Source organism: Allobosea sp. BH3 (assembly GCF_025499465.1).
GTDB lineage: Bacteria > Pseudomonadota > Alphaproteobacteria > Rhizobiales > Beijerinckiaceae > Allobosea.
The window spans coordinates 1-112,734 of the sequence record NZ_JAIMCA010000002.1 but is presented as its reverse complement, the minus strand read 5'-3'; the positions used below and the strand labels follow the sequence as shown (position 1 = coordinate 112,734).

The 112,734-nt window shown below is 67.1% G+C and carries 104 protein-coding genes and 1 tRNA gene; 66 read left to right on the top strand and 39 right to left on the bottom strand.

Annotation, left to right across the window (positions count from 1 at the left end):
* The first annotated feature begins 116 nt into the window (after positions 1-116).
* From BoBH3_RS05550 to BoBH3_RS05535, 4 genes are all read left to right on the top strand, one after another.
* The gene (locus BoBH3_RS05550; protein WP_262329783.1) at positions 117-977 is read left to right on the top strand and encodes a hypothetical protein; all 861 of its coding nucleotides are present in this window, start codon (positions 117-119) and stop codon (positions 975-977) included.
* A 145-nt stretch (positions 978-1,122) separates the two neighbouring features.
* Positions 1,123-1,199, top strand: a tRNA-His gene (locus BoBH3_RS05545).
* 194 nt (positions 1,200-1,393) lie between these two features.
* Positions 1,394-1,822, top strand: a complete 429-nt coding sequence (locus BoBH3_RS05540) for an Hsp20 family protein (protein WP_262329782.1) — start codon at positions 1,394-1,396, stop codon at positions 1,820-1,822.
* Between the two features lie 99 nt (positions 1,823-1,921).
* Positions 1,922-2,188, top strand: coding sequence for a BQ00720 family protein (locus BoBH3_RS05535; RefSeq protein WP_262329781.1), 267 nt, complete (start codon positions 1,922-1,924; stop codon positions 2,186-2,188).
* A gap of 40 nt (positions 2,189-2,228) precedes the next feature.
* Here the strand turns inward: BoBH3_RS05535 and BoBH3_RS05530 are convergent, their stop codons facing one another.
* The gene (locus tag BoBH3_RS05530) at positions 2,229-3,005 is read right to left on the bottom strand and encodes an alpha/beta hydrolase (RefSeq protein ID WP_262329780.1); all 777 of its coding nucleotides are present in this window, start codon (positions 3,003-3,005) and stop codon (positions 2,229-2,231) included.
* A 107-nt stretch (positions 3,006-3,112) separates the two neighbouring features.
* Here BoBH3_RS05530 and BoBH3_RS05525 point away from each other — a divergent pair, with 107 nt between their 5' ends.
* The 5 genes from BoBH3_RS05525 to rplT all read left to right on the top strand — a co-directional run bounded on the left by BoBH3_RS05525 (position 3,113) and on the right by rplT (position 8,603).
* Positions 3,113-4,330, top strand: coding sequence for a glycosyltransferase family 4 protein (locus BoBH3_RS05525; RefSeq protein ID WP_262329779.1), 1,218 nt, complete (start codon positions 3,113-3,115; stop codon positions 4,328-4,330).
* A gap of 120 nt (positions 4,331-4,450) precedes the next feature.
* Positions 4,451-4,993, top strand: a complete 543-nt coding sequence (gene infC / locus BoBH3_RS05520; RefSeq protein WP_112578591.1) for a translation initiation factor IF-3 — start codon at positions 4,451-4,453, stop codon at positions 4,991-4,993.
* A gap of 253 nt (positions 4,994-5,246) precedes the next feature.
* Positions 5,247-7,823: a chemotaxis protein CheW gene (locus tag BoBH3_RS05515; RefSeq protein WP_262329778.1), complete on the top strand. Its 2,577-nt coding sequence runs from the start codon at positions 5,247-5,249 to the stop codon at positions 7,821-7,823.
* A gap of 176 nt (positions 7,824-7,999) precedes the next feature.
* A complete protein-coding gene (gene rpmI, locus BoBH3_RS05510; RefSeq protein ID WP_066718776.1) occupies positions 8,000-8,200 on the top strand; it encodes a 50S ribosomal protein L35 in 201 nt (66 codons plus the stop codon).
* A 28-nt stretch (positions 8,201-8,228) separates the two neighbouring features.
* Entirely contained in the window at positions 8,229-8,603 is a 375-nt protein-coding gene (gene rplT / locus BoBH3_RS05505) for a 50S ribosomal protein L20 (RefSeq protein ID WP_112578473.1), read from the top strand.
* A gap of 85 nt (positions 8,604-8,688) precedes the next feature.
* Here the strand turns inward: rplT and BoBH3_RS05500 are convergent, their stop codons facing one another.
* On the bottom strand, positions 8,689-9,450 hold the full coding sequence (locus BoBH3_RS05500; RefSeq protein WP_262329777.1) for an LOG family protein: 762 nt from the start codon (positions 9,448-9,450) through the stop codon (positions 8,689-8,691).
* 177 nt (positions 9,451-9,627) lie between these two features.
* Between BoBH3_RS05500 and pheS the strand changes: the two genes are divergently transcribed.
* The 11 genes from pheS (at position 9,628) to BoBH3_RS05445 (ending at position 21,370) form a co-directional block, all read left to right on the top strand.
* A complete protein-coding gene (gene pheS / locus BoBH3_RS05495; protein ID WP_262329776.1) occupies positions 9,628-10,710 on the top strand; it encodes a phenylalanine--tRNA ligase subunit alpha in 1,083 nt (360 codons plus the stop codon).
* Between the two features lie 28 nt (positions 10,711-10,738).
* Entirely contained in the window at positions 10,739-11,926 is a 1,188-nt protein-coding gene (locus BoBH3_RS05490) for a glycosyltransferase (protein ID WP_262329775.1), read from the top strand.
* 42 nt (positions 11,927-11,968) lie between these two features.
* The gene (gene pheT, locus BoBH3_RS05485) at positions 11,969-14,392 is read left to right on the top strand and encodes a phenylalanine--tRNA ligase subunit beta (RefSeq protein WP_262329774.1); all 2,424 of its coding nucleotides are present in this window, start codon (positions 11,969-11,971) and stop codon (positions 14,390-14,392) included.
* A gap of 174 nt (positions 14,393-14,566) precedes the next feature.
* A complete protein-coding gene (locus tag BoBH3_RS05480) occupies positions 14,567-15,478 on the top strand; it encodes an alpha/beta fold hydrolase (RefSeq protein ID WP_262329773.1) in 912 nt (303 codons plus the stop codon).
* Positions 15,475-16,551, top strand: coding sequence for a tartrate dehydrogenase (locus BoBH3_RS05475; protein ID WP_262329772.1), 1,077 nt, complete (start codon positions 15,475-15,477; stop codon positions 16,549-16,551). The genes BoBH3_RS05480 and BoBH3_RS05475 overlap by 4 nt, the downstream gene beginning before the upstream one ends.
* Positions 16,552-16,577: 26 nt before the next feature.
* Complete coding sequence (locus BoBH3_RS05470; RefSeq protein ID WP_262329771.1) at positions 16,578-17,282, top strand: TerC family protein; 705 nt, start codon at positions 16,578-16,580, stop codon at positions 17,280-17,282.
* An 18-nt stretch (positions 17,283-17,300) separates the two neighbouring features.
* Complete coding sequence (locus tag BoBH3_RS05465) at positions 17,301-18,044, top strand: TerC family protein (RefSeq protein WP_262329770.1); 744 nt, start codon at positions 17,301-17,303, stop codon at positions 18,042-18,044.
* A 124-nt stretch (positions 18,045-18,168) separates the two neighbouring features.
* A complete protein-coding gene (locus BoBH3_RS05460; protein WP_262329769.1) occupies positions 18,169-18,954 on the top strand; it encodes an AzlC family ABC transporter permease in 786 nt (261 codons plus the stop codon).
* Positions 18,941-19,258 carry an AzlD family protein gene (locus tag BoBH3_RS05455; RefSeq protein WP_262329768.1) on the top strand — a complete coding sequence of 106 codons (318 nt, stop codon included), beginning with the start codon at positions 18,941-18,943 and terminating at the stop codon, positions 19,256-19,258. The genes BoBH3_RS05460 and BoBH3_RS05455 overlap by 14 nt, the downstream gene beginning before the upstream one ends.
* Before the next feature lie 255 nt (positions 19,259-19,513).
* Positions 19,514-20,386 (top strand): branched-chain amino acid aminotransferase, encoded by an 873-nt coding sequence (locus BoBH3_RS05450; protein ID WP_262329767.1) that lies wholly within the window; start codon positions 19,514-19,516, stop codon positions 20,384-20,386.
* A 6-nt stretch (positions 20,387-20,392) separates the two neighbouring features.
* The gene (locus tag BoBH3_RS05445; protein ID WP_262329766.1) at positions 20,393-21,370 is read left to right on the top strand and encodes an NAD(P)H-dependent flavin oxidoreductase; all 978 of its coding nucleotides are present in this window, start codon (positions 20,393-20,395) and stop codon (positions 21,368-21,370) included.
* A 120-nt stretch (positions 21,371-21,490) separates the two neighbouring features.
* Here the strand turns inward: BoBH3_RS05445 and murJ are convergent, their stop codons facing one another.
* On the bottom strand, positions 21,491-23,017 hold the full coding sequence (gene murJ, locus BoBH3_RS05440) for a murein biosynthesis integral membrane protein MurJ (RefSeq protein WP_262329765.1): 1,527 nt from the start codon (positions 23,015-23,017) through the stop codon (positions 21,491-21,493).
* Between the two features lie 145 nt (positions 23,018-23,162).
* The gene (locus BoBH3_RS05435; RefSeq protein WP_262329764.1) at positions 23,163-24,197 is read right to left on the bottom strand and encodes a glycosyltransferase family 2 protein; all 1,035 of its coding nucleotides are present in this window, start codon (positions 24,195-24,197) and stop codon (positions 23,163-23,165) included.
* Between the two features lie 121 nt (positions 24,198-24,318).
* Between BoBH3_RS05435 and BoBH3_RS05430 the strand changes: the two genes are divergently transcribed.
* Both BoBH3_RS05430 and BoBH3_RS05425 read left to right on the top strand, forming a co-directional pair.
* Positions 24,319-25,152, top strand: a complete 834-nt coding sequence (locus tag BoBH3_RS05430) for a ChbG/HpnK family deacetylase (protein WP_262329763.1) — start codon at positions 24,319-24,321, stop codon at positions 25,150-25,152.
* Positions 25,153-25,264: 112 nt separating this feature from the next.
* Positions 25,265-26,950: a methyl-accepting chemotaxis protein gene (locus tag BoBH3_RS05425; RefSeq protein WP_262329762.1), complete on the top strand. Its 1,686-nt coding sequence runs from the start codon at positions 25,265-25,267 to the stop codon at positions 26,948-26,950.
* Positions 26,951-27,023: 73 nt separating this feature from the next.
* On the opposite strand, the gene BoBH3_RS05420 is transcribed toward BoBH3_RS05425, so the two are convergent.
* Positions 27,024-27,617: a superoxide dismutase gene (locus BoBH3_RS05420; protein ID WP_262329761.1), complete on the bottom strand. Its 594-nt coding sequence runs from the start codon at positions 27,615-27,617 to the stop codon at positions 27,024-27,026.
* Between the two features lie 289 nt (positions 27,618-27,906).
* On the opposite strand from BoBH3_RS05420, the gene BoBH3_RS05415 reads away from it, so the two are divergent.
* A complete protein-coding gene (locus BoBH3_RS05415) occupies positions 27,907-29,376 on the top strand; it encodes a hypothetical protein (RefSeq protein WP_262329760.1) in 1,470 nt (489 codons plus the stop codon).
* On the opposite strand, the gene BoBH3_RS05410 is transcribed toward BoBH3_RS05415, so the two are convergent.
* A complete protein-coding gene (locus tag BoBH3_RS05410; protein ID WP_262329759.1) occupies positions 29,377-31,536 on the bottom strand; it encodes a S9 family peptidase in 2,160 nt (719 codons plus the stop codon).
* A gap of 329 nt (positions 31,537-31,865) precedes the next feature.
* Here BoBH3_RS05410 and BoBH3_RS05405 point away from each other — a divergent pair, with 329 nt between their 5' ends.
* The 3 genes from BoBH3_RS05405 to BoBH3_RS05395 all read left to right on the top strand — a co-directional run bounded on the left by BoBH3_RS05405 (position 31,866) and on the right by BoBH3_RS05395 (position 33,806).
* Complete coding sequence (locus BoBH3_RS05405) at positions 31,866-32,282, top strand: Ros/MucR family transcriptional regulator (protein WP_262329758.1); 417 nt, start codon at positions 31,866-31,868, stop codon at positions 32,280-32,282.
* Positions 32,283-32,643: 361 nt separating this feature from the next.
* On the top strand, positions 32,644-33,009 hold the full coding sequence (locus BoBH3_RS05400) for a helix-turn-helix domain-containing protein (protein WP_262329757.1): 366 nt from the start codon (positions 32,644-32,646) through the stop codon (positions 33,007-33,009).
* The gene (locus tag BoBH3_RS05395; protein WP_262329756.1) at positions 33,009-33,806 is read left to right on the top strand and encodes a DUF6456 domain-containing protein; all 798 of its coding nucleotides are present in this window, start codon (positions 33,009-33,011) and stop codon (positions 33,804-33,806) included. The genes BoBH3_RS05400 and BoBH3_RS05395 overlap by 1 nt, the downstream gene beginning before the upstream one ends.
* Positions 33,807-33,812: 6 nt before the next feature.
* On the opposite strand, the gene BoBH3_RS05390 is transcribed toward BoBH3_RS05395, so the two are convergent.
* Together BoBH3_RS05390 and BoBH3_RS05385 are read right to left on the bottom strand one after the other, a co-directional pair.
* A complete protein-coding gene (locus BoBH3_RS05390; protein WP_262329755.1) occupies positions 33,813-34,241 on the bottom strand; it encodes a SufE family protein in 429 nt (142 codons plus the stop codon).
* A gap of 177 nt (positions 34,242-34,418) precedes the next feature.
* Positions 34,419-34,685, bottom strand: coding sequence for a hypothetical protein (locus tag BoBH3_RS05385; protein ID WP_262329754.1), 267 nt, complete (start codon positions 34,683-34,685; stop codon positions 34,419-34,421).
* A 336-nt stretch (positions 34,686-35,021) separates the two neighbouring features.
* On the opposite strand from BoBH3_RS05385, the gene BoBH3_RS05380 reads away from it, so the two are divergent.
* Genes BoBH3_RS05380 through BoBH3_RS05370 form a run of 3 tightly spaced genes read left to right on the top strand, consistent with a single transcriptional unit; the run spans position 35,022 to position 37,784 of the window.
* A complete protein-coding gene (locus BoBH3_RS05380) occupies positions 35,022-36,818 on the top strand; it encodes a PAS domain-containing sensor histidine kinase (protein ID WP_262329753.1) in 1,797 nt (598 codons plus the stop codon).
* Positions 36,819-36,832: 14 nt separating this feature from the next.
* On the top strand, positions 36,833-37,429 hold the full coding sequence (locus BoBH3_RS05375; protein ID WP_262329752.1) for a hypothetical protein: 597 nt from the start codon (positions 36,833-36,835) through the stop codon (positions 37,427-37,429).
* Positions 37,430-37,448: 19 nt separating this feature from the next.
* Positions 37,449-37,784 carry a DUF1491 family protein gene (locus BoBH3_RS05370; RefSeq protein WP_262329751.1) on the top strand — a complete coding sequence of 112 codons (336 nt, stop codon included), beginning with the start codon at positions 37,449-37,451 and terminating at the stop codon, positions 37,782-37,784.
* On the opposite strand, the gene BoBH3_RS05365 is transcribed toward BoBH3_RS05370, so the two are convergent.
* Positions 37,781-38,914 carry a DUF2336 domain-containing protein gene (locus tag BoBH3_RS05365; protein WP_262329750.1) on the bottom strand — a complete coding sequence of 378 codons (1,134 nt, stop codon included), beginning with the start codon at positions 38,912-38,914 and terminating at the stop codon, positions 37,781-37,783. The genes BoBH3_RS05370 and BoBH3_RS05365 overlap by 4 nt on opposite strands.
* 169 nt (positions 38,915-39,083) lie before the next feature.
* On the opposite strand from BoBH3_RS05365, the gene BoBH3_RS05360 reads away from it, so the two are divergent.
* A complete protein-coding gene (locus tag BoBH3_RS05360; RefSeq protein ID WP_262329749.1) occupies positions 39,084-39,290 on the top strand; it encodes a hypothetical protein in 207 nt (68 codons plus the stop codon).
* Positions 39,287-40,084, top strand: coding sequence for a hypothetical protein (locus tag BoBH3_RS05355; protein WP_262329748.1), 798 nt, complete (start codon positions 39,287-39,289; stop codon positions 40,082-40,084). Before BoBH3_RS05360 ends, BoBH3_RS05355 begins: the two co-directional genes overlap by 4 nt.
* A gap of 4 nt (positions 40,085-40,088) precedes the next feature.
* On the opposite strand, the gene BoBH3_RS05350 is transcribed toward BoBH3_RS05355, so the two are convergent.
* The 3 genes from BoBH3_RS05350 to BoBH3_RS05340 all read right to left on the bottom strand — a co-directional run bounded on the left by BoBH3_RS05350 (position 40,089) and on the right by BoBH3_RS05340 (position 43,718).
* Entirely contained in the window at positions 40,089-40,778 is a 690-nt protein-coding gene (locus tag BoBH3_RS05350) for a DUF1254 domain-containing protein (RefSeq protein WP_262329747.1), read from the bottom strand.
* A 2-nt stretch (positions 40,779-40,780) separates the two neighbouring features.
* Positions 40,781-41,356 (bottom strand): DUF1214 domain-containing protein, encoded by a 576-nt coding sequence (locus BoBH3_RS05345; protein WP_262329746.1) that lies wholly within the window; start codon positions 41,354-41,356, stop codon positions 40,781-40,783.
* A 136-nt stretch (positions 41,357-41,492) separates the two neighbouring features.
* Positions 41,493-43,718, bottom strand: a complete 2,226-nt coding sequence (locus BoBH3_RS05340; protein WP_262329745.1) for a transglycosylase domain-containing protein — start codon at positions 43,716-43,718, stop codon at positions 41,493-41,495.
* A 239-nt stretch (positions 43,719-43,957) separates the two neighbouring features.
* Between BoBH3_RS05340 and BoBH3_RS05335 the strand changes: the two genes are divergently transcribed.
* The 7 genes from BoBH3_RS05335 to BoBH3_RS05305 all read left to right on the top strand — a co-directional run bounded on the left by BoBH3_RS05335 (position 43,958) and on the right by BoBH3_RS05305 (position 50,827).
* The gene (locus tag BoBH3_RS05335) at positions 43,958-44,452 is read left to right on the top strand and encodes a YcgN family cysteine cluster protein (protein WP_262329744.1); all 495 of its coding nucleotides are present in this window, start codon (positions 43,958-43,960) and stop codon (positions 44,450-44,452) included.
* 188 nt (positions 44,453-44,640) lie between these two features.
* Complete coding sequence (gene ppdK / locus BoBH3_RS05330) at positions 44,641-47,325, top strand: pyruvate, phosphate dikinase (protein WP_262329743.1); 2,685 nt, start codon at positions 44,641-44,643, stop codon at positions 47,323-47,325.
* Positions 47,326-47,330: 5 nt separating this feature from the next.
* Positions 47,331-48,044, top strand: a complete 714-nt coding sequence (locus tag BoBH3_RS05325; RefSeq protein WP_262329742.1) for an HAD family hydrolase — start codon at positions 47,331-47,333, stop codon at positions 48,042-48,044.
* Positions 48,045-48,278: 234 nt separating this feature from the next.
* Positions 48,279-48,488 carry a cold-shock protein gene (locus BoBH3_RS05320; RefSeq protein ID WP_038361128.1) on the top strand — a complete coding sequence of 70 codons (210 nt, stop codon included), beginning with the start codon at positions 48,279-48,281 and terminating at the stop codon, positions 48,486-48,488.
* Between the two features lie 171 nt (positions 48,489-48,659).
* Complete coding sequence (locus BoBH3_RS05315) at positions 48,660-50,201, top strand: DEAD/DEAH box helicase (RefSeq protein ID WP_262329741.1); 1,542 nt, start codon at positions 48,660-48,662, stop codon at positions 50,199-50,201.
* Positions 50,202-50,276: 75 nt separating this feature from the next.
* Complete coding sequence (gene infA, locus BoBH3_RS05310; RefSeq protein WP_262329740.1) at positions 50,277-50,546, top strand: translation initiation factor IF-1; 270 nt, start codon at positions 50,277-50,279, stop codon at positions 50,544-50,546.
* Positions 50,547-50,560: 14 nt separating this feature from the next.
* On the top strand, positions 50,561-50,827 hold the full coding sequence (locus tag BoBH3_RS05305; RefSeq protein ID WP_262329739.1) for a hypothetical protein: 267 nt from the start codon (positions 50,561-50,563) through the stop codon (positions 50,825-50,827).
* Between the two features lie 155 nt (positions 50,828-50,982).
* On the opposite strand, the gene BoBH3_RS05300 is transcribed toward BoBH3_RS05305, so the two are convergent.
* Positions 50,983-51,576, bottom strand: a complete 594-nt coding sequence (locus tag BoBH3_RS05300; protein WP_262329738.1) for a hypothetical protein — start codon at positions 51,574-51,576, stop codon at positions 50,983-50,985.
* A 180-nt stretch (positions 51,577-51,756) separates the two neighbouring features.
* Positions 51,757-52,977: a cell wall hydrolase gene (locus BoBH3_RS05295; protein WP_262329737.1), complete on the bottom strand. Its 1,221-nt coding sequence runs from the start codon at positions 52,975-52,977 to the stop codon at positions 51,757-51,759.
* Between the two features lie 404 nt (positions 52,978-53,381).
* Here BoBH3_RS05295 and BoBH3_RS05290 point away from each other — a divergent pair, with 404 nt between their 5' ends.
* A complete protein-coding gene (locus BoBH3_RS05290) occupies positions 53,382-54,629 on the top strand; it encodes an MFS transporter (protein ID WP_262329736.1) in 1,248 nt (415 codons plus the stop codon).
* A gap of 111 nt (positions 54,630-54,740) precedes the next feature.
* Here the strand turns inward: BoBH3_RS05290 and BoBH3_RS05285 are convergent, their stop codons facing one another.
* Positions 54,741-55,646, bottom strand: a complete 906-nt coding sequence (locus tag BoBH3_RS05285) for a LysR family transcriptional regulator (protein ID WP_262329735.1) — start codon at positions 55,644-55,646, stop codon at positions 54,741-54,743.
* A 171-nt stretch (positions 55,647-55,817) separates the two neighbouring features.
* Complete coding sequence (locus tag BoBH3_RS05280; protein ID WP_262329734.1) at positions 55,818-56,798, bottom strand: L-threonylcarbamoyladenylate synthase; 981 nt, start codon at positions 56,796-56,798, stop codon at positions 55,818-55,820.
* 284 nt (positions 56,799-57,082) lie between these two features.
* On the opposite strand from BoBH3_RS05280, the gene BoBH3_RS05275 reads away from it, so the two are divergent.
* Positions 57,083-58,858: an acyl-CoA dehydrogenase gene (locus tag BoBH3_RS05275; RefSeq protein ID WP_262329733.1), complete on the top strand. Its 1,776-nt coding sequence runs from the start codon at positions 57,083-57,085 to the stop codon at positions 58,856-58,858.
* Positions 58,859-58,875: 17 nt separating this feature from the next.
* On the opposite strand, the gene BoBH3_RS05270 is transcribed toward BoBH3_RS05275, so the two are convergent.
* The gene (locus tag BoBH3_RS05270; protein WP_262329732.1) at positions 58,876-59,670 is read right to left on the bottom strand and encodes a class I SAM-dependent methyltransferase; all 795 of its coding nucleotides are present in this window, start codon (positions 59,668-59,670) and stop codon (positions 58,876-58,878) included.
* 80 nt (positions 59,671-59,750) lie between these two features.
* Between BoBH3_RS05270 and BoBH3_RS05265 the strand changes: the two genes are divergently transcribed.
* The 4 genes from BoBH3_RS05265 to BoBH3_RS05250 all read left to right on the top strand — a co-directional run bounded on the left by BoBH3_RS05265 (position 59,751) and on the right by BoBH3_RS05250 (position 63,555).
* Positions 59,751-60,638 (top strand): SDR family NAD(P)-dependent oxidoreductase, encoded by an 888-nt coding sequence (locus BoBH3_RS05265; RefSeq protein WP_262329731.1) that lies wholly within the window; start codon positions 59,751-59,753, stop codon positions 60,636-60,638.
* Positions 60,622-61,482 (top strand): SDR family oxidoreductase, encoded by an 861-nt coding sequence (locus tag BoBH3_RS05260; RefSeq protein ID WP_262329730.1) that lies wholly within the window; start codon positions 60,622-60,624, stop codon positions 61,480-61,482. The genes BoBH3_RS05265 and BoBH3_RS05260 overlap by 17 nt, the downstream gene beginning before the upstream one ends.
* A 190-nt stretch (positions 61,483-61,672) precedes the next feature.
* A complete protein-coding gene (locus tag BoBH3_RS05255) occupies positions 61,673-62,662 on the top strand; it encodes a magnesium transporter CorA family protein (RefSeq protein ID WP_262329729.1) in 990 nt (329 codons plus the stop codon).
* 134 nt (positions 62,663-62,796) lie between these two features.
* Positions 62,797-63,555, top strand: coding sequence for a tetratricopeptide repeat protein (locus BoBH3_RS05250; protein WP_262329728.1), 759 nt, complete (start codon positions 62,797-62,799; stop codon positions 63,553-63,555).
* Between the two features lie 9 nt (positions 63,556-63,564).
* On the opposite strand, the gene BoBH3_RS05245 is transcribed toward BoBH3_RS05250, so the two are convergent.
* A complete protein-coding gene (locus BoBH3_RS05245; protein ID WP_262329727.1) occupies positions 63,565-64,611 on the bottom strand; it encodes a cysteine synthase A in 1,047 nt (348 codons plus the stop codon).
* A gap of 140 nt (positions 64,612-64,751) precedes the next feature.
* Here BoBH3_RS05245 and BoBH3_RS05240 point away from each other — a divergent pair, with 140 nt between their 5' ends.
* The 5 genes from BoBH3_RS05240 to BoBH3_RS05220 all read left to right on the top strand — a co-directional run bounded on the left by BoBH3_RS05240 (position 64,752) and on the right by BoBH3_RS05220 (position 70,511).
* Positions 64,752-65,990: a class I SAM-dependent RNA methyltransferase gene (locus BoBH3_RS05240; RefSeq protein ID WP_262329726.1), complete on the top strand. Its 1,239-nt coding sequence runs from the start codon at positions 64,752-64,754 to the stop codon at positions 65,988-65,990.
* Positions 65,991-66,023: 33 nt separating this feature from the next.
* Complete coding sequence (locus BoBH3_RS05235) at positions 66,024-67,436, top strand: FAD-binding oxidoreductase (RefSeq protein WP_262329725.1); 1,413 nt, start codon at positions 66,024-66,026, stop codon at positions 67,434-67,436.
* Positions 67,437-67,793: 357 nt separating this feature from the next.
* Positions 67,794-68,813, top strand: a complete 1,020-nt coding sequence (locus tag BoBH3_RS05230) for an ABC transporter substrate-binding protein (RefSeq protein ID WP_262329724.1) — start codon at positions 67,794-67,796, stop codon at positions 68,811-68,813.
* 95 nt (positions 68,814-68,908) lie between these two features.
* Positions 68,909-69,709 carry an ABC transporter ATP-binding protein gene (locus BoBH3_RS05225; RefSeq protein ID WP_262329723.1) on the top strand — a complete coding sequence of 267 codons (801 nt, stop codon included), beginning with the start codon at positions 68,909-68,911 and terminating at the stop codon, positions 69,707-69,709.
* A 25-nt stretch (positions 69,710-69,734) separates the two neighbouring features.
* Positions 69,735-70,511, top strand: a complete 777-nt coding sequence (locus BoBH3_RS05220) for an ABC transporter permease (protein ID WP_262329722.1) — start codon at positions 69,735-69,737, stop codon at positions 70,509-70,511.
* 77 nt (positions 70,512-70,588) lie between these two features.
* On the opposite strand, the gene BoBH3_RS05215 is transcribed toward BoBH3_RS05220, so the two are convergent.
* Both BoBH3_RS05215 and BoBH3_RS05210 read right to left on the bottom strand, forming a co-directional pair.
* Positions 70,589-72,187 (bottom strand): gamma-glutamyltransferase family protein, encoded by a 1,599-nt coding sequence (locus BoBH3_RS05215; RefSeq protein WP_262329721.1) that lies wholly within the window; start codon positions 72,185-72,187, stop codon positions 70,589-70,591.
* Positions 72,188-72,236: 49 nt separating this feature from the next.
* Positions 72,237-73,028: an SOS response-associated peptidase gene (locus BoBH3_RS05210; RefSeq protein WP_316045087.1), complete on the bottom strand. Its 792-nt coding sequence runs from the start codon at positions 73,026-73,028 to the stop codon at positions 72,237-72,239.
* A 47-nt stretch (positions 73,029-73,075) separates the two neighbouring features.
* Here BoBH3_RS05210 and BoBH3_RS05205 point away from each other — a divergent pair, with 47 nt between their 5' ends.
* Positions 73,076-73,576: a hypothetical protein gene (locus BoBH3_RS05205; protein ID WP_262329720.1), complete on the top strand. Its 501-nt coding sequence runs from the start codon at positions 73,076-73,078 to the stop codon at positions 73,574-73,576.
* On the opposite strand, the gene BoBH3_RS05200 is transcribed toward BoBH3_RS05205, so the two are convergent.
* The 7 genes from BoBH3_RS05200 to BoBH3_RS05170 form a co-directional block, all read right to left on the bottom strand.
* Positions 73,577-74,305, bottom strand: coding sequence for a TlyA family RNA methyltransferase (locus BoBH3_RS05200; RefSeq protein WP_262329719.1), 729 nt, complete (start codon positions 74,303-74,305; stop codon positions 73,577-73,579).
* A 4-nt stretch (positions 74,306-74,309) separates the two neighbouring features.
* Positions 74,310-76,220 carry a 1-deoxy-D-xylulose-5-phosphate synthase gene (dxs, locus tag BoBH3_RS05195; protein WP_262329718.1) on the bottom strand — a complete coding sequence of 637 codons (1,911 nt, stop codon included), beginning with the start codon at positions 76,218-76,220 and terminating at the stop codon, positions 74,310-74,312.
* 260 nt (positions 76,221-76,480) lie between these two features.
* A complete protein-coding gene (locus BoBH3_RS05190) occupies positions 76,481-77,401 on the bottom strand; it encodes a pirin family protein (RefSeq protein WP_262329717.1) in 921 nt (306 codons plus the stop codon).
* 118 nt (positions 77,402-77,519) lie between these two features.
* The gene (locus tag BoBH3_RS05185; protein WP_262329716.1) at positions 77,520-77,789 is read right to left on the bottom strand and encodes an exodeoxyribonuclease VII small subunit; all 270 of its coding nucleotides are present in this window, start codon (positions 77,787-77,789) and stop codon (positions 77,520-77,522) included.
* A 66-nt stretch (positions 77,790-77,855) separates the two neighbouring features.
* Positions 77,856-78,317 (bottom strand): Lrp/AsnC family transcriptional regulator, encoded by a 462-nt coding sequence (locus tag BoBH3_RS05180; protein ID WP_262330429.1) that lies wholly within the window; start codon positions 78,315-78,317, stop codon positions 77,856-77,858.
* Positions 78,318-78,457: 140 nt separating this feature from the next.
* Positions 78,458-78,970 carry a tyrosine phosphatase family protein gene (locus BoBH3_RS05175; protein ID WP_262329715.1) on the bottom strand — a complete coding sequence of 171 codons (513 nt, stop codon included), beginning with the start codon at positions 78,968-78,970 and terminating at the stop codon, positions 78,458-78,460.
* An 18-nt stretch (positions 78,971-78,988) separates the two neighbouring features.
* Complete coding sequence (locus BoBH3_RS05170; RefSeq protein ID WP_262329714.1) at positions 78,989-82,549, bottom strand: hybrid sensor histidine kinase/response regulator; 3,561 nt, start codon at positions 82,547-82,549, stop codon at positions 78,989-78,991.
* A 260-nt stretch (positions 82,550-82,809) separates the two neighbouring features.
* On the opposite strand from BoBH3_RS05170, the gene mscL reads away from it, so the two are divergent.
* From mscL to BoBH3_RS05155, 3 genes are all read left to right on the top strand, one after another.
* Positions 82,810-83,226: a large conductance mechanosensitive channel protein MscL gene (gene mscL / locus BoBH3_RS05165; RefSeq protein ID WP_262329713.1), complete on the top strand. Its 417-nt coding sequence runs from the start codon at positions 82,810-82,812 to the stop codon at positions 83,224-83,226.
* Positions 83,227-83,345: 119 nt separating this feature from the next.
* A complete protein-coding gene (locus tag BoBH3_RS05160) occupies positions 83,346-84,539 on the top strand; it encodes a pyridoxal phosphate-dependent aminotransferase (RefSeq protein WP_262329712.1) in 1,194 nt (397 codons plus the stop codon).
* A 127-nt stretch (positions 84,540-84,666) separates the two neighbouring features.
* A complete protein-coding gene (locus BoBH3_RS05155; RefSeq protein ID WP_262329711.1) occupies positions 84,667-85,731 on the top strand; it encodes an AbrB family transcriptional regulator in 1,065 nt (354 codons plus the stop codon).
* Positions 85,732-85,784: 53 nt separating this feature from the next.
* Here BoBH3_RS05155 and BoBH3_RS05150 read toward each other — a convergent pair whose 3' ends face one another.
* The gene (locus tag BoBH3_RS05150) at positions 85,785-87,374 is read right to left on the bottom strand and encodes an ABC transporter substrate-binding protein (protein WP_262329710.1); all 1,590 of its coding nucleotides are present in this window, start codon (positions 87,372-87,374) and stop codon (positions 85,785-85,787) included.
* Positions 87,375-87,461: 87 nt separating this feature from the next.
* Positions 87,462-88,400: an SMP-30/gluconolactonase/LRE family protein gene (locus BoBH3_RS05145; protein WP_262329709.1), complete on the bottom strand. Its 939-nt coding sequence runs from the start codon at positions 88,398-88,400 to the stop codon at positions 87,462-87,464.
* Between the two features lie 216 nt (positions 88,401-88,616).
* Here BoBH3_RS05145 and BoBH3_RS05140 point away from each other — a divergent pair, with 216 nt between their 5' ends.
* Positions 88,617-88,967: a hypothetical protein gene (locus BoBH3_RS05140; RefSeq protein WP_262329708.1), complete on the top strand. Its 351-nt coding sequence runs from the start codon at positions 88,617-88,619 to the stop codon at positions 88,965-88,967.
* 104 nt (positions 88,968-89,071) lie between these two features.
* Here BoBH3_RS05140 and BoBH3_RS05135 read toward each other — a convergent pair whose 3' ends face one another.
* Entirely contained in the window at positions 89,072-89,977 is a 906-nt protein-coding gene (locus BoBH3_RS05135) for a LysR family transcriptional regulator (protein ID WP_262329707.1), read from the bottom strand.
* A gap of 128 nt (positions 89,978-90,105) precedes the next feature.
* Between BoBH3_RS05135 and BoBH3_RS05130 the strand changes: the two genes are divergently transcribed.
* From BoBH3_RS05130 to BoBH3_RS05095, 8 genes are all read left to right on the top strand, one after another.
* The gene (locus BoBH3_RS05130) at positions 90,106-91,542 is read left to right on the top strand and encodes an FAD-linked oxidase C-terminal domain-containing protein (protein ID WP_262329706.1); all 1,437 of its coding nucleotides are present in this window, start codon (positions 90,106-90,108) and stop codon (positions 91,540-91,542) included.
* Positions 91,539-92,726, top strand: a complete 1,188-nt coding sequence (glcE, locus tag BoBH3_RS05125; protein WP_262329705.1) for a glycolate oxidase subunit GlcE — start codon at positions 91,539-91,541, stop codon at positions 92,724-92,726. The genes BoBH3_RS05130 and glcE overlap by 4 nt, the downstream gene beginning before the upstream one ends.
* A gap of 7 nt (positions 92,727-92,733) precedes the next feature.
* Positions 92,734-94,107 (top strand): glycolate oxidase subunit GlcF, encoded by a 1,374-nt coding sequence (gene glcF, locus BoBH3_RS05120; RefSeq protein ID WP_262329704.1) that lies wholly within the window; start codon positions 92,734-92,736, stop codon positions 94,105-94,107.
* Positions 94,108-94,312: 205 nt separating this feature from the next.
* Positions 94,313-95,860 (top strand): histidine--tRNA ligase, encoded by a 1,548-nt coding sequence (hisS, locus tag BoBH3_RS05115; RefSeq protein WP_262329703.1) that lies wholly within the window; start codon positions 94,313-94,315, stop codon positions 95,858-95,860.
* Between the two features lie 84 nt (positions 95,861-95,944).
* Entirely contained in the window at positions 95,945-96,262 is a 318-nt protein-coding gene (locus BoBH3_RS05110; protein ID WP_316045086.1) for a GIY-YIG nuclease family protein, read from the top strand.
* Between the two features lie 183 nt (positions 96,263-96,445).
* Positions 96,446-97,558, top strand: coding sequence for an ATP phosphoribosyltransferase regulatory subunit (locus tag BoBH3_RS05105; protein WP_262329702.1), 1,113 nt, complete (start codon positions 96,446-96,448; stop codon positions 97,556-97,558).
* Entirely contained in the window at positions 97,555-98,541 is a 987-nt protein-coding gene (gene hisG / locus BoBH3_RS05100; RefSeq protein ID WP_262329701.1) for an ATP phosphoribosyltransferase, read from the top strand. The genes BoBH3_RS05105 and hisG overlap by 4 nt, the downstream gene beginning before the upstream one ends.
* A gap of 304 nt (positions 98,542-98,845) precedes the next feature.
* Positions 98,846-99,277 carry an META domain-containing protein gene (locus BoBH3_RS05095; RefSeq protein WP_262329700.1) on the top strand — a complete coding sequence of 144 codons (432 nt, stop codon included), beginning with the start codon at positions 98,846-98,848 and terminating at the stop codon, positions 99,275-99,277.
* A 132-nt stretch (positions 99,278-99,409) separates the two neighbouring features.
* On the opposite strand, the gene BoBH3_RS05090 is transcribed toward BoBH3_RS05095, so the two are convergent.
* From BoBH3_RS05090 to groES, 3 genes are all read right to left on the bottom strand, one after another.
* Entirely contained in the window at positions 99,410-101,500 is a 2,091-nt protein-coding gene (locus BoBH3_RS05090) for an ABC transporter ATP-binding protein/permease (protein ID WP_316045085.1), read from the bottom strand.
* 225 nt (positions 101,501-101,725) lie between these two features.
* Positions 101,726-103,363, bottom strand: coding sequence for a chaperonin GroEL (groL, locus tag BoBH3_RS05085; protein WP_262329699.1), 1,638 nt, complete (start codon positions 103,361-103,363; stop codon positions 101,726-101,728).
* Positions 103,364-103,411: 48 nt separating this feature from the next.
* The gene (gene groES / locus BoBH3_RS05080; protein ID WP_262329698.1) at positions 103,412-103,699 is read right to left on the bottom strand and encodes a co-chaperone GroES; all 288 of its coding nucleotides are present in this window, start codon (positions 103,697-103,699) and stop codon (positions 103,412-103,414) included.
* A gap of 228 nt (positions 103,700-103,927) precedes the next feature.
* Here groES and BoBH3_RS05075 point away from each other — a divergent pair, with 228 nt between their 5' ends.
* Both BoBH3_RS05075 and BoBH3_RS05070 read left to right on the top strand, forming a co-directional pair.
* Positions 103,928-104,383 carry a MarR family winged helix-turn-helix transcriptional regulator gene (locus tag BoBH3_RS05075; protein WP_262329697.1) on the top strand — a complete coding sequence of 152 codons (456 nt, stop codon included), beginning with the start codon at positions 103,928-103,930 and terminating at the stop codon, positions 104,381-104,383.
* A 107-nt stretch (positions 104,384-104,490) separates the two neighbouring features.
* Positions 104,491-104,964, top strand: a complete 474-nt coding sequence (locus tag BoBH3_RS05070) for a PaaI family thioesterase (RefSeq protein WP_262329696.1) — start codon at positions 104,491-104,493, stop codon at positions 104,962-104,964.
* Positions 104,965-105,087: 123 nt separating this feature from the next.
* Here the strand turns inward: BoBH3_RS05070 and BoBH3_RS05065 are convergent, their stop codons facing one another.
* The 3 genes from BoBH3_RS05065 to BoBH3_RS05055 form a co-directional block, all read right to left on the bottom strand.
* Positions 105,088-105,930 carry a DMT family transporter gene (locus BoBH3_RS05065; protein ID WP_262329695.1) on the bottom strand — a complete coding sequence of 281 codons (843 nt, stop codon included), beginning with the start codon at positions 105,928-105,930 and terminating at the stop codon, positions 105,088-105,090.
* Complete coding sequence (locus tag BoBH3_RS05060; RefSeq protein ID WP_262329694.1) at positions 105,927-106,439, bottom strand: GNAT family N-acetyltransferase; 513 nt, start codon at positions 106,437-106,439, stop codon at positions 105,927-105,929. The genes BoBH3_RS05065 and BoBH3_RS05060 overlap by 4 nt, the downstream gene beginning before the upstream one ends.
* A 91-nt stretch (positions 106,440-106,530) precedes the next feature.
* Positions 106,531-107,337, bottom strand: coding sequence for a sulfite exporter TauE/SafE family protein (locus BoBH3_RS05055; protein WP_262329693.1), 807 nt, complete (start codon positions 107,335-107,337; stop codon positions 106,531-106,533).
* Positions 107,338-107,556: 219 nt separating this feature from the next.
* Here BoBH3_RS05055 and BoBH3_RS05050 point away from each other — a divergent pair, with 219 nt between their 5' ends.
* Entirely contained in the window at positions 107,557-108,357 is an 801-nt protein-coding gene (locus BoBH3_RS05050) for a L,D-transpeptidase (RefSeq protein WP_262329692.1), read from the top strand.
* A 7-nt stretch (positions 108,358-108,364) separates the two neighbouring features.
* On the opposite strand, the gene mbfA is transcribed toward BoBH3_RS05050, so the two are convergent.
* The 3 genes from mbfA to BoBH3_RS05035 form a co-directional block, all read right to left on the bottom strand.
* On the bottom strand, positions 108,365-109,321 hold the full coding sequence (gene mbfA, locus BoBH3_RS05045; RefSeq protein ID WP_262329691.1) for an iron exporter MbfA: 957 nt from the start codon (positions 109,319-109,321) through the stop codon (positions 108,365-108,367).
* A 116-nt stretch (positions 109,322-109,437) separates the two neighbouring features.
* Positions 109,438-110,238, bottom strand: coding sequence for a DUF2076 domain-containing protein (locus BoBH3_RS05040; RefSeq protein ID WP_262329690.1), 801 nt, complete (start codon positions 110,236-110,238; stop codon positions 109,438-109,440).
* 96 nt (positions 110,239-110,334) lie between these two features.
* Positions 110,335-111,084 carry a L,D-transpeptidase gene (locus BoBH3_RS05035; RefSeq protein WP_262329689.1) on the bottom strand — a complete coding sequence of 250 codons (750 nt, stop codon included), beginning with the start codon at positions 111,082-111,084 and terminating at the stop codon, positions 110,335-110,337.
* Positions 111,085-111,564: 480 nt separating this feature from the next.
* On the opposite strand from BoBH3_RS05035, the gene BoBH3_RS24485 reads away from it, so the two are divergent.
* A partial coding sequence (locus BoBH3_RS24485; protein WP_316045084.1) for a methyl-accepting chemotaxis protein occupies positions 111,565-112,734 on the top strand: 1,170 nt, incomplete at its 3' end.

Genomic DNA, 112,734 nt, shown 5'->3' with positions numbered 1-112,734 from the left:
GTCCGATCGGATTGCTGCGCCATCTGATCGGCGCGTGCTCTAGCGGCCGGGCGCCTCATGTCCGGCCTCCGCTGTTTGCCGCTGCATTCTCTGTTTGCCGCTGAAGGAGAGCTGCCATGGTCAAGCCTGCTCCGACCAGGACCAAGTCCAAGGTTCCGGTCAGCCTGTCTCCGGTGAGGGCGTTGTCCACGCCGGCTGAAGAAGCACCTGCTGCAACGACTGCGGCGCCTGCGCCTGCGCCCGCGATCGCGTCGGCACCGGCTCAACCGGCGGCGGCCAAGGCCGCCGTTCCGGCAGCCGCGGTTTCCGCCCCGGCGACGCCCGCTCCCGCCGCTGCGGCCAAATCTGCTGCCGCCGAGAAAACCGCGCCCGTTGGCAAGGCGCTCGTCGCCAAGGTTGCGAAGAAGTCCCCATCCAGCAAGGTCCGCATCGCGAAGCCCGTCGCAAAGGTTGTTGCGCCAAAGGCTCCGGTGAAGCCCGCTGAATCGAAGGCCGCTCCGCCCAAGGTCGAGGCACCCAAGCTGGTCGCTTCAGCGCCGATTCCGCCTAAGGCTCCCGAGCCGAAGCCGGTCGTGGCGGCGCCGGTCAAACCTGCCGAGCCGGTTGCTCCCTCGGCCAAGGCCGAGGTGCCGATGCCCCGACCTGCGCCCACCTCCAGGCCGGCGCCTGCTCCGGTTTCGCTCGGCGCGCTGCCGCTGCCGCGCCCGCCCGAGGCCGCGACCGTCGCGACCGCGACGATGATGAGCCAGGCCCTGACCATGGCGCGCGCCTTCGGCGCTCTGCAGTCTCACATGCTCGATCATGCCTGTGCCGAGCTGAAGGCGACTTTGGGAGAAGCCGAGACGCTCGCCCGCACCACCAGCGCCTCCGAGGCGATCACCCTGCAGGCGAAGGCCGTGCGTCGCAGCTATGAATCCTATGCGGAGCATTTGAAGGAACTCGCCCGCGTCGCCAATGCGGCGTTGCGCAAGGACTGAAAGGCCGCCGTTCGGCGCGCTTGCGGGCGCGCCGAATTTCCTGAGCCGGAATTGAATTACGCGGTTGCAAAAGCGGAAAGGCGGCACTAGGTTCCGCGCCGCTGGTGACCCCGCCGTGGCGGCCGGTCGCAAAGCCCAGGTACGGGCAGCCATAGCTCAGTTGGTTAGAGCGCTAGATTGTGGATCTAGAGGTCCCCCGTTCAAGCCGGGGTGGCTGTACCATCCTTGACGATACGAACGCCTGCTTAACTATACGACCCCCTGAAGCGTTCGTTAACCCGCTCCGTCCGATCCCCTTGAAGCGCTGCGCCGGCTTCGCCATATCTTGAGCAAGCGGAAGGGTTCGCCTTTCGCCCGCGGGATGCTGCCAGCGGCGGGTCCCGATGATCCTGGGGCGCCTTTCGGGGGCCTGGAATATGACGCGTGCGCCTAGCCTGTCCCACCCGTTCCTCCTCGGCTTCGACGATATCGAGCGTGCGCTCGATCGCGTCGTAAAAGGGGCGAGCGAGGGTTATCCGCCCTACAATATCGAGCGGCTGCCCCGGACGGAGGACGAGCCCGACCGGCTCAGGATCACCCTGGCCGTCGCGGGTTTCTCGCGCGAGCAGCTCGAGATCACGCTGGAGGAGAACCAGCTCACGATCCGCGGCCGCCAGAGCGAGGACAAGAGCCGGCAGTTCCTGCATCGCGGAATCGCCGCGCGGCAGTTCCAGCGCAGCTTCTTGTTGGCGGAGGGCATGCAGGTTCTCGGTGCAGACCTGTCGAATGGTTTGTTAGCCATCGACCTCGTCAGGCCGGAACCGGAACGGCTGGTCCGGCGTATCGATATCGTGAGCCGCGACTAGAGGATGGATTTCGAAGGATGCGCAGGTGCTTTGCTTTAGGAAACGACGATTGAAGCCTGGCATCCAGATCACACTCGCACTGCTCTGAAGGAGGGCGCGATGAAACAAGACAGAAGCCTTATTCAGACCAACCCGCTGACGCCTGCGGAATTCGCCGCGCTCGGCACGGGCGAGGTCGCCTACGTCAAGTCGATGACTTCGGACGAGCTGATGCGGATCTTCCCGCAGGCCCCGAAGATCGAGTCCGGCTTGCGCCTCTTCACGCTGCTTTCGGCCGATGGCGCGCCGATTCTCGTGACCGATACGCGCGAGGCCGCGACGGCCAACGCCTGGGAACACGACCTCAAGATGGTCAGCGTCCACTGACGCGGGCCGTCGCATCGGCCAGAGAGCCGGTGCGACGAGGTCAGGCGGCGCTCGCCATCCCGGCGACCGCCGATTGCAGCCGGGCGATGTCGTCCGGCGTGGACAGGCGATGATCGCCATCCTTCACCAGCGTCAGCACGACCGGGTCCCCGCTCAAGTGTTCCACCAGCTTGAGCGCCTGCCGCCAGGGCACGTCGGGATCGCGCATGCCCTGCAGGACGTGGACGGGGCAGCCTGCGCGGATCTCGCCGCCGAACATCAGATGCTTCCGGCCGTCCTCGATCAGGGCGCGGGTGATCGGCGTCGGCTCGGGTGAGTATTCCGAAGGCCGGAGCCAGACGCCGTCCTCGATGATCGCCCGGCGGATCGCATCCGGCATCTGCGCCCACATCAGCTCTTCGGAGAAGTCGACGGCCGGCGCGATCAGCACCAGCCCGGCTGGCTGCAACGGCGTTCCCAGCAAACGGCGCGCCGCCAGCAGCGCGAGCCAGCCGCCCATCGACGAGCCGACGAGGATCGGAGGCTGGCCGCATTGGCTCTGGATGGCGGCGAGCGCATCAGCGAGCCAATCCGACAGGGTGAAGGCCGCGAAATCGCCGTCGCTTTCGCCATGGCCCCCATAGTCGAAGCGGAGATAGGCCCGGCCGTGGGCCTCGGCCCATTCCGCCAGGGCTTCGGCCTTGGTCGCGCGCATGTCGGAGCGGAAGCCGCCGAGCCACACGACCGGGGCGCCGGAACCGGCCTGCTTCAGATAGGCGAGGCGACGAGGGGGCGACCCTTCGCCGACCTCGAGCCATTGCGGCAGCTGGCGCTCCAAGGCAAATCTCCTGTGGCGAATCGCTTCGCCGCGGCGATTAAGGGCTGCGGCGCTCATCCGATAGGGGCATATTCGCCCTCGTTTACGAATGTCCAGATCAAGAGAGCATGTCCTTCAAGCCGGGTGCCCATCTTTCGCTGCCGTCCACCGAAACGCATCCGCTTGCGGGGCGAACGATCCTGCAGATCATTCCGGAGCTGGAGGCAGGCGGGGCCGAGCGTACTGCGGTCGACATCGCCAAGGGGCTGACCGACGTCGGTGCCCGCGCGCTCGTCGCGACCGAAGGCGGGCGCCTGATTGCCGAGCTTCAGGCGAAGGGCGGGGTCTGGCTCCCGTTTCCGGCAGCTTCGAAGAACCCCATCGGGATGGTGCTCAATGTGCGCAAGCTCGTCCTGCTTTGCCGGCGGGAGGGGGTGGAACTGATCCATGCCCGCTCGCGCGCACCGGCCTGGGTCGCGTTCGGCGCGGCGCGGCAGCTCGGGCTGCCCTTCGTCACCACCTATCACGGCTCCTACAACAGCCGCTCCGCGGTGAAGACGCTCTACAATTCGGTGATGGCGCGCGGCGACATCGTCATCGCCAACTCCGCCTATACGGCCGGGCTGATCCTGTCGAAGCACCCGGTGGCGGGCGATCGCGTGAGGGTTGTGAACCGCGGCACCAATTTCTCGGCCTTTGCGCCCGGCGCGGTCGGCGCTGAGCGGGTCCAGGCCCTGCGCAAGGCCTGGGGCGTCGAGCCGCATCAGCGCATCGTGCTGCTGCCCGGCCGGCTGACCGGCTGGAAGGGCCAGCGCGTGCTGATCGAGGCGGCGCGGCTGATGCGGGACGGCGGCGACGCCGAGACCGCCTTCATCCTCGCCGGCGATGCGCAGGGGCGCGACGGCTACGTCAAGGAGCTCGACCAGCTCATTGCCAAGGCGGGGCTGGAAGGCCGTGTCCGCCGTGTCGGGCACTGCACCGACATGCCGGCGGCCATGCTCGCGGCGGCGGTGGTCGCCGTGCCCTCGACGGAACCGGAGGCATTCGGCCGCGTCGCGGTGGAGGCTCAGGCGATGGGCACGCCAGTCGTCGTCTCGGATCTCGGGGCCGTGCCGGAGACCGTGCTCGCGCCGCCGCAGGTCTCAGGCACGGAGCGCACCGGCTGGCACGTGCCGCCCGGAGACGCTGCCGCCCTGGCTGCGGGGCTGGGCGAGGCGCTGGCGCTGCGCCCTTCGGCGCGCGATGCCCTGGCGCGGCGGGCCCGCCTCCATGTCGAGCAGCATTTCTCGCTCGAGGCGATGGTCGCCGAGACGCTGGACGTCTACTGCGCCCTGCTGGAGCGCTGAGCCTCGCTCCAGGCTTGTCCGTATGCCTGCTGCAGCGGCGTCATGCATTGACAACGCGCATCTTTATGCAATGTGTCTCAATCAGCGGCGCGACACGCGCCAAATTCAGGAGAATGCCCCATTCGTCGCCCTTACCGTGCTGCCCCGGCCCCGACCAAGGAGGGCCCCCGTTCGAACCGCGACATCCGCGGAGTTCGCGAAGTTCAGCTCATCGACGACACCGGCGCCAACCGTGGCGTGGTTTCGTTCTTTGACGCGTTGAAGCTCGCCGAGGATGCCGGCCTCGACCTCGTCGAGATCGCCCCGAACTCCGTTCCCCCGGTCTGCAAGATTCTCGATTACGGCCGCTTCCGCTTCCTCGAGCAGAAGAAGGCCTCGGAGGCGCGCAAGAAGCAGCGCACCATCGAGATCAAGGAGATCAAGCTGCGTCCCGGCATCGACAAGCACGACTACGACGTGAAGATGAAGGCCATGCACGGCTTCTTCGAGGAAGGCGACAAGGTGAAGGTCACCCTGCGCTTCCGCGGCCGCGAGATGGCGCATCAGGATCTCGGCGTGAAGGTGCTCGAGCGCGTCAAGGTCGATACGGCCGAGGTGGCCAAGGTCGAGAGTGACTGGCAGCTCGAAGGCCGCCAGATGGTGATGGTGTTGGCGCCGCGCTGACGGCTCCTGCGCATCGATTTGAACAGGCAAAAGGCCGCTGCTCCGGTGTTCCGGGGCGCGGCCTTTTCCTTTGCCGCAACAGGGCGACTCACGGTGCGCCAAATTGCGCAAAATTTGAGCGAATGTGTATTGGTGACCCCGGTGCGAATCAGCGCCTTTGATGGTCTTCTTTCGCGCGGAAAACCTGCGTGCTTCCGATGCTGGGGCATGGGCGCGGCCGCGGGATAATCGAGAGCGTCCGGGTTTGCAGACGATGCACAAGGGGATCGAGATCGACCCTGCGCTGGCGGGTTTGATCCGTCATATGAGGGCGATCGACGATTACCGTCAGGTATTCGACCGCCTGCAGGCATCATGGGATACGTTGACGCTGCTGGGCCAGCTCTCCGGCGGTGCGACGGAGATGTCCGGCACGCGCTCCGCCTTCGAGAAGCTGACCGCCAGCCTCGTCGCCCATCTGGCTGCCGAGACGCGCGACAAGGCGATGACCGACCTGCGCACCAAGGCGCAGAACGCCATCGACGTACTGGTTCGCAACCTCTTCGAGCGCACCGCCGATATCGGCTTCCTCGCGGCCGATACGGACATCCGCGAGCTGCTGGAACAGGCAGAGAGCAGCGAAGAGGCCCGCGTCGCCATGCAGGCGCGCTTCCGCGACTACGTCGCGAAATACTCGGTCTATTCCGACATCATCCTGATCGACCGGCAGGGCGACATCCGCGCCCGCCTCGCGCCGCATGCGGCCACGACGGCCCGGCACGCTGTCGTCGATGAGGCGCTGGGCTCGACCGGCGCCTATGTCGAGCACTACGGCAAGATCGATTTCGTCTCCGAGCAGGATGCGCTCGTCTATGCCTGGCGCGTCGAGGATGCGGCTCGCCGCCCCCTCGGTGTGCTGGTGCTCGTCTTCCGCCTCGCCGACGAGATGGAAGGCATTTATCGCAAGCTCCTCCCGGAAAACGACTGGACGGTGCTCGGCTGCGTCACGCCGGAAGGCCATGTCGTGGCGGGCTCCTGCCCGATCCAGCTTCCGGCCGGGCTGAAGATCGCGCCTTCGGCCCTCACCGGCCGCAATCCCGTCCTGCGGTTGGGCGGGCGCCAATATCTCGCCATGGCCTGCCAGCCTTCCAGCTATCAGGGCTATATGGGGCCCGGCTGGATCGGGCTCGGCCTCGTGCCGCTGGAAGCCGCCTTCGAGCAGGGCGACGGCGAGCTCGGTGCCGGGATCGGCGAGGAACTGCTGGCCTCGGCGACCAACAATTCCCGGCTGTTCTCGGCCGAGCTGCGCACAGTCTCGCGGCAGGCGGCGACGATCCAGAGCGACCTCAACCGCTCGGTCTGGAACGGCTCGATCCGGCAGGCCGGATCGACCGAGGCCAATGCTGCCTTCTCCAAGATCCTGCTCTGGGAGATTTCCAACGCCGGCCGCAAGACGCAGGCCGTCTGCGACGCGTCGATCGGCGACCTCCAGCGCACGGTGGTCGCGGCGATCATGGAGAAATGCCGCTCCTGCGCCGCCTTCGCCATCGATGTGATGGACCGCAACCTCTATGAGCGCGCCAATGACTGCCGCTGGTGGGCGCTGAACGCGACCTTCGCCCGCGTGCTGGCGGCGCCCTCTGCCGAAGGCGCCAGGACCTGCGCCGACATCCTGGCGACGATCAATGCGCTTTACACCGTCTACAGCAACCTGATCCTGTTCGATGCGAACGGCCGGGTCGTCGCGGTGTCCCAGCCGAGCGAGGCGCATCTCGTCGGGCAGGTGCTCGAGGCCGAATGGGTCCAGCGCACGCTGACCCTGCGCTCCGGGCAGCATTACGGCGTCTCGTCCTTCGAGCCGAGCGACCTCTACGGCGACGCCTCGACGCTGATCTACACCGCTGCCGTCCAGGGGGAGGGCAGCGGACGTGCCGTCGGCGGCATCGCCATCGTCTTCGACTCGACGCCGCAATTCGCCGCGATCCTGAAGGACGCCCTGCCGACTGACGAGGCCGGCCAGGCGCTGCCCGGCGCCTTCGCGCTCTTCGTCGGCAAGGACGGGCGCGTGCTGTCCTCGAGCGACGAGCGTTTCCCCGTTGGCAGCCAGAGCCCCTTCGCGATCAATCCCGAGCTGTTGCAGCGCGATGGCGACGTCGCCTGGATCCGCAGCTTCGACGGAAAACACGGCGCGGTCGGCGCCGCCTTCTCCAAGGGCTATCGCGAATACAAGACCAGCGACGGCCACGAGTCGGATGTCACCGCCATCTGCGCCGTTCCGCTCGGGAATGTCATGGAGGGAACGGTCTCCAGGCCCGCGGCCTCTGCCGGCGGTACAGGCACGCTCTCCTCGCGGCGGGTGCCGGACGGCGTCTCCGCCTTCGAGGTCGCAACCTTCCATATCGGCGGTCATTGGCTCGGTGTGAAGGCGCGGGACGTGATCGAAGCGGTCGATGTCGAGGGGCTGAAGCCTTCGGCCCGCAAGGCCAGCGACGGACTGCTCGCCGGCTACAAGCTCCACCAGGGCCAGCCCGTGCCCGTGCTCAGGCTCGACAGGCTGCTCGGCGTACCTGATGCCCAGGCAGAGCAGGCGCAGATCGTCATCGTCCAGACCGGCGCGCGGCAGTTCGGCCTGATCGTCGATTCGCTCGGGCCGATCCCCGAGATCGCGGCCGCCGAGCTCCAGCCATTGCGGGACGTCACCCACAAGGCCGAGGTGCCCGCTCTCGGCGTAGTAGCGACCCGCGACGCCTCGGGCGCTCCCGGCGGCATGCTGGTGCTGCTCGACGTTGACAGGCTGGACGCCAGCGTGAGCGGCGAGTCAGGACACGAACTGGTCCGCGCCGCGGAGTGAGCACCTTGTGCGGCGGCTGCTGAGCACGCCGCACTTGCCACACCCATCCATTTCTGTCATACGCGCGGCCTTCGATCGCCCGGCTGATACGGGCTGCCGTGGCGATCGTGCTTTGCTTCCTGAAAGCAAGACATCAGGCGGTGCTCCGGCGCCGCCGCGACCTATGAGGAGCTGAAATGCCCAAGATCAAGACCAAGTCGGCCGCCAAAAAGCGGTTCAAGATCACCGGTACCGGCAAGGTGCTCTACGCCCAGGCGGGCAAGCGTCACGGGATGATCAAGCGGACGAACAAGCAGATCCGCAATCACCGCGGCACCACGACCCTCTTCGAGGGCGATGCGGCCAACGTGAAGAAGTACTTCCTCCCCAACGGCTGACGCCACCTGACATTCCGGAGATCATGACATGGCTCGCGTGAAACGGGGCGTAACGTCCCACGCCAAGCACAAGAAGACTTTCAAGGCCGCCAAGGGCTTCTATGGCCGCCGCAAGAATACGATCCGCGCCGCCAAGGCGGCCGTCGATCGTTCGATGCAGTACGCCTATCGCGACCGCAAGAACAAGAAGCGCTCGTTCCGCGCGCTCTGGATCCAGCGTCTCAACGCTGCGGTGCGCGAGCACGGCCTGACCTATTCGGTCTTCATCGGCGGCCTGATCAAGTCGGGCATCGAGCTCGACCGCAAGACCCTGTCGGCCATGGCCATCGACGATGCAGCCTCGTTCGCTGCCGTTGTCGAGACGGTCAAGGGCGTGCTGGGCGCCGAGGCCAAGGCCGCGTGACGACCACCGCCTGAGCGGACTGGCATTGCTGAATTGGAAAAGGCCGGCGGTGACGCCGGCCTTTTTCTTTGTTCGTTAGCGGCCTTTACGCCTGCAGGTTGCCATTGTCAGGCGGATGCCAACTCTCGCCCGCGCCCTCGACGATGCACTCATAGGCCTGCTCGGGCGTGTCGGCGTAATGGAACAGCTTCAGGTCCTCCGGGCGGATGAACTTGGCCTCCAGCATCGTGTCGAGATTGAGCAGCTTCTTCCAGAAGGCACTGTCGTAGAGCACGATCGGCACCGGCCCCATCTTTCCGGTCTGCTTCAGTGTCATGATCTCGAACAGCTCATCGAGGGTGCCGAAGCCGCCCGGGAACACCACCAGCGCCGCCGCCCGCATGGCGAGATGCATCTTTCGCATCGCGAAATAGTGGAAAAGGAAGGTCAGGTCCGGCGTCGACCAGGCATTCGGCTCCTGCTCGTGCGGCAGGGTGATGTTGAAGCCGATCGAGAGCGCGCCGGCCTCGATCGCCCCGCGATTGGCCGCTTCCATGATGCCGGGCCCACCGCCGGTGGCGATGACGTGGTGGCGCCCGGCCTCGCCATTGCGCAGCGCTCCGCCGCGTTCGGAGGCGATGCGGCCGAATTGCCGGGCGGCCTCGTACCAGGGCTCGCCCTCCCGCACCCGCGCCGAGCCGAAGACCACGATGGTCGAGACCACGCCGCGCGCCCTTAAGTGGTCCTCGGCCTTCTGGTATTCGAGCATGAAGCGCACGCCGCGCGTCGAATCGCCAAGAATGAAGTCGCGATCGAGCGCGGCGAGCCGGTAGGAGGACGCTTCCTTCTGGGGGGTATTGTCAGGCATCGTATGGTCCTCAAACGGCATCGGGCCGAAAATCGGCCTCCGGTTCTCGGGCAATTCCGATGCGCAGGCAAAGAGACGGTTCGTCGCGTCGGCGAACCTTCGCTTCGCTCTGGCATAAGCCGGCTGTTCCCGCTAGAACGCGCCCGTTCCCACGCCTTCAACGCCTGTGACCCGTTCATGACCGATATCGCCACTCTGGAACGCGACGTTCTCGCCGCGCTCGATGCCGCCGCCGACGAAGCCGCCGTCGAGGATTTGCGGATCGCCGCGCTCGGCAAGTCGGGCTCGATCTCCGGGCTGCTGAAGACGCTCGGTGCGATGACGCCGGATGAGCGCAAGGAGAAGGGCCCGCTCATCAACGGCCTGCGCGACCGCGTTCAGGGCGCCATCGCCGCTCGCAAGGAGGCGCTGGGCGAGGCCGCGCTGGAGGCCAGGCTCTCTTCCGAGCGTGTCGACATCTCGCTGCCCGTTCAGGACGGCCCCGAGTCGCGCGGGCGCATCCACCCGATCAGCCAGGTCATCGACGAGATCACCGCGATCTTCGGCGATATGGGCTTCGCCATCGCCGAGGGGCCGGATGTCGAGACGGACGACCTCAACTTCACCAAGCTGAATTTCCCCGTCGGCCACCCAGCCCGCGAGATGCACGACACCTTCTTCTTCGCGCCGGACGACAATGGCGAGCGCAAGCTGCTGCGCACCCACACCTCGCCGGTGCAGGTCCGCACCATGCTCGCCCAGGAGCCGCCGGTCCGAGTCATCTGCCCGGGTCGGACCTATCGCAACGACTCCGACCAGACCCACACCCCGATGTTCCATCAGGTCGAGGGGCTGGTCATCGACAAGGGCGCCCATCTCGGCCACCTGAAGTGGATTCTGGAAGAGTTCTGCAAGTCGTTCTTCGAGATCGACGACGTGAAGATGCGCTTCCGCCCGTCCTTCTTCCCCTTCACCGAGCCTTCGATGGAGGTCGACATCCAGTGCTCGCGCAAGGGCGGCGAGATCCGCTTCGGCGAAGGCGACGACTGGCTCGAGATTCTCGGCTGCGGCATGGTCCACCCGAACGTGCTGCGCAATTGCGGGGTCGACCCGGAAATCTATCAGGGCTTCGCCTGGGGCATGGGCATCGATCGCATCGCGATGCTGAAATACGGCATGCCGGATTTGCGCCCCTTCTTCGAGGCCGATGTCCGCTGGCTGTCGCATTATGGCTTCCGCCCGCTCGACCTGCCGACCCTGACGGGCGGCCTGTCCACATGAGCGAAGTCGGCCGGCAGGGGAGGGCGGGATGACGGCGGCGGGCTGGGCTGCGCTGTTCGCGGTGCTTTTGGTCGCGATGAACCTGTTCAGCCAGGCGGTCGCGTTCTGGCGGCTGCGCCGTCCGCTCGCGCGCTCGGCCCTGCTCGAAGAGATGCCGCCGGTCACCATCGTGCGCCCGGTGCGCGGCATCGAAGCCTTCAGCCGCGAGACGGCGATCTCCGGGCTGGAGCTCGACTATCCGCGCTACAGCACCATCTTCAGCGTAGCCGATGCCGACGACCCGATCATCCCGATGATCGAGGATCTGATCGGCATCTACGGTGCCGACAAGGTCAAACTGATCGTCGGCGATGTCGCCGTGAGCGCCAATCCCAAGCTCAACAACTGCGTCAAGGGCTGGGATGCGGCGCAGACCGAATGGGTCATCCTCGCCGACTCCAATGTCCTCATGCCGAAGGACTATATCCAGCGCATGCTGGCTGCCTGGCGCGCTGACAGCGGCCTGGTCTGCTCGATGCCGCAAGGCTCGCGGCCGCATTGCTTTGGCGCCGAGGTCGAATGCGCCTTCCTCAATGCCTTCCAGGCGCGCTGGCAGTATTTCGGCGAGGCGCTGGGGCTCGGCTTCGCGCAGGGCAAGTCGATGCTCTGGAACAAACCCTTCCTCGATGCACGCGGCGGCATCGCCGCGCTCGGCGCCGAGATCGCGGAGGACGCCGCTGCGACCAAGCTCGTGCGCGACGCCGGCAAGCATGTCCATCTGGTTGGTCAGCCCTTCGAGCAGCCGCTCGGCAAGCGCCGCGTCCGGGATGCTGTGCAGCGCCAGTTCCGCTGGGCGCGGCTGCGACGCGTGACTTTCCTGCCCTTCTTCGCGGTCGAGATCCTCTCCGCGCCGCTGCTTCCGGTGGTTCTGGCAGCCTTCGCCGATGCCGCCTTCGGCTGGCCGATCTGGCTCGGTCCGCTGCTTGTGCTGATCGTCTGGTATGCCGGCGACATCGCGCTCTCGGCCGGCGTCGGCTGGTTCGTGAACTGGCGCACGCCATTCGCCATGCTGGTGCGGGATATCGCCTTCCCCGCTGTCTGGGCCTATGCCTTCGTCGGCGGCGAGGTCAGCTGGCGCGGCAACGCCATGAAGATCCGCAGCGACGGCGCGAACGAACTGAACGATGCGGCTCCTGCCCTCTCCGTGGCCAGCAGGTCCACCGAGAAGACGTTGTGACGCATTCCAATCGATACAGCCCGATACCGAACTGACGAGACGATGAAGTTCACGATTTCCTGGCTCAAAGAGCACCTCGACACCGATGCCTCCGTCGCCGAGATCACTGACGCCCTGACCCGCGTCGGCCTCGAGGTCGAGGCGATCGAGGATCGCGCCGCCGCGCTCTCCGCCTTCACCATCGCCTATGTCATCGAGGCGAAGCAGCACCCCAATGCCGACCGGCTCCGCGTCTGCACGGTCGATACCGGCGCGGGCGAGCCCGTGCAGGTCGTCTGCGGCGCGCCGAACGCCCGCACCGGCATGAAGGGGGTGTTCTCCCCGCCCGGCAGCTACATCCCCGGCAAGAAGATCACCCTCGGCAAGGGCGTGATCCGCGGCATCGAATCCAACGGCATGCTGGTCTCAGAAGCCGAACTCGAGCTCTCCGAGGATCATGACGGCATCATCGAGCTGCCGGCCGATGCGCCGGTCGGCCAGCCCTATGCCACCTATGCCGGCCTCGACGATGCCGTGATCGAGATCGCCGTGACGCCGAACCGCGCCGATGCGCTGGGTGTCGCCGGCATCGCCCGCGACCTCGCCGCCGCCGGCCTCGGCAAGCTCAAGAGCGCGCCGATCCAGCCCGTGCCCGGCCGCTTCCCGTCCCCGGTCAAGGTGACGCTCGACTTCGTGGAAGAAGGCCGCAAGCTCTGCCCGGCCTTCGCGCTCCGGCTCGTGCGCGGCGTCAAGAACGGCCCATCGCCGGATTGGCTGCAGGCGCGGCTGCGCGCCGTCGGCCTGCGTCCGATCAATGCGCTGGTCGACATCACCAATTTCATGACGCTCGACCGCAACCGTCCGCTGCACGTTTTCGACGCAGCCAAGGTGAAGGGCGATCTCACCGTGCGCCGCGCCAGGGCCGGCGAGACGATCCTGGCGCTCGACGGCAAGACCTATACGCTCACCGACGAGCAGGTCGTCATCTCCGATGCGCACAACGTCGAGTCGCTCGCCGGCATCATGGGCGGAGAGGCCTCCGGCTGCGACGACAACACCACCGACGTGCTGATCGAGAGTGCTCTGTGGGACCCGCTGAACATCGCCCGCACGGGGCGTTCGCTCGGCATCAATTCGGATGCGCGGTATCGCTTCGAGCGCGGCGTCGATCCCGAATTCACGCAAGCCGGCCTCGAATTGGCCACCACGCTGGTGCTCGAGCTCTGCGGCGGCGAGGCTTCCGAGATCGCCTTCGCCGGCGAATTGCCGGAGAGCCCGGCTGCGATCGATTTCCCCTGGTCCGAGGTCAAGCGGCTGACGGGGCTGGAACTGCCGCAACCGGAGATGAAGCTCGCACTCACCGCGCTGGGCTTCCACGTCTCGGGCACAGGCGAGCGGGTCAAGGTCGCGCCGCCCTCATGGCGTGGCGATGTCGGCGGCAAGGCCGATCTCGTCGAGGAGATCGTCCGCATCGCCGGTCTTGACCGCGTTGTCTCGACGCCGCTGCCGCGCATCAAGGACGAGGTCGTCAAGCCGGTTCTGACCGTGCTCCAGAAGCGCACCCGCATCGCCAAGCGCACTCTGGCCGCCCGAGGGCTGGTCGAGGCCGTGACTTGGTCCTTCATCTCGCATGATCAGGCGAAGCTCTTCGGCGGCGGCTCGCCCAAGCTCGCGCTCGCCAACCCCATCGCGGCCGATCTTTCCGACATGCGCCCCTCGCTGCTGCCGGGGCTGATCCGCTCGGCGCAGATGAATGCCGATCGCGGCTTCCCCGATGTGGCGCTCTTCGAGGTGGGCCAGGTCTTCAAGAGCGACGAGCCGGAAGGCCAGCTCATCGCGGCCACGGGCCTGCGCCGCGGCACGGCGCGCCTTGACGGCACCGGCCGCCACTGGGATGGCGGCGGCAAGGCCGTCGATGTCTTCGACGCCAAGGCCGATGCGCTCGCGCTGCTGGCTGGCCTCGGCGTCCCGACCGGCGGCCTGCAGATCTCGGCCGGCGGCCCGGCCTGGGCCCATCCCGGCCGTTCGGCCACGCTCCAGTTCGGCCCCAAGGGCGTGATCGGCGCCTTCGGCGAGGTTCACCCCAAGATCCTCAAGGCGCTCGACGTGAAAGGCCCGCTCGTCGCCTTCGAGATCCATATCGACACGCTGCCGCTGCCGAAGTCCAAGCCGACCAAGGTCAAGCCGAAGCTCGTCCTGTCCGACTTCCAGCCGCTGACGCGCGACTTCGCCTTCATCGTCGACAAGGCGGTAGCTGCTGGCGACATGGCCAAGACCGCGCAGGGTGCAGACCGCGCGCTGATCGCCAATGTCGGCGTTTTCGACCTCTATGAGGGCGCGGGCGTCGAGGCCGGCAAGAAGTCGGTCGCGCTCGCAGTGACGCTGCAGCCCACCGAGAAGACGCTGACCGAGGCCGAGATCGAGGCGGTGGGCGCCAAGATCGTCGCCGAGATGGGCAAGCGCTACGGCGCGGCGCTGCGCGGATAAGGCGCGAGCAACCCCCTCTCCCGTTGCGGGAGAGGGAAGGCCGGGGCGCCTGCCCGAGAATGACGTCTGGTGGCTGGCCGGCCGACCATTGATCAGGATTATGTAATAATCTGCAGCAGCAATCCCTGCGCTTTCAGGCTATCGGCAGGCTCATTCTTGCATCGCTGCGATCTGATGAATTTCATCGAACGTCCCGTCACGGACAATCTTTTCCCGGGTTTTCGCCTGCTCGACGTCGAGACTTCGGGCGCGTGCATCCGTGTCCGGACGGGCGGGGAGGGGCCGCCGCTCCTGCTGCTGCACGGCTATCCGCAGACCCATGCGCTCTGGCACAAGGTCGCGGCGCGGCTGAAGGGCGACTTCACCCTCGTCTGCGCCGATCTGCGCGGCTATGGCGACAGCGAGAAGCCCCCGACCGATCCCGAGCATTTCCCCTATTCCAAGCGCGCCATGGCGCTGGATATGGCGCAGGTGATGACCGCGCTCGGCCATGAACGCTTCTTCGTCGGCGCCCATGACCGCGGAGCGCGGGTGTCGCACCGCCTCGCGCTCGACCATGCCGAGCGCGTCATCAGCCTCGCCACGCTCGACATTGCCCCGACGCGGGAGATGTACGCCAACACCACCGACGCCTTCGCCCGCGCCTATTGGCACTGGTTCTTCCTGATCCAGCCCGTGCCCTTCCCGGAGCGCATGATCGGAGCCGATCCGGAAGCCTATTGGCGCAAGAAATGCGGCTCCGGCTCGGCCGGGTTGACGCCGTTCGAGCCGGAAGCTCTGGCGCACTACCTGCGCTGCTTCGCCGACCCGGCGACGATCCACGGCTCCTGCGAGGATTACCGCGCCGCCGCGACCATCGATATCCGCCATGATGACGAGGATGGCGGGCGCAAGCTGACGCAGCCCCTGCTTGCGCTTTGGGGCGCGAACGGCATCATCGGCAAATGCTTCGACCCGCTGGCGCTCTGGCGGCTGCGTGCGCAGGATGTGCGCGGCCAGGCGCTGCCGGGCGGGCATTATCTGGCGGAGGAGGTCCCGGACCTCGTCGCCGCCGAGTTCAAGGCTTTCTTCGGAGAATCCGCATGACCGGGACCAATCGCGTCTATCGCATCGCCGTCATCGCCGGCGATGGCATCGGCAAGGAAGTCATGCCCGAGGGCCTGCGTGTGCTGGAGGCGGCGTCCAAGAAGTACGGCTTCGAACTGCGGCTCGACGAGTTCGATTTCTCCTCCTGCGACTACTACGCCAAGCACGGCAAGATGCTGCCCGACGACTGGAAGGAGAAGATCGGCGGCCATGACGCGATCTATTTCGGCGCCGTCGGCATGCCTCAGCAGGTGCCGGACCACATTTCGCTCTGGGGCTCGCTGCTGCTCTTCCGTCGCGAGTTCGATCAATACGTCAATCTGCGCCCCGTGCGCCTGATGCCGGGCGTGCCCGGCCCGCTCGCCAACCGCAAGCCCGGCGATATCGACTTCTTCGTCGTGCGCGAGAACACCGAGGGCGAATATTCCTCGGTCGGCGGCCGCATGTATGCCGGCACCGAGCGCGAGATCGTCATCCAGGAGACGGTGATGAGCCGCGTCGGCGTCGACCGGGTTCTGAAATACGCCTTCGAGCTGGCGAGCCGCCGTCCGCGCAAGAAGGTCACCTCCGCCACCAAGTCGAACGGCATCTCGATCACGATGCCCTACTGGGACGAGCGGGTGAAGGAGATGGCGAAGAACTATCCGGGCGTCGCCGTCGAGCAGTACCACATCGACATCCTGACCGCGCATTTCGTGCTGAACCCGGACCGTTTCGATGTCGTCGTCGCCTCGAACCTCTTCGGCGACATCCTTTCCGATCTCGGCCCTGCCTGCACCGGCACCATCGGCATCGCGCCCTCTGGCAACATCAATCCGACGGGGGACCATCCCTCGCTGTTCGAGCCGGTCCATGGCTCGGCCCCGGACATCTTCGGGAAGGGCATCGCCAACCCGGTCGGCATGATCTGGTCCGGCGCGATGATGCTGGATCATCTCGGCGAGCATGAAGCGGCCAAGGGGATCGAGGCTGCGATCGAGCGCGCACTCGGCGATGCCCGCACCCGGACCCGCGACCTTGGTGGCGAGTTGGGCACGGAAGCGGCCGGCAAGGCCATCGAGCAGGCACTCTGAGGATCTGAGCGTAAGGGTTCCGGGATATGGATTTGTCGTCGCTGTCTATCGTCGATCCCCTCGCGTGGGGGAAGCTGGCTGAAATCATCCTGCTCAACATCGTGCTGTCGGGCGACAACGCGGTCGTGATCGCGCTCGCCTGCCGCGCGCTCGCGCCGCGGCAGCGCACAGTGGGCATCGCGCTCGGCGCCGGCGTCGCGGTGGTGTTGCGCGTGCTCTTCACGGTTCTGATCGCCTCGCTGCTCGACATGCCCTTCCTGCATATCATTGGCGCGGTCCTGCTGATCTGGATCGCTGTGAAGCTGGTCGTCGAGGATGGCGGCGAGAGCGAGGATTCGATCGCGGCCAGCAGCAAGCTCTGGAAGGCGGTGCAGACGGTGGCCATTGCCGACATCGTCATGAGCCTGGACAACGTGCTGGCCATCGCCGCGGTCGCCAAGAATTCGATGCCGCTGCTGATCGCCGGCCTCGTCATCTCGATCCCGCTGATCGTGCTCGGCGCCTCGCTGATCACCAGCCTGCTCGAGCGCTTCCCGGTGCTGGTCTGGGCCGGCGCGGCACTGCTGGGCTGGGTGGCGGGCGAGATGTTCGACAGCGATCCATGGCTCGCCGGCCGCTTCGGCACGGAATTGCTGCACCAGCTCGAATATCCGGCCGCGATCCTGGGCGCTCTGCTCGTGCTCGGCCTTGGCTATTTCATCAAATCGCGCCGGCCAGACCCGGCGCACTGAACAGGAACGGATTGGCATATGGATTTCAGCTCATCGACCTTCTGGCTATCGCTGCTCCAGATCATCTGGATTGACCTGCTTCTGTCCGGCGACAATGCGATCGTCATCGCGATGGCGGTGCGCTCGCTGCCGGAAAAGCAGCGCAAGCTCGGCATCTGGCTGGGTTGCGGCGCCGCCGTGGCGCTTCGCATCCTGTTTGCAGTCGTCGTCTCCTATCTGCTGAACATCCCGTTCCTGAAGGTCGTCGGGGCCCTGCTACTGTTCTGGATCGCGATCAAGCTCGCCAAGGGCGAGGAGGAAGCGCATAGCGACATCCAGGCCAGTGACAACCTCTGGAAGGCAGTGCGCACGATCGCCATCGCCGACGCGGTGATGAGCCTCGATAACGTGCTCGCTATCGCCGCCGCCGCCCGCGGCCATTTCGAGCTCTTCGTGTTCGGCCTGCTGCTGACCATCCCGCTGATCATTTTCGGCGCCAACATGCTGTCCAAGGTGCTCGAGCGCTTCCCGATCCTCGTCTGGTTCGGTGCCGGCCTGCTCGGCTGGATCGCTGGCGAGATGCTGGTCAGCGACATCGCCGTCCTGCAGTGGTTCCAGACCGCGCTGCCGAGCTGGGTCCAGACCGTTCCGGTCACGGATACGCACCCGGCCGGTCTTGCGACGGCCAAGGGCATCTATTACGGCGCGGCCGTGATCGGCGCGGCCTTCGTCTGTGTGGTGGCCTACTTCCTGAAGAAGAAGCCCGCCGACCAGCCGGGCTGATCCCTCGGCGGATCTGAACAGCTTTGCGGCGGCCGGGCATCCCGGCCGCCGTTTTTCGTGATGCGGGCTTCTGCCGCCCTGGCTCCGTCGCGTCTTGCGCGGAACACATGCAGGCGCGCCATCCATGCGCGTTGACGCGTGGCGCGGCTTTCCGCTTCTGGAGGCGATGTCGCCTGAACCGAAGCCGCAATCACCCGGCCAGCCTGCCGTCAAAGCTGCCCCCATCACCATGGGCGGCATGCTGCTCGGCCTGCGCCGTGTCTCGGTGCTGATACCCGGCATCGTCGTCTTCGCCGTCGCCTTCGGCGCCGCCGCCGCGGCGAAGGGCGTCACGGGGCTCGAAGCATTTCTTATGAGCGCGCTCGTCTATGCCGGCGTCTCGCAGCTCGTCGCGATGGAGCTCTGGCGGCCCGAATGGAGCTGGGGGGCGATTGCCGGGCTTGCTGTCGTGACCGCCACCGTCAATGCGCGGATGGTGCTGCAGGGCGCGGCGCTCCAGCCGTGGTTCGCGCAATATTCGCGGACACTGAATGCGTTCCACCTCTTCTTCTACACGGACGCCAACTGGCTGATCGGCACGCGCTATCAGGCCGAGGGCGGCCGGGACCTCGGCGTGCTCGTCGGCGCCGGGCTCGCTCTCTGGCTGGTCTGGATCGTCGCGACCATGCTCGGCTACGGGCTCGGCACGCTGGTGGCCGATCCGCGTCGGTATGGCATCGACCTCGTCATGCCGATCTTCTTCGCTGCGATGATCGTGCCGCTCTGGCGCGGCCGGCGGGGCATGGTGCCCTGGGTCGTGGCCGGGCTCGTTGCGCTGGTCACCGCCAAGCTCGTCGACGGCTATGCCTTCATCATTGTCGGCTCTCTGGCAGGCGCGATCACGGGGGCGTTCCGCGATGACCATCCCTGATCCCGGCACCTGGGGCCCTATGCTCGCCATCCTTGCCATGGCGGTCGCGACCTATCTCTGCCGCATCTCCGGTGTCGCGCTAATGAGCGTCATCCCGCTGACGCCGCATGTCCGGCGCGGGCTCGCGGCGCTGCCGGGCTCCATCGTCGTGGCGACGGTGCTGCCGCTGATCGAGCGGCTGGGCGTCGCCGCCGGCATCGCGCTGCTCGTCGCGGTCGGCACCATGATCCTGCGCCGCAGCGAGCTGCTGGCGTTGATCACGGGCATGGCGGCGATCTCGGCCCTGCGCGCTTTCGGCTTCTAACGCTGCGCTCCCCGTGATTTGCGAGGAGCGCAGCGACGAAGCAATCCAGGGGACTGGCTCTAACCGTTCGACCCGGTCCCCCCTGGATTGCTTCGCTTCGCTCGCAATGACGGGAGGGTTCCGGCGCGATCCATCACGCCGGCCGATTGTTTCCATCACATCCCGTCATCGCGATTGTCATTGCGACATGTTGACGGCGGCCGGCGGCGGGACGACGGTGCGCCGCGCAATAACTCACTAAAGCGGAGCGCCGTCATGGCATGGTATTCTCAGACATGGACCTGGTTCGACGGGGCCTGGCACGAAGGCAATCCCGGACTCGTCGGCCCGCGTAGCCATGTGCTGTGGCAGAGCTCCTCGGTCTTCGACGGCGGCCGCTATTTCGACGGCGTCGCTCCCGACATCGACCTGCACGCCGCTCGCGTGAACCGTTCGGCGCTCGCGCTCGGGCTCGAACCCACCGTGACGGAGGAGTTCATCGTCGAGAAGATGTTCGAGGGCGCCAAGAAGTTCACCTCGGGCGCTGCGCTCTACGTCAAGCCGATGTACTGGGCGGAGGCCGATGGCCCCTCCACCATCATGCCCGATCCCGGCTCGACCCAGTTCGCGCTCTGCCTGTTCGAGGCGCCGATGGGCGTTCCCACCAACGGCTTCTCGGTCACCCAGGGGCTCTATCGCCGCCCGACCTTCGAGACCGCGCCGACCGACGCCAAGGCCGGCTGTCTCTATCCCAACAACGCCCGCATCCTGAAGGCGGCCAAGGCCGCCGGCTACGACAACGCGCTGGTGTTGGACATGCTCGGCCACGTCGCCGAGACGGCGACCTCGAACATCTTCCTCGCCAAGGACGGCGTGGTGAAGACCCCGGTCCCGAACGGCACCTTCCTGAACGGCATCACGCGCCAGCGCGTCATCGGCCTCATGCGTCAGGACGGCATCCAGGTCCAGGAATGCAGCCTGCGCTACAGCGACTTCGAGCAAGCCGACGAGATCTTCATCTCGGGCAACTACTCGAAGGTGATGCCGGTGAACCGCATCGACAGCCGCGTGCTTCAGCCCGGCCCGCTCTTCCGCAAGGCCCGCGAGCTCTACATGGACTTCGCCCACAGCAAGGCGAAGGCGGCGTAAGCAGCCATGACGAGGCTCTCGACCCGTCTCACCGCGCGGCTCGGCATCGCCCATCCGATCCTGTCCGCGCCCATGGCGCTGGCCGGCGGCGGGGCCCTCGCCGCGGCCGTGACGCGGGCTGGGGGGCTTGGCCTCATCGGCGGCGGCTATGGCGACGCCGCCTGGCTCGAACAGCAATTCGCAGCCGCCGGCAATACGCAGGTCGGCTGCGGCTTCATCACCTGGTCGATGGCGAAGAAGCCCGAACTTCTGACTCAGGCGTTGGCGCATAAGCCCGCCGCCCTGATGCTCTCCTTCGGTGACCCGCGCCCCTTCGCCGCCGAGATCGCAGCGGCCGGTGGGCCGTTGATCTGCCAGTGCCAGTCGCTCGACCATGTGCGGCAGGCGCTGGAGGCCGGCGCAGCGATAATCATTGCCCAGGGCGCGGAAGCCGGCGGCCATGGCCAGCGCCGCGCGACGCTGCCCTTCGTGCCGGAAGCAGCGGACCTGATCGCCGGCAAAAGCCCCGACACCCTGCTTGTCGCCGCCGGCGGCATCGCCGATGGGCGCGGGCTTGCGGCCGCGCTGATGCTGGGCGCCGACGGCGTGCTGATCGGCACCCGCTTCTGGGCGAGCCGCGAAGCGCTGGTGCATGAGCGCCATCAGGCCGCCGCCATCGCGGCGACCGGCGACGGAACCGTGCGATCCTCGCTGCCGGACATCGCCCGCCAGCTCGACTGGCCCAAGCCCTTCGACATCCGCGTCGCCGACAATGCCTTCATCGCGAAGTGGGCGGGCCGCGACGGCGATCTGAAAGCCGCCATCGAAGGCGAGGCGCCGGCCTATCGCGAGGCCTTCATGGCGGGCGATCCCGACAAGGCCGCCGTCATCTTCGGCGAGGCGGCCGGGCTGATCACAGATGTTCCGAGCGCCGGCGAGATCGTCGAGCGTATGGTGGCCGAGGCTGCGGCCCTGCTCGGCGGGGCCGGGCGTTTCGTCGTCTGAGCAAGCTCGTCATGCTCGGGCTTGACCCGAGCATCTCCTGCCGGTGGAGGCTCCCGTGCCTCTTTCTGCCTGAGATACTCGGGTCTACGCTTCGCTTCGCCCGAGAATGATGGCGCTCTATTACCGCAGCAGCCTGAGCAGCCCCGTCGCCTTGAGCCCCCCGCCGACCAGCACGGCATAGAGCACCGCCGCCCCCGCTGACAGCAGCAGCACTGCCATCAGGATCGGCTCGAAGGGCAGGGTGGCGGTCAACCTGAGCGCTTGAGGAGCCATCCACCAGGCAAAGGCACCCGCCAGTGCCGCCGCGAGGCAGACGATGCCCGCAAAGCCCGGCAGGCGCCGGTCAGGCTCGGTGAAGCCGCGCCGCCGCGCCAATACGAAGAGCGCCACGAGATTGATCCAGGCACCCGCCGCCGTCGCCAGCGCCAACCCGGAAGCGCCCCAATCACGCCAGAGCAGCAGCTTCAGCGCCAGGTTGCAGGCAATGGCCGAAAGCGCGACGAGCATGGGCGTCGTGGTGTCGCCGCGCGCCTGGAAGGCCGAGACCTGCGGGCGGATCATCACCATCGCCGGCAGGCCCAGCGAATAGGCGAAGAGTACGGCCCCGGCGGCAGCGCTGGCCTGCGCATCGAAGGCGCCGCGCTGGAACAGGGCCGCCACGATAAGCTCGGGCACTGCGACGAAGGCCGCGACGAAGGGCGCGCTGGCGACGAGCGCGATCGCGACGGCGCGGTTCTGGGCCCGGTTGGCGGCGGCCTCGTCGTCGCGGGCGATGGCGCGGCTCATCGCGGAGAGTGCGACGGTGCCGACGGCGATGGCGATCAGCCCGAGCGGCAGCTGGTAGAGCCGCTCGGCATAGTAGAGCGCAGAATTGCCGCCGCGGGGCAGCAGCGAGGCGATGATCGTGTCGGCGAACATCGCGATCTGCTGGCCGGCCGAGCCGATCACGGCCGGTCCGAACGTCACGAGGAAGCGCCGCACCCCCGCATCCATATGCGGCCTGACGATCGTGCTGGACACGCCGGCGCGCTTGGCGGCGACATAGAGCAGGATCCATTGCGCGACACCGGATACCGCGACGCCCCAGGCGGCCGCATGGGCGGCGCTCGGGAACAGGAAGGCGACCGCGAGCGCCGCCACGACGCAGAGATTGAGCAGGATCGGCGCGGCGGCGAAGGCGGCAAAGCGCTCGACCGCGCTCAACGTCCCGCCGAGGAACGTCACCAACGTCATGAACAGGAGATAGGGAAAGGTGATCCGCGTCAGTGCGACGGCGAGATCGAAGACTGCCGGATCTTCCGTGAAGCCGGGCGCCAGCACCAGCAGGAACCAGGGCATCAGCGGGATCGCGAGCGCCAGCAGCACGATCTGCACGAGCAGCAGCACCGTGAAGAGTCTGTCGGCGAAGAGCTTCGCGGCTTCAGGCCCCAGCTTCTCGGAGACGTAGGTGTAGGCCGGCACATAGGCCTGGTTGAAGGCACCTTCGCCGAAGATGGCGCGGAAATGATTCGGCAGCCGCAGGGCCACGGCGAAGGCGTCCATCGTCCCACCGGCGCCGAGCAGGGCCGCCAGCGCGATGTCGCGCACGAAGCCAGTGACACGGGATATGAGCGTGTAGCCGCCGACCGACAGGATGTTCTTGAGCATCAGGACCTGCCGGATTCGCGGGAAACCACGCCGTCATTGCGAGGAGCGAAGCGACGAAGCAACCCAGGGAGACCGGGCGAGACGTTCAACCCAGTCCCCCTGGGTTGCTTCGCTGCGCTCGCAATGACGCAGGCAGCAGGACCCGTCAACGGATCAGCGGCGGCAGCGCGTCGCCGCGCGGATGGTCGACGGTGCGGGCGTCGAAGCCGACGCGCTCCCCGATCAGATAGAGCGGCCGGCGCTTCACTTCGGCGAAGATGCGCCCGACATACTCCCCGATCATGCCGAGCGAGACGAGCTGGATACCGGAGAAGAACATGATCGAGACGATCAGCGAGGGGAAGCCGGGCAGATCGGTGCCATAGAACAGCGTGCGCAGGAGGAAGTAGCCGGCCGTCAGCGTCGCGATGAACGCGATCAGCACGCCCGACCAGGTCGCGACCTTGAGCGGCACGGTCGAGAAGGAGGAGAGCCCGTCGAAGGCGAAGGAGAACAGCTTGCGGTATTTGAACTTGGACTGGCCGTGCTCGCGCTCGGCGACATGGAAGGGCACGCCGATGGAGCGGAAGCCGACCCAGGCATAGAGCCCCTTGGAGAAGCGCGCCCGCTCCGGCAGGGATCTCAGCGCATCGACGGCCTTGCGGTCGAGCAGGCGGAAATCGCCGGCGCCCTCCGGCAGCGGCGTTTCGCCGAAATAAGAGAAGATGCGGTAGAAGATCTTGGCGAAATTCCGCTTCAGCCGTGTTTCGCCCTCGCGGTCGGTGCGCTGGCCATAGACGTTGAGATAGCCTTCGCGCCACTTCTCCAGGAAGGCGGGAATCGTTTCCGGCGGATGCTGGAGATCGGCGTCCATGATGATCACGGCATCGCCCTTGGCATGATCGAGCCCGGCGGCGATGGCGATCTCCTTCCCGAAATTGCGGCTGAAGGAGACGGCGCTGATCCGCGGATCGGCAGCGTTCAGGCGGCGGATGACATCGAGCGTGTCGTCGCGGCTGCCGTCGTCGACGCAGACGAGTTCCCATGAGGAGACGGCCTTTTCCAGCACGGCCTGAAGCTGCGCGACCAGCAGCGGCAGGTTCTCCGCCTCGTTATGGACGGGAACGACGATGGAGAGCTCCGGGCGGCTCTCGCCGGGCCGGCCTGGATGCAGGGCTGGATGGGACGCGATGTCCGACACGAACGACCTCTTGGCGCGATCCCCCGGGATGACGCGCGACGCACAGAACCTTAAAGCTTGCCGGCCGACAAGCCTGCCGCGCTATAGCGGTTCCAAGCTGAACGAAGGACAACAAGACGCGATGGCGACGGGCTTCATCCTCTGCGCCGACGATTTCGCCCTGACGGAGGGAGTCAGCCGCTCGATCCTCGATCTGCTCGGGGCCGGCAAGCTCTCGGCGACGAGCGCGATGACGAACCGGCCGCATTGGCGCCGGCTGGCTCGGGAACTCGCCGCCTTCGCTGGCAAGGCCGATCTCGGCCTGCATCTCAACCTTACCTGCGCGGCCCCGCTCTCGGCGATGCCGCGGCTGGCTCCGGGCGGCCGCCTGCCCGGTCTCAAGGATCTGGCCCGCGCCGCGCTCTCGTCGCGGACGGTGCGAGCCGAGATCGCTGTCGAGATCGACCGCCAGCTCGACGCCTTCGAGGAGGCGCTCGGGCGCCAGCCCGATTTCGTCGATGGCCACCAGCACGTCCATGTGCTGCCCGGCGTGCGGCGCGCGCTGCTGGACCATGTCGCCCTGCGCTACAAGGCCGGGTCCCTCTATCTGCGCGATCCCGCGGACCGGCCCGCCGCGATCCGTGCGCGCGGCGTCGCCATCACCAAGGCACTCGTCGTCGCCGGCCTTGCGACGGGTTTCCGACGCGCGGCTCTCCGGCGGGAGTTTCCGGTCAATCGAGGCTTTTCCGGCTTCGCTCCCTTCGATCCGAGTCGGGATTTCGGCGCGGACCTGAAGCGCTTCCTGATCGCGCCCGGGCCGGTCCATCTGGTCATGTGTCACCCGGGGTTCGTAGACGACGAACTGGCCACGCTCGATCCCGTGGTAACGACGCGGCCTGTCGAGCATGAAGCGCTGGCTCACTTCACGCCTCCGCCCGGTATGCCGATGCGCCGCTTCCGCGATCTGGTCGGCTGAAGCTCCTGTATCGCAAGCGATTTGTTTACCCGGATCGGCCAAACTCCAGGTCGAATGAGGTGGCGCCTCGCTTTGAGAGCGACCTGCGCCGGTTTCGGAGATCATCGGCTTGATGAAGTGGTTCAGGCGAGCCGCCGGCCCCGGCGTGAAGGCGCAGCCGGGCATGCGAGGTTCCAGCTCCCTCAGCCGGCAGATCGCGGCGTCGGCCGTCGCGATCGTGGCCGTTGCGATCCTGCTCGTCGTGGTGGCGATCGCCCGCTACAACGACAATCGCACGCGGGCTGATCTCGACCAGAAGGTTTCGGCGTTGACCCTCATGGTGGTCAATGCCGCCCCTTCGCTCATCCTCTCGCGCGACACCAACACACTCGGCTACATTCTCTCTTCGCTGCGCCGCGATCCGGATTTCGACGCCGGCATGGTCGGGGACGATCTCGCGACCATGGCATCGGCCGGCCGCGACGAGGAGGCCCGGCTTTCGCTGACGCCGCGCTGGCTGACCAAGGTCATCGGCGAAGAGCCCTGGAAGGCGCTCGAGAACCGCAACGAGATCGACATCGAAGACGGCACCTTCCTGACCAAGGTCCAGGCCGTCCGGGTCGGCAGCCAGCAGAAGAAAATCGGCTACGTCGCGATCCGTTTCGACAAGACCCGGCTCCTTGCTCGCGCGGCCTGGGAGCAATTTGTCACCATCGGCCTCGGCATGCTGATCCTGATCGTGCTTGGGCCGGTGCTCTGGTTCTCGCTGTCGCGCACGATGCGCCCGCTCCGGAATATGACCAAGGCCATCGTCAGCATCTCCGACGGCCAGCTCGACACCCCGATTGACGCTCTGGACAGGGCCGACGAGATCGGTTCGATCGCCCGCGCGCTCGGCGTGCTCAAGGTCCGCCTTGGGGAGCGGGCGACGCTCGAGGCCCGCCAGAGCGCGTCCGAGGTCGAGCGCCGCGCCCATCAGCAGGCGGTCGATACGGCGATCACCTCCTTCCGCAGCGAGGTCGGCCTCGCGCTGGAAGCCTTCAAGAGCAATGCCGAGCGGATGCGCGAGGCGTCCGGCGGGCTCGCCCGCGTCGCTCAGGAATCCTCCGAGCGCGCGGCCCGCGCCGCCGACAACGCCCATGGCGCCTCGGGTAACGTCGAAAGCGCCGCCCAGGCGGCCGAGGAGATGGGCGCGGCCATCCGCGAGGTCGAGTTCCAGGTGCGGCGCGTCCGCACCGAGATCGTCGAGGCGGCTTCGGCTTCCCGTGACACCGCCGATTCGGTCAGCGATCTCGACGAGACTGCCCGCGCCATCGGCGAGGTCGTCAACCTAATCCGCGACATCGCCGCCCAGACCAACCTGCTCGCGCTGAATGCCACCATCGAGGCCGCCCGTGCGGGCGAGGCCGGCCGCGGCTTCGCCGTCGTCGCCAACGAGGTCAAGTCGCTGGCCGCCCAGACGGCCGACGCGACCGACCGCATCGTCGCTCAGGTCGCGGCCATCCAGGGCGCCACCGGCCAGGTCGTCGAGGCGATCCAGAACATCGCCGAACGCATGAACGCCATCGAGAAATTCGCCAATGCGGTGGCGATCTCCATTGAGCAGCAGGCGATCGCCACCGGCGAAATCGCCAGCGGTGTGGCGATGGCGAGCTCCTCGGCCCTCTCGGTGTCGAGCGATCTGAGCGTGCTCGCCGACAGTGTCGAGGAGACGGGCCGCTCGGCCGAGCAGGTGCGCGGTTCGGCCGGCGAGGTCGCCGCCCAGGCCCAGCGCCTCGATTCGACGGTGGAACAGTTCCTGCGCAACGTCGCCGCCTGATCGGCCCCTCCGTCCGGGCAAATAAAAACGGGGCCGCGAGGCCCCGTTCTGCATTCTGTCGCTGACGCCCGGCTCACGCCTTGGCGTAGAGCTCCGCGACATACTCCCAGTTCACCAGGCTCTCGAGGAAGGCCTTGAGGTAGTCGGGACGACGGTTGCGGTAGTCGATGTAGTAGGAGTGCTCCCAGACGTCGACGCCGAGGATCGGCGTGGCGCCGTGCACCAGCGGGCTCTCACCGTTCGGGGTCTTGCTGATGGCGAGCTTGCCGCCCTTCACCTCGAGCCAGGCCCAGCCGGAGCCGAACTGGCCGACGCCCGCCGCGACGAAGTCTTCCTTGAACTTCTCGACGGAGCCGAAGGAATCGGCGATCGCCTTCTCGAGCTCGCCCGGGATCTTGCCGCCGCCGTTGGGCTTCATCCACTTCCAGAAATGCAGGTGGTTGTAGTGCTGGCCGGCATTGTTGAAGACGGCCGGGTTCTTGCCGTAGGAGCCCTTGACGATCTCCTCGAGAGACTTGCCCTCGAATTCGGTCCCCTTGATCGCGTTGTTGCCGTTGGTGACGTAAGCGAGGTGGTGCTTGTCGTGATGGTACTCCAACGTTTCCTTCGACATGAAGGGCTGGAGTGCGTCATGGGCGTAGGGCAGATCGGGAAGGGTGAAGGACATGAGGCCTCTCCTTAGGCTATGAAATCGCTTGAATGAGAATGGCTTGCCACTGGGGAGGGCGAGCCTCGGAAGCCCTGCCATTCCCCGCGATAGTTAAGCCTACCGGCCTGCCTCGACAACCGCCCCGGCTGCGAAAGGTTCATGTCTTCTCGACAGACGGCCACAATCGCGCCAGATTCGTCGCTCTAAGCCGTTCCCATAGGAAACTCTCTCTTATTCAATACGTTAGATAATGCTGTCGCGTTGCGTCGTCGCCGGCGCTGTCGCTGGCCATTCGAGGACCTGGGAATTGATCGCGATCTTCACTGTTCTGGGGCTCGTTCTCTTCGGCGGAGGCGCCTATGCCATCTTCGATGGCTGGCCCTATCTCGTCCTGGAACGCGGCTTCACGCAGGTCATCATCGGCTCGATCGCCAGCACGGCGGGGCTGATCCTGTTGTCGCTGACCTGGGTGCTGAAGGAGCTGAAAGGGGTCCGCGAATCCCTGCTCGAAGCATCCGAGGCGCGCCTCGCAGCCCCGGTGGCCGTCGGCGCACCTGCTGAATTCAGGATGCCGCCCGCGTCGATGCCGGTTCTGGTGCCCGCCGCTGTCTCTGCCGCGGCTGCTGGCGCTGTGGCGGAGGCGCTGTCCGCACCGGCTCTGGAGGAGACGCCCGCCACTCCGAAGCCCGCTGCCACCGACTTCGACCTTTTCGGCGATCTCGTCGCCCGGCGCCTGCGTGATCCCGCTCCCGAGCCCGAAGACGCCGAAACCGAGATTCCGGCAGCCGAGGGGCCGCCGCTGCCGGACATGTTCGCGCGCAGCCTGTCCGAAGGGCCCGTCGAACCGCATGACACCGAGGAACCCCCGGTTGCCGTTTCGACCGAGAGCCACGAGCCTGCGGAGATCGTCTCGGCCAAGGTGCAACCGATCAGTGAGGACGAGGCGCTCGCTCATTCTGACTACTTCGCGCATTTCGGCTATCGGCCGCCCGCCGATCATGAGCCTCCCGCCGAGGAGCCGGCCGATCTCCGCGAGCAGGCACTCGCTGAGGAGCCGGAGCCTATGTCGGCGCCGGAGCCGCAGGATGAAGTGGGAGACGACGTCGAAGCAGATGTGGGTGCCACCCGTGGCGAGGAGTTCGGCCGGGCCGCGTCCTCCAGCAATCTCGACGATTTCAGCGCTCTGCGCGAAAGCCTGACCGGCCATCTGCGACAATCATCGCCTGAAAGCGAGCGCGTCGAGCCAGCTCCGGCGCCGGCGCCGGAGCCGGAAGCGGACCCCTTCGCCGTGGCCGAATCCTGGATGGACCGGGCCTCGCCCCGCAAGGAACCCTGGTTCGAGGCGCCGCTCCCGGCCAACGAGCCCGAGCCGTCCGAAGTCGCATCTCCGCTCTGGCCGGCACCTATGGACATGCCGCGTTTCGGCGCCGAGGTGCCGGAGGTCCGCGAGCCGCAGACAGTTGCTTTCCCCGGGGACGCAGCGGAACCGGAGCATGACCAGCCCGTTGCGGAGGCCGATATCGCCGAGCCTGCAGCCGAGTTCGCGGAGCCCGAGTTCGAACCCGAGGGGGGCGAGGCCGAAGAGCAGGTCGCCCCGCCGGAGCCGGCAGCCTCCGAGGAGGGCGTCGTCGGCGCCTATCAGGTCGGCGATGCGCATTTTACCATCTTTGCCGATGGCTCTATCCGCGCCCGCACGCCGGACGGCGAATACTCCTTCGCGTCGATGGACGAACTCAAGGTCTATCTCGCCAGCGAGAAAAGCCGGCTGGGGGGCTGATCACCCGGCCTTCGCCGCCGCCGGCCAGCCTTCGCCCACCGCGTGGATGGCGAAGGCGTAGGCCAGTGCCGTCTCCTTCAGCGAGTCGAAGCGGCCGGCGGAGCCGCCATGGCCCGCATCCATATTCGTGTGGAGCATCACCGGCCCGCCGCCCGTCATGGTGGCGCGCAGCTTCGCGACCCATTTCGCCGGTTCCCAATAGGTGACGCGCGGATCGGTGAGCCCGCCCATGGCCAGGATCGGCGGATAGGCCTGTGGCGTGACATTGTCGTAGGGCGAGTAGCTGCGGATCGTCTCGAAGGCCTGCAGATCGCGGATCGGGTCGCCCCATTCCGGCCATTCCGGCGGCGTCAGCGGCAGGGTGTCGTCGAGGATGGTGTTGAGCACGTCGACGAAGGGCACCTCCGCCACGATGCCGGCGAAGAGCTCCGGCGCCATGTTCGCGACAGCGCCCATCAGCATGCCGCCGGCGCTGCCGCCCTCGGCAACGATCCGGCCGCGGGCCGTGAAGCGCGCATCGATCAGCGCCCCTGCGGCGGCGATGAAGTCGGTGAAGGTGTTGCGCTTGTTCTCGCGCTTGCCGTCGAGATACCAGCGCCAGCCCTTGTCTGTGCCGCCGCGCACATGGGCGATCGCATAGACGAAGCCCCGGTCGACGAGGCTGAGCGGCCGTGTTCGGAAGGAGGCCGACATCGCCGAGCCATAGGAGCCGTAGCCGTAGAGCAGGCAGGGCGCCGAGCCGTCGAGTGGTGTATCGGCCCGGTGCAGGATCGAGACCGGTACGCGCTCGCCATCCTGCGCCGTCGCGAAGATGCGGCGCACGCGATAGGCCTCGGGATCGTGGCCTGACGGCACTTCCTGCCGCTTCAGCAGGGTTCGCTCGCCGGTGGCGAGGTTGTAGTCGTAGGTTTCGGCCGGGCGCGCCATCGAGGCATAGATGAAGCGCAGCGTATCGGTGTCGAACTCGTAGCCGCCATCCATGCCGAGGCCATAGGCCTCCTCGTCGAAGGCGATGCTGCTTTCAGCTCCGCTCGCGAGGTCCCGGATGACGATCCTGGGCAGCCCGTCCTCCCGCTCGAGCCGGATCAACCGTCCCTTAAGGCAGAGATGGCTGATGATCAGCCGGCCGGAGCGGTGAGGAACCAGGTCGCGCCAGCCCTCCGGCCCCGGCGTGGCCGCCGGCGCGGTCACGATCTTGAAGTCCTCCGCCCCGTCGGCATTGGTCAGGATCAGGAAATCCTCGCCGTTATGCTCCAGCCCGTATTGCCGGCCGACCTGCCGGGCAGCGACGAGAGCAGGCCGTCCGTTTGGATCGTCGAGATCCAGGATGCGGGTCTCGGATGTCTCGTGATCGCTGATCGTGATCAGCAGGAAGCGGCCCGACTGCGTCTCGTCGATGTCAACGAACATTCCGGCATCGGCTTCGTCATGCAGCAGTTCGTCCTCAGCCGCCGGCGTGCCGAGGCGGTGACGCAGCACGCGTGACGGGCGATGGTCGGCATCGAGCGCGACATAGGCGAAGGAGAGCGAATCATTCGCCCAGACGATCTCGCCGGTCGTATCCTGGATCAGGTCGGGAAGGTCTGTGCCCGTGGCGAGGTCGCGCACGCGAATCGTATGGAGCTCGGACCCGGCCTCGTCCGCGCTCCAGGCCAGCAGCTTGTGATCAGGGCTGTGCGAGGCATCGCCGAGATCGAAGAAATCCTTGCCCTCGGCCAGCGCGTCGGCATCGAGCATGATCTGCTCGCGGCTTTTCTCGCGGCGAGGCCGCCTGCAGACCAGCGGATGCTCTGCGCCCTTGCGGTAACGCGTATAGTAGAGGAACGGCCCGTCCGGTTGAGGGACGCTCGAATCGTCCTCCTTGATGCGCCCGCGCATCTCCTTGACGAGATCCCGCTGGAGCTGTCGCGTCGGCGCCATCAGCTTCTTGCAATAGGCGTTCTCAGCCTCGAGATGCTTGCGGATATCCTGGGGCAGCACGTCGGGGTCCCGCAGGACATCCTTCCAGTTCTCCGCGCGCAGCCAGTCATAGTCGTCCCGCAGCGTCACGCCATGGACGAGCGTTTCCTTGCAGCGCTTCTCCGCCTTGGGCGCTGACGGCAGGCTGCTGCGCCTGCGTGAAGCGGTGCTCCGTACGGGGCGATCCTGATCCAGGCGCATGAGGTTCCTCCAAGGACGGGTGCCGAGAGGTAGAGAGGGCAGGAGCGACTGGCAAGATGGTGCGCGCGTCAGGGATTCGATTACAATTTTTATTGGAAACCAGCGGTGCCGTTGTCGAATTATTGTGCTTTCAATTCCTTATTTGTTGCGAATTGTTCTCTTGCATGAATAGTCGGTATCGATTACACGCTTGTCTCGATCAAGTCCGCCTGAAGCGATTCTGGCAACGGTGCTTAAGAAGCTGCCGGCAAGATTGACCAGGCATCGATCATGAAGAAACGGACGATCGGCGGAAGCCGCTGCCAAGGACGATAAGGAGCAACATAGCCATGACCGAGAACGAGGGGTCGGATTTCATCGAACTTACGGCGGATATCGTCTCTGCATATGTTTCGAATAACTCTGTGCCTGCGTCCGAGTTGCCAGCCTTGATCAGCGAAGTGCATTCGGCTCTGAGCCGCGTGATCGGTGGCGTCGCCCCGGTCGTGCAGGCCGAGGCACCGAAGCCGGCGATCCCGGTCAAGAAGTCGATCACGGCTGACTACCTGATCTGCCTCGAGGACGGCAAGAAGTTCAAGTCGCTGAAGCGGCATCTGCGGACGCAGTACAATATGTCGCCCGAGCAGTATCGTGAGAAGTGGGGCCTGCCGCCCGACTATCCGATGGTCGCGCCGAACTATGCTGAGGCGCGCTCTCAACTCGCGAAGAAGATGGGCCTCGGCCAGCAGCGTCGCAAGCGCCGCTGAGCGTCTAGCTAGGGCCTTCGAGCCCGGACAATAATCTGGAAGAAGCCGCCGAAGGATTTCGGCGGCTTTTTTCATGCACGCCGTGCTGGACGAGAAGGTGCGGGGAACCCGCTCCTGTAAGGAGAGGGGCAGGGGTGAGGTGTAGGCCCTTGGACCAGCGAGGCGGTACTCCGTAGGCGTAAGCAGCCTCCATCGAACGTGCAGCGGCGCGGGCGCGCCGTCTCCTGACAAGACATGACCGGAGCGAGCGGCCGACGCGGGGATAAGTCGGCCAGGCGTCTTGCTAGTTCCGAATATAGGAATATAAGCCTATGATAGATCGGGGCAGGCGGCGCTCTGTGGATTGAAATGAGAACATATCATGAACAATATCGACATCCAACCCGAGAGCGACCTGTGTGCGCCCGCTGGTGCGCGACTCACAGAGGCGGCACTCGCCGCTGCGGCGCAGGTTCCTGTCGCCCGATTGCGCGCTCCGACACGCGGCCGAAAGCGGGTCGCGTTGGCGCGGCAGACCGCCATGTATCTCGCGCATGTCGCCTTCGGCATGAGCCTGACGCGCGTCGGCGTCTGCTTCGGGCGGGACCGCACCACCGTCCGTCACGCCTGCGCGCTGATGGAGGACAGGCGCGACGATCCGAGGGTCGAATTGGGACTCGTCGCGCTGGAGCGCGGCCTTCTGGCGCTGACGGCGCGGCTGGAGAGCAGGGCGAAGGAGGCACGCTGATGACGATGGAACAGGATGGCAAGGATCGGGCCCGCCTGCTGCGGCATCTCGCAGGTGCCGGCAGCTACGGCATCGTCTCGCCCTTGGGCTGCGGGCGCATCTCGCTCTATCGCGAGGTCAAGGGCACCAGCCTCGGTGCCGGCTATGTCTCCGCAGAACTCGTGGCTCATCTGGTTGGCGAAGGGCTCATCGTCTGGTCGGGAAAGGGGCAGGGGGCAAGGCTCGCTCTCGCCCCGGCGACCGGCCCCGCCGCAACTGCCCCGGAGCGGACTCCCCTGGCGGCGGCTCCGCCCGTCCCATCCATGGACGAGCGCGAAAGCCCCCTGCTCTGGCTGCATCGCCGTCCGGGCAAGGACGGCCGGCCCCAGATCAGTGACGCGGAGTTTGCGGCTGGCGAGCGCTTCCGTGCCGACATCACGCTGGCACAGATGCTGCCGCGCACGACGATGAACTGGGATGCGGCGCTCACGCCGGAGGAACGCGGGACGGGCCCGCGCGATTTTGCCGGCGCGTCGGATGCGGCGCTCGCGGCGCGCCAGCGCGTCAGGCTCGCCTGCGAGCGGTTGGGGCCGGAGCTCTCCGGGCTGGCCATCGACGTCTGCGGCTTCCTCAAGAAGCTCGATCTCGTCGAGAGGGAGCGCCGCTGGCCGGCGCGCTCCGCTAAGGTCGTGCTGCGCGTCGCGCTGGGCGCCCTCGTCGCGCATTACGGGCTGGAACGCCCGGCGCGGCCGTCCGGCGTCAGGGCTTGGCGGGGCGAGGGCGCGCGGCCGGCGCAGTTTCCGGCCAGGTCGGCATAGGCGCGTTCAGCCTTCCACCGCCGCCCGCGCGTCGCTCCTGATCCGCTCGATCATCGCGCGCACGCCGTTGGAGCGCTGCGGCGTGAGATGGGCGGCGAGCCCGAGGCTCTCATAGATGGTGAAGGCGTCGGTCGCGACGATCTCGGACGCCTGTTTCCCCGAGAAGATCGCCAGAGCCAGCGCCACCAGGCCGCGCACGATATGGGCATCGCTATCGCCCCGGAAATGCAGCCGCGTCTGCGGCCCCGGCCCGCCTTCCCGGCTGACGTCCAGCCAGACCTGGCTGGCACAGCCGCGCACTTTGTTGGCGTCGTTATGGGCCTCTTCCGGCAAGGGTGCGAGGCTCTTGCCGAGCTCGATGAGGTAGCGATAGCGGTCGTCCCATTCGTCGAGCAGTTCGAAATTGGCGACGATCTCGTCGAGAGCTGTTGTCATGTCCTGCCTGGAGTATCGGACCGAAAAGTGGAATCCACTTTTCGGAACAATCCGATGCCAAAACAAATAGCTGGATCGACACTTCGCGTCCGATCGGACGTGCGGCGATCTCGCCGACCCTGCCATTGCGAGGCGGGTCGCGCCGTCTTCCCGCCGGGACAGGCCCGCGTCAAGGTCTCAACGCACCGCGGTCTTGCTGGTTGCCACCGCCATGGCGCCGTTCAGGATGCGATCTCGGATGTCCGGGTCGAGCCCCGCGAGAATCTGGGCCGCCTCGCGGGCGGCCGTCAGGCTGCCGGTCACGTTGCGCGCGCCGGCCTCGACGGTCTCGACCGCCTGCCGGATCGTCTGCGGCATCGCAGTCTCCGCGGGCTTGCCGCTGTGGACCGGCGAGTTCCACGCGATGAGGCCGATGATCGCGACCTTGCGCAGGAAATGAGCCATCTCGATCTCCCTTCCGGCGCGCTCCATTTGGCCGGATGAGGCGACCCTAGACCGAGATCCAGAAAAATCGCGTCATTTCGAATGCTCAAATGCAAGTTGAATTGAAGCGGCGATCTTCAGGTTCCGTTCACCCTGACGCGAACATCGGGCCGGTCTCCGGAACTCGGATGGTTCCGATATAAACATATGAGAAACAATCGAAAATTCTAACGTTCGTCCACAGGGCGGCCTCCCGGTCCGCAATCGCTTTAAGGCCCGCTTAAACCGCGCGTGGCGTGATGCGAGTGCGGATGGTTCGTCCGCAAGAGTTTGGGTGTTGCGTTCCGTATGGCGATCATGACGGCACTGAGGACACAGGCCGCCGCACTGGTGCATGCATCGGCGCGGGCGGATGCGGGCGAGCGGCTGCGGCACGAGCGCTTCGTGCTGTCGCGCCTCGTCATTGGCGGCGGCGCGCTCAGTCTCGCCCCCGCCTATCTCGCCTGGCGCGGCGCCATCGGCGCCTTCGAGGCGACGATGATCGTGGCCGCTGCCCTGCCGGTTCTCGCCGTCGTGCTGCTCTCGCATACGGGCCGCCTCGATATCTCCCACGCCATTTCCGCCGCCGCGCTGTCCCTCTTCATTCTCGCGCTGGCCGGCGTGACCGGCGGCATCTCCTCGCCGCTGCTGCTCTGGCTCGCCGTCGTGCCGGTCGAGGCCGCCTTCTTCGGCGGGCGTGGCTTCATGTTGCGGGCGGGCTGGGTGGCGCTGGCCGCGCTGCTCGCTGCGCTCGGGCTGCAGCAGCTCGGGCTGTTCACCGGGACTGGAAGCTGGGCCGGCGAATCGATGTCGATGCTGGTCCTGGCCGCGATCTGCCAGACCCTGGTCGCCACGGCTGTCCTGATGCGCCGGCGGCAGGTCGAGGTGCGGGAGCACCGCGCTTCGGACGCTCGCGCGCAACTCCTGCTCGATCATGTCGGCGATCTCGTCACCTGGCACGACGCCAACGGCGCGGTCGTCTTCGCCAATGCCGCGGCCCGCACCCTGGCCGGTGCCGAGCCGCGTGACCTGCTCGGGCGCGGGCTGCTGGACCGTGTCCACATCGCCGACCGTCCGCTCTTCCTCAAGGCGCTGAATGACGCTGCCCATGGCGAGGGTGCCGCGACCGCCTGCTTCCGCACGCTCTTCGTTCCGCAGGACGGGGAGGCAAGGCTGCCGGTCTCGCTCTGGCTGGAGATGCAGGCCTATCGGACCGACGCCACAGGCAGCGCCGACGGTGCCGCGATCGTCTGCGTGATGCGCGACGTCACCGCCCGTCGCGCGTTCGACGATGAGCGCGAGCGCGACCACGCAGAGGCGCTGCGCGCGAACGACGTCAAGGGCCGCTTCCTGGCCACGGTCAGCCATGAGCTGCGCACGCCGCTCAACGCCATCATCGGCTTCTCCGAGATGCTGAGCGGCGAGGAGAACGGCTGGATCGATTCGGCCAAGCGCCTCGAATACGCCCGCATTATCCACGCCTCCGGCCATCACCTGCTCGAGGTGGTCAACACGCTGCTCGACATCTCGAAGATCGAGAGCGGGGCGATGGCGATCGAGCGCGAGCCGCTCGACCTCGCCGCCATCGCGCGCGATTGCTGCGCGTTGATGGCGCTGCGGATCGAAGGTGGCGGCATCGCGTTGGAGCGCGTCGCCGGTCCGGCCCTGCCGCTGGTCGAGGGCGACAGGCGTGCCCTGAAGCAGGTCGTGCTGAACCTGCTCTCGAACGCGGTGAAATTCACCCAGCCCGGCGGGCGCGTGACGCTGGCCATCGTGCGCGACGGCGACACTGTCGACCTCTCGGTCTCCGACACCGGCATCGGCATCTCCGCCGCCGACCTGCCGCGCCTGGGTGACCCCTTCTTCCAGGTCAAGGGCCCCTATGAACGGGTCCATGAGGGCACCGGCCTCGGGCTTTCGGTGGTGCGCGGTCTCGTCGGCCTGCATGGTGGGCGGCTCACGGTCGAGAGCGCTCCGGGCGTCGGCACGCGCGTCTCGGTCAGGCTGCCGGTCTCCGGCGCCGCGGGCATCGAGCAGCCGGCCAAGATCGTCACCTTCGCACGCGCCCCGCGCCGCGGCCTTGAAACCAAAGAACCTCTTCGCCTGACTGCCTGAGACGAGCTGAAACCATGTCCTATACCATGGCTGCCCGCGCCCCCTCCGGCGCCTCCCTGTCAGCCCCGGCCCGCCGGAAGCCTCAAGCTGCGCGCCGGCAGACGACCTGGCTCGGCCGGATCGGCCGCGCCATCGAGCGTCGGCCGGGCCGCGCGCTGCTCCTGCTGGTCTTCGGTGCCGTCTCGACCGTGATCGTCGCCAATGCGCTGATGATGCAGAAGGTTCGTCACCCGGCCCCGATGCTCTCGGCGCCGGCCGCTCCCCCGCGCGCCACGGCAGAGCGCCGCGCCGAATCCGTCCCCGCTCAGGTCGGCGGGACCACGCCCGCGGGCGCCTCGCAGCCTCTGCTGCCGCCCGCCCGCCCTGACGATATTTCGCGGTTGCTGGGCGCCCGCGACGCCGCGCCGCGCCCGCCCGCGCCCGTGACCGGGGCGGCGCAACCACGCACGGCTCAGCCCGCAGCCGCTCCGGCGGCGGCCCCGCGAGCGGCGGCCGCGCCGCGCGATCCGATCGCCGACCTGATCAACGGCAACGACCTGCGCCCGCCGGCGGACATCCGAGGCGCCGCTGGCCGCTCCGCCGCCGCACCTCGCAAGACGGCGGAAAACTGAGCATGCGCGGCGCCCGCTGATGGCGCGCCTGACCAGCGATTTCTGGGTTTCGGCCTATCTGCGCCGGGCGGCGCATGAAGGGCTCGTCGCCGTGCTGCGCCGCCGCGGCGCGCGCGAGGCCGGCGCGATCTTCGTCAAGCTCGATCGGCTCGACGGCACCGCCGCGCTTTACGGCCCGGCGCCGCAGGCGATGGCCGATGACGATGGCGAGCGACGTTTCCAGCTCCTGCTCGATTCCGATCCGCTCGCAGTCGAGGATCGCGTCGACCGCGAGCTGCGCTTCGACAGCGATCTCTGGCTTGTCGAGATCGAGAACCGCGCGGGCGATCCGCGCCTCGTGCTGGTCGAAAGCTAGCCCCGCTCGCGCCCCGCGCCAAACCGGTTGAGCACGTCCGACATGGCTGGCTGGGCATCCGGACGCGTCGCGCCGGCACGGCCGGGCGTGCCGCTCGGGTCCATGGCGGGCTGGTGCCGGCCCTGACGCTGCAGGGTGGACGCCGGCAAGCCGGCGATCTGCATGACGAGGCGGAAGGCGATGGCCGGCCTGACCGTCCGCATCAGGGCGACCAGGGCGAAGATGCGTTCCACGGAGTGCGCCGCCTCGTCGCCGAGCCGGATCAGGAAGCGCGTCGCTTCCTCGACGCTGACGCCGCTTGCGATCAGGCTGAGCGCGGCGAGTTCGCGGGTCGTATCGCGGGCCATGGCATCCGCCAGGACCGGCCCGCCGCCGAGATGGGCCGCGATCGAGCCGAAAGCGCCTTCGCGATCCTCGCCCGCGATCGTGAGCCAGCCTATGAAGGTCTGCGTGGACGCAAGCGGCGGCTTGTCGCCCGGATGCAGCGTCTCGCGCGCCAGGATCGATTCGAGGATGGCAAGGCGCCGCTCGGCGCCGGCCCGCAGGAAGAGCGGGGCGCGTTCGAGGTTTGAAAGGTCGTTTCGGGCCAGCAGGCCGGGCTGGTAGGCCGGCTCGGTGCGCGCGCGGGCGACCAGCATCTCGATGGCCTCCCGCGGCATCGGCGCCCGCGGATTGCCGATCAGGGCGAGGTCGAGCGCGCGGTCGCGCAGCGAAACGAGCATGAATACGGCCGTATGGGTGAGGTCGCTGCGGACGGCGAGCGCCAGCCGGATGGCCTCGTCGCCCGTCTCGGCGAACCGCTCGATCTCGCTTCCGGGGAGCGGCATGCCGTGGCGCAGCAGCTCGGCCAGAACCGCCCCGCCGCGATCTGCGAGCGCCGCCAGGATGGTGGCCGGCGTATGGGGCCAGCCGGCGAGCTTGCGGGCGAGAATCAGCGCCGTGGCCTCGTCGATCGTCGGGATCAGCGCGACACCCATCTCGCCGAAGGCTGCGAGATCCTCCCGCGGCGGCTTCGGCGTCGACATCAGGAGGTCTGCCGTGACGCGCAGCGAGACCTGGCTCAGATCGAGGCCGCCGTCGCGCGCCATGCGGGCGAGATCGGCGAGTTCCTGGGAGATGGGTGCAGGCATGGCTGTTGCGACCGTGAACTGTGATTCACCTCAAATTACTCCAGAGGTTTTAAGGGCACGTTAACCATGGTTGGGCCTGATGCGTGTTGAGGGCCTGCGACTCAGGTGCGACTTCGCGCACCGCAAGGCTATCGCGATCGCAACTCTGGCGCTGGATAGGAGGCGCTTCATGGCCGACGTCATCCCCTTCGCGCTGCACAGGCGCTATCAGGAACGCTCCTGCCCCTTCCCGCAGCGGTCTGCCGACATCCTTTTCTACACCGGCGTCCGCTATGAGCGGGCGTCCGAGGCGCGGCCCCAGGAGGCGAAGCCTCCGTCACGCCAGCGTCCGCGCAAGCTCGTCAGCCGCAAGGCGCCCCGCAGGCAGCCTGCGTGAAGCCTTACGCGACGCAGGCGACGCTGTCCCGGCGCTCGGCGGCCAGCATCGCCGTGGCTCTGGCGAGCGGCCTCGGATTGGCCGGCTGCCTGTCGACGGATGGCGATCTCGGCCGTCCGCGCCCGACCGTCTGGACGCAGCTTTGGGCTCCGCAGGCCGGCTTCGCGTCGGCAACGGCGCGCGGCGAGCACGCTTCCTATTTCCGCTTCACCGACGACGAGGAGCAGATGCGCGACCGTGCCTGGCGCTTCATCATGCCGGGCCACGAGCGCAGCACCTTCCAGGGCGAGCTTTCGAACCTCGCCTCTTTCCGCATCCTGCCGGCCGCCGCTGCAGCCGGAGACGTCTCGGACTATTTCAACGCGCTGACCTCGGGCTCCTTCTCCTCGCAGGTCTCGCGCTACAACCGGCTGGCGGAGGATGCCAACGCCGACCGGCTGCTGATCGGGCCGTTCCGCGCCAATGCCACGCGCGTCGTCAGCATGGACCGGGTCCGCATGCGCGCCGCCGAAGCCTCGCCGGAGGCCGTCGCCGGCAAGGAAGAGGCGGCTATGGCGCGCGTGATCGAAAACGAGGGGCTCATTCTCTGGGTCTGCGAGCGAATTGACTTCCGGATCAGGAGCTATCGCCACGCCCTGACCAATCTCGTGGTCGAGATGCCTTCGCGCGAGGGCGTCCGGGCCGAGCGCGCCATCATGGCGCTCGAGGCCGAGGCCGGCCCGCTCTGCCGCCAGATGCCGCTCAACGGAGCCTTCCGCAACGGCGACAAACGCCCGGCAATCTACAAGGGCTGAGCGCTCAATTCGCCATCCCGCATTCGACGCTGGTCGCGAGCGCTTCCGCATCGGCCCGGTCGGAGGGCAGGCGCACCAGCACGCGCGCCACGACCAGCCCCTGTTCTGCGTCCGAAACAACGCGTAGCTCCCGGCTCGTCTCGCCTTCCTCATCGGCGGCGATGCGCTCGTCACGCTGCTCTTCCGTCATCACCAGGAAATCCAGAACGCCGCGGATCGCGGCACGGTCGGTGATGGCATAGATCACGCCGCCGCCCTGCCGGTGCACGGTCAGGCCCAGCGGCAAGGAGCCGATCCGCGCCACGATCCGCATCGGGCCGGCCGAGAGATCATAGCTGCAGATGGCGGTGACGGCGTTCGGATCGAGCTCCCGCGGGGCAGGCAGGCCGCGTGTTCCCCCCGGCACCGGGGCGAGCTCCGCACGCCCTTCGGCCCCGAGATCGCGATAGGCATGGGCGGCGTCCCGCTGGGAGAGGGCGGGGATGGAGAGGACCGTGACGATATGGACGATCCCTGCGAGCAGCAGCCCGGCCAGCGTCGCCATCAGGAAGCGCGCGAGCCCGGTGCGCAATCTCGCCCGCCAGCCGCGGCGTGGCGATGCTTCGGCCCGCGGCGCCGCTGCCGCGCGCGATGGCTCGGCGACCGGCTCCTCGATCGGCATGCCAGTCGGCTTGTCGGTGTCTTGGTCGGCCATGCTCATCGGCAGTCCGCCCGCGTGATGCGCGGCAGGTTGCTTGCCCGCGTCTCGCCGGTCTGGCTCGATATCGGCGTGTCGTACAGGCGCAGGCGGATCTGGAAACGCCCGCTCGCCGGCAGGGGCAGCCAGTTGCCGGCTTCCGGCGTCGATGAGGCGACGATGGCGATCTGTCCATCCTCGGGCCGGACGATCTGCGAGTCGGTGAAGCTCGTGCGCTCCAGCGTCAGCCGGAAGGGCAGGCCGTCTCCGTCCGTGATGCCGATGGTCCAGCCGCGCGTCGTCGGCGTCACTCCGCTCAGCCGATAGCGGCAGCGCCCGTCAAGCGCCTGCCCTTCGCTGTCGCGTTCCGCGATCAGCTCGAGCCCCTCGCCGGAACCGAACGGCAGATGCACCCCGCGCGAGAGATAGGCGCGCATATAGGGGTCGATTTCGCGGCTGCCGCTGCGCGGCCACGCCATCCATGGCCCGACCTCGACCTTGCCGAGGGCAGGGCGTCCTGCGACGGCCCAATGCGCCGAGCCGAGGCCGAGGCCGGCGCCGAGCGTCAGGATGTAGGCAAGATCGAGAATCCGCACGTCTGCTGCCCGCTCCGGCGAGAATCCCCTGGAGATCGCCCCTGGCTGAATTGAACCAGCGCCCCGGCGGGCGTCAACCGCTCCCGGCCCTCGAGCCGGATCCGATCAGGTTGAATCGACCTGATCGGCGCGTGCTCTAGCGCAGCCTTGTGATGCTGCTGGTCGGGACGTCCTGAATGCCAACCTGGATCGGCCGATGGCCGGCGCGCCCGGGCTCGAGCGTCTTGAACATCGCGCCGACCGCGGAGAGCACCTCGAAGGACTGGCGCGGCATGTGGCCCGCGCCGGGGCCGCTGGCGACGTCGAGGCCGTGGGCCGGCGCATTCGCCTTGGCGATGGCCGGCGCCTTGGGATCGACGGCGGGCACGCCCGGGATCGGCTTCAGCTCCAGCCCCTGATGGGCGAACTGCATGATCTCCTTCCACGTCATCGCCGGCAGAGAGCCGCCGGTCATGTTCGCGGTCTCGGCCGAGTTGTCGTTGCCGAACCAGACTGCACCGACGAGATTGCCGGAGTAGCCGACATACCAGGCATCCTTGTAGCCGTTGGTCGTGCCGGTCTTTCCGGCGGTGACGACGCCGTCCAGCGCCGCGCGCCGGCCGGTGCCTTCGGTCGGCACCTTCGAGAGCATGAAGTTCATGTCCTGCGCCACCTGCGTGGACAGCACCTGCTTCGGCGGCGCCTCGTCGCGGTCATGGCGGTAGATCGTGTCGCCCTGCGAATTGGTGATCTCGATGGCGGCGTAGGGTTGCGCGCGCTTGCCGCCATTGGCGAAGACGGCATAGCCGGCCGCCATGTCGATGACCGTCACCTCCGCCGCGCCGATCGGCAGGGATACGGTGTCCGTCAGCGGGCTGGTCAGGCCCATGGCGCGGGCCGTCTCGACGATCTTCTTGCGGCCGATCAGAGCGGCACGCGCCTCATGCGTCTCGCCCGTCGCCTTGCCGATGGCGATCGACATCTGCACGGGGATCGTATTGATCGACTTCGCCAGCGCCACCGTCAGCGGCATCGAGCCGGCATAGGAGCGGCCGTAATTGTTGGGGCACCAGTTGCCGATGCAGACCGGCCGGTCGGTCACGACCGTGTTCGGCTTGTAAAGCCCGGCCGAGAGCGCGGCGGCATAGACGAAGGGCTTGAACGAAGAGCCCGGCTGGCGCTGCCCGCCCGTCGCGCGGTTGAACTGGCTCGCGCCATAATCCCGCCCACCGACGATGGCGCGGACGGCTCCGTCCGGTTCCATGACGACGGTCGCCGCCTGCCGCACCCGATAGGCCGGGCCGTGCTGGCGCAGGATGGTCTCGATCGCCTCGTCAGCACGGTCCTGGATGGCGGAATCATGGGGGGTCTTCACCACCAGCACGCGGTCGGGGCCGAGCTTGCCTTCGTCGGCCAGTGCCTTCACCGCGTCGAAGGCCCAGTCGAGGTAATAATCGGGGCTGGCGTCGCGACGCCGGTCGACCGGTGTCGCCGGGTTGCGCTTGGCGCTGTCGACCTGGCCTGCGGTCATGAAGCCGGCATCGACCATGGCGTTGAGCACGTCGTTGGCACGCGCACGGGCTGCCGGCAGGTTGACGTGCGGCGCATATTTGGTCGGTGCCTTGAACAGCCCCGCCAACATCGCCGCCTCGGCCAGCGAGACGTCCTTCACCGACTTGCCGAAATAGTATTCGGCCGCCGCCGCCGCGCCGAACGTGCCGCCGCCCATATAGGCGCGGTCGAGATAGAGCTTGAGGATCTCGTTCTTGGGCAGCCTCTGCTCCAGCCAGAGGGCGAGGAAGGCTTCCTTGATCTTGCGGTCGAGCGAGCGCTCGTTCGAAAGGAACAGGTTCTTGGCGAGCTGCTGCGTCAGGGAGGAGCCGCCCTGCACCACGCCCGAGGCGCGCGTATTGACCAGCAATGCACGCGAGGTGCCTATCAGGTCGATGCCGAAATGCTCGTAGAAGCGCCGGTCCTCGGTGGCCAGGACGGCCTTCAGCAGATGGTCCGGCATCTCCTCGAGTTTGAGGGAGTCGTCGTGGCGTGCGCCGCGATGGCCGAGCGGCGCGCCGTAGCGGTCAAGGAACGTGACGGCGAGCACCTGGTTCTTGAGCGCTTCCTCGTTGCCGATGCGGAAGGAGGGCAGCGCCAGCATCACCACGAAAAGCGCGCCGACGATGCCGATGTTCAGCCCTTCGCTGGCGAATTCGGCCGCGATGCGCTTGCCGCCGGAGACGGTGAGGCGGTCGGTCAGGCTGCGGACGCGCTCATAGGCCTCGCCAGCGCGGCGGCCAGCGTCCCAAAGCCCGGCATCGACCCATGAATCCACGGCGAGCGCGTAGCGCTTCAGCCGCGTCCTCCAGCCTGCCTTCTTGAACTCCATGGCCGTTCCAGACGTTCTGAAGGGCCCCCGACGCAGTCCTGCCGCGCGGTTGCCGCCTTGGCAACAGTTTTGCGCCCGGAATGGGGCATATGGTTAAGCTTGACGGCGCGTTAAAGGGCGTCTGTGCGAAATCTCACGCAGGCAGCACAAACCGCGCCAGCCGCATTTGTTCCGAGCTGACACAGAAAGGCTCCCGGAAGTGCCTTCCATCTCGTCCCAGAGGCGCGCATAAGCCTGCCATGTCCGGAAACCTGCCGAAAACCGAGCCGTTCTGGCGCAGCACGCCGCTGGAGGAGATGACGGCGGAGCAGTGGGAGTCGCTCTGCGACGGCTGCGGTCGCTGCTGCCTCGTCAAGCTGGAGGACGAGGATACCGGCCGCATCTTCGCCACCGATGTGGGTTGTCGTCTGTTCGACGCTGGCACCTGCCGCTGCCGCAATTACACGAACCGCTCGCGCGAGGTGCCCGATTGCGTGACCCTGACGCCGAAGGATGTGCGCGAGCTGCCCTGGCTGCCGCCGACCTGCGGCTATCGCCTCGTCGCCGAGGGCAGGGATCTGCCCTGGTGGCATCCGCTGGTCTCCGGCGATCCCGAAACCGTTGTCGCTGCGGGTGTCTCGGTGCGCGGGCGCGTTCATGCCAACGAGGATGAACTGCCGGAGGAAGAGGTGGCCGAGCGCATCGTCAACTGGCCGCTGCGCTGGCCGCGTGCGGCCAAGGCGGGCGGCCGCTGACGCGGCGCGGGTCGTGCTGCACCGCACGAAAGGATATTGCAGGCGCTCATTGATTGTTCATGTCGTTTTCGGCATGACCGCCCGCATCCCCGCTGCCGGCGCCTTCGGGAATTCGCCGGCACGCACAGGAAACATTCGCAGCGCCGCGGCGTTTACGCCGTCCGGCTGAACTCAAAGAGGCTTATGCGATGGCTGGTGGGAAATGGGTCTACACCTTCGGTGACGGCAAGGCCGAGGGTGAGGCAGGGATGAAGAACCTGCTCGGCGGCAAGGGCGCTAACCTCGCCGAGATGAGCAATCTGGGCCTTCCCGTGCCGCCCGGCTTCACCATCACCACCGAGGTCTGCACGGCCTACTATGACAACGCCAAGAGCTTCCCGGCCGATCTCGACGGTCAGATGAAGGCTGCGCTCGCCGGCATGGCCAAGCTGACCGGCAAGACCTTCGGCGATCCGGCCAACCCGCTGCTTGTCTCGGTCCGCTCCGGCGCGCGCGCCTCGATGCCGGGCATGATGGACACCGTGCTTAACCTCGGTCTCAACGACGAGACGGTCGAGGCCGTCGCCAAGGCTTCTGGCGATGCCCGCTTCGCCTGGGACAGCTACCGCCGCTTCATCACGATGTACTCCAACGTGGTGCTCGACATCGACCACGGCCTCTTCGAGGAGGCGTTGGAGGCATACAAGGAGCGCAAGGGCCTGCATCTCGACACCGATCTCTCGGCCGAGGACTGGAAGGTGCTCGTCGGCAAGTACAAGGAGATCGTGAAGCGCGAGCTCGGCTCCGACTTCCCGCAGGACCCCGAGCAGCAGCTCTGGGGTGCGGTGGGCGCCGTCTTCTCCTCCTGGATGAACGCCCGCGCCATCAAATATCGCGAGCTCAACTCCATCCCGGCCTCCTGGGGCACGGCAGTGAACGTCCAGTCGATGGTGTTCGGCAACATGGGCGACACGTCAGCGACCGGCGTCGCCTTCACCCGCAACCCCTCGACCGGCGAGAACGCGCTCTATGGCGAGTTCCTGATCAACGCCCAGGGCGAAGACGTCGTCGCCGGCATCCGCACGCCGCAGGACATCACCGAGGTGGCGAAGAAGGAGGCCGGCTCCGACAAGCCTTCGATGGAGAAGGCGATGCCGGAGGCCTATGCGGAGCTCGTCCGCATCTACGGCATCCTCGAGAAGCACTATCGCGACATGCAGGACATGGAATTCACCATCCAGGAGGGCAAGCTCTGGATGCTGCAGACCCGTTCCGGCAAGCGCACCGCCAAGGCCGCGCTCAGGATCGCGGTCGACCTCGCCAGCGAGGGGCTGATCACGCAGGAGGAGGCCGTCGGCCGCGTTGAGCCCGGCGCGCTCGATCAGCTCCTGCACCCGACCATCGACCCCAAGGCCGAGCGCCGCGTGCTCACCACCGGCCTGCCGGCCTCGCCGGGTGCGGCCGCCGGCGAGATCGTCTTCAACTCCAATGATGCCGAGGCGGCGAAGAAGGCCGGCAAGAAGGTCATCCTCGTGCGCGTCGAGACGAGCCCTGAGGACATCCACGGCATGCACGCCGCCGAGGGCATCCTCACCACCCGCGGTGGCATGACCTCGCATGCGGCTGTCGTGGCGCGCGGCATGGGCAAGCCCTGCGTCTCGGGCGCCGGCCAGATCCGCGTCGACTATGCCAAGGGCACGCTGACGGTCGGCCCGAACACGCTGAAGGCCGGCGACGTTCTCACCATTGACGGCAGCAACGGCCAGGTGCTGCTCGGCGAGGTCAAGATGCAGAAGCCGGAGCTCGCCGGCGAGTTCGCGACGCTGATGGGCTGGGCCGACAAGGTCCGCCGCCTCAAGGTGCGGGCCAATGCCGAGACGCCGGACGATGCCAAGACGGCGCGCGAGTTCGGCGCCGAGGGCATCGGGCTGTGCCGCACCGAGCACATGTTCTTCGACGAGAGCCGCATCCAGTCGATGCGCGAGATGATCCTCGCCGCCGACGACAAGGGGCGCCGCGCCGCGCTCGCCAAGCTGCTGCCGATGCAGCGGCAGGACTTCGTCCAGCTCTTCACCATCATGAACGGCCTGCCGGTCACGATCCGCCTGCTCGATCCGCCGCTGCACGAGTTCCTGCCGCATGGCGAGAAGGAGATCGCCGAGGTCGCTGCCGCGCTCGGCGTCACGCCGGATGCGCTGAAGCACCGCGCGGCCGAGCTGCACGAGTTCAACCCGATGCTCGGCTTCCGCGGCTGCCGCCTCGCCGTCGCCTATCCCGAGATCGCCGAGATGCAGGCCCGCGCCATCTTCGAGGCGGCGGTCATCGCCGCCAAGGAAACCGGCAAGCCGGTGATCCCCGAGGTGATGGTGCCGCTCGTCATGGGCAAGGCCGAGCTTGATCTCGTCAAGGCCCGCATCGACGCGATGGCGAAAGCTGTGATTGAGGAAAGCGGCGCGAAGATCGACTATCAGGTCGGCACCATGATCGAGCTGCCGCGCGCCGCGCTGCGTGCGGCCGAGATCGCCGAGAGCGCCGAGTTCTTCTCCTTCGGAACCAACGACCTGACCCAGACGACGCTCGGCATCAGCCGCGACGATGCGTCCTCCTTCCTTGGCTCCTACACGGCCAAGGGGCTGCTGGATGCCGATCCCTTCGTCACCATCGATCAGGATGGCGTCGGCGAACTGGTCAAGCTCGCCGCCGAGCGCGGCCGCAAGACGCGCTCCGACATCAAGCTCGGCATCTGCGGCGAGCATGGAGGAGACCCGGCCTCGATCGGCTTCTGCGAGACGGTCGGGCTCGACTACGTCTCCTGCTCGCCTTTCCGCGTACCGATCGCCCGACTCGCCGCCGCGCAGGCGGCGCTGGGAGCGGTCAGGGCCAAGGAAGGCTAAAATCCGTGGCGGCGTCGAAACTCACCACCATAGGCTTCGACGCCGACGACACGCTCTGGCAGAACGAGCAGTTCTTCCGGATGACCGAGGATCGCTTCGTCGCGCTGCTCGGGCAGCATGGCGAGGCGGCCGAGATTTCCGGCCGCCTGCTGGAGGCGGAAAAGCGCAACCTCGGCTTCTACGGCTTCGGCATCAAGGGCTTCGTGCTCTCGATGATCGAGACCGCGATCGAGGTCACCAAGGGCCAGGTTCCCGCTTCCGTGATCGGGGAGATCCTTGCCGCCGGCCGGGAGATGGCCGCTCATCCGGTCGAGACCCTGCCGCATGTGCGCGAGACGCTCGAGGCGCTCGCGGACGAGTATCGCCTCGTGCTCATCACCAAGGGCGACCTCTTCGACCAGGAGCGTAAGCTCGCCCAGTCCGGGCTCGGCGACTTCTTCCGCGGCGTCGAGATCGTCAGCGACAAGAATGCGGGAACCTATGAGCGCGTCTTCTCGCGCCACGGCGACGGGGCAGGGCGGGCGATGATGGTCGGCAACTCGCTGAAGTCGGACATCCTCCCGGCGCTGCAGGCGGGCTCCTGGGCAGTGCATGTGCCGCATCACCTCACCTGGGTGTTCGAGCATGCCGAGGAGCCGGCCGATCACGCGCGCTACCGCAAGATCGTCGATCTTGGCGGGTTGGGCCCGCTCCTCGGCGGAATCGGCTGCGCTGATTGAGGCTTTCTAATTCTACGTTTCCCCTTACTGGACCTGCCTGGTATTTTGTGCTACCTGGGCGAGTGTAAGACGAGATGCGGCCGGGTTCTGGCCACTCCTCCGCTCGTCGGCTCTGCCGGGATGCGGTCACGAATCAGATCCACCACACATCGCTACAAGGCCACGACGAGGCGTCCGCGCGTCCCGTCGTGTCTCCATTGATACTCGCGGGATCTGGAACGTAAGGACACCCCCATGAACAAGGGCACCGTGAAGTGGTTCAACGCCACCAAGGGCTACGGCTTCATCACGCCTGAGAACGGCGGCCAGGACGTTTTCGTCCACATCAGCGCCGTCGAGCGCGCCGGCCTGCGCGAGCTGCGCGAAGGCCAGGTCGTCTCCTTCGAGATGGTCGCCGATCGCAAGACCGGCAAGACCTCGGCCGGCAACCTCGTCGCCGAGTGATGCTGTTCGACCGGGCGCCTCGGGTGCCCGGTCCACGACAAGCCTGCCGGCGCTGTGGCTAGCGGTTCGCCGGCGGGTTCGACTTCTTAGTATATCAGGCCGGATGCGGGCCTGCGGCGCAGCCGAATTCCACATGCGCCCCCTGCATCGCGGCGTCCGGAAAGACCTTTCTTGACCAAATTTACCGATCTCGGTCTCGCCGAGCCCCTCCTCAAGGCGCTCGCGGCCGAAGGTTACGAAACGCCCACGCCGATCCAGGCGCAGGCGATCCCCCATATCCTGCAGGGCCGCGACCTGCTCGGCGCCGCGCAGACCGGCACCGGCAAGACGGCGGCTTTCGCGCTGCCGATGCTGCACCGGCTGCTCGGTGCGCCGCGGCGTCTCTCGCCGCGCGCGGTGCGCGTGCTGATCCTCTCGCCGACGCGTGAGCTGGCGGCGCAGATCGAGGCCAGCATCCGCGCCTATGGCCAGTTCACCTCGCTGAAGTCGACGGTGATCTTCGGTGGCGTGCCGGTCGGCAAGCAGATCCGCGCGCTGGGCGAGAAGGTCGACATCCTCGTCGCCACCCCCGGCCGCCTGCTTGACCTCGTCGACCAGCGTGCCGTCTCTCTGCGCGAGATCGAGTTCCTCGTTCTCGACGAAGCCGACCAGATGCTCGATCTCGGCTTCATCCATGCGCTGCGCCGCATCGCCACGCTGATCCCGAAGGAGCGCCAGACGCTGCTCTTCTCGGCGACCATGCCGAAGCCGATTCGCGATATCGCCTCCGCCTATCTCACCGATCCGGTCGAGGTCGCGGTGACGCCGGTCGCGACGACCGCCGAGAAGATCGACCAGCGCGTCATCTTCACCGGGCAGAACGAGAAGCCGGCGCTGCTGGCGAAGACGCTGAGCGTTCCCGAGATGGAGCGCGCCATCGTCTTCACCCGTACCAAGCACGGCGCCGACAAAGTCGTCCGCCAGCTCGGCCAGTCCGGCATCGAGGCTGCGGCGATCCACGGCAACAAGAGCCAGGGCCAGCGCGAGCGCGCGCTCGGCGCCTTTCGCGACGGCGACTTGCGCATCCTTGTCGCGACCGACATTGCGGCGCGCGGCATCGATGTCGACGGCATCAGCCACGTCGTGAACTACGACCTGCCGAACGTGCCCGAGACCTATGTCCACCGCATCGGCCGCACGGCCCGCGCCGGGGCCGCCGGCGTCGCCATCGCCTTCTGCTCGCCGGAGGAGCGCGGCGATCTCGCGGCCATCGAGAAGCTGACCGGCGTCAAGCCGGCGCCGATCGGTGACGTTCCTTATTGGGATGGCCGCACACCGAAGAAGCCGCCGCAGAATCAACGCGGCGGCGGCCGTGGCCAGCCCCAGCAGAACGGCGGCGGGCGTGGTCAGGGCCGCCCGCAGGGGCAGCAGCAGGCGCGTCCGCAAGGCCAGCAGCCCCGCCATGGCGGCAAGCCGGATCAGGGCGGCCAGCGCAGCCATGCGGCTGGCGGCGAAGGGCGGCCGGAGCGCCAGGAACAGCGTCGCGACGGGCGCCAGGACCACCGCCAGGATTCGCGCAACGAGCGGCCCCGCCATCAGGACAACGCGCCGCGCAGTGAGCAGTCGCAGCAAAGAAAAGACGGCGCTTCCGGTAAGGAAGGGCTTGGCGGCGTCGCGTTCTTGCAGCAAAGAACACAACCACGCACCAACGGCGCCCGGCGGCGCGCGCCCTGACGCGCGATCGGCCAGAACAGGGCGGGCCTTTCGACGGCCCGCTCCCCGCGCCAAAGGGCTCACGAAGGACGACAGATGGCGAAAGAAGAACTGCTTGAATTCGATGGCACCGTGGTTGAGGTGCTCCCGGATGGCAACTACCGGGTCAAGCTCGACAACGAGCACATCATCCTGGCCTATGCGGCCGGCAAGATGAAGAAGAACCGCATCCGCACCATCGCGGGGGACCGCGTCATCGTCGAGATGTCGCCCTACGATCTCGATCGCGGCCGCATTAATTTCCGCCAGAAGACAGCCGGTCCCGGCCCCGGCGGCCCGCCGCGGCAGAATTTCCGCCGCCGCTGAGGCTTCAGCCGCCGATGCGCCTTTCGCGAAACGAGCTTCTCTTCATCGCGTTCGGCGCGGTGCTCGGCGTACTGGTTGCTGGCGGCGTGAAGGCCGGCTTCGTCCAGCAGGACGGAGCCTTTCCGCCCTTCGTCATCGTGCTGTTCGGCCTCGGCATCGTCGAGTTGGTGGTCGGCTTTGCCTCCGGCCGTGCGCCGGGCACCCTCGTCGGCATGCCGGCCCGCTTCCTCGCCTTCTTCGTCGGCGTCTGCGTCGTGCTGCTCGGGGCGAAATTCGTCTGAGCTTTTCCGGCGTTGCAAAGCCCGGAATGACGATGTGCGAGCTCCGCCAAGAAAAAACCCCGGCGCGAGGCCGGGGTTGAGTTAGTCGTTTCCGTGGATGACAAAAGGTCTGCGTGAAACTCTGCTCTGCTTGAATTCCGTAGCGGCCGCCCCGCTCAGTTGATGGGTGTCCAATACTTGCTGCCGGGGCTTACCAGAACCTGACGCCGCTGAGTCCGGTAGCCGGCGGCGCGCTCTTCCCGCACCACATAGGTCGGCCGCACCATCACCCTGCGCTGGCGCTCCTCGTAGACGGCTGGCACCGTCTCATAATAGGTCGAACCCGCGACCATCTCGACGATGCGGCTCTGATAGCCGTACTGCGCCGGGACATCGACCCAGCAGCCGACCGTCTGGCCGAATGCATCGGTGGTCACCTCCCAGCGGCGGGTGGCCGGGCTCAGCATCACCTTTTCGGTGACCGAACCCAGCACGGCCGGACGCGTATGCGCAATCCGGGCCTCCGGCTGGACCATCACGGACTCGGTCTGGATCTCGTACTTGGCCGGCACGACGCGGTGCCGCCTCTGGATCGGCCGGACCTTGTAGGTCTTCGTCACGGTCTTGTAGACCGGCGGCGTCTTGACGAGCTGGTAGCAAGCGGCGCCGCGGCAGCCGCCACCGGCCTCTGCGGCATTGCCGCCCAGCATAGCTGCGGCAACGAAAGCCGCACCGGCGACGAGCCGGGAGGGTGAAGGTGCGCGCACCATGGCAAATACCTGACCTGTCGAATTCGGCGACTATGCGCCGTTTGTTAAGGTCAGCAAGCGCTCTTCAGGGGTAAGGCGCAAGGTAAACGCTCAAACAAGGTAAAGTCGGCTGACCTAACAAGCGCCGGCTTGTTCATACCTTTTGTTCTCAAGTGAATGAAAGAATTCGCATTTTAGCGATCAGGTCTGTCCCGGCCGAAGCTGGTAGAAGACGTGCTGGCCGATCGTGTCCATTTTGCGCAGCTTCTTGGCCCAGTAAGGCCGGACGTAATTGGCGTGGTAGTGCGTCGAGGCGCCGACCTCCACAAGATAGGTCGTGCCCTCATAGACCTCGCGCGCGATCCTGACCGCGTCACGCCACGGGCCGGCCTCAGTGATGCGCAGCGACTTGCCCTCGCAGGCGAAGGTGAACTGGCAGGCGAGGTAGCGATTGGCGTTCTGGTAGACGACGCCGCAGACGGTGCCCGGATAGAGCCCGCTCTTGGCCCGGTTGAGCACGACCTGAGCCACGGCGGCCTGTCCCAGTGCCGATTCCGAGCGGGCCTCGAAATAGATCGCCTCGGCGAGGCAGCGTTGCTCCCGCGCCATGTTCTCAGGCGCGATCAGTTCCCTGTAGCTCTGGCGCGTGCCGGGCTCGGCGAGGCGAAGATCCTGGTTGGCCGGGGCGGAGGCGAGCGCGATGCGCGCGCGCTGCTGCTGTGGCGCGCCATGGCTCGGCAGGGCAGACGGCGTCAGCGAGCCGAACATCGAGCCGACGACAGGCGTCGTCGAGGCCTGCAGGTTTGTCCGGGCGACTGAGGGCGAGGAGCCGTCGATGCTGTCGAGATAGAGCAGGGCCTGTCTCGCGGACATGATCTGCGGCTTCAGCAGCGAGACCGGCGAGGAATCCGAGAGTGCCGGGTCGGTCAGTCCTTCCTCGGCGCCATAGGGCTCGAAGCCGGTCTGCGGCCCGTCGACGGCTTCGGCCGCATGCAGCGCATCCATCGAGAAGCCGCCGGAGATCAGCTTCGGCTGTGTATCGCCGAAGACGACGCTCTCCAGCTCCCTGGAGTGGCGGGAGGAAAGCCCCGGTCGCAGGCTCGGCAGCATGTCGCCCTTGGCGCTGCGGTCGACCTCGGGAAAGTTGGCGGCCGCGTGCTTCAAATCCTCGCGCGGCGCGCGCGGGTCGACGACGATGCGCCGCTCGGGGTCGTCGAAAGAGAGTTTCGCCTGCACGATGGCCGATGTCAGCGCGAGGCCGGGCAGGCGGAAGGCGCTGGCGGCGACCAGCATCGAGGGGCCCTCGGGCAGTTCCGAGACGGGGCCGGGCGCGATCCGCGCGGCGGCGCTGAGGGGCAGGCCGGTCGGTCCGAAATTCTGACCTGCGGAGGCTGTGAATGAGACGAGCAGTCCGACCGACAACGCCCAGGGTGCGGCGGTCGTCGCGGCCCATTTGATGCCGAGGGGGCGAAGGCTCCGCCCATGTCTGCGCTGACGCCGATGACTCAAAGCGACACACCTGTCCCGAACCCCTCCGTTATCGCCACGGTAAGGTTGAGCGCAGGTTAACGGCGGTGACAAAGTGCGCCGTGAGCCCTCGTCCTGAGGAGCCGCGAAGCGGCGTCTCGAAGGATGCCTCCAAATCATTCCGGAGCCTCCTGAACATCCTTCGAGACGCGCTTCTGCGAAGCGCTCCTGAGGATGAGGGCTCAAGCGGATCTTGCCTTCCATGTCTTCCCGTGATGCGTCGTGTCACGAAATCGCACTGGTTGACGCTGGGGCGCGCCGCTAACGTGTAGCCACACAATCGAATCGTCGGGGAAGTCATGAACGCCACGCCAGCGAGTGCCGCGCCGCCGCGCAGCTACGCCCCCGAGGTCGTCGTCGCCGCCGGCTGCCTGATCGCGCTGATCACCTTCGGGCCGCGCGCCAGCGCCGGGCTGTTCCAGATCCCGATGACGGCCGAGTTCGGCTGGGGTCGCGACACCTTCGGCCTTGCGCTGGCGATCCAGAACCTGCTCTGGGGCCTCGGCGCGCCCTTCGCGGGCGCCATCGCGGACCGTTTCGGCACCGTGAAGGTGCTCTGCACCGGCGCGCTGCTCTATGCCGCCGGGCTTGTGGCGATGTCCTATGCCTCCACGCCACTGCAGCTTCATCTCGGCGCCGGCGTGCTGATCGGCTTCGGCCTTTCGGCCTGTTCCTTCAACCTCGTGCTGGCCGCCTTCGGCAAGCTCCTGCCGGAGAGCTGGCGCCCGCTCGCCTTCGGCGCGGGCACGGCTGCCGGCTCCTTCGGCCAGTTCCTCTTCCCGCCGATCGGCAACATCCTGATCGAGACCATGGGCTGGCATCAGGCGCTCGTGGTCTTCGCGCTGACGCTGCTGCCGGTGCTGCCGATCTCGGTCTTCCTGTCGACGCGCCGGCTCGGCGGCCAGGGCGCCAAGGCAGCCGCCAACCTGCCGAACCAGACGATCGCGCAGGCGCTGGCCGAGGCTTTCCGCCATCGCAGCTATGTCTTCCTCGTGCTTGGCTTCTTCACCTGCGGCTTCCAGCTCGCCTTCATTACCGTGCACATGCCGGCCTATCTCAAGGATGCTGGCCTGCCAGCCTGGGTCGGCGGCTGGACGCTCGCGGTGATCGGCCTCGCCAACGCGGTCGGCTCGTTGTCATCGGGCTGGCTCTCGACACGGATGCCGAAGCGCTATCTGCTCGCCTGGATCTATCTCGGCCGGGCCGTGGCGATCGCCGCCTTCATCCTGATCCCGGCGAGCCCGGTCACCTGCATCGCCTTCGGCATCGTCATCGGTCTGTTCTGGCTCTCGACCGTGCCGCCGACCTCGTCGCTGGTCATGCTGATGTTCGGCACGAAGTACATGGCGATGCTCTATGGCTTCGCCTTTTTCTCACATCAGGTCGGCGGCTTTCTCGGCGTCCTCCTCGGCGGGGTGCTCTACGAGGCTATGGGCAGCTACCAGTTCGTCTGGTGGCTCTCGGTCGCGCTCGGCGTCGCCTCGGCGCTGATCAACCTGCCGATCGTCGAGCGCCCCGTGGAGCGGCCGGCGGCCCAGCCGGCCTGAGCGCGAAGGGCACAGGGCGTGATGCTCGGGCTTGACCCGGGCATCTCAGAACGGAAAGGCGCCTTCTTGCGTGAGAGATTCTCGGGTCAAGCCCGAGAATGACGGCCTTTTTCAACCCGTCCCCTCGAACAGTGCCCGCTGCCGGGCGAGCTCGTTGCCGCAGAAATCCATGAAGGCGCGCACGCGCGGGACATGGCGGATGTCGGGATGGGTCAGCACCCATAGGCCCGTCGCGAAATCCGGGTTCGGCGGCAGCAGCCGCACCAGCCCCGGCCGCTGATCGGCGATGAAGCAGGGCACCGGGCCGATGCCGAGACCCTGCTCGACTGCTTCCGCCAGGCCGAGCACGGCCGAGCTTTTCACCGCGATCCGTTCCGGCGCGACATGCTCGCGCACGAAACGGGCCGCCTTCACATGTGAGAGCTGATCACCGAGCGCGACCCAGTCTCGCTGGTAGAGCCGCGCCGGATCGGCATGCTCCTCTGTCGAGAGCCCTTCCTCTGTGCGCCCATAGATCGCCCAGGCAATCGTCGCGATGCGCCGGCCGACCAGTGTTTCGCCCGGTGAGTCGCTCGCCCGGATGGCGATATCGGCATCGCGCTTGGAGAGGTTGAGCGCCTGGTTGCCGATCACGACGTCGAGCCGGATCAGCGGATGCGCCGTTCTGAAGGCGGCGAAGATGGGCAGCAGCACGTTGAGATACACGGTGTCCGTGGTGGTGATTCTCAACTCGCCGGAAGGGGCGACGTCGCGGCCTGCGAGGCGGCGGGAGAAGGCGGTGACGTCCTCGTCCATCCGGCTCGCCAGCGCCGCCATCTCGGCGCCCGCCACGGTCGCGACATAGCCGGTCTTACGCCGCTCGAAGAGCGGCATGCCGACGAGTTCCTCGATCTGGCCGAGCCGCCGGAACACGGTGGAATGGTTGACGCCCAGCGCCGACGCGGCGCCGGTCAGCCCGTCATGGTCGGCGATGGCCTTGACCAGCCGGAAATCGTCCCAGGCAAGCTTGGCGTGCATTCGCAGGCGTTCCTCCTGCACGCAGGCAAGCGAATATCTTGCAGGAATGCAAGCGGGGAAGGAGCAACGCCGTCATGCTCGGCTTGACCCGAGCATCTCCTACCGACGAAGGCTCCAGCGCCTTCCTGCCCTGAGATGCTGGCGCAAGCCGGAGCATGACGAGCCTGCGGGTTACCGCGGCGCCGCAGCCCGTCGCAGCCGGTCGTTGATCGCCTCGCCCAGTCCCTGCTCGGGAATGCGGGCGACTGCGATCGTGCCATGCCCCAGCGCATCCAGCTTCCGCATATGGCCGAAGAGGTTGCTCGCGGCTTCGCGGAGATCACCGGCGAGGCTCAGGTTCAGCGAGGCCGGATAATCCTGTCCCGGCCCGAAGCCGAGCCAGGCCTCGCCATCGTGCGGAGCCTCGGCGTCGAGGCGCATCCTGGCCGCGGGCGCGTAATGCGAGGCGAGCAACCCCGGCGAGAGCGGCGCATGCCCCGCTTCACCTGCCAGCACGAGCGGGCGGCCGATCACGCCCTCGATCGCCTCGCGGGGCACGCCACCCGGCCGCAACAGCCGCGGCGCGCCGTCGAGGCAGGCGACGATGGTCGATTCGACGCCCACCTCGGTCGGGCCGGCATCGAGCACGGCGTCGATGCGTCCTTCGAGATCGGCGAGCGCATGGGCGGCGCTGGTGGCGCTGATCCGGCCCGAGCGATTGGCGGAGGGCGCGGCGACGGGCCGGCCGACCGCTTCCAGCAGGGCATGGGCGACCGGGTGCGCCGGCACGCGCAACGCGACGGAAGGCAGGCCCGCCCGTGCCAGTTCGCTCACCGTGCAGCCCGGCGAGGCCGGCACCACGAGCGTCAGCGGCCCCGGCCAGAAGACCTGCGCAAGTGCTAGCGCATTGGCGTCGAACAGCCCCTGCCGGCGGGCGCTCGCGAGGTCCGGCAGATGCGAGATCAGGGGGTTGAAGCTCGGCCGCTCCTTGGCGGCATAGATGCCCGCCACCGCGCTGCCCGAGGTCGCATCGGCCGCGAGCCCATAGACCGTCTCTGTCGGCAGGGCGACGAGCCCACCCGCACGCAGCAGCGCGGCCGCCTCGGCGATGCCGTTGGCATCGGGGCTCAGGAGCTTGGTCTGGCGGGAGGCGGGCAGGGGGGGCTGGCTCAAGGCGAGATTGACCGGGTATGGTTTACATATAAACTAATCGATGGGCCTGACGCGGTACGCAAACGAAGGTCGCGCTGGCCCGCGCGTGGTAGAGGCGATAGTTCCTCGCTACCATCGCGGCAACGGCAAAAGCGAGCCTGGGCTCTGCCTCATGGCGGGGCCAAAGCATCGGACCGAAAAGTGGAATCCACTTTTCGGAAAAATCCGATGCGATAACAATGCGATAGATCACCGTGATCGCGTCCGGTAGGACGCGCGGTGATCTAGGCTTCAGGGAGACGAGTATGAGCTATCGCGCCCCCGTTTCTGACATGCTGGCGACCATGCGCCATGTCGCTGGCCTCGATCGGCTGATCGCAGACGGGCTGGCGCCCGAGCTCGACGGCGGTGTCTCCGAGGCTGTACTGGAGGAAGCTGCGAAGTTCGCCGCCGATGTCCTCGCCCCGCTCAACCGCGTCGGCGATACCCACGGATCGAAGCTGAAGGACGGCGCGATCACCACTCCGCCCGGCTGGAAGGAAGCCTACAAGGCCTGGGCCGAGGCCGGCTGGAACGCGCTGCCGGCGCCGGAGGCCTATGGCGGGCAGGCCCTGCCGACGCTGCTGCAATCGGCCTGCACGGAGATGTGGAACTCGGCCGCCTTCGCCTTCGCGCTCGGCCCGCTGCTGACGGTCGGCGCCATCGAGGCGCTCCATGCCCATGGCTCGGACTATCTGAAGGAGACCTATCTCGCCAAGCTCGTCGCGGGCGAGTGGATGGGCACGATGAACCTGACCGAGCCGCAGGCGGGCTCGGACCTCAACGCGCTGCGCAGCAAGGCCGAGCGCGTGGGCGACGGCACCTATCGCATCACCGGCCAGAAGATCTTCATCACCTATGGCGAGCACGACCTGACGGACAACATCGTCCATCTGGTGCTGGCGCGCCTCCCCGATGCCCCTCCCGGCACGCGCGGCATCTCGCTCTTCCTCGTGCCGAAATATCTGGTCAATGCCGACGGCTCGCTCGGCGCGCATAACGACCTGCGCTGCTCCGGCATCGAGCACAAGCTCGGCATCCATGCCTCGCCGACCTGCTCCATGGCCTTCGGCGACAATGGCGGTGCCATCGGCTGGCTGATCGGCGAGGAAAATCGCGGCCTCGCCTGCATGTTCACGATGATGAACAACGCCCGCCTGAATGTCGCGCTGCAGGGCGTCGCCATCGCCGAGCGGGCCTATCAGCAGGCGCTCGCCTTCGCCCATGAGCGCAAGCAAGGCGCTGCGCTCGATGCGCCGAAGGGCGCCCCGATGAGCCCGATCATCGTCCACCCCGACGTGCGCCGGATGCTGATGGACATGCGCGCCAAGACGCAAGGCGCCCGCGCCATCTCCTATCTGGTGGCCGAGGCGCTGGACCGTTCCCATCGCGAGGCGGATGCCGGCAAGCAGAAGGCTGCGACGGAGAGGGCTGCAATCCTCACCCCGGTCGCCAAGGCCTACTCCACGGATATGGGCATCGATGTCGCCTCGACCGGAATCCAGATCCATGGCGGCATGGGCTTCGTCGAGGAGACGGGCGCGGCCCAGCATCTGCGCGACGCCCGCATCGCCGCGATCTACGAGGGCACCAACGGCATCCAGGCCATCGACCTCGTTACCCGCAAGCTGCCGCTCTCCGGCGGCGAGGCGGTGAAGGCGCTGATCGCCGAGATGCGCGCTGTGGTCGGCGAGGTCGAGCGCGCCAATACGCCGGGCTTCGGCCATTCCGCCGCCCGCCTGGGTGCGGCCGTCGACGCGCTGGAGCGTGCGACCGACTGGATGCTGGCGACGCTCGGCACCAGCCAGGCCGACGCGCTGGCGGGCGCGACGCCCTATCTCAAGCTCTTCGCGCTGGCGCAGGGCGGCACGGGGCTGGCGAAGAAGGCGCTCGCCACCCGTTCGGAGGCAGAAGGCACCGCCGATCTCGCTACCGCCCGCTTCTATGCCGAATGCCTGGCGACCGAGGCGCCGGCGCTGGAGCTAACTGTCACGGAAGGCGCTGGCGCCATCGCGGACGCCGCGACGGTCTTCGCAGCGTGAGTGTGGCGGCGCCCCGTTCAGGCGACCGCACCCTTGCGGGCGCGGATATGCAGGAACAGCGGCGCGACATGCGTATCGGCGAGATAAGGCTCGACCTGCGCCGTCTGCGCGTCGACCCGCGGCTCGGCCATGTGTTCGATGGTCAGGCCGGCAGCGACGATCATCGCGACCCATTCGCTCATCGTGCGGTGGAAGCGCGGCACGCGGAAGGGCTCGACGCTGGCCCTGACCTCGGCCGGCGCGGCACCGAAGCGCCAGGTTTCGATCTCGCCGTTCGTGTTGTTGAAGTATTCGGAGATCAGCAATCCGGTCACGCTGCCCTCGGCATCGCGCAGGACCTTGCGGTTCGGCGGCGCGAAGCAGGGATGGAGGATCGAGAACTGCAGGAAGCCGCCGGGCTTCAGCACGCGCGCCGCCTCCGCCAGCGCCTTGTCCTGAGACGGCATGTCCATCAGCGACATGAAGGCCGTGGCGAAGTCGAAGGAAGCGTCCGGGAAGGGCAGGGCGGTGCCGTCCCCAAAGCGGTAGTCGATGCCGAGTGGCTTCGCGGCTTCGGCCTCCCGCGCATGGCGGATGAAGGTCGGCGCTATGTCGACGGCGGTCACGCGCCCGCCCGCTTCGGCGAGCTTGCGCGTGTTCGAGCCTTCGCCGCAGCCGATGTCGAGCCCGTTCATCCCCGCGATGTCCGGCAGGTTTGCCAGGAAGACCGGCGTGTTCAGCGCGTCGCGATAGAGGTCGTAGCCGGCCCGCGCATGCCGGGTCCATGTCTCCGCATTGGCCTCCCAGCAGGCGGCGACATCGGTGCTGTCCATGGTGCTGCTCCGTTGCGGGGGGAGCGGGGCTATAGAGCAGCAGAGGCGGTGTGGCTAGCCGAGACGGAGACGAAGCGCTCATGAAGGACGACGCTGCCGCGCCGATGTTCGCCGGCCGCATCTGTCTCGTCGCGGGCGCCTCTCGCGGGCTCGGGCGCGGCATCGCGAAGGCGCTGGGCGAGGCGGGCGCGACCGTCATCGTCACGGGCCGCTCCAGCGAGGCCGGGCCGCGCACCGACAACCGCCCCGAGACCTTCGAGGATGCGGCGCGCGAGGTCGAGGCTGCTGGCGGCAAAGGCCATCCCTATCGCTGCGACCACACCAGCGAGCGCGAGGTCGACGGGCTCGTGTCCTGGTCCTTGCGCCGCTTTGGCCGGCTCGACTGCGTCGTCGATGCGGTCTGGGGCGGCAATGAGGGCTATGACGGCGAGCGCTACCCGGATGGATCCAGCTTCGGCACGCCCTTCTGGCGCCGCCCAGTCGCAAGGCTAGGCGAGAGCTTCGAGAGCAGCCTCTATGCCCAGCTCCTGCTGGCGCGGGCCGTAGCCCCGGCCATGGTGCAGATGCGCTCGGGGCTGATCGTCACGGTGAGCTTCGACACGGCTCCCGGCTATCTCGGCGACGCCTTCTACGATCTCGCCAAGGCCGCGACGAACCGCCTGACACTGGTGATGGCGCAGGAGTTGAAACCCTTCGGGGTCACGGCGCTCGGCCTCTCGCCCGGCTATGCCCTGACCGAGCGCGTCCGCGATGCGGGCTTGGGCGACCAGACGACCGAGACGACGCTCTATGCCGGCCGCGCAGTGGCGGCGCTTGCGGCTGACCCGGAGGTGGCGCGCCGCACCGGGCAGGTGCTGCATGTCGCCGATCTCGCCCGCGAATACGGCTTCACCGACAGGGACGGCTCGCAGCCGGGCCGATACGTCATAACCAACGCGCAGGGAGGCGCCGATGTCGCTCAAGGGTAAGACGCTCTTCATCACCGGCGGCTCGCGCGGCATCGGGCTCGCCATCGCGATCAAGGCTGCGAAGGACGGCGCCAACGTCACCATCGCGGCCAAGACCGCGGAGCCGCATCCGAAGCTGCCCGGCACGATCTACACGGCGGCTGCCGAGATCGAGGCCGCGGGCGGCAAATGCCTGCCGCTGATGGTGGATGTTCGGGACGAGCAGAGCGTCGCCGAGGCGATCGCCAAGACGGCCGAGACCTTCGGCGGCATCGACATCCTCGTGAACAATGCGAGCGCGATCCAGCTCACCAATACGCAGATGACCGACATGAAGCGGTTTGATCTGATGCATCAGATCAACACGCGCGGCACCTTCATGGTCTCGAAATACGCCATTCCGCATCTGGAGAAGGCGGAAAACCCGCATATCCTGATGCTGTCGCCGCCGCTCGACATGAAGACGCATTGGTTCGCGCCGCATCTGGCTTACTCTATGGCCAAATACGGCATGAGCCTGTGCGTGCTGGGCCTGGCCGGCGAACTCGCGCCCAAGGGCATCGCTGTCAACGCGCTCTGGCCGCGCACCACCATCGCCACCGCTGCGGTCCAGAACCTGCTCGGCGGCGACAAGATGGTGCAGGCGAGCCGCACGCCGGAGATCATCGCCGATGCGGCGCATATGATCTTCTCGAAGCCGTCGCGGGAATTCTCCGGCAACTTCCTGATCGACGACAGCTTCATGGCCGGCGAGGGCGCCACCGATTTCACGCCCTATCGCGTCGATCCGTCGGTGCCGCTGATGCCGGATTTCTTCGTTCCGGCGGACAGCAAGCCGCCTCAGGGCGTCAAGGGCGGTGTCTGACGGCCACCTCGCCGTCATTGCGAGCGCAGCGAAGCAATCCCGGAGGAGCGCGCAACGTTCAGCCCAGTCCTTCTGGATTGCTTCGTCGCTTTGCTCCTCGCAATGACGGCTGCTCCATTCGTTTGACATCCCGCCCCGATCGGCTCTTCTGCCGGCATTCCTTCAGGCCCGGGGAGTGGGATTCGCGTCCATGCTGATGATCCACGGCATCTGCCCCGATACGGGGGACAGGCTCCGGAACGCCGCGGCCGCGCCGGACGGAGCCTTTCCGCCCGATGCCCTCTGGATCGACCTGCTGAATCCGACACCGGAGGAGGACAAGCGGGTCGAGCGGCATCTCGGCATCTCGATCCCGACGCGGGAGGAGATGCACGATCTCGAGCCCTCCGAGATCATCTATACCGAGAATGGCGCACGCTACATGACCGCGCGCGTCATCTGCCAGTCCGACACGATCGTGCCGAAGCTTGCCGACGTCACCTTCATCCTCACCGAAAAGGCGCTGGTGACGGTGCGCTATGACGAGCCCGGCGCCTTCAGCATCTTCCTCAACCGCGTCACCAAGCCCGGCGGCTGCAGCCAGCAGCCGGAAGCGGTTCTCGACGGGTTGATCGAGGCGATCGTGGACCGCGCCGCCGAGGTGCTGCGCGGCGTCGGCGACAAGATCGATATCTCGTCGCGCCGCGTCTTCGCCGGCCGCGGGCAGGACGTCGAGCGCGGCGGCGTCTATCAGGTGGTGATCCAGAAGATCGGCCAGTACGAGCACATCATCTCGAACGTCCGCGAGAGCATGGTCTCGGTCGAGCGCGTGCTGCTCTTCCTCTCGGCCAACTATACCCGGCCGAAGAAGGCGCAGAGCGGTTTCGCGGCAGAATGGCGCTCGGCCGTCCGCGACGTGCAGGCCATCGAGGAACACGCGACGTTCCTGTCGAACAAGCTGCAATTCATGCTGGACGCGACGCTGGGCCTCGTCTCGATCGAGCAGAACAAGATCATCAAGCTCTTCTCGGTCGTCTCGGTCGCGCTGATGCCGCCGACTCTGATCGCCTCGATCTACGGCATGAACTTCAAGATCATGCCGGAGCTTGACTGGCAGTGGGGCTATCCCACGGCGATCGGCCTGATGATCCTCTTCGCCGTGCTGCCCTACCTGTTCTTCCGCTGGAAGCGCTGGCTGTAAAGCTGCCGCCGTTGAGCTGAAAATCTCCCGGCGTCATCGAGATGAACGACGCTCCCGCGCCTTTAATTGCGCATGGGGCAGCGTTCCGAATGCCATCTCGTCATCATCTGGGGTGGTTAGCCTGGGGGACCACGATGACTGATGCAGACAACGTCGCCACGCTGGCGGGCCGCGCGCGGCGGCTCGGCCTTGTAGGCGATTTCGACGCCGGGCATGCCCTGCTCAACGAGGCCCGCAAACTGGCCGGCACGGACGATGGCGACCTGGCTGCATGCGCGATCGAACGCGGGCGCCTCTACAACACCGACGGCTCGTCCGCGTTGTCCCTGCCATTCTTTCACGAGGCCTGGGAAAGGGCCCAGCGGGCAGGCCGGCACGGGCTGGCAGTCGACGCGGCCCATATGATCGCCATCGTCTCCGAGGCCGATGAGGCGGTGCGATGGACGCGGGTTGCGCTCGACTACATCGCGAGCCACCCCGGCACCGAGCATTGGCGCGGGCCGCTCTACAACAATCTCGGCTGGACGCTGTTCGAGGCCGACAGGTTCGACGAGGCCCTCGCGATGTTCGAACAGGGCGTCGGCGTGAGGGAGGCCCTAGGCCAGCCTCGCGAGCTCAGGATCGCGCGCTATGCCGTGATCCGCGCCTTGCGGGCGCTGGAGCGTTTCGACGAGGCGATCGCGCTGGGCAAAAGCGTGATCGCGATCGCCGATGCCGACGGGGAAGACGCTCCCTTCGTCCAGGAGGAACTGGCCGAATGCCACGCCGCCCGCGGCGACGGAGCGGCAGCGAAGGTCCATGCGGTGCGGGCCCTCGCTGTTCTCCGCGGCGATCAGCGCTTCCAAAAGGCGGAGGCCGAGCGTTTCGAGCGGCTGCTGGCGCTGGCGAGGTGAACGAGCGACCTAGCTTAGAACCTTCGCTACGACCTGCTTCAGCGCCGTCTCGTCCCGCTCCAGCCAGCCCGGCACCGGCAGGTTCTTCGAGCGCAGGAAATCGGGGTTGAACAGCTTCGACTGATAGCGCGTGCCGTAGTCGCAGAGGATGGTCACGATGGTGTGGCCAGGCCCCATCTGCTTCGCCAGCCGGATCGCGCCGGCGACGTTGATGCCGGACGAGCCGCCGAGGCAGAGCCCCTCATGCTCCAGCAGGTCGAAGACGATCTGCACCGCCTCGGCATCGGGGATCTGGAACGAGACGTCGATGGGCGCGCCTTCCAGATTGGCGGTGATACGGCCCTGGCCGATGCCCTCGGTAATCGAGGACCCTTCCGCCTTGAGCACGCCGGTCGTGTAGAAGGAATGCAGCGCCGCACCCAGCGGATCGGCGAGCCCGATCGTCACCTTCGGGTCGCGGGCCTTCAGCGCCATGCCGACGCCGGCGAGCGTGCCGCCCGAGCCGACGGCACAGATGAAACCGTCCACCTTGCCGCCGGTCTGCTCCCAGATTTCCGGGCCGGTGGTTTCGAGATGGCCCTGGCGGTTTGCGACATTGTCGAACTGGTTGGCCCAGACTGCGCCGTTCGGCTCGGTTTGCGCCAGCGCTTCGGCCAGCCGGCCCGAGACCTTCACATAGTTGTTGGGATTGGCGTAGGGAGCGGCCGGCACCTCGACCAGCGTCGCGCCGGCCAGCCGCAGCATATCCTTCTTTTCCTGGCTCTGCGTCTCGGGGATGACGATCACCGAGCGGTAGCCCAGCGCATTGCCGACCAGCGCAATGCCGATGCCGGTATTGCCCGCCGTGCCCTCGACGATGACGCCGCCGGGCTTGAGCTGCCCCTTCGCCTCGGCATCGCGGATGATGGCGAGCGCGGCGCGGTCCTTCACCGACTGGCCGGGATTCATGAACTCGGCCTTGCCGAGGATGGTGCAGCCGGTCGCTTGCGAAGCGCGCTGCAGCTTGATGAGCGGAGTGTTGCCGATGGCTTCGATGACGCCGTCGCGGATAGTCATGCCGGAATTTCCCAATTCGTCACCGACCTGATAGGCGAAAGTCTTGCAGAGGTCATCAGTAAGGGCGCTCGGCGCCCGAAGTTGGAAGAATGTCCGCCGTCAGGCCGCAATCAGGAAAAGAACCGTCTCCCCGTCTCGCCATGAACGAGACGCTCACCGTGGTGCGCCTCGGCCAGAAGGGTGACGGCATCGCGGAAACCGCGTCGGGGCAGGTCTTCGTGCCCTATGCGCTGCCGGGCGAGACGGTGCGAGCTGTCGTCGATGGCGAGCGCGGGCAACTCGTCGAGATCATCGCACCGGCCGAATCGCGCATCGCCGCGATCTGCCCGCTCTTCACCCGCTGCGGCGGCTGCGCCGCCCAGCACATGGAGCCCGGCCTCTATCGCGAATGGAAGCGCCAGCAGGTCGTGACCGCGCTGAGCCGTGCCGGCGTCGAGGCGCCGGTCGGCGATCTCGTCGATGCCCATGGCGCCGGCCGCCGCCGCGTCACATTCCACGCCCGACAGCAGGGCGAGACCATGGTCGTCGGCTTCATGGCGGCGCGCAGCCATGATCTGGTTGCGGTCGAAGCCTGCCCCGTGCTGGCGCCGGGCCTCGCACGCGCCCCGGCTGCGGCGCAGATGCTGGCGAACCGCATGGGCAGCGCGAACAAGCCGCTCGATATCCAGGTCACCGCCTCTGAGGCGGGACTGGACGTCGACATCCGCGGCCATGGCCCGCTCGGCGACAAGCTCAGGCTCGCCCTGACGCAACTGGCCGAGCGGCTCGATCTCGCCCGGCTCTCCAATCATGGGGAGATCGTGGTCGAGCGCCGCCCGCCGCTGCAGCGCATGGGCAAGGCGGTGGTCGCGCCGGCGCCCGGCGGCTTCCTGCAGGCCACGGCGGCCGGCGAGGAGGCGCTTGCCGCGCTCATCATGGACGCACTGCCCAAGGGCAAGCGCGCCGCCGATCTCTTCTCCGGCTGCGGCCCCTTCAGCTTCCGGCTCGCCGAGCGCATGCAGGTGCTCGCCGTCGAGAGCGACGCGGCGGCGATGCTGGCTTTGACGAAGGGCATGGGCGCGACGCAGGGGCTGAAGCCCATCGCCGCCGAGACGCGCGATCTCTTCCGCCGCCCGCTGCTGGAGCATGAGCTGAACGGCTTCGACGTGGTGGTGCTCGACCCGCCGCGCGCTGGCGCGGAGGCTCAAGCCAAGCGGCTGGCGGCCTCGAAGGTCCGGAACGTGATCTATGTCTCCTGCGACGCTGGCAGCTTCGCGCGCGACGCTGCGACTCTGGTTGCGGGCGGATATGCGCTGGAGGCCGTGACGCCGGTCGATCAGTTCCGCTATTCCGCCCATGTCGAGCTCGTCGGCGTGTTCCGGCGAGGCAAGAAGGGCTGAGATTTCCAGACAGCCTTTGAGGGCGGGGTTCCGATGAGCGCAATTCTCGAACGCATGGCCGGCATCGTCGGCGCGAAGAACGTCGTCACCGATGTCGACGCCATGGTGCCTTACCTCAAGGAATGGCGCGATCTCTTCCGCGGCAAGGCGCAAGCCATCGTCCGCCCCGGCTCGACCGCCGAGGTCGCGGAGCTGGTGAAGCTCGCCGCCCAGACGGGCACGACGCTGGTGCCGCAGGGCGGCAATACCGGCCTCGTCGGCGGCCAGATCCCGATCGCGGAGGGCCGCGAGGTCATCCTCTCGCTGCAGCGCCTCGACAAGGTCCGCGCCGTCGATACCGATGGCGACACCATGATCGTCGAGGCCGGCGTCACGCTGAAGCGTGCGCAGGACACGGCCGAAGCCGCCGGGCGGCTCTTCCCGCTTTCGCTCGCATCGGAGGGCTCCTGCACCATCGGCGGAAACCTCTCGACCAATGCCGGCGGCACGGCCGTGCTCGCCTATGGCAACGCCCGTGAACTCTGCCTCGGTCTCGAAGTGGTGCTGCCGGACGGGCGCATCTGGAACGGGCTGCGGCAGCTCCGCAAGGACAACACCGGTTACGATTTGAAGGACCTCTTCATCGGCTCGGAAGGCACGCTCGGCATCATCACCGCCGCCGTGCTCAAGCTCTTCCCGCTGCCGGCCGCGCGCGCCACCGCCTTCCTCGCGGTGCCGGAGCCGGCCGCCGCGCTCGCACTGCTGAACGACGCCAAGGCCGGCGCCGGCGGCACGCTGACCACCTTCGAGCTGATGCCGCGCATCGGGCTCGAATTTGTCCTGCGCCACGCCGCTGGCGCGCGCGCCCCGCTCTCCGAGCCCTCGCCCTGGTATGTGCTGATGGAGGTCTCGGCACAGTCCGCGGCCGGGCTCGACGAGGCGGTCGAGGCCTTCCTCGGCGAGGCGCTGGAGAAGGGCATCGTCACCGACGCGGCGCTCGCCGGCTCGCTGACCCAGCGTGCCGATTTCTGGAAGCTGCGCGAGATGATGTCCGAGGTGCAGACCTATGAGGGCGGCTCGATCAAGCATGACGTCTCCGTACCGGTGCATGCCCAGCCGGAGTTCCTGAAGCGCGCCATTGCGGTGGTGGAGGCGATGGTGCCGGGCTGCCGGCCGGTGCCCTTCGGCCATCTCGGCGACGGCAACATCCATTTCAACGTCAGCCAGCCGGTCGGCGCCGACAAGGCCGCCTATCTCGCCGGCTGGAGCGAGATGAACGAGGCGGTCCACGCCATCGTCACGGAGCTGCACGGCTCGATCTCGGCGGAGCACGGCATCGGCCGCCTCAAGCGCGATCTGCTGCCGGGCGTGAAGGACCCGGTCGAACTCGACCTGATGCGCGCGATCAAGCAGACGCTCGATCCCAAGGGCGTCCTCAATCCGGGCGCTATGCTGCCAAGCAAGTAGGTTCGGACAGCGCGGGGAACCCTCTCCCAGAGGGAGAGGACAGGGTGAGGGGAAGGCCGCTAATCCGATTTTGCCGTGAGGCGGTCGCTGCCCTGGGGCATACCTCACTGGTCCAACCGCCTGCACCTCACCCCTGCCCCTCTCCTTGCAGGAGAGGGGTTCTCGCGCGCCTCCTACAATTCCCGCCCGAGAATGACGCGTGTTGCTGCCCAAAAAACTGGCAGGACGGCATCCGCGCCTGATTGACCGCTCTTTGGCCCCTCTCTAGCCTCTGAACGACAATCAAAAATCGGGGATCGGCTCATGATCGGCGTGGTGCGTGGTGTTTCGAAGAATGTGGCGTCCAAGAGCGGCAGAATGACGCGTCGGGCGCTGGCTGCGGCCGCTGCCGGCTGCGCTCTCGCGCTCGCTTCCGCACTGCCCGCCGCGGCGCAGACGCCGCTCAAGTTCACGCTGGACTGGGTCTTCCAGGGGCCGACCTCGCCCTTCCTGGTCGCGCTCGACAAGGGCTACTACAAGGCCGAGGGGCTCGACGTCACGATGGACCCCGGCCAGGGCTCGGCCGGCGCAGTGCAGCGCGTCGCCACCGGCGCCTACGACATCGGCTTCGCCGATGTGAACTCGCTGATCGAGTACAACGCCAAGAACGCGGGCAAGGAGATCCTCTGCGTCTTCATGGCCTATGATTTCCCGCCCTTCGGCGTGCATACGCTGAAGAAGAGCGGCATCACCAAGCCCGCCGACCTCGCCGGCAAGAAGCTCGGCGCCCCCGTCTTCGACGCCTCCTTCCGCCTCTTCCCCGCCTTCGCCAAGAAGGTCGGGCTCGATGCTGCCAAGGTCGAGCACGTCAACCTGACGCCGCAGCTGCGCGAGCAGTCGCTGGTGCAGGGCACGGTAGACTTCATCTCCGGCCACTACTTCTCGTCTGTCCTCGACCTGAGGGCGCGGGGCGTGAAGGTGGAGGACATCGTCTCCTTCAACTACAGCGACTTTAAGATGGACGTTTATGGCAACGGCATCATCGTCTCGCCGGCGCTGGCCGCGAAGCCGGAGGCTGTCACCGCCTTCCTGCGCGCCGCTGCCAAGGCCTGGAAGGAAGTCGCCGCCAATCCCGCCGTCGGCATCGCCGCCGCCAAGAAGCGCGACCCGCTGATCGACGAGAAGCTGGAGGCCGAGCGCCTCGACATGTCGCTGAAGATGAATGTGCTCACCCCCTTCGTGAAGGCGAACGGCATGGGCGATGTCGACCCTGCTCGCTTCGCCCGCTCGGTCAAGGATGTCGCCGAGGCGTTCAGCCTGCCCGCGGCCCCGGAACCCGACAAGGTGTTCACGAGCAAGTTCCTGCCGCCCAAGGCAGAGCGGATGATCGCGCCCTGAGCCTAGGCCGTCATGGCCGGGCTTGACCCGGCCATCTCTTCACGAAAGCCCTTCTTCCCGAGATTCTCGGGGCAAGCCCGAGAATGACGCCCTTCATGCCCGAGACCGCCAGCGATCCCCTCGTCGAACTGCGCCAGGTCAGCCTCGCCTATGGCACCGGGGCCTCGCGCATGCTGGCGCTGGAGGACGCGACGCTCTCCATCGCCAAGGGCGAGTTCATCGCCGTGGTCGGGCCCTCCGGCTGCGGCAAGTCGACCCTGATGAAGCTCGTCACCGGCCTCCTGCCGCCCACGAGCGGCGAAATCCGGGTGCATGGGCAGGTGGTGAAGGGGCCGATCCGCGGCGTCGGCATGGCCTTCCAGGCGCCGACGCTGATGCCCTGGCGCACGACGCTCGACAACATCCTGCTTCCACTGGAGGTAGTCGAGCCGCATAAGCGCCGCTTCCGCGCCAACAAGGCCGAGTATGTCGCGCGCGTCGAGGCGCTGCTCGCCTCGGTGGGCCTCGGCGGCTTCGGCGACAAATATCCCTGGCAGCTCTCGGGCGGCATGCAGCAGCGTTCCAGCCTGTGCCGTGCGCTCGTCCACGAGCCCGATATCCTGATGCTCGACGAGCCCTTCGGCGCGCTCGACGCCTTCACGCGCGAGGAGCTCTGGAGCGTGATGCAGAAGCTCTGGATGGAGCGACGCTTCACCGCCGTGCTGGTCACGCACGATCTGCGCGAGGCGGTCTATCTCGCCGACACCGTCTATGTGATGAGCCGGCGCCCCGGAAAGATCGTCAAGATCCGCAAGATCGAGTTGCCGCGCCCGCGCACGCTGGAGACGACCTTCCAGGTCGAGTTCGTCGACATCGTCCATGAGCTGCGCGAGCGCATCCATATGGAGCACGCGTGATGCGGCCCCCGGCAGGACAAAGATCATGACGGAGACGCAGAAGCGCCTGCTGCTCATCGCCATGCCCTGGCTCGCCATGGCGGGCCTACTGCTGCTTTGGGAAGCCGCCTGCATCGTCTTCGACGTGCCGGAGATTCTGGCCCCGCGCCCGACGCGCATCATCGAGACGATGATCCTGCGCTGGGACATCCTGCTGCGCTTCTGCCTGGAGACGCTGTGGACGACGATCATCGGCTTTGCGCTGGCGATCGGCTTCGGCCTCCTGCTGGGCTTGGCCATCGGCGCCTCGCCCTTCATCTATTCGGGCTTGTATCCGCTGCTGATCGCCTTCAACGCGATCCCGAAGGTCGCGATCGTGCCGATCCTGATGATCTGGGTCGGGGTCGGGGCGCTGCCTGCGGTCATCACAGCCTTCGTCATCTCCTTCTTCCCGATCGTCGTGAACGTCGCGACGGGGCTCGCGACCATCGAGCCGGAGATGCGGGACGTGATGCGCTCGCTCGGCGCGAGCCAATGGGAGATCCTGACCAAGGTCGGCGTGCCGCGCGCGATGCCCTATCTCTTCGCGAGCCTTAAGGTTGCGGTGACGCTCGCCTTTATCGGCTCGGTCCTATCCGAGACGGTCGGCGGCAATCGCGGCATCGGCTTCCTGATGCTCTCGGCCGGCGCGCGCAACGACGCGCCGACGACCTTCGCCGGCCTCTTCTCCATCGCCATCATGGGCATTGCGCTCTATGCGCTCTGCGCCCTGGTCGAGCGGCGGATGACGCGCTGGGCCTTCCGTGGCGAGATCGTCTCTTAAAGTCGGGGCATCCTGAAACGCGCCGTCATTGCAGGCTCTTTCGCTGAAGCGAAGCCCCGGAATGACGGCGTCGGTTCCTAAGGCGTCGCGACGTAGCCGTCGCGGCGCGGATCGGCGGCCCCGGTGAAGAGCCCCGTCGCCGGGTCGATCGAAACCGCCTGCATGCCGCCGCAGAACATCGTCCAGCCGGTATCGAAGGCCTGCGCCTCATGCCCGCGCCCGACGAGCTCAGCGATGGTCTCGGGCGTAACGCGGTTCTCGATCTGGACGGCGCGGCCGTCCCAGAGCCGGGCGCGCGGCGCCTCGATCGCCTGTTGCAGCGGCAGGCCGAAGTCGAGATGCTGCACCATGGCCTGCACTTGCGTCTGCAGGATGCCGTAGCTGCCCGGCGTGCCGAGCGCGAGCACAGGCTTGCCGTTCCGGGTCGAGAGCGAGGGCGCCATGCAGATCGGCAGCGCATCGCCCGGGTTCGAGCGGTTCGGGCTGCCGGGCTGCACATCGGCCCAGTAGAGGAAGTTGTTGAGGGTGAGCCCCGTTCCGGGCACCACCACCCCGCTGCCGAAGGGGCTGCCGAGGCTCTGCGTGATGCAGATCAGGTTGCCCTCGCTGTCGGCAATGGAAAGCGAGGTCGTATGGGCTGGGTCCGGGCTCTCCTGCGGCACCCATTGCTCGGTCGGCCCGGTGATCGGCTGGCCGTCCTTGGCGCGCTTGCGCAGCCGCTCGACGCTGGCGTCGGAAAGGAGTTCGGAGAGCTTCGCAGGGCTCGGATTGTTGTGGGCGATGCGTTCGCCGGCCGCGAGCCGGATCGCACGATACACGAGGTCGAGATGCTCCGGCCCGTCCTTGGGCAGCGAGGTGAGGTCGAGCCCGTCGAGGATGCGCAGCGTCAGCAGGAACTGGAAGCCCTCGCAGGGCGGGGGCGGTACGTTCACGTCGAGCCCGCGATAGGAGACGGACAGTGGCTCGCACCAGACGGGCTTCACCGCGGCGAGGTCGGCCATCGTCATCGCCCCGCCGAGGGACTGGATATGAGCGATGACGCGCTCGCCCAGCGCCCCGCGATAGAAATGCTCCGGCCCCTTCTCAGCGATCTCCGTCAGCGTGCGGGCGAGGTCGGGCTGGACCAGCAGGGAGCCGAGGCCCATCGGCTTGCCGTCCGGCTGATAGGTCTTCGCCCAGCTTGGATAGAGCGCGGCCTGCGCCTGCATGATCGGCGCCTGCTCGGTGAACTCCACTGCGCCGAACTCGGCGAGCGCGAAACCGTCCCGAGCCAGCGCAATGGCCGGCGCGAAGATCTCGGGCAGGGATTTGCGGCCATAGGTCTTCACCAGCTCGCACCAGCCCGCGAGATTTCCCGGCGCGCCGATGGCGAAGGGGCCGCGCTCGAGCTCGGCCCTCTGGCTGAAGCGCTGGGCCGGGAAGCTCGCCGGGATCGGCGGCACAAAATCCAGCACACGGACGCGGCTCTCCGCGGCGACCCACATCGTCGCGAGACCTAGTCCCGCCAGCCCGGACATGAAGGGCTCGACCACGTTGAGCGCGGCTGTCGTCGCGGCCGCGGCATCGAAGGCGTTGCCGCCCTGCGCCAGGAGCCGTGCCCCGGCCTGCGCCGCCAGGGGATGCGCAGCGGCGACCATGCCGTGGCGGGAGGTGATGGTGGGCCGGCGGCCGGTCATGCTCGCGTCTCCTGATCTTGCCGGCGACGATCAGAGCATGAATCGGGCCTCAGAACAGGCTGCCCTGCCCATCATCGGCGCGCGGCCGGGCCGCCTTGCGCGCATGGCTCGGAGCAACCGGTGGCGCCTCCGTCAGCGGCACCTGAACCTCCGGCCCGTCATTGGCGACCTTGTTGACCCCAGGCCCGACGGCGACCGGCTCCAGCAGATCGTCAGGCGGCGGCCGGAGCAGGCGGGCCGTTTGCTGCGCCGTCGCCTGCGGATCGAGCCAGGCGTCGTGATCGGCCGGGTCGAGGATGATCGGGCAGCGATGGTGGATGCCGGCCATGGTGCCGTTGGCCGGGCCGGTCATCATCGCGACCGTGTCGATCTCCGATCCGTCCGGCGAAATCCAGGTCTCCCAGAGAGCGGCGAAGGCGAAGAAGCCGCGATCCGCCCGGCGGAACAGGAAAGCCTCGTTGCGCGCCTCCCGACCCGTACCGCTGCGCCGCCATTCGTAGAAGGCGTCGGCCGGCATCAGGCAGCGCCGCCGGACAAGAGCGTTGCGGAAGGACGGCTTCTCCGCCGCGCTCTCGCTGCGGATGTTGATGACGAGCGGGAAATCCTTCGGGTCCTTGACCCAGCCCGGAATGAAACCCCAGCGCATCAGCAGGAAACGCCGCGCTCCGTCATGCGGAAGCACGACCGGCACGGGCTGCGTCGGCGCGATGTTGTAGCGCGGCGGGAAATTGGGTTGCTCGCGATAGCCGAAGGCCTCGCGCATCGCTTCGGGGGGCAGGGTGATGGCGTAGCGTCCGCACATGGCGCTGTTTACCGCGACAAAGCGCGTTTTAATCAACACTTTATTTCCGGTTGCGGCAGCATAGTCCGCCCGTTCCGGGGCTACGTATGACCGCCAAAGCAACCAAAGCGCCGTCGCTGGTGGCGTTAGATCGTGTCGGGAGCGGCCGGGAACCCCGCCTCTCGACCGATTTTCTGAACCGCTACAACGAAGCGCTGATGCTGATAGAGATGTCGGCCGTGGACGACAGCGTCGTCGCCGATCTCAAGGCCTGGCGCAGCCTCAGCTATCGCGAGCATTTCGCCTCCTCCCCGCTGCGCGTCGCCGCATCCGCGCTGGCCGCCTATGACCGGATCGAGCCTGCGCGGACCAGGGCTTTCGAGGATGCCTGCCGGTCGATGGATCGGGTGATTCAGGCCGTCACGGCGCTGCTCGCCGAACAGCCGCGCCCGCCGGAGCTGCCGATCGTCATCACGGGGGCGAGCGCGGCCGTACGCAAGCTGATCGCCGGCCTGATCCAGTTCATCAACGCCAATGGCGAGATCGACATCGCCCTCTTCGACGACATCACCGTCCAGGCGGAGATCGACGCGCTCCTGGACAATTGATCAGCCCGTCCTGCGCGCCGCCACCAGGAATTCGCGATTGCCGTCGCCTCCTTCGATCGGGGAGGGGACGGGTCCCTGAACCTTGAAGCCGAGCTCTTCCAGCACCGCCACGATCTCGGTGCAGACTTGGGCTTGAACCGTCTCGTCGCGGACGATGCCCTTCTTGAGCGCGGCCCGCCCGGCCTCGAATTGCGGCTTTATCAGTGCGGCGATGGCGGCCTCGGGCGCGAGCAGCGCGGCCACAGCCGGCAGCACGAGCTTCAGCGAGATGAAGCTGACATCGATCGCTGCAAGCTGCGGCTGCTCCGGCAGCGCTTCGGGCAAGAGCGTGCGGATATCCTGCCCCTCCAGGCTGGTGACGCGCGGATCGTCCCGCAGCGAGGCGTGGAGCTGGTCGCGGCCGACATCGACGGCAACGACATGCCTGGCGCCACGCGTGAGCAGCAGATCGGTGAAGCCGCCGGTCGAGGCGCCGACATCGAGGCAGGTCAGCCCGTCCGGATCGAGGCCGAAGGCATCGAGCGCGCCTGCCAGCTTGAGCCCGCCGCGCGAGACGTAAGGATGCGGCGCCTGTGCGGTGATCTCCGCATCCCGCGCCACCATCTCTGACGCCTTGCGCACGGCAGCGCCATTCGCGCTGACGAGCCCGGCCGCAATCGCGGCTTGGGCCCGCGCCCGGCTCTCGAAGAAGCCGCGCTCGACGAGGAGCTGGTCGGCCCTGGCCTTCATGGCGCTAGGCGAGCTTGACCGCGCTCGGCGCTCCCAGCGCGCCCTCGACTGCGGCCACGATGCCGGCGGCGTCGAGCCCGGCGGCTGCATACATGGCGTCCGGCTTGTCATGGTCCTGGTAGACGTCGGGCAGCGTCAGAGCGCGGACCTTCAGGCCGGCATCAAGCGCGCCGTTCCGGGCGAGCAGATGCAGCACATGGCTGCCGAAGCCGCCGACCGAGCCCTCCTCGACGGTGATGAGGATGTCGTGCTCGCGCGCGAGCTTCAGGATCAGCGCCTCGTCCAGCGGCTTGGCGAAGCGTGCATCGGCCACCGTGGTCGAGAGCCCGCGCTGCGCCAGCAGATCCGCCGCCTTCAGGGATTCGGCGAGCCGCGTGCCGAGCGAGAGCAGCGCGACCTGCGTGCCCTCCCGGACGATGCGGCCCTTGCCGATCTCCAGCGGCACGCCGACATCCGGAATGTCGACGCCGACGCCTTCGCCGCGCGGATAGCGGAAGGCGATGGGGCCTGCGTCGTAAGCCGCGGCGGTGGCGACCATATGGGTCAGCTCCGCCTCGTCGGCCGCCGCCATCACCACCATGTCCGGCAGGCAGGCGAGATAGGCGACGTCGAAGGAGCCGGCATGGGTTGCGCCGTCCGCGCCGACGAGCCCCGCCCGGTCTAGCGCGAAGCGCACGGGCAGCTTCTGGATCGCGACATCATGGACGATCTGGTCGTAGGCCCGCTGCATGAAGGTCGAATAGATCGCGACGAAGGGCTTGTAGCCTTCGGTGGCGAGGCCGGCGGCGAAGGTTACCGCATGCTGCTCGGCGATGCCGACATCGAAGGTCCGCTCCGGGAATATTTGTCCGAAGCTGTCGAGACCGGTGCCGGACGGCATGGCGGCGGTCACGGCAACGATTTTCTCGTCTTCCCGCGCCTCCTTGATCAGCGCGTTGGCGAAGACGCCGGTATAGCTCGGCGCATTTGCCGGCGCCTTGGCCTGCTGCCCCGTGACGGGGTCGAACTTGACGACGCCGTGATATTTGTCGGCGCTGGCTTCGGCGGGGCCGTAGCCCTTGCCCTTCTGCGTCACGACATGGACGAGGATCGGCCCGTTGCCGGCGTCGCGGACATTGCGCAGCACCGGCAGCAGATGGTCGAGGTTATGCCCGTCGATCGGCCCGACATAATAGAAGCCGAGCTCCTCGAACATCGTCCCGCCGGTCCAGAAGCCGCGGGCATATTCCTCGGTGCGCTTTGCCTTGTCGTGGAAGAAGCGCGGCAGCCGCTCGGCGAGATATTTGCCGAGCTCGCGCAGCGAACGATAGGTCCGCCCCGAGACGAGCCTTGCCAGATAGGCCGACATCGCCCCGACCGGCGGCGCGATCGACATGTCGTTGTCGTTGAGGATGACGATCAGGCGCGAGCCGAGCGCGCCCGCATTGTTCATCGCCTCATAGGCCATGCCGGCCGACATCGCGCCGTCGCCGATCACGGCGATGACGTTGTTGTTCCCGCCCTCGAGGTCCCGCGCCACGGCCATGCCGAGCCCGGCCGAGATCGAGGTCGAGGAATGGGCGGCGCCGAAGGGGTCGTATTCGCTCTCGGCCCGCTTGGTGAAGCCCGAGAGCCCGCCCGGCTGCCGTAGAGTGCGGATGCGGTCGCGCCGGCCGGTCAGGATCTTGTGCGGATAGGCCTGGTGGCCGACATCCCAGATCAGCCGGTCGCGCGGCGTGTCGAAGACATGATGCAGCGCGACCGTCAGCTCGACCACGCCGAGCCCGGCGCCGAGATGCCCGCCCGTGACGGAGACGGCGTCGATCGTCTCCAGCCGCAGCTCGTCGGCGAGCTGGCGCAGCTTCGCATCGTCGAGCGCCCGAAGATCGGCCGGGTTGCGGATCGTGTCGAGAAGCGGCGTGGCGGGGCGTGGCACGAAGCTGTTCGTCTCGTTGGAATGGGGCCGTCCTGAATAGAGCCTGTGCGTCGGGCTGGCAAACTGTCCCGGATAGGGCAGCGGAAACCACGCCCGTCATTCCGGGGCAGGCCGAAGACCTGAGCCCGGAACCCAACCCGCGTCATGCTGGCCCCCGTGGCGAGCATCCACGTCTTGAACACCTCGCGGTATCGACGAAGACGTGGATGGTCGGGACACGCCCGACCATGAAGGCAAGGCTATGCGAGACCTGGCTGGGCTCAACCCTCGGGCAGCGGGATGAACTCCTGGTCGTCCCCGGGCACGGTGTCGAAGCGACCGGTCTTCCACTCCTGCTTGGCCTGCTCGATGCGCTCCTTCGAGGAGGAGACGAAGTTCCACCAGATGTTGCGGGGGCCATCCATCGGCTCGCCGCCGACGAGCATCACCCGGCTCTGGTCGACGGCCAGGATCGAGATGCGGTCGCCCGGCTTGAAGACGAGCAACTGGCCAGCGCCGAATTCCTCGCCGGCGATGTCGATCTTGCCCGAGACGATATAGACCGCCCGCTCGTCGTAATCGGGATCGAGCGGCAGGATCGAACCGGGCGAGAGCACCGCTTCGGCATAGAGCGCGTCCCATGGAAATTTGACGGGCGAGGTTTGGCCATAGGCCGAGCCCATGATCAGGCTGATGCGCTTTCCGCCTTCGACGATCCTTGGCAGCTCCGGCGCTCCGTGATGCATGAATTCGGGAGCGACCTCCTCATGGGTCTTCGGCAGGGCGAGCCAGGCCTGGATGCCGTAGAGCCTGGGCCCGGTGGCTCGCGCCTCCATCCCGGTGCGCTCGGAATGGACGATGCCCCGCCCGGCGGTCATCAGGTTCACGGCGCCCGGCTTGATCGCCAGCGCCGTGCCGAGCGAGTCGCGATGCATGATCTCGCCGTCGAAGAGATAGGTCACGGTCGAGAGCCCGATATGCGGGTGCGGGCGCACGTCGAGCCCCTCGCCGAGATGGAACTCGGCCGGCCCCATCTGGTCGAAGAAGATGAAGGGGCCGACCATCCGTTTGCCGATGGCCGGCAACGCACGGCGGACCTGGAAGCCGCCGAGATCGTGCGTCCGAGGCACGATCACCTTCTCGATCGCCTCGCAGGAGCGGGCATCGCCCATGATCGGATCGTCTGCGGGCAGTTGCGACATGGCGGCCTCCTTGGTTGCAAGGAAGGGTACCCCGTTTGCCGCGCCGGGCAAGCCGGCCGCCTGCAACCGGTCGCTGGCGGCCACGCAATCCCGGAGCCGCCGTCTTCGCCTATGGCGATCAGCTGTCCACGTCGAGCGGTGTGGCGCCCGTCGGCTTGCCGTCCGCGCCGAGCGTGATGCGCTCGATGCGGGCCTCGGCCTGCTTCAAAAGCGCGTCGCAGCGTGCCTTCAGCGCCTCGCCGCGCGTATAGATCGCGATCGATTCCTCGAGCGGCACGTCGCCGCGCTCCAGCCGCGCGACGATGCCTTCGAGCTCCTTCAGCGCCGCCTCGAAGGGCAGGGCGGCGACGTCGGCGTTGGGATTGTCTTGCGACTTGTCTTGGCTCACGGACCGATTCCTCTTTGCCGCAAGCTTATCGACTGGCGCGCCGCGGGCCGCAACCCGCTTTCGACCTCAGACCGGCAGCGCCGAGGTCTTCTTGATGGTGCGCAGCGTCAGGGTCGACTGGACGCGGGTGACCCCCGGCAGTTGCGTGATGATATCGGTATGAATGCGCTCGAAATCGGCGCTGTCGCGATAGATCACCCGCATCATGTAGTCATGCGCGCCGGCGAGCAGGTGGCATTCCAGAATCTCGGGCAGGCTCTGCACCGCCTGCTCGAAGCTCTCCAGCGAGGCCCGCCCCTGCTGGTCGAGCGTGACGAAGACGAAGGCCGTGCCGGGGAAGCCCGCGATCCTGTCGTCGAGCATCATCGCATAGCCGCGGATCAGGCCGCTTTCCTCGAGCTGGCGCACCCGCCGCAGGCAGGCCGAGGGTGACAGATGCACCTTTTCCGCAAGGTCGGAATTGGTGATCCGCCCGTCCTGCTGGAGAAAACGCAGGATGGCGCGGTCGCGCGAGTCGAGTTCGATCATGGCCACGGATACAAAACCTCTTCCGGGCTACATCGTCGCAAAAATCCCCCAAGGCAAGCAATTTTCTGCAGCGATCCTCGGATCAGTCGGAAATTATCCTCCGTTACGAGGAAATGCGTGCATGAATATGCGTGGCAGCCTCAGCCGAGCGGCATGGCGAAGGGCGTGCCCTCGAAGGCGTCCGCCCCGCGCCCGATCCGCTCGATGGCGCGGATCATCCGCCCGCGCCGGCCGAGCGCGGCATCGGCCAGCGTCACGAGCCTGATGTTCGGCGTGGCAGACGGCGCCGCGCCGCGCAGCGCATCCGCAGCCTCCTCCTCGTCGCGATCGGGCTTGAGCGCGCACGCCGCGATATAGGCGGCCGCAGTCGAGCGGCTGATGCCGGCCCAGCAATGGACCACCATTGGCGCCTGCCTGTCCCATTCGGCGACGAAGGTGAGGAAGCGGTGGAGATGCTCCTCGGCGGGCAGGATATGCCCGTCCATCGGCGCAGCGATGTCGGACATGCCGAGGAAGAGATGGCGCTCGGCGAGGATGCCTGCCGGCCGCTCCACCGCCGTGCCGGCATTGATCAGCGTCACGACATGGCTGGCGCGGACCGCGGCGACGGTCTCGTGCAGGCGTGAGAGGGAAGAGACGTGCAGGCTTGGCATGGTGCGGTTCCGGTGGGGCTATTCCGCCGCCAGCCGCGTCGCCCGCCACTGCGCCAGAAGCGCGCGCAGCGCGGCGGGCTTGAGCGGCTTGTTGAGCAGATGGACGTCGAGCGCGCCGGCGGCCTCGCGCACATGCGGCGTCCGGTCGGCCGTCAGCAGGATGGCTGGCATCGGCGCCCTGGCCCGGGTTCTCAGTGCGGTGATGGCGGTCAGCCCGTTGCCATGGTCGAGATGATAATCCGCGATGACGACGTCGGGCTCTTCCTTGCCGCCGACATGGGCGACAGCCTCCTCCAGACCGGAGGCGGTGGTGACGCGGCAGCCCCATCCTTCAAGCAGGCGCTTCATCCCGTCGAGGATCGTCGGCTCGTTGTCGATGACGAGCAGCCGCATGCCGGCGAGTTGGCCGGCCGGGCTCGTACGCGGTGCCGAACCCGTCGCCATCGCAGGCAGTGGGGCGGCGCGCGGCACCAGCACCGAGAAGCGCGTGCCGCGGCCGGGCACGGAATCGAGCGTCAATCCATGGTCGAGGGCGCGCGCGATGCGCTGGACGATGGAGAGGCCCAGGCCGAGCCCGCGCGCCACACGTGCGCCCTGGTCGAGCCGCTGGAACTCGCGGAACACGGTCTTCTGCTTGCTCTGCGGAATGCCGAGCCCGGTATCGATGACCTCGACCGCGACCTGCGCGCCGCGCCGGCGGCAGCCGATCAGCACCTTGCCGCCCGGCGTGTACTTAATCGCGTTCGAGATCAGGTTCTGCAGCAGGCGTCGCAGCAGCCGCCGGTCGGAGCGCAGGGTCAGGCTCGTCGGCATGAAGACGAGCTTCAGCCCCTTCTCCTGCGCGCTCGGCTCGAATTCGCGCTGGAGCTGGCGCATCAGCTCGTCGAGGCGGAAGCTGGAGAGCTCCGGCTTGAGCGCGCCGCCGTCGAGACGCGAGATTTCGAGCAGCGCGGTCAGGATTTCCTCGACGGCGTCGAGCGAGGCGTCGATGTTCTCGGCCAGATCCGGATGGCCGGCGGTGCGGTCGCGCTCGACCAGCGAGGTGGCGTAGAGCCGCGCCGCGTTGAGCGGCTGCAGGATGTCGTGGCTGGCGGCGGCGAGGAAGCGCGTCTTGGAGGCGTTGGCGGCTTCGGCCTCTGCCTTGGCGCGCTGCAGCTCGGTATTGACGTGCAGCAGCTCCTCGGTACGCTCAGCGACGCGCCGCTCCAGGCTCTCATTGGCCCGCTCCAGCTCTTCCTCGCCGGCGACGGTCTCGGTGATGTCGGTATAGGTGGTGACGAAGCCGCCGTCCGGCAGCGGGTTGGTGCGGACCTCGATGACCTTCTTCGAGGGGTAGAGCTTGAGGCGGACAGGTTCGCGGTCGTTGACGAAGCTTTCGAGCCGCGCCGCCATCAGATCGTCCTGCGCGCCGTCGCCATAGGCGCCGCGCGCCGCGTTGAAGCGCACGACCTCGTCGAGGCCTGTGCCGAAGCGCACCAGCGAGGGCGGCAGATCGTAGAGCTGGATGAAGGCCTGGTTCCAGGCGAGCAGCCTGAGGTCCCGGTCCAGCACGGTGATGCCCTGGCCGGCATGGTCGAGCCCGTGCTGCAGGATGTCGCGGTTGTACTGCAGCGCGGCCGAGGCGTCGTCGAGCAGCTTGAAGGCGGCTTCGGTCGACAGATTGCGCCGCTTCAGCAGGAGCGACAGCACGAGGCGGGAGGAGGCGGCGCCGATGGCCGAGGAAAGCAGGTGTTCTCCAAAACGCAGCAAATGAATGTCGGCGTCCCGGCCGGGATCGGGTGTCGCGCCGCGGCTGCTGTTGAAGCCCTCGAAGGCGCGTTCGGTGCGTTCATGGCCGAGATAGCGCGCGATGGTCGATTGCAGCTCGCCCTCGGTCACGCTGGTGCGCCAGAGCGAGAAGCTCTGCGCCATCGTCGCCGGCTCGGAGGTGACGAAGGCATTGGCCTGCAGTCTCTCCATGGGGTTTGCGGGCCTGAGCAGCGAGAAGCCGAGATACGCCAGGATGTTGAGTCCGAGGCTCCAGAACACGCCATGGGTGAGCGCCGGCCACTGCAGCCCGAACAGGCTTTCCGGCCTGAGGGCACCGATCCCGAACGGGCCTTGCGTCACGATTTCGCTCCACCAGCCGCCCGGAATGGCAAGGCTCGGCATCAGCAGCGTGTAGGCCCAGACCAGCGTCCCGACCGCCAGCCCCGCGACCGCGCCCAGCGCCGTGCCGCGCCGCCAGAGCAGCCCGCCGAAGAAGGACGGCGCAATCTGCGCAGTCGCCGCAAAGGAGAGCAGGCCGATCGACACCAGAGCGGCCTCTCCCGAGGCCCGGTAATAGACATAGCCGAGCAGGATCACCACGAAGATGCTCAGCCGGCGGATGATGACGATCCGCGAGCCGAGGTCGCCGCCGAGATTGCTATTTTCGGTGCTGCGCTGCCGGAGCAGCCCCGGCTCGCTCAGGCCCCGCTGGCCGCGCAGCAGCAGCGGCATCACCAGATGGTTCGAGATCATGATCGCCAGCGCGACGGACGCGACGATCACCATGGCCGTCGCGGCGGAAAGCCCGCCCACGAAGACGAGGAGCGCGATGACCCCGGCCTCGCGCTGGAGCGGCAACAGCAGCACGGTCATGTCCCGGTCGACGCCGCTTCCCGGGATCAGGATCTCGCCCGCCGCCGCCAGCGGCAGCACGAACAGGTTGATGAGAACCAGATAGAGCGGGAACATCCAGGCGGCGCGGCGCACGTCGCGGACATCGCGATTCTCGACGATCGTCATGTGGAACTGCCGCGCGAGCAGCAGCGCCGCGCAGCTCGACAGCAGCGTGAGCGTCAGGAAGTTCGGCCAGCTCGATGTCCGCTCCCAGATTGGAAGCTGTCCCGCCGGTGGATTCGCCGCCTGCGCGAGCAGTTCGCCGGGGCTGCCGAATAGGCCGTAGACGACGAAGAAGCCGAGCACGAGGAAGGCGACGAGCTTGATCAGCGACTCGACCGCGATGGCGAGCACCAGCCCGTCCTGGTGCTCGGTAGCGTCGATATGGCGCGTGCCGAAGGCACAGGCGAAACCCGCGAGCACGAGCGCGACCAGAAGCGGCAGGTCGCTCAGGAACGGCAGGTCCAGGGTCGGCGCGAAGCCGCCGAGCGCGAGGAGAAAGACGGAGAGCGAATTGGCGACGGCCTTGAGCTGCAGGGCGATATAGGGCAGCGCGCCGATGACCGCGACGATGCAGACCAGCGCTGCCACCCGCTCGCTCTTGCCGTAGCGCGCGCCGACGAAATCGGCGATCGAGGTGATGTTCTGTGACTTCGCGATCTCGACGATGCGGGCGACGAATCGGTGGCCGAGCCCGATGACGAGGATTGGCCCGACATAGATGCCGAGGAAATCGAAGCCCGCGCGATTGGCGAAGCCGACGGAGCCGTAGAACGTCCAGGAGGTGCAGTAGACGCCGAGCGCAAGCGCATAGATCGTGGTGCGCGCCCGGCCGGTCATCAGCTTGCGGCCGGATGTGTCGGCGACATGGGCGACGGCGAAGAGCCCGCACAGATAGGCCAACGCGACCAGCACGACGGACCATGCGGGGATCATGCCGCGGTCCTTTCCGTCCTCATGCGCTTGCGTTCGTGCACTCTGGCTTCCGCTTCAGGAGTTTGCGGCAGTTTATCGGACGCATTCCAGGCCCGCCATAGGGAGGCGGCCGGGAATGCGTGCGGGCGAAATTTGCGGCGCGCCCGATCAGCATCACCTCCTGCTCGTCCACGTCTTTGCGAGCATCCGGGCTTTCCCTCGTTCCGCCGGTTGGTCTAGCCTTTCCGATGGGGGAGCCGTGTGATCAGCAGGGGTGCAGCATGCTAGAGGAATTCAAGAAATTCGCCCTCAAGGGCAATGTCGTCGACCTCGCCATCGGCGTGATCATCGGTGCCGCCTTCGGCAAGATCGTCGAGTCGCTCGTCTCCGACGTCATCATGCCGTTCTTCGGTGCCCTCGGTGGGCTCGATTTCTCCAACTATTTCTTCGGCCTCAACAGCAGCGTGACCTCGCCCGTTCTGGACGATGCGAAGAAGCAGGGCGCGGTCCTGGCCTATGGCTCCTTCGCCACCGCGGCGATCAACTTCCTCATCATCGCCTTCGTCCTTTTCCTCGTGGTCAAGGGCCTGAACAAGCTGCAGAGGAAGGAGGCCGCCAAGGAGCCGCCACCGCCGCCCAAGGCTGAAGACGTCGTGCTGCTCACCGAAATCCGCGACCTCCTCAAGGCGAAGGCCTGAGCACATTCGGCAGGCGGCGACTCATCACCGCCGCCGATCGACCCGATCTCGCGATTTGATGCCCAACTGCGCCGTTATCGGCTAAAGCAGGGCATCCTTTTATCGTGAGGTCGATCTCGATGAACAAAGCCCTCCTGCCCGGTAGCACTCTCGTCGCTGAAATTCGGCCCGAAGCCCGCAACGCGCCGGAGAGCGGGATCGTCGAGGTGATGAACTATGGCCGGCTGCGGCAGGGTCTGATCCCGCTCTGGGTCGGGGAGGGCGACCTGCCCACCCCGTCCTTCATCGCGGATGCGGCGGCGCGCTCGCTCGCGGCAGGCGAGACCTTCTACACCTGGCAGCGCGGCATTCCCGAGCTGCGCGAGGCGCTGGCGCGCTACCATGAGCGCCTCTACGGCCAGAGCTTCTCGCCCGAGCGCTTCTTCGTCACCGGCTCGGGCATGCAGTCCGTCCAGATCGCGGTCCGGATGATCGCGGGGCCGGGCGACGAGCTCATCATCCCGACGCCGGCCTGGCCGAACTTCGCCGCCGCGGTCGGCGTCGCAGGCGCGACGACCGTCTGCGTGCCGATGGACTACGCCGAAGGCAGCTTCACGCTCGATCTTGAACGCCTCGCTGCGGCGATCACGCCGCGGACGCGCGGCATCCTGATCAACTCACCCTCGAACCCCACCGGCTGGACCGCGACACGGGCCGAGCAGGAGGCGCTGCTGGCGCTCTCGCGCAAGCACGGCATCTGGCTCATCGCCGACGAGATCTATGGTCGCTTCGTCTATGACGGCTCGCTGCGGGCGCCCTCCTTCCACGACATCATGGATGCCGAGGACCGCGTCGTCTTCGTCCAGACCTTCTCGAAGAACTGGGCGATGACTGGCTGGCGGCTCGGCTGGATCGAGGCGCCGGAAGCCTTCGGCCAGATCATCGAGAACCTGATCCAGTATTCCACCTCCGGCTCGCCGGTCTTCGTGCAGCGCGGCGCGATCGCGGCGCTCGATGAGGGCGAGGGCTTCATCGCCGAGCAGATCGCTCGCGCGGCCGAGGGTCGGCGCATCGTCTTCGAGGGCTTGAAGGCCAGCAATCGCGTGACGCTCTCGGCCCCGGTCGGCGCCTTCTACCAGTTCTTCTCGGTCGACGGCCGGCCCGATTCCGGCAAGCTCGCGCTCGAGCTGGTCGACACAGCCAATGTCGGCCTCGCGCCCGGCACGGCCTTCGGCCCCGGCGGCGAGACGGGCCTGCGCCTGTGCTTCGCTCGCCGCTCCTCCGATCTTACGGAAGCTGTCGCGCGGCTGCAGAAGGCGCTGGCGACGATCTGAGCCTTCGGCCGCGACGGCGGCGCAACGCCGCCTTGCGCCCGGCAGGACGCAAGGCCGTTGACCCGCTGGCGCCTCGCCGCCAAAGAACGCCCGGCGCCGCCCTTTCTGCTGGCGCGCCCGGAGCACGATGAAACCCTTCGGCTATCCCACCTCCCGGCTGGCGATCCTCTGGCGTGAAATCCTGGTCATCGCGCTCGCGACGGCCGGCGGGGCCGCCTTCGCGTGGATCGGCATGCCTGCGGCATGGCTTTCGGGCTCGATGATGCTGAGCGCATTGGTCGGGTTCCTCCGGCCGCTGCCGACCCTGCGCCGTCCCTGGTTCGATTCGACCATGGTCCTCTCCGGCACGATCCTCGGCTCGGCCGCGACGCCCGAGGCGCTTACGGCTGCGGCGCATTATCCCGCCTCTCTCGCCATCATGGTCGTAGGGATCGCGGCGATCATGTTCGCGACCGGAGCCTATCTGCATCACGTAGCCCGCTGGCCCTGGATCGACGCGCTGCTCGCAGCAGCGCCCGGCGCGCTCGGCACGGTGCTGGCCGTGGCGCAGGCCAAGGGCGCCAATATCGGCCGCATCTCGGTGGTCCAGCTCTTCCGGCTGCTCGTGCTGGTCGCCTTCCTGCCGGGAGCGATGCAATTCACGGGTATCTCGGTCGGGGCGTCCTCGGTGCAGGCCATCCTGCCCGTCTCGCCCGGAACCATGTTCGGCGTCACCATGGCGGGGCTCGCACTCGGCCTCGCCTTCGATCGTTTCGGCATGACGGCGCCGCTGATGTTCGGCGCGACCTTCGCCAGCTCGATCCTGCACGGCACGGGTATGGTCGAGGGCTCGCTGCCCATGCCGATCCAGATCGCGGTGCAAGTCCTGCTCGGCTCGACCATCGGCGGGCGCATCGCCAGCATCCCGCGGGCCGAGCTGAAGAGCCTCTTCCCGCTCGCCATCGGCGGCTTCGCGGTTTCGCTCGGCGTCGCCTTCCTTTTCGCCTGGCCGGCTGCGTGGCTCGCCGGCGTTTCCTTCGCCAGCGGCATGATCGCCTTCGCGCCCGGCGGCCTGGAAGCGATGGCGATGCTGGCCTTCGCCATGGGGCTCGACACGCTCTATGTCGGCGCCCACCACCTCGTCCGCTTCGTCATCGTCGGGCTCGCCATGCCGATCGTATTGAGCCGCGTGAAGGACGCGCCGCCGCGATAGAGCCTACAAGACGGCGGCCGGCCCAAAAGAGGGCCGACCGCCGCGATCCCGGATCAATCCAGGCTGAGCGTCGTCAGGTCCTGGAACCAGTGCTGCGCCAGCACGAACTTCTTCACCTTCGGCGACAGCGCATGCGGGTTGGTGTCGTGCACGACCCAGCCGAGCACGGCGTTGTCGACGACGAGCGTGTGGACCTTGGCGAGCAACTCGTCCTGCTTGGCGACGTCGAAGGTCTTCATCGCCTCGTTGAGCAGGGCATCGGTCTCCGGGCTCGACCACGTGCCCCAGTTCACGCCGACCGGCGCGACCTGGCCGGAATGGAAGAAGCGGATGATCGCATAGAGCGGGTCCGAGGTCACATAGGCGATGTTGTTCGAGGTGACGTCGGCGTTCATCTCGTCCTTCGCGCCCTTGCGCCAGCGCGTGTAGAGCACCTCGAGCTCGACCACCTTGAACTCGACCTCGATGCCGACATCCTTGAGGTTCTGCTGGATCAGCTCGTTCATCGGCAGCGAGAGCATCTGGCCGGAGCCGCCCTGCGCGATGACGAAGGTGGTCTTGAGCGGCTTCTGCGGCGAGTAGCCCGCTTCGGCGACGAGCTTCTTCGCGGCCTCGGGATCGTATTTGATCTGGAAGCTCGGCTTGCCGAACCACGGGCTCGCCGGGTCGATCTGGCCGATGGCGGGCTTCGCCAGCCCGTTCATCAGCGCCACCACGCTCTCGCGGTCGATGGCGAGGTTGAGCGCCTTGCGCAGGCGGATATCGGCCCAGGGCGAGCCGGTCGCCACGCTCAGGTGATAGTTCCAGACATGCGGCGTGACGTTCTCGACGATCTTCATGCCGGCGGATTTGAGCTGCGGCACGGTGTCGGGGGCAGGGGTCTCGATCAGGTCGACCTGGCCGGAGATCAGCGCGTTGGTGCGCGAGAGCACCTCCGGCAGCGGCACGAGCACGAGCTTGTCGACCTTCGCGAGCCGCTTCTTGTCCCAGTAGTCGGGGTTCTTGACCAGCTCCGCGAGCTCGCGCGGCACGAGCCGGCCAAGCTTGAACGGCCCCGTGCCCGAGGGCTGGAACGCGAACTTGTCCCAGTCCTTGCCGACCTTCTCGTATTGCGCCGGGCTCGAGACCAGGAACCAGAGCATCTGGTAGGGGAAGAAGGAATCGATCACCTTGGTGGTGATCTCGACCGTCTTCGCATCAACCTTGCGATAGCTGGCGACGGAGGGCAGCCGCGGCTTCACCTGCGCCGACTGGCGCTTGTCGTAATGCGGCGCCTGCTCGTTGAGCACCTTCTCCAGATTCCAGATCACCGCATCGGCATCGAAGGCCGAGCCGTCATGGAACTTCACGCCTTCGCGCAGCGTGAACAGCCACTTCTTCTGGTCGGCGGGATCGACCTTCCATTCGGTCGCGAGGCCGGGCACGAGCTTGCCAGGCTTCTCGGCGATGTCCATTTCCCAGGCGACCAGCGGGTCATAGAGCGTATAGCCCGTGAATTTGTAGGCGCCCGCGCCGCGATCCGGCTGGCCCGTGGTCAGCGGGATGTCCGCCATCGAGATGCCGTAACGGACGACCGTCTCCGCCTGCGCCGTGCCGATCACGGAAAGGGCGAGTGCGGCCGAAATAACCAGTCGTTTGAACATCCATGCACCTTTCACCGGGAAAGGCATGCAGGGCAGCAAGCGATGTGCCATGCCGGCGCAGCGGCAAAACACGGCTTCGTGAAAGCTTCAGAGTCCTCGCGGGCCGAGGCCGTTCGTATGGGTCATCACGGCGTAGAGCGAGGTCGTGCCGCAGATGAAGAGCCGGTTGAGCTTCGGCCCGCCCCAGCAGACATTGGCGACGATCTCGGGGATCGCGACCTTGCCGATCATGTCTCCGTCCGGCGCGAAGATATGAACGCCGTCGGCCGCGCTCGACCATAGCCGGCCCGTGCGGTCCAGCCGGAAGCCGTCGAAGACCCCGGCGGCGCATGTCGCGAAGATATCGGAGCGCCCGAGGCTCGCACCATCCGCGCCGACGGCGCAGGCGCGGATATGGCGCCTCCCGTCATCCGGCGAGAAGCCCGAAAAGCTGTCGGCGATGTAGAGGATGCTTTCGTCCGGCGAGAAGGCGAGGCCGTTCGGCTTCTCGAAATCATCGGCCACCAGGGAGATCTCGCCGCTCTGCCCGTCGATCCGATAGACGTTGCAGGCGCCGATCTCGCTCTCCGCCGCATCGCCCTCATAGTCGCTGGCGATGCCGTAATCGGGATCGGTGAACCAGATCGAGCCGTCCGATTTCACGACCACGTCGTTCGGCGAGTTCAGGCGCTTGCCGGCATAGTGGCTGGCGAGAACGGTGATGCGCCCGTCATGCTCGGTGCGCGTCACCTGTCGCCCGCCATGTTCGCAGGTGACGAGCCTTCCTTCGCGGTCGACCGTATTGCCGTTGGAATTGCGCGCCGGCTGGCGGAAGATGCCGACATGGCCTGACACGGCGTCGTAACGCAGCATCCGGTCGTTCGGGATGTCGGACCAGACAAGCGTGTTGTGCGCCGGGAACCAGGCCGGCCCTTCCGACCAGCGCGCACCCGTCCAGAGCCGCTCGACCCGGGCCGAGCCGGGGATGATGCGGTGGAAACGTGGATCGATCACCTCGACCCCCGTGCCTTCGAGCACGCCGAACATCGCCTCTCCTGATGAAACCGAGAATGGCAGGCATTGCTTAGGCGATGTCCCGGGAGACTGCAAAGCCGAGGTCGACGCTGGCAGCGCCCGGCTGCCGCTGGGTAGTTCGGGGTTTCGTGGAAATCAGGCGTCGAGTGACAGATTGATGCCGAAGTAAATGACTATTTTTGACATGGATGAAGATCGGAATGTGACTATTTTTGAAACGAATTGATCTTGGCCATATCGAATATTGACTGTCATTGGTTTGAATTTATGCACCTTCGCGCCGCGACAAGCGGTTTGACTAAAAGGTGCATCATGAAATTCAAATTTCTGGCGGCATTTCTCTTGGGAAGCGCCTGCATCGGCGGCGCGGCCTTCGCCCAGAGCGCCGACGACAAGAAGTGGATCAGCCAGTGCCTGGTCGACAACCAGGGCGCCAAGGCGTCGGCTGCTGTTGTCGCCGCCTATTGCGGCTGCATGAACAACAAGATGAGCGACAACGAAACCCGCTCCATCACCGAATGGGAAAAGGCCAATCCCAACGCCCGGCGCGCCTGCGAGCGCGAATCAGGCTGGAATTGATGTCTTAGGACGCCGCCCTCGCGATCATGCCCGGCTGTTTCTGAACGCTGGGCATGATTGCAGTCGAGCCGCTGTAGCGCGGCTCGCGCTCCGTCCGGTGCGCCTCACAAGGCCAGACCAGCATCCCAGTAGGGCGTGGCGCCATAGAGCTCGCCGAGGTAATCGACGAAGGCGCGCACCTTCTGTTCCAGATGCCGGCGGCTCGGATAGACCGCATACACCGCGACGCGGGAGCCGACCGCATAGGCCGGCAGTACGCGCTGCAGCGCGCCCGATTTCAGCTCCGGCCCGACATCCCAGGTCGAGCGCAGCGCGACGCCGACCCCCGCCAGCAGCGCCTCGCGGACCACCTCGCTGGAATTGGTCCTGAGCGGGCCGTTGACCCGTACCGAGACCGGCCCCTCCGGCCCGTCGAGCCGCCAGTGATCGGCATTGTGTGCGATCAGCGTATGGCGCGCGAGCCCGGCTATGTCGGCCGGCGTGCCGTGTTCCGCGAGATAGCCCGGCGTCGCGCAGAGCACACGGTGATTGGGGGCGAGCCGCTTGGCCACGAGGCTCGAATCCTGCAGATCCGCGATGCGGATCGCGAGGTCGAAGCCCTCGCCGACGACATCGACGAAGGCGTCGCTCAGCACGAGATCCACCGTCACCAGCGGGTTGGCGTCGAGGAAGCGCTTGAGATGCGGCGCGATGTGCAGCCGGCCGAAGGATGTTGGCGCCGAGACGCGCAAGGTGCCGCGCACCTGCCCGGCTCCGCTCGCCACCCAGGCCTCCGCCTCCTCGATCGAGGAGAGGATCGAGACGACGCGCTCGTAGAAGCCCTGTCCGGCCTCGGTCAAGGCGAGCTGGCGGGTGGTGCGCTGGAGCAGGCGCACGCCGAGCCGCTCCTCCAGCCGGCGGATGCGCTTCGAGATCACCGCCGGCGACAGGTTGAGCTGCCGCCCGGCCGCCGACATGCTGCGCGCCGTCACGACATGGGCGAAGACGTCCAGATCGCCGAACCTGTCCATGCGCGTTGCGCTTTCCCACTCATCTTTTCCGTTTCGGAAATAATCATGGTTGCGCCCGGCGCTGCAAGCGGGTTGGAATTGGTCTAGCTTTCCGGCAATGACGATGTGATCGACGGGAGGGAACAGCCATGTCCGCCATCGCTTTTCCGGCGCCGGATGCCGGCATCCTTGCCCGCCGCGACGAGATCATCGCGGGCTTGTCCGGCCTCGTCGCGCCGAACGCGCTGATCACCAGCGATGACGAACGCCGGCCCTACGAGACCGACGCGCTGACGGCCTATCGCCGCATGCCGCTGGCGGTCGTGCTGCCCTCGACCACCGAGGAGGTCGCTGCCGTGCTGCGCTATTGCCGCGCGCAGGGCGTGCCGGTCGTCCCGCGCGGCTCCGGCACCTCGCTCGCGGGCGGAGCCATCCCGCAGGAGGATGCCATCGTCATCGGCGTCTCGAAGATGAACCGCATCATCGAGATCGACTACGCTAACCGCATCGCGAAGGTGCAGGCCGGCGTCACCAATCTCGCCGTTACGGGTGCGGTCTCGGCCGAGGGCTTCTTTTACGCGCCGGACCCGTCCTCGCAGCTCGCTTGCTCGATCGGCGGCAATATCGGCATGAACTCCGGCGGGGCGCATTGCCTGAAATACGGCGTCACCACCAACAATGTGCTGGGCGTGAAGATGGTGATGCTCGACGGCAGTGTCGTCGAGATCGGCGGCAGCCATCTCGATTCCCCCGGTTACGACCTGCTCGGCCTGATCAACGGCTCGGAAGGACAGCTCGGCATCATCACCGAGGCGACGGTTCGCATTCTGCGCATGGCCGAGGGCGCGCGTCCCGTGCTCTTCGGCTTTCCGACCAGCGAGCAGGCGGGCTCGGCGGTTGCCGCCATCATCGGTGCGGGAATTATCCCGGTCGCGATGGAATTCATGGACAAGCCCGCCATCGAGATCTGCGAGGCCTTCGCCAAGGCCGGCTATCCGATGGATGTCGAGGCGCTGCTGATCATCGAGGTCGAGGGCTCGGACGAGGAGATGGACGCCCAGCTCGCCCGCATCGTCGCCATCGCTCGCGAGCACGGCGTCACTACCGTCAAGGAATCGAAATCCGCGATGGAGGCGGCTGCGATCTGGAAGGGCCGCAAATCCGCCTTCGGAGCCACCGGCCGCATCGCGGACTATATCTGCATGGACGGCACGATCCCGACCGGCCAGCTGCCTTATGTGCTCAAGCGCATGGATGAAATCGTGAAGGGCTACGGGCTTCGCGTCGCCAACGTCTTCCACGCCGGCGACGGCAATCTGCATCCGCTGATCCTCTACAACTGCAACGATCCCGTGGAGGCGCAGAAGGCGGAGGACGCGGGCATGGACATTCTCAAACTCTGCGTCGAGGTCGGCGGCTGCCTGACCGGCGAGCACGGCGTCGGCATCGAGAAGCGCGACCTGATGACCTACCAGTTCAACCCCGAGGACCTCGCCCAGCAGATGCGCGTGAGGGCTGTGTTCGACGAGCGCTGGCTGCTCAATCCGGCCAAGGTCTTCCCGCTTGAAGGGCGGGTGGCGGCGTGACCATCCACACCCCCACCACCGAGGCGCAGGCCTGTGCCGTCGTGAAATCCGTCGTCGACAGCTCGACGCCCCTCTCCATCCGCGGCGGCGGTACCCGGACGGGGCTCGGCCGCCCCGCGCAGGCCGCGAGCACGATATCGAGCGCGGGGCTGACCGGCATCACCCTCTACGAACCGGCCGAGATGGTCATCGCCGCCCGCGCCGGCACGCCGCTGGCCCTGGTGCAGGAGACGCTCGCCGAGCGCGGCCAGATGCTGCCTTTCGAGCCGATGGACCATCGCGCCCTCTTCGGCAGCGAGGGTGAGCCGACCATCGGCGCCGTCGCCGCCTGCAACATCTCCGGCCCGCGCCGCATCAATGCCGGGGCCGCTCGCGACTCCCTGATCGGCATCCGCCTCGTCAACGGCCGCGGCGAGATGATCAAATCCGGCGGGCGCGTGATGAAGAACGTCACGGGGCTCGACCTGGTGAAGCTCGTCTCCGGCAGCCACGGCACGCTCGGATTCCTGACCGAGGTCACCTTCCGGGTGCTGCCGCGGCCGGAACGCCTCGTCACCCTGCAATGGAGCGGCCTTTCCGACGAACAGGGCGTCGCGCTGCTGTCGAAGGCGCTGGGCTCGCCCTTCGAGCCGATGGCCGCCGCGCATCTGCCCGCGGGTCTCGCCGGCGATCAGGCGCGCACCTTGTTGCGGCTGGAGAATTTCTCCGACTCGATCGAGTATCGCGCCGCCGAACTCTCCCTGCTGCTGGGCGAGTTCGGCGTGCCGGACCGGCTCGAAGGCGAGATGCCCTCGGAACTCTGGAGCCTTGTCCGCGACGCCGCCTTCTTCGCGGGCACGGACGAGGCCGTCTGGCGCCTCTCGCTCGCGCCGACGAACGGCCCCAAGGCTATCGCGACAATCGCCCGCGGCCTGCCGGGCGCGCGCTGGTTCTATGATTGGGGCGGCGGGCTGGTCTGGCTCGCGGTTCCACCCGAGGATGATGCCGGTGCCGCCGCGATCCGCGGGGCGCTCCACCGGTTTGGCGGCCATGCTACGCTGGTGCGAGCGCCCGATGCCGTGCGCGCAGCCGTCGATGTGTTCCAGCCGCTGGCCGAGCCGTTGATGCGGGTCACAGTCGGCATCAAGAAAAGCTTCGATCCCGACGGCATCTTCGAGCCCGGCCGGATGTACGCAGGCGTGTGATTGAACGATGCAGACGAACTTCACGCCCGAACGCCTCGCCTCCGATCCGCGCATGCCGGCCTCGGAGAAGATCCTGCGCAGCTGCGTCCATTGCGGCTTTTGCACCGCGACCTGCCCGACCTATCTGCTGCTCGGCGACGAGCTCGATTCTCCGCGTGGGCGCATCTACCTGATCAAGGACATGCTGGAAAACGGCAAGCCCGCCACCGCCGAGGTGGTGAAGCATGTCGATCGCTGCCTCTCCTGCCTCTCCTGCATGTCGACCTGCCCCTCGGGCGTGCACTACATGCACCTTGTCGACCACGCCCGCGCCCATATCGAGGAAACCTATGAGCGCTCCTGGCATGACAGGCTGCTGCGCAAGGTGCTGGCGGCGATCCTGCCCTATCCCGGCCGCTTCCGCGCCGCGATGCTCGTAGCCCTTCTGGGCAAGCCCTTCGCGCCGCTCGCCGGCCTCGTCCCGGTCATTGGCCAGCGGCTGAAGGCGATGCTGGCGCTGGCGCCCGCGCGGCTGCCCACGCGCTCGACGATGGAGGGCCCGCAGAGCTTCCCGCCGCCGGCCGCACGGGTGAAGCGCGTCGCACTGCTCTCGGGCTGCGCCCAGCCGGTGCTCGACCCGGCGATCAACGAAGCCACTATCCGCCTGCTGAACCGCCATGGCGTCGAGGTCGTGCTGCCGAAGGGCGAGGGCTGCTGCGGCGCGCTGGTCCACCATATGGGGCAGGAGCACGACGCTCACGCCTTCGCGCGCCGCAACATCGACGCCTGGATGGCGGAGGTCGACGGCGAGGGGCTGGACGCCATCCTGATCACGGCCTCGGGCTGCGGCACGACGATCAAGGATTACGGCTTCATGTTCCGCAACGAGCCCGCCTATGCCGAGAAGGCGGCGAAGGTCTCCGCGCTCGCGAAGGATGTCACCGAGTTCCTCGAGACGCTGGAGCTCGGCGTCGTTCGCGACGTCGCCATGCCCATCGCCTATCACTCCGCCTGCTCGATGCAGCACGGCCAGCAGCTCAAGGACGGGCCGAAGCGGCTTCTGTCCGGCGCCGGTTTCAAGGTGAAGGAAGTGCCGGAGGGGCACATCTGCTGCGGCTCGGCCGGCGTCTACAATATCCTCCAGCCCGAGATCGCGGGGAAGCTGCGCGAGCGCAAGATCGGCAATATCGAGCGCACGAAGCCGATGCTGGTCGCGACCGGCAATATCGGCTGCATGACCCAGCTCGCGAAGGGCTTTTCGGACAAGGGCGCAACGACGCCGGTGGTCCATACGGCAGAACTTCTCGACTGGGCGACCGGTGGTCCGCTGCCGGAGAAGCTGGCGCGGGCGGGGATCGAGGATCGGCCGTTGAGGGCCACGGTGCTCGCGGCCGCCGAGTAGCCAAGAGCGCGCGTCATGCTCGGGCTTGACCCGAGCATTTCCTGCCGGAGGAGGCTCCGGTGCCATCTCGTCACGAGATTCTCGGGTCTGCGCTGCGCTCCGCCCGAGAATGACGCGCGGCGGCTTGCCCCTCGCGCCCGTACGGTCTAACCCGCCACTCAGCCATTTCCGGGTACGCTTGCCCGCTTTCCGAGTTCCGCACGCCATGTCCGCCGAAAAGCCCGCCTCCAAGCTGAAAGCCCGCCAGCCGCGCGGTTTCGTCGATCGCGGCCCGGCCGATGTCGCCGCCACCGAGCGCATGCTCGCCGTCATCCGCGAGAGCTTCTCGGTCTACGGCTTCGAGCCGGTCGAGACGCCCTTCGTCGAATACACCGACGCACTCGGCAAGTTCCTGCCCGATCAGGACCGGCCGAACGAGGGGGTTTTCTCCTTCCAGGACGATGACGAGCAGTGGCTTTCGCTGCGCTACGACCTGACGGCGCCGCTCGCCCGCTACGTCGCGGAGAATTTCGACGCGCTGCCGAAGCCTTATCGCAGCTATCGCGCGGGTTACGTCTTCCGCAACGAGAAGCCCGGCCCGGGCCGCTTCCGCCAGTTCATGCAGTTCGACGCCGATATCGTCGGCGCGGGCAGCGTCGCAGCCGATGCCGAGATCTGCATGCTCGCCGCCGACACGATGGAGAAGCTGGGCATCAAGCGCGGCGACTATGTCGTGAAGGTCAACAACCGCAAGGTGCTCGACGGCGTGATGGAGGCCATTGGGCTGGGCGGTGAGGAGAATGCCGGGCGCCGGCTGACGGTGCTGCGGGCGATCGACAAGGCCGACAAGTTCTCGGTTGAAGAGATTCGCAAGCTGCTAGCAGAGGGCCGAAAGGATGAGAGTGGCGACTTTACAAAGGGCGCCGGTCTGTCTGCGAAGCAAGCTGATGTCATTCTCAATTACATTAATGTCCAGCTCGACGAGGATTTCGGCGACCTTGAAGGTGTTCTGAGCGATTGGGAACGGGCTGTAGGCAGCAGTCCGGTCGGACAAGAAGGAGTCGGAGAGCTCCGTCTACTTGCTGAACTATGCCGGACGGCAGGGTACGGTACGAACCGGATCGCGCTCGATTCCTCTGTCGTGCGCGGCCTCGAATACTACACCGGCCCTGTCTACGAGGTGGAGCTGACCTTCGAGGTCCCGAATGATCAAGGTCAAATCGTGCGCTTCGGCTCGGTCGCGGGCGGTGGGCGTTACGATGGCCTCGTCGGCCGCTTCCGGCCCGAGCCCGTGCCGGCGGCGGGCTTCTCCATCGGTGTCTCTCGGCTCTATTCGGCGCTGAAGGCAGTGAAGTCGCCAATCGTCGATAGCCGCAACGAGCTGCCGCTCGTCGTCGTGACCGCCATGGACAACAAGTCGCCGGAGTTCATGCCGGGCTATCAGGCGATGGTGTCCGCGCTGCGCCAGGCGAAGGACGAAGACGGCAAGCCGCTGCTGCGCGCCGACCTCTATCTCGGCGCCTCCGGCTTCAACGCCCAGATGAAATATGCCGACCGGCGCGGCGCGGTCTGCGCGGTGATCCAGGGCTCCTCGGAGCGCGAGGCCGGCACGGTCGTCATCAAGGACCTGATCCTCGGTGCCGAGCTGGCCGCCGCCAGCCGCGACGTGAAGGACTCCGCCGAGCACAAGGCCAAGCAGGCCGAAGCGCAGTTCGCCGTGCCGGTGGCGGAGCTGGTCGATGGGGTGAAGAAGGTGTTGGGACGGCATTCGTGACGGACGCGCGTCATGCTCGGGCTTGACCCGAGCATCTCTTGCAGGAGATTCTCGGGTCTACGCTTCGCTCCGCCTGAGAATGACGTGAACCTCGAGCCTTCCTTCGTCTATCTGATGACGAATAAGCCGCGCGGTACGTTGTATTTGGGTGTCACAGCTGATCTGGTTCGACGTGTCAGCGAGCACAAGCTCGGCGTCGGCCGTTCCTTCACCGCCCGGTATAATCTCGACAAGCTGGTCTGGTTCGAGACGTTCGATCACATCGAACTCGCCATCCAACGCGAAACGAGCATCAAGCGTTGGTCTCGCGACTGGAAGATCGAAATGGTCGAGAAGGACAATCCAAACTGGCGGGACCTCTTCGAGGATATCCACCCGCCGTCGTTCTCGGCCGAAGCGTAGCGGAGAGCCGCGAATCTCGGACCGGAGGAGGCGAGGGAGCCTCCATCGTCACGAGATGCTCGGGTCAGGCCCGAGCATGACGCTCTGCCGCCCTCAAAATCCCATTCACCCATTTCATTCAAATCCCTCGAAAATCCCCGGCGCGGCTGCTAGGACGGCGCTCGCAACAGGACAGGACGAGCCGTGCCCGCCAGCCGTGCCAGCATCGAGACCGTGATCGCGCTCCTCGCGGGCGAGGGCTATGCGCATGCGGAGCCTGCCATCCTGCAGCCCGCCGATGTCTTCCTCGATCTCTCGGGCGAGGACATCCGCCGCCGCATCTTCATGACGCAGGATGCCGATGGGCGCGACTGGTGCCTGCGCCCCGAATACACCATCCCCGTCGCGCTCGATCACATTGCCTCGGGCTCGACCGAGCCGGCGGCCTACGCCTATGCAGGCCCCGTCTTCCGCATGCGCGCCGGCGAGCCGGGCGAGTTTCTGCAAGCGGGCCTCGAATCCTTCGGCCGCGAGGACTCAACCGCTGCCGACGCCGAGATCATCGCGCTCACCATCGAGGCCACGGCCGCGCTCGGCCTGAAGGAGCCGCGCATCCTGATGGGCGATGTCGCGCTGCTCGGCGCGCTGCTCGACGGGCTGAGCGTGCCGCAGGGCGCGCGCCGGCGCCTTGTGCGCGCCATCGTGCAGGGCAAGGGAGTGGACGCTGTCGACGCGCTCGATCCGCCATCGGCAGAGGGCGAGGCGGCCCATGCCGGGCTGCTCAAGGCGCTGGAGGGGCAGGACCCCAAGGCCGCGCGCGCCTTCGTCGAGGACATCCTTTCCATCGCCGGCATCTCGACCGTGGGCGGGCGCTCCGCCGGCGACATCGCCGAGCGCTTCCTGGCGCGGGCCGCCGAGCGCGAGAACCCGGTCAATGGCGAGGTCAAGGCGCTGCTCGGGCGGGTGCTCGCCGTCTCGGGCGATCCCGATGCGGCTTCCGCTGCGCTCAGGGCGCTGGCCGGACAGGCTTCGCTGGACCTCGGCCGCGAGCTCGACGCCTTCGACGAGCGCACCGGCTTCCTCGCCGCGCGCGGCGTCGATGTCGGCGCGATCCGCTTCTCGGCCGGCTTCGCCCGCAATCTCGACTACTACACCGGCTTCATCTTCGAGCTTCACGATGGCGCGCGCAGCGACGGCAAGCCGGTCGCCGGCGGCGGGCGCTACGATAACGTGCTCGGGCGCCTCGGCGCGGCCCGGCAGATCCCGGCCGTCGGCGCCTCGCTCTGGCTCGACCGCCTGACGGGAGACGCGGCATGAGCCAGCCATCCGGCAACGACGCGCCCCTCGTTCTCGCAGTTCCTTCCAAGGGAAGGTTGCAGGAGAATGCCACTGCCTTCTTCGGCCGCGCCGGCCTGAAATTCGTGAAGTCGCGCGGGGAGCGCGACTATCGCGGCGCCATCGCCGGCGTCGAGGGGGCGGAGGTCGCATTCCTCTCGGCCTCCGAGATCGTCGCTCAGATCGCCTCGGGCGCCGCCCATATCGGCATCACCGGCGAGGATCTGGTGCGCGAGCAGCTCTCCGATGCCGATGCGGCGGTGGAGATGCTCACCCCGCTCGGTTTCGGCCACGCCAATGTCGTCGTCGCGGTGCCGCAGGCCTGGATCGACGTGCGCAACATGGCCGATCTCGACGATGTCGCCTCGACGATGCGCGCCCGCCATGGCCGCAAGCTCCGCGTCGCGACGAAATACGTCAACCTGACCCGCCGCTTCTTCGCCGAGCACGGCCTCGCCGACTATCGCATCGTCGAAAGCCTGGGCGCCACGGAAGGCGCGCCCGCCGCCGGCACGGCCGAGATCGTGGTCGACATCACCACGACCGGCGCGACGCTGGCCGCCAATGCGCTGAAGGTGCTGGACGATGGCGTGATGCTGGCCTCGGAGGCCAATCTCGTCGCCTCGATGCGCGCCAACTGGGGCGAACGCGCCCGCGCGGCTGCGAAGACCATCCTCTCCCGCATCGCCGCGGAGGAGGAGGGCCGGACGTTGCGCGAGGTGCGCGCCCTGCTGGAGCTTTCGCCCGAGACGCTCGTGGCGCTGGAGCGGGCGTTCGGCACGCGCCTGCCCTTCGGGGCGCCCGCGCCCGGCGCACCGCTGACGCTGCATTGCCCGGACAAGGCGGTCTTTGCCCTGGTCGAGCAGCTGGACACGCTCGGCGCGAACGATGTCACCGTCAGCGCCCCGGCCTATGTCTTCCGCCGCTCGAACCGGCTGCTGGAGCGGCTCAACGCCCGCATCTGAGCAGGCGTTGTCCGCAGCGGAATGACGGCGCCGGCCGCGATTCAGCCTTGATCCCGGACCAATTGACCATTAGACCGCCGCGCGTCCGACAGGACGCGATAACGGTGATCGACCTGATGGTTGTCGCATTGGATTCTTCGGAAAAGTGGATTCCACTTTTCGGTCCGATGCTATAGGCGTTTACCGTCCGGCAATTGGCGGCTCCGCAGCCGCGCGAATGAATGCAGGCGACTGAACGCAGGTAAGACGCACCATGACACGATGCCTTGGCCTCGCGGCCGTCCTTGTTGCCCTGGCTGTGCCGATGCTGATTCCGAATGAAGCAGCGGCGCAGCGCCAGAAGATGCCGACCCGCAGCGAGCTCGGCGAGCAGAAGGTCGAGATTCCGGCGGCGCAGCAGGAAAAGACATTCCCTCTCGGCGCGAGCTGGAGCGTGGTTCAGTTCAACGGCAAGCCGGTTTACGACCGGCGCGCCACGTTGCTGATCGACCAGAATTTGCGCGGCACCGGCTTCGGCGGCTGCAACACCTTCTCGGCCTCGGCCTATCCGCTGCGTCAGCAGGGGCTGGCGGTCGGCCCCATCGCGGTGACCAAGCGCGCCTGCGACAAGGGCGCTCAGGAGTTCGAGCGCGCCTTCCTGATGGCGCTGCGCGCGACCAACAAATGGGACCTCGTCAACGGCCGGCTCCTGCTCAAGGGAGCCTCGGGCGAGGTGACGCTGAGCCGCTCGCTCTGAGCGCGGCCAACCGGCCTCATGCTCGGGCTTGACCCGAGCCTCTTTTCAACCAGCGCCTTCTCGTCATGAGTTTCTCGGGTCGAAGCCACGCTTCGCCCGAGAATGACGGCCCCGATTGTTGCGCCGGCTGCCTCAGGCAGCCGGCGCTTTTTCTGTCTGGGTCGGCGTGAAGGTGCCGTCCGCGTTGGATTCCATCGTGACGATGGCCTCGTGCATGCCGCGCAGGGCCGAGCGATGGCCGATCGAGACGATGCGGGTCTGCGGCAGTTCCCGCGCGATCGCGTCGTAGATCTCGATCTCGAGCTTCTCGTCCAGCGAGGCGGTGGCCTCGTCGAGGAAGAGCCAGTCCGGCTTCGCCAGCAGCGCGCGCGCGACCGCCAGCCGCTGTTGCTCGCCGCCCGAGAGGCGCTGCCCCCAGAGATCGACCTCGTCGAGCCGGTCTGCGAGATGGCCGAGCCGGACCTTGCCCATCGCCTCGCGGATCGCCTCCTCCGAATAGTCCTCGCCTTCCGAGGGATAGGCCAGTGCCGCGCGCAGCGAGCCCTGCGGCAGGTAGGGGCGCTGCGGCAGCAGCATGATCTGGGCATCCGCGGGAATGCCGACCTTGCCGTCGCCGAAGGGCCAGATCCCGGCGATGGCCCGGAACAGCGTCGACTTGCCCGAGCCGGAGGGGCCGACCAGCAGCGTCGAGCGCGCCTTGCCGAAGTCGAGCCCGCCGACGCGGACGATCGGCTGGCCGTTCGGCAGCTTCAGCGTCGTGTCGGACAGTGTCACGTCGTCGGCCGCGCCCTTCAGGCGCAGCAGCGTCGCATCGGCGGCATCATCGCGCGCCTGCTCGATCTCGTGCTCGAAGCTCGTCAGGCGGGCGATCGAGGCAAGATAGGAGGCGATCGAGGAGTAGCTGTTGATGATGAAGGAGAGCGCCGTCTGAACACGGTCGAAGGCGCCGGCCACCTGCATCATCACGCCGAGCGTGATCGTGCCCGCAAAATAGTACGGAGCAAGAATGATATAGGGCAGCACCACGCTGACCTGGTTGTAGGACAGGGTGAAGGTGGTGAGCTTCAGCCGGCGCCAGACCAGCCGGTAGAAGTTCTCGACGATCTCGCCGAAGCGCCCCGAGAGATGGGCGCGCTCGGTCCGCTCGCCCGACATCAGCGCGATCTGCTCGGAATACTCACGCAGGCGGGCCAGCGAGAAGCGGAAATTCGCCTCGCGCCTTTCCTGCTCGAACTCGAGCGGGATCAGCGGCCGGCCGATGAGATGGGTCAGCCAGGTCGCCACCACTGCGTAGATGAACGCGACCCAGAAGATGTAGCCGGGGATGGCGATGGCCGTGCCCGGCAGGGTGAAGGCGACGTTGATGTTCCAGAGGATGATCGAGAACGAGACGAGGGTCGAAACCTGCGTCAGCAGCGGCAGCGCGAAGCCATAGGTCGAGTTGACGAAGGAACGCGTGTCTTCCGCGATGCGCTGGTCGGGGTTGTCGACCGTGCCAGCGAGCGCAATGCGGTAATGCACGCCGCGGCCGAGCCAGCGGGCGTTGTATTCCTCCGCCATGAAGCGGCGCCAACGGATCAGCAGCGTGTAGTTGGCGAACATCTCGATCAGGTTCGAAACCACCCAGATGCCTGCCCACAGGCAGAACACCCAGAATAGCTGATACCAGAAGGCCGCCGCATCCTTGTTCTGCAGCGCGTCGTACATGTCGCGGTTGAAGAAGGAGAGCCGCAGCGTGATGCCGACCTGGGTCTGGTTCAGGATGATCAGGAAGACGAAGAGCGAGACGGCCAACGTGCCGAGCCGGATGTTGAAGGGGCCGATCGGCCAGAGGTTTGCGGTAGCGATCTGATCCGACTCGAAATAGGGCGAGGCCAGCCGGGCGATGCGCGCAATCGCCGGCACAAACGAGATCGCGTAGACGAGGATGCTGAACACGCCGACCGTCGTCGGCAGACTTGTCGGGAAGGGCGGGATGCCGGTCCCCGTCGGCCAATAGCCGGTCAGGCCCAGCAGCGCGCAACCGCCGAAGATGACGTATTCAACGGCGAAGACGGCGCAGAAGATGCGCAGGAAGAAGGCCAGCGTCGGCGCCCGCAAGGTCACGAAGGCGAGGATCAGGCCGATGACGCCCATCCCGACCGCGCCTGCATTCCCGATCTGCTGGCCGATGACGAGCGCCAATAGGGCGAGCGCGGCGACGGCGAAACTCAGTGGGCGCATCGGGGAGTTCCTGGACGAGGCTGATCCGGGCCGGACGGCCCTGCAGATTCGGACCATGTCGCAGAGGATGCGACCATTCAATGGCAACGCGGCAAGATGAGCGAATTGTCATCTGCCGGAGAGGCGGCGGAGGGCTGCGACAGGGAGGCAGAGGGAGCGGGGGCTGCCGAAAAGAAAAGGCCCGGCTTGCGCCGGGCCTTCCCTGGGAGTGCTTGGAAGCGTGGATCAGAAGTCCATGCCGCCCATGCCGCCGCCGCCCATCGGGGGCATCGGGGCGTCCTTCTTCGGCGCCTCGGCGATCATCGCCTCGGTGGTGATCAGCAGGCCCGCGATCGAAGCCGCGTCCTGGATCGCCGTGCGCACGACCTTGGTCGGGTCGATGATGCCGGCCTTGACCAGATCGCCGTACTCGCCGGTCTGGGCGTTGTAGCCCCAGGAGTAGTCCTTCGACTCGAGCAGCTTGCCGACCACGACCGCGCCGTCATCGCCGGCGTTCTCGACGATCTGCTTGGCCGGAGCGGCGATCGCCTTGCGGACGATCTCGACGCCGGTCTTCTGGTCGTCGTTCTGGGTCTTGATCGACTTGACCGAAGCCAGAGCGCGCAGGAGAGCAACGCCACCGCCCGGCAGGATGCCTTCTTCCACCGCAGCGCGGGTGGCGTTCAGGGCATCGTCAACGCGGTCCTTCTTCTCCTTGACCTCGACCTCGGTCGCGCCGCCGACGCGGATGACCGCGACGCCGCCGGCGAGCTTGGCCAGGCGCTCCTGGAGCTTCTCACGGTCGTAGTCCGAGGTGGTCTCCTCGATCTGCGCCTTGATCTGACCGACGCGGGCCTCGATGTCCTTCTTCTTGCCGGCGCCGTCGATGATCGTGGTGTTCTCCTTCTCGATGCGCACCTTCTTGGCGCGGCCGAGCATGTTGAGCGTCACGGTCTCGAGCTTGATGCCGAGGTCTTCCGAGATCATCTGGCCGGCGGTCAGGATCGAGATGTCCTCGAGCATGGCCTTGCGGCGATCACCGAAGCCCGGAGCCTTGACGGCCGCGACCTTCAGGCCGCCACGGAGCTTGTTGACGACGAGCGTGGCGAGAGCCTCGCCCTCGACGTCCTCGGCGATGATGAGCAGCGGCTTGCCGGTCTGGACGACGGCCTCGAGGATCGGCAGCATCGCCTGGAGCGAGGACAGCTTCTTCTCGAAGATCAGGACGTAGGGGTCGTCGAGCTCCGCGATCATCTTCTCGGAGTTGGTGATGAAGTACGGCGACAGGTAGCCGCGGTCGAACTGCATGCCCTCGACGACGTCGAGCTCGGTCTCGGCGGTCTTGGCTTCCTCGACGGTGATGACACCCTCGTTGCCGACCTTCTGCATGGCGGTCGAGATCATCTTGCCGACCGACTCGTCGCCGTTCGCCGAGATGGTGCCGACCTGCGCGACTTCCGCGTTGGACGTGACCTTCTTGGAGTTCTTCTTGAGGTCGGCGACGATGGCCTCGACGGCCAGATCGATGCCGCGCTTCAGGTCCATCGGGTTCATGCCGGCCGCAACCGACTTGGCGCCTTCACGGACGATCGCCTGGGCGAGAACCGTGGCGGTGGTGGTGCCGTCGCCGGCATGGTCGTTCTGACGGGACGCGACTTCGCGGACCATCTGGGCGCCCATGTTCTCGAACTTGTCGGCGAGCTCGATCTCCTTGGCGACGGTGACGCCGTCCTTGGTGATGCGCGGGGCGCCGAAGGACTTCTCGATCACGACGTTGCGGCCCTTCGGACCCAGCGTGACCTTCACGGCGTTGGCGAGGATGTCCACGCCGCGCAGCATCTTGTCGCGGGCGTCGGAGGAGAACTTGACGTCTTTGGCTGCCATGAGAGCAACTCCTTGAAAGGGAAACGGAAGAGAGCGGTCAGGCGGTTATCAGCCGACGACGCCCATGATGTCGGATTCCTTCATGATCAGGAGATCCTGGCCGTCGATCTTGACTTCGGTGCCCGACCACTTGCCGAACAGGACGCGGTCGCCCTTCTTGACGTCGAGGGCAACGAGCTTGCCGGCCTCGTCACGCGCGCCGGGGCCGACGGCGACGATTTCGCCCTCCTGGGGCTTTTCCTTGGCGGTCTCGGGGATGATGATGCCACCCTTGGTCTTTTCTTCGCCATCCAGGCGGCGGACCACGACGCGGTCATGCAAAGGACGGAACTTCATGGTTCTGTCTTCCTCTCGGTCACATTCGGTTCGGGCGCCGCTGATGGGCCCCGGGGGGAGGCTGTTAGCAGTCACGCGATGGGAGTGCTAACAGATGGCGGGGAGATAGGCGCGAGGCTGCGGAGAGTCAAGAAAGTCTCAAGCGTTAAAGTGAACGCCGGCGGCAGCGATGTCGCAGCAGCCCACGGGCTTGCTGCCAGCGCGGCTAGAGCACGCTAAGATGGCCGAATGACGACACCTGTGCCGGATCCTCGCCTCGACGACATCGCCCGTTCCTGCGTCGCGCTGCATGTGCGGATGACGGCCCGCGCCGTGACCCGCGCCTATGACGAGGCGATGCGCCCGAGCGGGCTGAAGATCACCCAGTTCGTCCTGCTGTCGGCGCTGAGCACCGGCCATTGGAAGTCGGTCACGGAGCTGGCGGAGCGCTTCGCATTGGAGCGCACCTCCCTGACGCGCAACCTCCAGCTGCTCGCGGCCGATGGCATGGTCGAACCCGTCGAATGCCGGGGCCGGGCCTCGGTCTACGCCGTGACGGAAAAGGGCAGGGCGGCGATCGAGGCCGCGATCCCGTATTGGCGTGCGGCGCAGGACAAGATCGAGGGTGGCTTCGGCTCAGAGCGCTGGCGCGAAACCCGCGACGGGCTGAAGGCGCTGCGCCGGGCGGCGCGCGAGCCGCGCTGAGCCGGTTCGGCACACACCTCCCTCAAGCCGGCTCCGGCCACCATTGACGAAAGTGCCGGCCAACTCATATCGTGCAGATACACGATTGAGGGCAGGAAATGGATCGCATGTTCGGAGTGGTGTCACGCGAGGCTCTCGTCGCAGGCGATGGCTTGAGCTTCCTGCGCGGCATCATCGACGGCACGCAGCCAGCGCCGCCCTTTGCCGAGGCGATGGATTTCGATCTGGTCGAGGCCGAGGAGGGCCGCGTCGTCTTCACCGGCCGGCCATCCGCGCGCTTCTTCAACCCGCTCGGCACGATCCATGGCGGTTGGACCGCGACGATCCTCGATTCCGCCATGGCCTGCGCGGCGCATTCCACGCTGAAGCCGGGCGAGGGCTACACCACGCTGGAGATGAAGCTGAACTACGTCCGGCCCGTCATGCCGGACACTGGGACGGTGCGCTGCGAGGGCCGGCTGATCCATCGCGGCGGCTCCGTCATCACCTCGGAGGGCCGGCTTGTCGACGGGCAGGGAAAGCTCCTCGCCCACGGCACCGAGACCTGCCTGGTCTTCCCCGCGAAGAAGATGGGGACGTGAGGTCTCCGTCATGCTCGGGCTTGACCCGAGCATCTCGTGACGAGAGAGGCTCCCGCGCCTTTTCGGCCTGGGATTCCCGCGTCTACGCTTCTCTTCGCCCGAGAATGACGGCGGCGCTGAGCCCTACCGCCGGCTGACCGCCACGGCCCCCGCCACGATCAGGACCGCGCCGGCATAGGTTGTGTAGAGCGGCACCTCCCCGAAGAAGAAGAAGCCGAGCAGGCTCGCCCAGATCAGCGCCGTGTATTCGATGGCCGCCAGCCGCGCGGCAGCAGCCTTCGCATAGGCCGAGGTCAGGGTGAGATGGCCCGCGACGCCGAGGACGCCGGCCGCGAGGTAGATGGCGAGGTCGGAAAGCCCCATCGGCACGAAATAGTAGGCGGCCGGGATGGCGAGGCACAGCGCCGGTCCGATGTTCTGGAAGGCGACGATCACCGACGGGTGCTCGCGGGTCGCGATGCGCCGCAGCAGGATCAGGTTGAAGGCGTAGCTCACGGCGGCGAACAGCGCGGCCGCGACGCCGAGCCCCGCACCGCTGACATGGCCCTGCAACCGCGGCCAGACCATGACGAGCATGCCGGCGAGCCCGAAGGCCAGCGCCTGCAGGATGCGCCCGTCGATCCGCTCCTTCAGCAGCACGCCGCCCAGCAGGGCGACGAAGACCGGGGCGAGGAAGGACAGCGTCAGCGCTTCCGCGAGAGGAAGAACCGAGATCGAATAGAAGAAGCTCCCGGCCGTCATCACGACCAGCGGAATGCGCGCCAGATTGCCGACGAGGCTCTCCCGCGTCGGCCGCGCCGGCCGCACGATCGCCAGCACGATCAGCGCGCAGATCCCGCCCATCAGGAAGCGCATGAACAGCGCCAGCAGGAACGGATGCTGGTGCATCTGCCCCTTGATCACCGCATCCATCCCGGTGAGCAGGGCGATGCCCAGCGCGGCGCGCAGCGCGACGGACCAGGTCATGGCGTGGCGGGCGGGGTGCTGCGGAGCAGGGGCTTGCGGAAATGGTATTCCCAGGTCTCGGAGACATCGGCGAGATAGCGCTCGCCCGGCCAGCGGCGGAAGCCGAGCTTCTCGTAGAAGCGGTGGCCGCGCGCGAAGCGCGTATCCGACCAGAGCATCATTTCGGCGAAGCCGCCGGCTTCCGCGAAAGCCAGCGCCTCGGCGAAGAGCGCCTGCGCCAGCCCTGCGCCACGGAAGGCCGGGTCGACATAGACCTTGGTGAGCTCGACCGCGTTCTGCTCGGGCAGCGGCGTCGCAGCCAGCGAGCCCGCGATACCGCCCTCCGGCCTGTCCGCGATCCAGAGCTTGCCGCCCTTGGCCGCGAAGGCGGTCGCCGGCTGCCTCAGCTCCGGGAATTCCTCCCAGACGAAATGGCAGTTCTCATATTCGGCGAAGCTCGCAGCGATGAGAGCGGCGAGCGGCTCGGAATCGGCGTCGGAGGCTGGGCGGATCGGCGGAAGGGCGGTCATGGCGGCAGGCTCTAGGGTGAAAAGCGGCGGCCGTACAGACGGACTTGAGGCATCGCACCAATGCCGCGGTGGCAGGGCGCAGCCCATACGGTCACGACAGGAGCGAAAGCCCGGCATCGATAGTGAGCTTCGCCGCGGCGAGGGCGAGCAGCACATAACACCAGAAGAACAGCGTCTTCTGGTCGAGGCGGTCATGCACGATCCGGCCGAGCCAGATGCCGAGTGGCACGGCAGGCGCGAGCACGAGCGCCCCCCAGAGCGCCTCCCGGTGCTGCAGGCCGAGCGCGATGTAGGGCGGCAGCTTCAACCAGTTGCCGAGCGTGAAGATCGCGATGGTGGTGCCGACGAGCATGGTCTTCGGCAGGCCGCGCGCCAGCAAATACATCGCGACCGGCGGCCCGCCGGCATGGGCGACGAAGGTGGTGAAGCCGGAGGCCGCGCCCGCCGCTAGCGCCAGCCCCGGTGAGACAGGCCGCGTCCCTGGCGGAGCGAGGCGCCCCCTCAGGAACCAGTGAGCGGTGAAAAGCAGCGTGACGACGCCGATGATCAGCGTGACGAGGCGCGGATCGATCCGCACGAAGACGAGGTAGCCGACGCCGATGCCGGCAACGAGGCCGGGCAGGATCCAGGTGAGGTCCGGCTTCGACCAGCTCTCGCGGCCGAAGCGCTGCAGCGCCATCAGGTCCATCAGCGAAACCAGTAGCGCCACCATGATCGCCCCGTTCTGCGGCGTGGTCACCGTCGCCAGCAGGGGAATGCCGAGGATCGCGAGCCCGCCGCCGAAGGCGCTCTTGCCGATGGCGATCAGCAGCGTCGTCGCCCAGCCGACGAGATAGAAGGAGAGATCGTCCGGCATCGGCTCGTTTGCATGTATCCACTTCGAGCAGCTTTCCGACATGCCGACGCTCCGCAGAAGGGGCGGCATCGCATTGGCGCCATGAGTCTGACGGGGTGCCCGGCAACGCTTCCTTCATCCTGTCGCTTGACGGGCCGCTAAGGTTAATCCCGCGAATTCGCCTCGAAAGCCGCGGATTCCGTTCCGAAACCTCGACGATTCACCATTCGTTGCAGGGCGCCGGCCAGGGTTTTCGGCAGTCGATGTCGAAAGAGTTGCGTCATGCGTCGAGCGATCTTCCTTCCCGTGCTGGCCGTTGCGGGCAGCCTGACCCTTGCCGGCCCTGCCCTTGCGCAGGGCTATGGCTATGCTGCGCCGAACGATCCAATGGCCGCGTCCCGCGGCCGCCCGAACTATGGCGGCGGCTTCATCGAGATGCTGATGACCGGCCGGGATCCGTCGCCGCGGGGCGGGGCGGTCTATAATCGGCCGGGCGGATACGCTTATGGCCAGCGGGTGGGCGCTGCTGCCGGGGCCGATGCCGACCCGTTCGAGGCTGCGCGCCAGCAGAACGCCGGCCGGCGCATGGCCGCGCTCGGCGAGCCGGCGGCACCGCGCCAGGGCATCCAGCACATCGTCGATCCGCGTTTCCTCAAGCAGGAAGTCGCCTATGACGGCCCGCACAAGCCGGGCACGATCATCATCGATACGCCGCAGCGTTTCCTCTTCCTGGTGCAGCCGGGCGGCAAGGCGCTGCGATACGGCATCGGCGTTGGTCGGCCGGGTTTCTCCTGGGCCGGCATGAAGACGGTGAGCCGTAAGGCCGAATGGCCGAGCTGGACTCCGCCAGCCGAGATGCTCAAGCGCCGGCCGGACCTGCCGCGCTTCATGGAGGGCGGGCCCGACAATCCGATGGGCGCTCGCGCCATGTATCTCGGCTCGACGCTCTACCGCATCCACGGCACCAACGAGCCGAACACCATCGGCCAGGCCGTCTCTTCCGGCTGCATCCGCATGACCAATGACGATGTCACCGACCTCTACGGGCGCGTCCGCGTCGGCGCGAAGGTTCTGGTGATCTGACGCGCCGTCAGGAACTGCCGATCAGCACGCCGACGGCCAGCACGAGCAGGCCGCCGATGACGATCTGCACGATCGCCGAGCCGAAGGGCGTCTCCATATAGCGCCAGCGCACCCAGGCGATGACGACGAGCTCGCAGGCGACGATGAAGCCGGCGATGGCGGTGGCCAGCCAGAAATCCGGGATCAGATAGGGCAGGGTGTGACCGAGCCCGCCGATGGTCGTGGCGATGCCGCAGGCGGCCCCGCGCACCCATGGATGGCCGCGCCCCGTCACCACGCCATCGTCCGACAGCGCCTCGGTCAGCCCCATGCTGATGCCCGCTCCGATCGAGGCCGCGAGGCCGACGACGAAGGCGTTCCAGGAATCATGCGTCGCGAAGGCCGCGGCGAAGATCGGCGCGAGCGTCGAGACCGAGCCGTCGATCAGTCCTGCCAGCGTGGGCTGGACGATCTGCAGCACGAAGAGCCGCTTGCGCGTCTCCTCTTCCTCATCGGCGGCGCCTGAGGTCCTCAGCTCTTCGCCGAGCCTCTCTGCCATGCTCTCATGGCCGCGCTCCGCCTCGGCGAGATCGGCAAGCAGCTTGCGCGTGCTCGTGTCGGTCGCCCGCTCGGCGGCACTCGCATAGAAGCGGCTGGCCTCGAGCTCCATCAGCGTTGCGTGCTTGCGCGCCGTGTCCAGCTGCAGATCCTCGTGAAGCCAGACCGGGTTGCGCTTGAGGAAGCCCTTCACGTCCTGCCGCGTGATGAGTGGCAGCTCCTTGCCGAAGCGTCTTTCGTAGAGGTTCAGCAGGCTATGGCGATGGCCCTGCTCCTCGCCGGCCATCTGCTCGAACATCTGGGCCGAATGCGGATAATTCGCCCGCAGCCGCTGGGCGAAGGAGAGGTAGATGCGCGCATCCTCTTCCTCGCTGGCTACGGCCAGCGCGAGGATTTCGGCTTCGCCGAGCTCGTCGAAACGTTTCATGGGCGATCCATAGATTAGAATAATTCCAATCTATGGATCCGCTCCTTCAAAGGAAAGGCCGCCGCGCAAAAAAAGCCCGCCTCTTTCGAGGCGGGCTCATCATGGTCCGCGAGGGCTCAGACCCAGCTGTCGTCGTCGCCGCCGGCGTCGTCGTCGAAACCCGGATCGTCCTCGTAGCTGGCGTCGTCATGGCTCGCCTGCTGGTAATCGGCCTGGTTGGGCGAGCTGTCGTTGGATGCGTCGCTGGCGGACGTGTCGCTGGCAGGCTGCGCCTTGGCGTTCTCGGCCGTGACGCTGTCTGCGAGGCTCGGGCTTGACGCGGCCTGAGCAGCCTGTGCCGTGCCGGACTCGCCCTTGAACGCGTTCATCAGCATGTTGCCGACCACCATGCCGCCCGCCACGCCTGCGGCCGTGGTCAGTGCGCTGGCCATGAAACCGCCGCCGGCGCGCTGCTGCAGCTGGTTGCTCCACGGGCCGGGCGGTGCCGATTCCTGCATCGGCTGGGCCTGCGCCTGCATGGGGCGGCCCTGCGGCTGCGTGTTCCAGGCAGAAGACGCTCCGGCAGCGTCCGGGCGTTGTGGGAAGGACGGCACCGAGCCGGCCCGCGGCTGACTGCCGCCACCGAAGATACCGGAGAGGAACCCGCCGCTCTGCGGCTGCCCCTGCGATTGCGGCGCTGCGTTGGCGCGGGCCTCGGCGTCCCGCAGCTGCGCCTGCAGGCTCTCGACCTGCTGGTTAAGATTGGCGAGCGCCTGCTCCTGCACATAGACCGTCTGCGCCATGGCATAGGGCGCGTAGGGCTGCTCGCGAAGCCGTTCTGCAATGAAAGTCTCAGCCTCGGGGTCGCGGGGCTGGTTGGCCGCCTGCTTCAGGCGGTCGAAAATCCCGGCGATCACGTCGCGTTCCTGCGGCGTCATCGTCATCTCCTTTGGTTAGGCGGCGCGGTTGCGTCGCCCTCCAGAGGTGGGTCCGGCTTATGACGGTATCAAGGCGTCCGATACCGAAACCGGTCGTCAGATGTCGTCCGGCGGCGGGGGCATGTCGTCGAAGCCCTCCTCCGGCGCCTGGAGCGTGCCGCGGTTGAGCACGACCACCGTGGTTCCACTCGGAACACGGCTGTAGAGGTCGATGATGTCCTGATTGAACATGCGGATGCAGCCGCTCGACACCGACTTGCCGATCGACCATGGCTCAGAGGTGCCGTGGATGCGGTACAGGGTGTCGCGGTCGCCCTGATAGAGATAGAGCGCGCGGGCGCCGAGCGGATTTTCCAGCCCACCGGGCATGCCGCCGGCCCAGGGGCGGTTGCGCGCCGGCTCGCGGGCGATCATCGCCGCAGTCGGCGTCCAGCTCGGCCATTGCGCCTTGCGCTTCACGGTCGCGCGGCCGCGCCAGGACATGCCCTGCTTGCCGACGCCGATGCCGTAGCGGATGGCGCGCCCGCCTTCGATGACGAGATAGAGGAAGCGGTTATCGGTATCGACCACGATCGTGCCGGGCCGCTCCGGCGTCGGATAGGTCACGATGCGGCGCAGGAACTGCGGATCGACCTCCGTGAGGTCCGTCGCCGGCAGCGGATGCTGCTCGTCCGGCCGCTCGCCATACATCGCCAGATATTCAGCGCTGACATGCGGGCCCTGATAGGCGACCTCGAAGGGCTGCTGCACCTGACTGACGCAGGCCGCCAGGAAGAGCGGTGACAAGGCTGCGAACGTCCGGCGCGTCGGTCGGGCGAGGGGGGAGACATCGGGGCGGGGGGACATCAGGTACTCTGTAGTGCGGGCGGTGGCGGGCGGCGAAGGAGTGTTGTCGCTGTATGCAACAGCGCACCTCCGTTCAAGGTTCCAGCCATGGCCACGGGGTGAACGTGGTGTGGCGAAACTGTGTCGGTGCGCGGTTGTTGCCGATCGGCAACATGGGGTGTCGCCCTTGTGCAGGACTTGCCGCGGTGTTGCCCCTTGGTGCCTTCCTGAGCCTGCAGGATGGTACAAACCAGTCAGAATATTATCAGGGTTAAGCTTTTCTTCATGGCGCTACGAGAGGTTTAGGTAATTCGCCAGGAAGGCGGCCTTCAACAAGCGTGATCCGACCATGATCTACCGGTCGTGATTCCGAAGGCCTCGATTGCCAGGCGATCTCTACTGCCTATGCCTACGTGCCGTTCAGGCACGCATATCGTTCAACTACGCGCCGGGGGATAGCCGGCTCGCAGCACGGGCTTTTTGATGCAAAATCACTTTTCCTTGCGTTTGCCGATCGCGACCCGTCTGGCTGTCGTAGCGGTGCTGATCGTCGGCTTCGCTGTCGCGGCCTCGGTCGTCGTATCGATTCGCGCGGCGGACAAGGCGATGCGCGAGCGCGCCCAGACGAGCCTGATCATCAACATCAACCTGCTGCGGGACCTCCTGCAGGCGAAGGGCGAACCACGGTTGGACGGAGACAAGCTCCTGTTCGGCCAGGAGGTCGTCAACGGCAACTTTGCCGCCGTCGACAAGGTCAAGATGCTGTCCGGCGGCACCGCGACGGTCTTCATGGGCGACACCCGCGTCACCACCAATGTCCAGAAGCCGGATGGAGGGCGCGCCGTCGGCACCAAGCTGGCGCAGGGGCCGGCCTATGACGCCGTCTTCAAGGAGCGGAAGACCTATTCCGGCGCCGCCGACATCCTCGGCGTGCCCTACTTCACGATCTATGAGCCGATCATCCAGAAATCCGACAACAGCGTCATCGGCATCCTCTATGTCGGCATCCGGCAGGAGGAGTTCCTCACGGTCATCGACGACATGATCAGCGGCAACGTCATCGCCGGCCTGTCGATCGGGGCGATCGCCGGACTGTTGCTGTTCATGCTCGTGCGCCGGATGATGAAGCCTCTCGGCTCCCTGCGAGCGGCGCTCGGCCGCCTCACCGAGGGCGATCTCGATACGCCCGTCCCGGCCTTCCGCGCCGGCAGCGAGTTCGGCGCCATGGCTGAGGCCGTCGATGTCCTGCGCCAGGCCTCGATCGAGAAGGTCAGGCTGGAGGCCGATGCCACCGCGCAGGCCGGTCTGATGAACGAGACCCGTCGCCAGACCGAGGAGCAGCGCCGGGCCGCGGCAAAGCGGCAGATCGAGCAGGCGCAGGAGCTCGAGCGTGTCGTCCAGGTGCTGGCCGAAGGTCTTTCGGCGCTCTCGAACGGCGATCTGCGCTATCGCATCGAGACCCAGGTGCCGGAGGCTTACGCCAAACTCTGCGCCGATTTCAACGCGACGGTCGACCGCCTCTCCGAGACGGTCTCGACGATCCAAACGACCTCGGCCGATGTCGGCCTCGCGGCCCGCGAGATCAACATGGGCGCCGACGACCTCTCGAAGCGCACCGAGGAGCAGGCCTCCTCGCTGGAAGAGACCGCGGCCACGACCGAGGAACTCGCC

Excerpts from the sequence above, each read along its gene's own strand:
- BoBH3_RS05290 (WP_262329736.1), top strand. The coding sequence starts at position 53,382 with ATGAACGCCACGCCAGCGAGTGCCGCGCCGCCGCGCAGCTACGCCCCC.
- BoBH3_RS05225 (WP_262329723.1), top strand. The coding sequence starts at position 68,909 with ATGCCCGAGACCGCCAGCGATCCCCTCGTCGAACTGCGCCAGGTCAGC.
- BoBH3_RS05335 (WP_262329744.1), top strand. The coding sequence starts at position 43,958 with ATGTCCGGAAACCTGCCGAAAACCGAGCCGTTCTGGCGCAGCACGCCG.
- BoBH3_RS05465 (WP_262329770.1), top strand. The coding sequence starts at position 17,301 with ATGGATTTCAGCTCATCGACCTTCTGGCTATCGCTGCTCCAGATCATC.
- BoBH3_RS05470 (WP_262329771.1), top strand. The coding sequence starts at position 16,578 with ATGGATTTGTCGTCGCTGTCTATCGTCGATCCCCTCGCGTGGGGGAAG.
- BoBH3_RS05215 (WP_262329721.1), bottom strand. The coding sequence starts at position 72,187 with ATGACCGGCCGCCGGCCCACCATCACCTCCCGCCACGGCATGGTCGCC.
- BoBH3_RS05425 (WP_262329762.1), top strand. The coding sequence starts at position 25,265 with ATGAAGTGGTTCAGGCGAGCCGCCGGCCCCGGCGTGAAGGCGCAGCCG.
- BoBH3_RS05550 (WP_262329783.1), top strand. The coding sequence starts at position 117 with ATGGTCAAGCCTGCTCCGACCAGGACCAAGTCCAAGGTTCCGGTCAGC.
- BoBH3_RS05390 (WP_262329755.1), bottom strand. The coding sequence starts at position 34,241 with ATGACAACAGCTCTCGACGAGATCGTCGCCAATTTCGAACTGCTCGAC.
- BoBH3_RS05235 (WP_262329725.1), top strand. The coding sequence starts at position 66,024 with ATGAGCGCAATTCTCGAACGCATGGCCGGCATCGTCGGCGCGAAGAAC.
- BoBH3_RS05410 (WP_262329759.1), bottom strand. The coding sequence starts at position 31,536 with ATGCGCCTGGATCAGGATCGCCCCGTACGGAGCACCGCTTCACGCAGG.
- BoBH3_RS05365 (WP_262329750.1), bottom strand. The coding sequence starts at position 38,914 with ATGCCTGCACCCATCTCCCAGGAACTCGCCGATCTCGCCCGCATGGCG.
- BoBH3_RS05400 (WP_262329757.1), top strand. The coding sequence starts at position 32,644 with ATGAACAATATCGACATCCAACCCGAGAGCGACCTGTGTGCGCCCGCT.
- mscL (WP_262329713.1), top strand. The coding sequence starts at position 82,810 with ATGCTAGAGGAATTCAAGAAATTCGCCCTCAAGGGCAATGTCGTCGAC.
- mbfA (WP_262329691.1), bottom strand. The coding sequence starts at position 109,321 with ATGAAACGTTTCGACGAGCTCGGCGAAGCCGAAATCCTCGCGCTGGCC.
- groES (WP_262329698.1), bottom strand. The coding sequence starts at position 103,699 with ATGAAGTTCCGTCCTTTGCATGACCGCGTCGTGGTCCGCCGCCTGGAT.
- BoBH3_RS05095 (WP_262329700.1), top strand. The coding sequence starts at position 98,846 with ATGCTGATTCCGAATGAAGCAGCGGCGCAGCGCCAGAAGATGCCGACC.
- BoBH3_RS05430 (WP_262329763.1), top strand. The coding sequence starts at position 24,319 with ATGGCGACGGGCTTCATCCTCTGCGCCGACGATTTCGCCCTGACGGAG.
- ppdK (WP_262329743.1), top strand. The coding sequence starts at position 44,641 with ATGGCTGGTGGGAAATGGGTCTACACCTTCGGTGACGGCAAGGCCGAG.
- BoBH3_RS05170 (WP_262329714.1), bottom strand. The coding sequence starts at position 82,549 with ATGATCCCCGCATGGTCCGTCGTGCTGGTCGCGTTGGCCTATCTGTGC.
- BoBH3_RS05090 (WP_316045085.1), bottom strand. The coding sequence starts at position 101,500 with ATGCGCCCACTGAGTTTCGCCGTCGCCGCGCTCGCCCTATTGGCGCTC.
- BoBH3_RS05350 (WP_262329747.1), bottom strand. The coding sequence starts at position 40,778 with ATGGCCGACCAAGACACCGACAAGCCGACTGGCATGCCGATCGAGGAG.
- BoBH3_RS05385 (WP_262329754.1), bottom strand. The coding sequence starts at position 34,685 with ATGGCTCATTTCCTGCGCAAGGTCGCGATCATCGGCCTCATCGCGTGG.
- BoBH3_RS05285 (WP_262329735.1), bottom strand. The coding sequence starts at position 55,646 with ATGCACGCCAAGCTTGCCTGGGACGATTTCCGGCTGGTCAAGGCCATC.
- hisG (WP_262329701.1), top strand. The coding sequence starts at position 97,555 with ATGAGCCAGCCATCCGGCAACGACGCGCCCCTCGTTCTCGCAGTTCCT.
- BoBH3_RS05145 (WP_262329709.1), bottom strand. The coding sequence starts at position 88,400 with ATGTTCGGCGTGCTCGAAGGCACGGGGGTCGAGGTGATCGATCCACGT.
- BoBH3_RS05270 (WP_262329732.1), bottom strand. The coding sequence starts at position 59,670 with ATGGACAGCACCGATGTCGCCGCCTGCTGGGAGGCCAATGCGGAGACA.
- BoBH3_RS05480 (WP_262329773.1), top strand. The coding sequence starts at position 14,567 with ATGAATTTCATCGAACGTCCCGTCACGGACAATCTTTTCCCGGGTTTT.
- BoBH3_RS05060 (WP_262329694.1), bottom strand. The coding sequence starts at position 106,439 with ATGACCGCCCTTCCGCCGATCCGCCCAGCCTCCGACGCCGATTCCGAG.
- BoBH3_RS05155 (WP_262329711.1), top strand. The coding sequence starts at position 84,667 with ATGAAACCCTTCGGCTATCCCACCTCCCGGCTGGCGATCCTCTGGCGT.
- BoBH3_RS05190 (WP_262329717.1), bottom strand. The coding sequence starts at position 77,401 with ATGTCGCAACTGCCCGCAGACGATCCGATCATGGGCGATGCCCGCTCC.
- BoBH3_RS05260 (WP_262329730.1), top strand. The coding sequence starts at position 60,622 with ATGTCGCTCAAGGGTAAGACGCTCTTCATCACCGGCGGCTCGCGCGGC.
- BoBH3_RS05490 (WP_262329775.1), top strand. The coding sequence starts at position 10,739 with ATGACGGCGGCGGGCTGGGCTGCGCTGTTCGCGGTGCTTTTGGTCGCG.
- BoBH3_RS05420 (WP_262329761.1), bottom strand. The coding sequence starts at position 27,617 with ATGTCCTTCACCCTTCCCGATCTGCCCTACGCCCATGACGCACTCCAG.
- BoBH3_RS05230 (WP_262329724.1), top strand. The coding sequence starts at position 67,794 with ATGACGCGTCGGGCGCTGGCTGCGGCCGCTGCCGGCTGCGCTCTCGCG.
- BoBH3_RS05360 (WP_262329749.1), top strand. The coding sequence starts at position 39,084 with ATGGCCGACGTCATCCCCTTCGCGCTGCACAGGCGCTATCAGGAACGC.
- infA (WP_262329740.1), top strand. The coding sequence starts at position 50,277 with ATGGCGAAAGAAGAACTGCTTGAATTCGATGGCACCGTGGTTGAGGTG.
- BoBH3_RS05135 (WP_262329707.1), bottom strand. The coding sequence starts at position 89,977 with ATGGACAGGTTCGGCGATCTGGACGTCTTCGCCCATGTCGTGACGGCG.
- murJ (WP_262329765.1), bottom strand. The coding sequence starts at position 23,017 with ATGCTCAAGAACATCCTGTCGGTCGGCGGCTACACGCTCATATCCCGT.
- BoBH3_RS05055 (WP_262329693.1), bottom strand. The coding sequence starts at position 107,337 with ATGTCGGAAAGCTGCTCGAAGTGGATACATGCAAACGAGCCGATGCCG.
- BoBH3_RS05500 (WP_262329777.1), bottom strand. The coding sequence starts at position 9,450 with ATGCCTGACAATACCCCCCAGAAGGAAGCGTCCTCCTACCGGCTCGCC.
- pheT (WP_262329774.1), top strand. The coding sequence starts at position 11,969 with ATGAAGTTCACGATTTCCTGGCTCAAAGAGCACCTCGACACCGATGCC.
- BoBH3_RS05175 (WP_262329715.1), bottom strand. The coding sequence starts at position 78,970 with ATGCCAAGCCTGCACGTCTCTTCCCTCTCACGCCTGCACGAGACCGTC.
- BoBH3_RS05370 (WP_262329751.1), top strand. The coding sequence starts at position 37,449 with ATGGCGCGCCTGACCAGCGATTTCTGGGTTTCGGCCTATCTGCGCCGG.
- BoBH3_RS05065 (WP_262329695.1), bottom strand. The coding sequence starts at position 105,930 with ATGACCTGGTCCGTCGCGCTGCGCGCCGCGCTGGGCATCGCCCTGCTC.
- BoBH3_RS05320 (WP_038361128.1), top strand. The coding sequence starts at position 48,279 with ATGAACAAGGGCACCGTGAAGTGGTTCAACGCCACCAAGGGCTACGGC.
- BoBH3_RS05200 (WP_262329719.1), bottom strand. The coding sequence starts at position 74,305 with ATGAAGGCCAGGGCCGACCAGCTCCTCGTCGAGCGCGGCTTCTTCGAG.
- BoBH3_RS05250 (WP_262329728.1), top strand. The coding sequence starts at position 62,797 with ATGACTGATGCAGACAACGTCGCCACGCTGGCGGGCCGCGCGCGGCGG.
- BoBH3_RS05455 (WP_262329768.1), top strand. The coding sequence starts at position 18,941 with ATGACCATCCCTGATCCCGGCACCTGGGGCCCTATGCTCGCCATCCTT.
- BoBH3_RS05375 (WP_262329752.1), top strand. The coding sequence starts at position 36,833 with ATGTCCTATACCATGGCTGCCCGCGCCCCCTCCGGCGCCTCCCTGTCA.
- BoBH3_RS05460 (WP_262329769.1), top strand. The coding sequence starts at position 18,169 with ATGCGCGTTGACGCGTGGCGCGGCTTTCCGCTTCTGGAGGCGATGTCG.
- BoBH3_RS05275 (WP_262329733.1), top strand. The coding sequence starts at position 57,083 with ATGAGCTATCGCGCCCCCGTTTCTGACATGCTGGCGACCATGCGCCAT.
- BoBH3_RS05265 (WP_262329731.1), top strand. The coding sequence starts at position 59,751 with ATGAAGGACGACGCTGCCGCGCCGATGTTCGCCGGCCGCATCTGTCTC.
- BoBH3_RS05475 (WP_262329772.1), top strand. The coding sequence starts at position 15,475 with ATGACCGGGACCAATCGCGTCTATCGCATCGCCGTCATCGCCGGCGAT.
- rpmI (WP_066718776.1), top strand. The coding sequence starts at position 8,000 with ATGCCCAAGATCAAGACCAAGTCGGCCGCCAAAAAGCGGTTCAAGATC.
- pheS (WP_262329776.1), top strand. The coding sequence starts at position 9,628 with ATGACCGATATCGCCACTCTGGAACGCGACGTTCTCGCCGCGCTCGAT.
- BoBH3_RS05180 (WP_262330429.1), bottom strand. The coding sequence starts at position 78,317 with ATGATCGAACTCGACTCGCGCGACCGCGCCATCCTGCGTTTTCTCCAG.
- BoBH3_RS05245 (WP_262329727.1), bottom strand. The coding sequence starts at position 64,611 with ATGACTATCCGCGACGGCGTCATCGAAGCCATCGGCAACACTCCGCTC.
- rplT (WP_112578473.1), top strand. The coding sequence starts at position 8,229 with ATGGCTCGCGTGAAACGGGGCGTAACGTCCCACGCCAAGCACAAGAAG.
- BoBH3_RS05305 (WP_262329739.1), top strand. The coding sequence starts at position 50,561 with ATGCGCCTTTCGCGAAACGAGCTTCTCTTCATCGCGTTCGGCGCGGTG.
- BoBH3_RS05075 (WP_262329697.1), top strand. The coding sequence starts at position 103,928 with ATGACGACACCTGTGCCGGATCCTCGCCTCGACGACATCGCCCGTTCC.
- BoBH3_RS05205 (WP_262329720.1), top strand. The coding sequence starts at position 73,076 with ATGACCGCCAAAGCAACCAAAGCGCCGTCGCTGGTGGCGTTAGATCGT.
- BoBH3_RS05450 (WP_262329767.1), top strand. The coding sequence starts at position 19,514 with ATGGCATGGTATTCTCAGACATGGACCTGGTTCGACGGGGCCTGGCAC.
- BoBH3_RS05035 (WP_262329689.1), bottom strand. The coding sequence starts at position 111,084 with ATGTCCCCCCGCCCCGATGTCTCCCCCCTCGCCCGACCGACGCGCCGG.
- BoBH3_RS05040 (WP_262329690.1), bottom strand. The coding sequence starts at position 110,238 with ATGACGCCGCAGGAACGCGACGTGATCGCCGGGATTTTCGACCGCCTG.
- glcF (WP_262329704.1), top strand. The coding sequence starts at position 92,734 with ATGCAGACGAACTTCACGCCCGAACGCCTCGCCTCCGATCCGCGCATG.
- BoBH3_RS05300 (WP_262329738.1), bottom strand. The coding sequence starts at position 51,576 with ATGGTGCGCGCACCTTCACCCTCCCGGCTCGTCGCCGGTGCGGCTTTC.
- BoBH3_RS05240 (WP_262329726.1), top strand. The coding sequence starts at position 64,752 with ATGAACGAGACGCTCACCGTGGTGCGCCTCGGCCAGAAGGGTGACGGC.
- BoBH3_RS05160 (WP_262329712.1), top strand. The coding sequence starts at position 83,346 with ATGAACAAAGCCCTCCTGCCCGGTAGCACTCTCGTCGCTGAAATTCGG.
- BoBH3_RS05405 (WP_262329758.1), top strand. The coding sequence starts at position 31,866 with ATGACCGAGAACGAGGGGTCGGATTTCATCGAACTTACGGCGGATATC.
- BoBH3_RS05525 (WP_262329779.1), top strand. The coding sequence starts at position 3,113 with ATGTCCTTCAAGCCGGGTGCCCATCTTTCGCTGCCGTCCACCGAAACG.
- BoBH3_RS05540 (WP_262329782.1), top strand. The coding sequence starts at position 1,394 with ATGACGCGTGCGCCTAGCCTGTCCCACCCGTTCCTCCTCGGCTTCGAC.
- BoBH3_RS05395 (WP_262329756.1), top strand. The coding sequence starts at position 33,009 with ATGACGATGGAACAGGATGGCAAGGATCGGGCCCGCCTGCTGCGGCAT.
- BoBH3_RS05070 (WP_262329696.1), top strand. The coding sequence starts at position 104,491 with ATGTTCGGAGTGGTGTCACGCGAGGCTCTCGTCGCAGGCGATGGCTTG.
- groL (WP_262329699.1), bottom strand. The coding sequence starts at position 103,363 with ATGGCAGCCAAAGACGTCAAGTTCTCCTCCGACGCCCGCGACAAGATG.
- BoBH3_RS05380 (WP_262329753.1), top strand. The coding sequence starts at position 35,022 with ATGACGGCACTGAGGACACAGGCCGCCGCACTGGTGCATGCATCGGCG.
- BoBH3_RS05340 (WP_262329745.1), bottom strand. The coding sequence starts at position 43,718 with ATGGAGTTCAAGAAGGCAGGCTGGAGGACGCGGCTGAAGCGCTACGCG.
- BoBH3_RS05445 (WP_262329766.1), top strand. The coding sequence starts at position 20,393 with ATGACGAGGCTCTCGACCCGTCTCACCGCGCGGCTCGGCATCGCCCAT.
- BoBH3_RS05150 (WP_262329710.1), bottom strand. The coding sequence starts at position 87,374 with ATGTTCAAACGACTGGTTATTTCGGCCGCACTCGCCCTTTCCGTGATC.
- BoBH3_RS05050 (WP_262329692.1), top strand. The coding sequence starts at position 107,557 with ATGCGTCGAGCGATCTTCCTTCCCGTGCTGGCCGTTGCGGGCAGCCTG.
- BoBH3_RS05130 (WP_262329706.1), top strand. The coding sequence starts at position 90,106 with ATGTCCGCCATCGCTTTTCCGGCGCCGGATGCCGGCATCCTTGCCCGC.
- BoBH3_RS05220 (WP_262329722.1), top strand. The coding sequence starts at position 69,735 with ATGACGGAGACGCAGAAGCGCCTGCTGCTCATCGCCATGCCCTGGCTC.
- BoBH3_RS05535 (WP_262329781.1), top strand. The coding sequence starts at position 1,922 with ATGAAACAAGACAGAAGCCTTATTCAGACCAACCCGCTGACGCCTGCG.
- BoBH3_RS05255 (WP_262329729.1), top strand. The coding sequence starts at position 61,673 with ATGCTGATGATCCACGGCATCTGCCCCGATACGGGGGACAGGCTCCGG.
- BoBH3_RS05515 (WP_262329778.1), top strand. The coding sequence starts at position 5,247 with ATGCACAAGGGGATCGAGATCGACCCTGCGCTGGCGGGTTTGATCCGT.
- hisS (WP_262329703.1), top strand. The coding sequence starts at position 94,313 with ATGTCCGCCGAAAAGCCCGCCTCCAAGCTGAAAGCCCGCCAGCCGCGC.